We start from the raw sequence: 111,438 nt of genomic DNA on the forward strand, positions 1-111,438 counted from the left end.
GCGGAGGGCATCGATGTTCGGCCGACGGGGGAAGGGCAGTTTGGGGATGGTGAGCAATTCGTAGCCGCGTTCCGGGACGAGTCGCGCCTCGAGGCCCTCCGCCGTGCCGACGACGAGGATCGTCGCTTCAGGGTCTCTGGCGCGGAGTCCGTCGGCCACCGCCAACAGCGGGTTGACATGGCCGGCGGTGCCGCCGCCGGCGAGGAGGTAGGTGGTCATCGGGTGACTCCGGAGGATTGGGGACGTCGAGCGGGTGACCGACGGGACTGCTGGGACGCGGGACGCCCCCGCTCCCGGGCGAACGACAGGACGATCCCGATCGCGACGAGGGTGGTGAGCAGCGCCGTGCCGCCCGAGGACAGGAGCGGTAACGGCACGCCGAGCACCGGGAGGACTCCGAGGACGACGCCGATGTTCACGAGTGCCTGGCCGATGATCCAGGCCATGATGGCGCCGGTGGTGATCCTGACGAAGGAGTCGTCGCTGGTGCGGATCACCCTGATGAACATGACGGCGAGGAAGACGAACAGCCCGAGGACGAGGACGGCACCGATGAGGCCCAGCTCCTCGCCGATCGCCGCGAAGATGAAGTCGTTCGAGATCGCCGGCAGCCACCCGTACTTCGCGCGCGAGTTGCCGAGGCCGACGCCCCAGAGGCCGCCGTTCGCCAGCGCCCACGTGCCGTGGGTCGACTGCCAGTCGGCGTTCTCGTAGTCGCCCTTGCCGTCGCCGAAGAACGCCATGATGCGCTGCATGCGGTTGGCGCTCGTGACGGCCATGATGAGGAACAGCACGGCCCCTGCGACCACCGGGATCGCGATGTAGCGCAGTCGCACCCCGGCGAAGTACAGCGCCGAGAACACGATCAGGGCCATGATCACGACGGTACCGAGGTCGCCACCGAGCAGGACGAGGCCGATGGAGAGACCGGCGAAGGGGATGACCGGGATCAGGGCGTGCTTCCACTCGAGGAGACGCGGTTGCTTGATCGTCAGCACGAGCCCGAGCCACACGACCAGTGCGAGCTTGACCGCTTCCGAGGGCTGCGCGGTGAAGCCGCCGATCTCGATCCAGTTGCGGTTGCCACCGATCTCGTAGCCGAGCGGTGTGAAGACGAGCAGTTGCAGGCCCATGGCGACCAGGAGGAACACCCACGCCCACTTCTTCCAGAACCGTGCCGGGAAGCGGCTCACGATGAGCATGAGCGGAACACCGATCATCGCGAACGTCGCCTGGCGCCAGAACAGCCCGAAGTACCCGTCGCCGGCCTCGTAAGACTCGACGGAGGATGAGGACAGCACCATGACGAGCCCGAGCCCGACGAGGAACAGGGTGACACCCAGCAGGAGGAAGTAGTTCTTCGACTCCGGACGCAGCACCTTGCCCAGCGAGATCCGCGCACTCGACATGCCTCTCGGCGACGTCGGTGCGTCGGGTGTCCCACTGCCTGAGGCGACCGTCGTCATCCGGGACGACGACGACCGCACGCGGCGCGGGTCAGCGCGAGGCGGATCGATCATCCGCCTCACCTCCCAGCTCTGCTTCGACGGCGGCCTGGAACAGGCGACCACGGTGTCCGTAGTCCGTGAACTGGTCCATCGAGGCGGCTGCAGGAGCGAGGAGCACGGTGTCCCCTGCCTGCGCGACCTCGGCGGCCCGGCGAACGGCCTCCGGCATGACGTGTTCAGTCTCCGCTGCGTCGACCTCGATGACGGTCAGGGTCGGCGCGTGTCGCGCGAATGCCGCGAGGACCTCCGAGCGGTCGGCGCCGATCACGACGGCCGCGCGCAGGTGGTCGGCGTGCCGCTCCACCAGATGATCGATCGAGACGCCCTTCAACAGGCCTCCGACGATCCACACCACCGAGCGGTAGGCGGCGAGCGAGGCGTCGGCGGCGTGCGGATTGGTGGCCTTCGAGTCGTCGATCCAGTCCACCTCGAGCCGTCCGCGCGATGAGCTGGATCCGGTGCGCGTCCAGGCCGAACGACAGCAGGGTGTCGCGCACGGCCTCGACCGTGATGCCGGCGGCCCGGGCGAGTGCCGCTGCCGCCAGGATGTTGGCGACGATGTGCGGGGCGGCGAGCCCGCGCTGGGCGAGCGCTTCGACCGTCGTGATCTCGAGGGCGCTCGTCCGACGGTCGTCGAGGAACGCGCGGTCGACCAGGATGCCGTCCACGACGCCGAAGTCGCTCGGTCCGGGGACGTCGAGGCCGAACCCGACGGCGCGGGCGCCGTCGACGACCTCGGCCTCCTCGACCATCGACATCGTCGCCGCGTCAGCGCGGTTGTAGACGCACGCGATTTTCGTGTTCTCGTACACCACGGCCTTCGCCGCCCGGTACGCCGCGGCGGAGCCGTGCCAGTCGAGGTGGTCGTCGGCGAGGTTCAGGCAGACGCTGGCGAGCGGCGAGACGATGCTCCGACCGCCCTGCAGGCCGAGGGTGTGCAACTGGTAACTCGAGAGCTCGACGACGAAGAAGTCGAAGCCCTGCGGATCACGGACGGCGTCCAGGACCGGGACGCCGATGTTGCCGCAGGGCGCCGCGCGGAAGCCCGCCTCGACGAGCATCGACGCCGTCAGCTGAACGGTCGTGGTCTTGCCGTTCGTTCCGGTGACGCAGATCCACTCGGCCGGGGTGCCGACCTTGTCGCGGACCCGCCAGGCGAGCTCGATGTCGCCCCAGACGGCGACCCCGGCCGCCTGCGCCCACGTGACGACGGAGTGGTCGGGGTGGAATCCGGGTGAGACGACGACGAGCTCCGGAGCGAACTCGACGAGCTCGGACGGAACGGTCGACAGGTCCCGCTGGATGAGCCGCGCACCGATGACGCCGACGAGTTCGGCGCGTTCGTCCGCGGCCTCGCCGGCCAGGACCAGGACCTCCGAGCCGAGCTCGGTGAGGGTGTCAGCGACGGAGAACCCGGTCATCCCGAGCCCCAGGACGGCGACCCGCAGACCACGCCAGTCGGCGTGCCAGCTGCGGAGCCCGTCGAGGCGCTCAGCGCTCATCGGCTCAACCACTCGAGGTAGAAGGACCCCACGCCCGCTGCGACGAGCAGACCACCGATGATCCAGAAACGGACGACGACGGTGACCTCGGCCCAACCCTTGAGCTCGAAGTGATGGTGGATGGGGCTCATGAGGAAGATGCGCTTGCCGCGGGTCGCCTTGAAGTAGACCCGCTGGACGATCACGGAACCGGCCTCGATGACGAAGAGACCACCGACGAGCACCAGGAGGAGCTCGGTCTTGCTGAGGATGGCCAGGGCCGCGAGCGCTCCACCGAGCGCCAACGAACCGCTGTCACCCATGAAGATCTGCGCCGGCGAGGTGTTCCACCAGAGGAACCCGATGAGCGCACCCACGATCGCCGCGGCGACCACGGCGAGGTCGAGTGGATCTCTGACGTCGTAGCACTTGTAGGCCACGTCGGAGGCGAGCGAGGAGCTGAAGCACGACTGGTTGAACTGCCAGAACCCGATGATGATGTACGAGCCGATCGCGAGGATCGAGGCGCCGGTGGCGAGCCCGTCGAGCCCGTCGGTGACGTTCACGCCGTTCGACGTCGCGGCCACGATCACCGAGGTCCAGAGGATGTACAGCAGGATGCCGATCACCGGGATGCCGATCGCCATGAAGTTGATCGGGATGTCGCGGATGATCGAGATGTTCGTCGACGCCGGGGTGAACCCCTCGGTGTTCGGGAAGTTGATCGCGAGGACGGCGAAGACCGTCGCGACGATGAGCTGTCCGGCGACCTTCGCCCACCCGCCGAGGCCGAGGCTCTGCTTCTTCCGGACCTTCAGGAAGTCGTCGATGAACCCGACGATGCCGAGTCCGACCATCATCAGCAGGACGAGGAGCGCCGAGACGCCGACCTGCTCCTGGAAGATCAGATAGCTCGCGAAGAAGCCGACGAGGGTGCCGACGATGATGATGACGCCACCCATCGTCGCGGTACCGCGCTTCGTGTGGTGGCTCTGTGGTCCGTCGTCGCGGATGAACTGGCCCCAGGCCAGCTTGCGGAACGCTCTGATGAAGAGCGGTGTCAGGAAGAGGGAGAACGCCAGCGAGATCGCTCCCGCGGCCAACAGGACTCTCATGCGTACAACTCCCCCAGTCGATCGCCCAGCAACCGGAGTCCGGCCGCGTTGGACGATTTCACGAGCACGGTGTCGCCCGGGGCGATCTCCGCGCTCAAGTACGCGAACGCCTCGTCCGCGGTCGCGAAGTACACCGACTCCCCGTCCCACGACCCTTCGTTGATCGCGGTGATGTGCATGCGGCGGGCCTCGGGGCCGACCACGACGAGGCGGCCGATCCCGAGCCGGACGACCTGGAGCCCGATCCGGTCGTGCTCCTCGCCCGCCCAGTCGCCGAGTTCGCTCATGGCGCCGAGGACCGCGATGGTCCGGCCGCGTTCAGCACCGATCTGGGCGAGGGTCCGGATCGCGGCCGACATGGAGTCGGGGCTCGCGTTGTAGGCGTCGTTGATGATGGACACGTCGTCGCGTCCGCCGAGGGGCTCCATCCGCCAGCGCTCCGCCCGGCTCACGCTCGCGAGGGCGTCGACGATGAGGTCGATCTCCACACCGAGTTCGTGGGCGGCTGCGGCCGCGGCGAGGGCGTTCATGACGTGGTGCTCACCGAGCACCTTGAACCGGACGGGCGCAGAGGAACCGTCGGGCAGGTGCAGCGTGAACGCGGTTCCGGACGCCGTCGCGACGATGTCGGTCGCTCGAACGGCGGCGCGGTCGTCGAGGCCGAACCAGAGGACGCGTGCCCGGGTGGCATCGGCCATGCCCGCCACCCGTGGATCGTCGAGGTTGAGGACGGCGACGTCCTCCGGGAGCAGCTCGGACACCATCTCGGTCTTCGCCGTGACGGTCGCTTCGATCCCACCGAACTCCCCCGCGTGGGCGAGTCCGACCTTCAGGACCACGCCGATGTCGGGCTTCGCCATGCGGATGAGTCGGGCGATCTCGCCGATGCCGCTGGCACCCATCTCCGCGACGAGGAACCGCGTCTCGTTCGTCACGCGCAGCATGGTGATCGGTGCTCCGACCTCGTTGTTGAAGGAGGCCTTCGGGCTGACCGTCTCCCCGACGCGCTCGAGGACCGCGGCGAGGAGGTTCTTGGTCGTGGTCTTGCCGTTGGATCCGGTGATGCCGACGATCCGGAGTCGTCCGAGCGCGCGCACCCTCGTGATGACCTCGGTGGCGAGGGCGCCGAGCGCGGTCACGGAGTCCTCGACGACGATCTGCGGCACGGCGACGGGCAGCTCCCGTTCGACGATGAGCAGGGCGGCGCCGTTCGCGACCGCCGCATCGGCGAACAGATGTCCGTCGGTCTCCTCGCCGGGCTTCGCGACGAAGATGTCGCCGGGCGTGATGAGTCGGGAGTCGGTGTCGGCGACGCCGGACACGACGAGGCCGGGGTCCGCCGGACCGGGGATCAGTCGGCCGTCGGTCGCCGCGGCGATCTCGGTGAGGGTCAGGTCGATCATCAGAGCCACCCTGCCTCACGCAGCGCGTCGCGCGAGTCGTCGCGCGCCGAGTACGGGAGCTTCACGCCGGCCACCTCGTGGTAGTCCTCGTGCCCCGGTCCGGCGTAGAGGATGGTGTCGCCCTGCCCGGCCAGCGCGAGCGCCGTGCGGAACGCGGTCGCCGGATCGGCGACCTCGTGCAACTCGCCGTCCGGCGCTGCTTCACGGGCGGCCTCGAGGAGCACGCGCCGGATCGACGCCGGGTCCTCGCTCCGGGGATGGAAGTCGGTGACCACCACGACGTCGGCACCCCGGGCGGCGATCGCACCCATGTCGCGACGCTTCGTCGTGTCGCGGTCTCCGTCGGCGCCGAACACCATGACCACGCGGCCCGGCGTGACGGCCCGGATGGCTGCGAGGGTGTTGAGGAACGCGTCGGGGCTGTGCCCGTAGTCGATGTACACGACCGGGCCGCGGTCGCCGCTGATCCGCTCGGCACGCCCGGGGATGTAGGCGTCGATCCCACCGTCCCGCTCGAGGGCCTGGGCGATCATGTCGAACTCCACACCGGACTCGACGAGCATCACGATCGCGAGCGCGGCGTTCGCCGCCATGAACCAGCCGAGCAGCGGCACGCTCGTCACGAGCGCTTGGTCGCCGGGGCCGTCGAGGCGGAACGTCGTGGAACCGGCGGTCTCCTCGAGGATCGTCATGCGCCAGTCGGCGTCGATCTCGGGGCGGGTCGTCAGGGTCGTCACCGGGATCCGGCTCTGCTCGACGAGCCGGCCGCCCCACTCGGAATCGATCGTGACGACGCCTCGTCGGGCGCGATCGGGTTCGAACAGCTCCCGCTTGGCCGCGAAGTACTCGTCGAAGTCGCCGTAGTCGTCGAAGTGGTCGTGACTGAGGTTGGTGAAGCCGACGACGTCGAAGACGATGCCGTCGACGCGGTGCCTGGTCAGCGCCTGGGCGGAGACCTCGATGGCGACCGCGCGCACCTCGGACTCGCGCATGCGCGCGAGCAGCGCATGCAGCTCGCTGGCCTCCGGCGTGGTGAGGGAGCTCGTCACCGCGAGGTCGCCGATGCGCCGCTCCGCGGTCGAGCTCAGCCCGGAGACGATCCCGAGTTGCGCGAGCATGCCGCTCAGGAGGTAGACCACGCTCGTCTTGCCGTTGGTGCCGGTCACGCCGAACAGCGTCGGTGGCTCCTCGGCGGTGCGGTAGACCCAGGCGGCGAGGTGGCCGAGGGCTGCGCGCGGCTCCGGCACGACGATGATCGGCAGGCCGGCCGCGGCCGCCAGCTCTCGTCCGGCGTCGTCCGTCAGCACCGCGACCGCGCCGCGTTCCTTCGCCTGCTCGGCGTATGCGGCACCATGGGCGCGGACACCCGGCATGCCGATGTAGAGGTCACCGGGCTCGACGGCACCGGAGCTCAGGCTGACACCGCTGATCTCCACGCCGTCGGCCGAGCCGTGCAGGTCGAGATCGAATTCGGTCACCAGCTGCGAGAGCGCCCGCCGCTGCGGATGTTCCGGCCTGAGGCTGATCGGGCCCTGATTGTTCACGCTGAGCCCATCCTTCATGAGGTCGTTCAAAAACTGAGCGGCAGGTTCGGTGCCGGCTCCGTGGACGGCTGCACTCCCCTGCTCTTCAGCACCTGGGTGGTCACATCCCGGAAGATGGGAGCGACTGCAGCCGATGAATTCATCTTAACCGGGTCGGCCAGGTTCACCGAAACGACGAACTGCGGCGCCTCTGCAGGAGCGAAACCGGCCATCGAGACGAGGTAGCTCGAGCTGTAGCCTCCATCGCCGTCGGGCTGCTGTGCGGTGCCGGTCTTCATCGCCACCCGGTAGCCGGGGACGTCGACGTTCTTGGCCACCCAGCTCTCCTGGTCGACCATCTCGAGCATGTCGCTGACCTGCTTCGCCGCGTCCGCGGAGACGACCTGGGTTCCGGTCGCGTCGGGGACGTCGGTCATGGTGCCGTCCGCGTTCCGGCAACCCTCGACCAGCTGGACGGGCATGCGGACACCGCCGTTCGCGATCGTCTGGTACAGGCTGGCGCCCTGGATCGCGGTCGTCGAGAAGCCCTGACCGAACATGGTCGCGTAGTCCGTCTGGTTGTCCCAGTCCGCAGCGTCCGCCATGAGGCCACCGGACTCGCTCGGGAAGCCGACCTCGGTCTTCTGCAGCTGACCGAACTTCTGGAAGTACGCGTAGCGGGTGTCGGCGCTCATCTTCTCGCCGAACTGCGAGATCCCCGTGTTCGACGACTGCACCATGACGCCCGCGAGCGTGAGGTTCATGTCCTCGTGGAACTCGCTGTCGTTGATGTCCGCACCGTTCGAGGGCTTGTACCGGAACGGAGCGACCACCTGTGAGTTGGGGCTGGCGACGCCCTGGTCGATCAGTGCCGCAGCGGTGAGCGACTTGTACGTCGATCCCGGTTCGAACGGCGCGGCGAAGGCCCGTGAACCTCGGTCCTCGGACGGCGTCGCGCTGACGTTGCCGGGGTCGACGGCCGGGTACTCGGCGACGGCGAGGAGCTTGCCGGTCTTGACCTCCATCACCGTGACGACGCCCCAGCTCGCACCGACCGCTTCGGCCTGCGCGGCGAGCGACTGCTGCGAGAACCACTGGATGTCCTTGTCGAGCGTCAGCACGACGTCGCCGCCGTCCTTCGCCGGCTTCGTCACCGTGGTGCCGGGGAGCGGCAGACCGCCGCTGCCCTTCTCGTACGTCGTGCGTCCGTCCTTGCCGGCGAGGCAGGAGTTCTCCATGAGTTCGACGCCCGCCTGGGCCTCGCCCTCCTCGCCCACGAAGCCGACGATGTTGCCGGCGACGGCGCCGTTCGGGTAGACCCGGTACGGCTCCTCCTGGAAGGTCGTCCACGGGATCTCCAGCGCCTTGAGCGCTCGGAGCTGGTCGAGGGTGAGCTTCTTCGCGATGAGCGCGTAGAGCGAGTCCTTGTCCGCGGCGAGGGCGTCCGTGATGAGCGCGAGGATCTCCGGACCGGGCTTCCCGATGATCGCGCCGATCTCGTTCGTCGCCTGTTCGAGGGTGATCGTCTGCTCGGTGCCGTCGACATCACGTTCGAACGGGCCGGCGTCCTTCGGGGATGCCGCCATGCTGTAGCGCATGACCGCTTCGGCGAGCACCGAACCGTCGGAGGCGAGGATGCTGCCGCGGGTGGCGAGGATCGTGTCGCCCGTCTCGGTCTTCTCGAGCGATTCGGCGCTCAAGGCACTCGCGCGGACCACCTGGATGTCGACCAGACGGAGGACGAAGAGCGTCATCACGATGGAGACCGCGACGATGGTGAACGCGAGGCGTCGGCGCGTGGTCTTCGTGTGTCTCACCATGATGCCCGCACCGCGTCCTCTCCTGACGTCGCACCTCCGAGCAGGGCGTCGTCCTCCACCGTTATCCGTCCGGTCATCGTGTGGTCGGCGACGGCAGCCCGTCCTGCAACGGTACGGGCGGTGTGACAGCTTCCTGGCTCGACGCGCCGTCTGCGGCGGCGGCGTTCTGTCCGCCGACGAGCGGGAGCGTCGCTGCCTGTGCGTTCGGCACGAGGGCGGCGTTGAAGATCGGACTCGTGCTCGCCGACGCCGGCGTGGGCGTCCCCAGCACAGCGCCGTCGGAGAGCCGGAGGTAGGTCGGGAGCGAGTTGCCCACCATGCCGAGTGCCTGCGCGTTGACGGCGAGGTACTGCGGCGAGGCCAGGCGGTCGAGGTCCTCGGCCAGCGCGGCCGAGGTGCGGCCGAGTTCGACCTGCTTCCCCTCGAGCTGCTGGATCTGGTAGGCGCCCTGGCTCAGCCCGACGCTGAGGAGCAACTGGCCCACGACGATGGCGACGACCGCACCGACGACGATGACCGCGTACATGGGCCGTGGTCGGAGCTTCGAGCGCGCCCCGGTCGTGACCGCACGGATGTGCTGCCGTTCGGGGGCGGTCCGGGTCGGCTGCGGCCGAGCGCGTCCGAACCGTTCGGGCGCGAGATCGAGTGCTGCGGTCGCTCCGCTCATGCTGGCCTCCTCAGCCGTTCGGCCGCGCGGAGTCGCACGGGTTTCGCTCTGGGGTTCTCGTCGATCTCGGCCTCGGTGGCGAGTTCGGCGCCCTTGACGAGGAGCTTCAGCTCCGCGCTGTGCTCCGGGAGCTCGACGGGCAGCCCCGCCGGCGTGGTCGACTTCGCCCGCGCCTGGAGCTCGCGCTTGACGATCCGGTCCTCGAGTGACTGGTAGGACAGGAACACGATCCGGCCTCCGACCCGAAGCAGGTCGAGCGCGCGGGGCACGGCGGACTCGAGGACCGACAGCTCCGCGTTGACCTCGATGCGCAGCGCCTGGAAGACCCGCTTGGCCGGGTGGCCGGTGCGACGTGCGGCCGCCGGCGTGGCCCGATCGATGAGCTCGACGAGCTGACCGGAACTCGTCAGGGGTCGCTGCTGGCGTTCCTCGACGATGCGGCGCGCGTAGCGCTGCGCCAACTTCTCGTCGCCGTACTCCCAGAAGATCTTCCGAAGTGCGACCTCGTCGTAGGTGGCGAGGATCGTCTCCGCCGTCAGCTCGCTCGAGGCGTCCATCCGCATGTCGAGTGGCGCGTCCTGCGAGTACGAGAAGCCGCGTTCGGTCCGATCGAGTTGCAGTGAGGAGACACCGAGGTCGAACAGGATCCCGTCCACCTGTGGGAACCCGAGCTCCTCGGCCGCCTCGTCGATGTCGTCGTAGACGGCTTTGACGAACCGGACTCGCGACCCGAAGCGCTCGAGTCGCTCCTGAGCGATTTCCAGCGCATCGAGGTCGCGGTCGAGCCCGATGAGGGTCAACTGCGGGAACCGCTCGAGCATGGCTTCGGCGTGGCCCGCCATGCCGAGCGTGGCGTCGATGAGGACCGCGCCCTCGTGGGACACGGCTGGGGCGAGCAGCTCGATGCATCGCTCGAGGAGGACCGGGGTGTGGATGTCGTTGATGGCCATATGCGTAATCCGGACGGTCCCTGACCCCTGATCCCCATCCGTTCCGACCTGGCACCGGGGAAGTGTGTCAGGGCGGGCTCCGACCTGGCACCGGGGAAGTGTGTCAGGGCGGGACGGCTGGGAGTCAGGGGGCAGGGCGCTAGAAGAGTCCGGGGATCACCTCCTCGGCGGTCTCGGAGAAGACGCTCTCCTGTTCGGCGAGGTAGGACTCCCATGCCTCGGCGTCCCAGATCTCCGCGCGGCTGCCGGCGCCGATGACCACGAGGTCGCGGCTGAGCCCGGCGTACTGGCGGAGGTTGGACGGAATGGTCACGCGGTGCTGCTTGTCGGGGGTCTCGGCGCTCGCTCCGGAGAGGAACACGCGCAGGTAGTCGCGGGCCTGCTTGCTGGTGACCGGAGCCTGGCGGATCTTCTCGTGGAGCGCCTCGAACTCCCGCGTGCTGAAGACGTAGATGCAGTGCTCCTGGCCTCGAGTCATGACGACCCCGCCGGAGAGCTCATCGCGGAACTTCGCCGGCAGGATGATGCGGCCTTTTTCGTCGAGTTTGGGGGCGTGACTACCGAGGAACATACGCCCCCGCCCCCAATCGTTCTGGCCAACATCTTGGTTGGGCTCCACTTTACTCCACTTTGCACCACCAATGCAGCACATTCCTCCACATTGGACCATTTGCTCATGAAAAAACCCCGCAAAGTCGGGACTCTGCGGGGTGGAGGGAAATGGAGGGGTTTTGCCATACTCGGGACGATCAGGGAGGGCCCGAAACGACGAAACGGGGCCGATCCGAAGATCGGCCCCGTTTGGAGTCGTGGTGCGGCGGTGCCGCGAGGGAGGGAAGTGGAGTCAGGTGGCCGACCGAGGAGCGACCAGGAGACCGGGCCTCGCTACCGCTCGTCGCCCGACTGGCGCTTGTCCCAGCGGTCGTTGAAGCGGTCCATCAGACGCGAGGACTTCTGTCCTGCCGGCGCAGCCTGACGAGGTCGCGGCTGTTCGAGTGGAGCCCGGGTCGGCTTCGTCGCCACGAGCACGCCCGTGAGCATGATCGCGAACCCGAGCAGACCGACGATGGGCTGCTGGATCACGACTCCGAGCACGAGGCCGATCGCCCCGACCACCGCGATGAGGGAGCCGAGCGCGATTCCGCGGTAACTCGGTTTGCCCGCGCCAGCGCTGACCTTGGAGACGAAATCGGCATCGCTGCGGTAGAGGTGGCGTTCCATCTCATCGAGGAGCCGTTGCTCCTGCTCTGAAAGTGGCATCTGATTCCCCTCAAGGTCACACGACGCGACGTTGTTGATCGAGTCTAGCCACCGAAGCATGACTAGGCTAGGTGCGTGATCGAAAGCAATGAACTCGCCACCCTGGTGGGCCGCGGGCTCTCCGACTTTCTCTCCTCGCGAAGCTCCATTGTCGCGCAGATCGGCCCGGAGCTCTCCCCGTTCCTCGACTTCTCCCGGGAATTTCTCAGCGGTGGGAAGCGGTTCCGAGCACAGTTCTGCTTCCGGGGCTGGCAGGCCGTCTCGACCGGGAGGCACGCCAGCGGTCAGGGCGGCCTCGAGACCGTCATCGCGACCTGTGGAGCACTCGAGCTGTTCCACGCCGCAGCGCTCGTCCACGACGACATCATCGACAACTCCGACACGCGCCGGGGTGCACCGTCTGCTCACGTCTCCTTCGCGGAGTTGCACCGTCGCAGCCGATGGGACGGCGACCCGACGACCTTCGGCACCGGAGCCGCCACGCTCCTCGGCGACCTGCTCCTCGGCTGGAGCGACGAACTCCTCGACGACGGACTCGACCAGCTGGACGACCGCACCGCCGCTCGCGCAGCGCGGGCCGAGTTCAACCGGATGCGGACCGAGGTCACGGCCGGCCAGTACCTCGACATCCTCGAGGAGCGCGCCTGGCGCGACGCCGCCGACGACGAACAGCGTCGCCGCGCCGAGCGCGTCCTGATCTTCAAATCGGCCAAGTACAGCATCGAGTCCCCGCTCGCGCTCGGGGCGCTCCTCGGCGGCGGGAACGAGCAGCAGCTCGCGTCGCTCCGCGGGTACGGCCTCCCCCTCGGCATCGCCTTCCAGCTGCGCGACGACCTCCTCGGCGTCTACGGCGATCCCGCCGTGACCGGGAAGCCGAGTGGCGACGACCTCCGCGAGGGGAAGCGAACCATCCTCATCGCGCTCACGAGGGAGGCCCTCCAGCCGGGCGCGCGCGCCATCCTCGACGAGCTGCTCGGGGATCCCGAACTCGACGACGACCAGATCGGCCTGCTCCAGGCGACCATCCGCGACAGCGGGGCCGTCGACCAGGTGGAGAAGCTCATCCAGGACCACGTCGCACGGGCGCTCTCCGCATTGGGCGAGGCTCCGATCAACGACGACGCCCGGGCCCACCTGCGCGGCCTCGCGGTCGCGGTCGCACGCCGCGAGACCTGAGCCGTCCGGCTCGGACGGCGCGGGATCAGGCGAGCGCCTGAGCCACCCGGCGAACCTCGGATCGACGTCCCTCGCGGAGGGCTTCGATCGGCGAGGTCCCGATCGCGTCGTCGTCCTCGAGCATCCAGACCATCGCGGCCTCGTCGTCGAAGCCGTTGTCGGACAGCAGCGTGAGCGTGCCGCGCAGGTTGTGCACCGGCCCGCCGTCCGCGATGAACGACGACGGCACCTGCAGCACGCCGTCACGTCGGACGGCGAGGAGGTCGCGCTCCTCGAGGTACTGGCGGATGCGGCGGATCGGCAGCCCGAGTTCGGTCGCCAGATCGGGAAGGGTGAACCACACGAGTTCGGAATTCTGCTCAGTCACGCACAGCAGTCTGCCACGACCGCGCTCCGCTCGGCGCCGTCGGATCGCGTTCGGGTAACGATCCAGGCACCTCGCCGCCCTCCCGGGGTGTTGACAGCTCTTCGCGCTCGACGTTCCATACACTCGACTGGTGAGTAGCAACCAGCAGACCGATCCGATGATCGGCCGTCTCCTCGACGGGAGATATCAGGTGCGCTCACGCATCGCCCGTGGCGGCATGGCGACGGTCTACCTCGCCACCGACCTCCGGTTGGAACGGCGCGTCGCGATCAAGGTCATGCACGGCCACCTCTCGGACGACACGACCTTCAAGAACCGCTTCATCCAGGAGGCGCGATCCGCCGCGCGGCTCGCGAACCCGCATGTCGTCAGCGTGTTCGACCAGGGCCAGGACTCCGACATGGCGTACCTCGTCATGGAGCACCTGCCGGGGATCACCCTCCGCGACCTCATCCGCGACAACGGCACGCTGACCCCTCGGCAGGCCGCCGACATCCTCGACGCCGTGCTGTCCGGTCTCGCCGCCGCGCACCGCGCCGGCATCGTCCACCGCGACGTCAAGCCGGAGAACGTCCTCCTCGCCGACGACGGACGCATCAAGATCGGCGACTTCGGCCTCGCGAGAGCCGCGAGCGCGAACACGGCCACCGGCCAGGCACTCCTCGGCACGATCGCCTACCTCTCCCCCGAACTCGTCACCCGTGGACAGGCCGACGCGCGGAGCGACATCTACGCGCTCGGGATCATGCTCTACGAGATGCTCACCGGCGAGCAGCCCTACAAGGGCGAGCAGCCGATGCAGATCGCCTACCAGCACGCCAACGAGTCGGTCCCCGCACCGAGCGCCAAGAACCCCGCCGTCCCGAAGGAACTCGACGACCTCGTCTTCTGGGCCACCGAGCGCGAACCGGACGATCGTCCGTCGAACGCCGGCGAGATGCTCGAGCGCCTGCGGTCCATCGAGTCCAGTCTCGGGTTCACCTCGGTCGCCACCGGGGCGCAGCCCACGATCGTCATGCCAGCCTCCTACTCGAGCGAGCACGCCGACGACGTCACCCAGGTCATCGGCCGCAACACCAAACCGCAGCAGGTCCCGGTGCGCGCCGACGCGACGGACGGTCCGGGCAAGCTCGCCACGAAGGCGCGCAAGCGCAGCCGCGTGGGCGTCGCGCTGTTCACGATCGTCCTCATGCTCGCTGCGCTCGCCGGCGGGACCGGATGGTACTTCGGCCAGGGCCCCGGCTCGCTCGTCCAGGTCCCGAACGTCGCCGACGGGAGTTTCGACCAGGCGTCCGCCAAACTCGTGGAGCTGGGCTTCGTGCCCGTCGAAGGCGCGACGTTCAGCCTCACCGTCCCGGCCGGTACGGTCGCCGGCAGCGATCCGCCGTCCGGCTCGATGATCGACAAGGGCAGCTCGGTGACGGTCCTCGTCTCCCAGGGGCCGCAGCCGGTGGACATCCCGGTCCTCGCCGGGCTCGCACAGTCCGACGCCGAACAGCAGTTGGACGCGCTCGGGGTCGCCGTCGGCACCGTGAACCAACAGTTCGACCCGAGCATCGCCAAGGACATCGTGCTCGCGGCGACCGACGCGACCTCGGGCGCCGACTACAGCCAGGGTGGGCCGTCCTTCCAAGGCTCCACGGTGACGTTGCTCGTCTCGGCCGGACAGGTGCCCTCGGTCTCGGGGATGACGCCGGACCAGGCGCGCGACGCCCTCGAGTCCGTCGGGCTCGGCGTGGGCACCTCGGACGAGGCGTTCGACGACACGATCCCCGCGGGGCAGGTCATCGGCATCCAGGCCAAGACCGATGCGGACGGGAACGAGACGGCGTTCATCCCGGGCGACGACGTCACGTTGATCGTGTCGAAGGGCGTCGAGTTGGTCGCCGTCCCGGACACCACCGGCCAGACGATCAACCAGGCCATCACGACGCTGCAGGACGCGGGGTTCACCGTGGGTGACATCGCCGTAGCCGAGGCCTTCCGCGACATCTTCAAGGTGAAGAAGACCGATCCCCCGGCGGGTAAATCCGTCAAGAAGGGCTCGACCGTCAACATCACCGACTTCGGTCTGTAGCCACGGCGAAGCGCGATCCACCCACGCAGCTGCCAGACGACGAAGCGCCCATGCCGAACCCGGCATGGGCGCTTCGTCGTGTGAGACCTACTTCGCGGCGGCGAGCTCCTCCGCCACGAGGAAGGCGAGCTCGAGCGACTGCATGTGGTTGAGGCGCGGATCGCACAGCGACTCGTACCGCGTCGCCAGGGTCGCCTCGTCGATCTGCTCGGAGCCACCGAGGCACTCGGTGACGTCGTCGCCGGTGAGCTCGACGTGGATGCCGCCCGGGTGCGTCCCTGCGGCGCGGTGGGCTTCGAAGAACCCCTTGACCTCGTCCACGACGTCGTCGAAGCGGCGCGTCTTGTAGCCGGTGGGCGTCGTGAGTCCGTTGCCGTGCATCGGATCGGTGACCCACAGCGGCGTCGCGTCGGCACCCTTGATCGCCTCGAGCAGCGGAGGCAGGGCGTCCCTGATCTTGCCCGCACCCATCCGCGTGATGAACGTCAGGCGCCCGGGCTCGCGCTCGGGGTCGAGCTTGTCGATGAGACGCAGCATGTCGTCGGCCGAGGTGGTGGGGCCGAGCTTCACGCCGATCGGGTTGCGCACGCGCGACAGGAAGTCGACGTGCGCGCCGTCGAGCTCACGGGTCCGCTCACCGATCCACACGAAGTGGGCCGAGGTGTTGTACGGCGTCCCGGTCCGCGAGTCGATCCGCGTCATCGGTCGCTCGTAGTCCATGAGCAGCGCCTCGTGGCTCGAGTAGAACTCGACACCGCGCAGCTGGTCGAAGTCGGCTCCGGCCGCCTCCATGAACTTGATCGCACGATCGATGTCGCGCGCCAGTCCCTCGTACCGGTGGTTCACCGGGTTGGCGGCGAACCCCTTGTTCCAGCTGTGGACCTCGCGGAGGTCGGCGAACCCGCCCTGGGTGAACGCCCGGATGAGGTTCAGCGTCGATGCGGAGGTGTGGTAGCCCTTGACGAGCCGAGCGGGGTCGGCCGTGCGCGACTCCGGGGTGAAGTCGTAGCCGTTGACGATGTCGCCGCGGTAGGCGGGCAGGGTGACGTCGCCCCGCGTCTCGGAGTCGTTGGAGCGCGGCTTGGCGAACTGCCCGGCCATCCGGCCCATCTTGACGACCGGCATCGACGCACCGTACGTGAGCACGACGGCCATCTGCAGGACCGTCTTCACACGGTTGCGGATCTGCTCGGCCGTCGCACCGGCGAAGGTCTCCGCGCAGTCGCCGCCCTGGAGCAGGAACGCATTGCCGCTCGCCGCCCGGGCCAACCGGTCGCGCAGGATGTCGACCTCGCCGGCGAAGACCAGCGGAGGGAGGGTCGCGAGTTCGGCGGAGGCACGCGCCACCGCGGCCTGGTCCGGCCATGACGGCTGCTGCTTGATCGGCAGCTCACGCCAATAGTCCAGTCCGGCGATCACCGAGGGTTCGGCCATGACGACTGGTTCTGTAGCGTGGGACACGGATTTCCTGTTTCTCTTCGACCGGACGCGCTCCGGAGCCCGCCCGGAAGGGGGAACGGACCGCGATCGCGGCCCGGTTTTTCAGCTTAGCGTCACGCCGACGCGGCGCGCTCCTTGACGCTCGTGGCGTAGACGTCGCGATAGTCCTGGCCCGAGAGCTTGCGGAGCTCGACCATCAACTCGTCCGTGACGCTGCGGAGGATGAAGCGGTCCCCCTCCATGCCCTCGAACCGCGAGAAGTCGAGCGGCTTGCCGATGACGATCCCGATCCGACGGATCCGGGGCAGCTTCGTGCCGATGGGCATGACCTTCTCGGTGTCGATCATCGCGACGGGGACGATGGGGACCCCGGCCTCGAGCACCATCCGCGCGACCCCGGTGCGGCCTCGGTACATCGTCCCGTCGGGACTGCGCGTGCCCTCCGGATAGATCCCGAGCAGGTGACCGCCACCGAGGACCGCGAGTCCGGTGTTGAGCGAGGCTTCGGAGGCCTTGCCTCCCGACCGGTCGATCGGGAGTTGCCCCGTGCCGAGCATGAAGGTCTTCGTGGCCCAGCCGCCGAAGCCCTTGCCGCGGAAGTACTCGCTCTTGGCCAGGAAGGAGATCCGCCGATCGACGCACAGCGGGAGGATCACCGAGTCGATGAAGGACAGGTGGTTGCTGGCGATGATCGCGCCGCCGTGCTCCGGGATGTTCTCGGCGCCGATCACCCACGGCCGGAAGATCGACTTCAGGATCGGGCCGGCGACCAGGTACTTCATGAACCAGTAGAACATCGTGCTCCTCCGTCTTGCCGTCGTCGTCAGCCGAGGACGAGGGCGCTCCTGGCGAGATCGCCGGCGCCGATGACACCGGCGTCGTTCACGAGCTGCGCGATGCTGAAGGACGGCTCCGGGTGGAACCCGCGCGCCGGGAGGTGCGTCAGGAACGCCTCACGAACGGGGTCCAGGAGGAGGTCGCCGGCCTGGGCGACGCCGCCGCCGATCACGAAGATGTTGGGGTCGAGGATGGCCGACATGCTCGCGAGGGCCTGCCCCAGCAGATCGGCGAGCTCATTGAGGCACCGGAGGGCGCCGGGATCACCGGACTCGAGCAGGGCGGAGACGTGGTGTCCGTTCAGCAGCCCGCCGGCCGCGGCCCGGGCTCGGGCGAGGGCGGCACCGTCGCCACCGGCGTCCGCTGCCTCGTTCGCGAGTCGGAGCAACGCGTTCCCCGAGCAGTACTGCTCGACGCAGCCACGCGCGCCGCAGCCGCAGGGCAGACCGTCCGGGATGAGGCGCATGTGTCCCAGTTCCGCACCGCTGCCGAAGCCACCGGTGAGGAGCCGGTCGTCGAGGACGATCGCTCCGCCGACACCCGTGCCGATCGTCACCATGACCATGCTGCGTTCCTCGCGCCCCGCACCGAACCGGAACTCGGCCCAACCCGCGGCGTTCGCGTCGTTCTCGATGGTCACGACCTTGTCGGGCAACCGCGCGGCCAGCCGGGCCTGCAGGGGTTCGTTCCGCCAGGCGATGTTCGGCGAGTAGTAGACGGTCGAGCGCGTGGCGTCGAAGAACCCGGGGGCGGCGACGCCGACGCTCGAGATGCTGCCGTCGTCCAAGGATCGGACCATGGCGACGACGTCGTCGATGATGGCGTCGGGATCGGAGGCCTGCGTCGGCGTGCGCCCGGCCGCGAGGATCCGGCCGTCGTCGTCGACGACCCCGCCCGCGATCTTCGTCCCGCCGATGTCGATGCCGATCGCGTTTGCCATAACGGTGCCGTCTCCCTGTCCTGATGTCGCCGATACCGGCAGTGGCGTGCGGCCGGGGCCGTCAGTCGAGTCGGTCGCCCGCGCGCCGCAGTCGAGTCTACTGAGCGTCTGCGCGCCACAGAAACCGCGCAAACACCCGTGCTCTAGGATGGAGCCACATCTTGCCGACCTGGTACCGAAGGAGTTGCCGTGGAACAGTTCGACGTCCCTGCAGTCGTCGCAGCAGACCCATCCGCCAATGCGACCGATCTGCTCGTGAAGCGCCTGGCTGCTGCGCCCGACGCCGCACTGTTCGCCGTTCCCCGCGGGTCGGAGTGGGTGGACGTGACCACCGCCGAGTTCCACGCCCAGGTCGTCGCCCTGGCGAAGGGGCTCGTCGCCGCGGGGATCGAACCCGGCGACAAGATCGGGCTCATGTGCAAGACCCGGTACGAGTGGACCCTCATCGACTTCGCCGTGTGGTTCGCCGGAGCACTCCTCGTCCCGATCTACGAGACCAGCTCGCCGAGCCAGGTGCAGTGGATCCTCAGCGACTCGGGAGCGACGAGCGTGCTGGTCGAGACGCCCGACCAGTTCGCCCGCTTCGACGAGGTGCACGGCGACCTCCCCGATGTGGCACGGGTCTGGCAGATCGACCTCGGAGACCTCGACAAGATCGCGGCCGCCGGCGTCGACGTCCCCGACGAGGAGATCGAACGCCGCCGCAACCTCGCGGTGGGTTCCGACATGGCGACCCTCATCTACACCTCCGGCTCGACCGGCCGGCCGAAGGGCTGCGTCCTCACCCACTCGAACTTCGTCGAATTGTCGCGGAACTCGGCCGTCGCACTCAAGGACGTCGTGTCCGCTCCCGGCGCCTCCACCCTCCTCTTCATCACGACGGCGCACATCTTCGCGCGCTTCATCGCCGTGCTGTGCGTGCACTCCGGCGTGAAGACGGGCCACCAGCCGGACACGAAGCAGCTGCTCCCCTCGCTCGGCACCTTCAAGCCGACGTTCCTCCTCGCGGTCCCCCGGGTCTTCGAGAAGGTCTACAACTCCTCCGAGCAGAAGGCCGAGGCCGGCGGCAAGGGCAAGATCTTCCGTGCGGCCGCCGAGACCGGGATCGCCTACTCGAAGGCCCTCGAGAGCGGTTCCGTCCCGTTCGGCCTGAAGGTGAAGTTCCGGGTCCTCGACCGCCTCGTGCTGTCGAAGATCCGCACGGCCATGGGCGGCCGGGTGCGGTACGCGGTCTCCGGCAGCGCTCCACTCGGTCCGCGACTCGGTCACTTCTTCCACGCGCTCGGCATCGTGATCCTCGAGGGCTACGGCCTCACCGAGACCACCGCGCCTGCAACGGTCAACCTCGCCCAGAAGTCGAAGATCGGGACGGTCGGACCGGCACTCCCCGGCGTCTCGCTCCGCATCGCCGACGACGGCGAGGTCGAGGTGCGCGGGATCAACGTCTTCAAGGAGTACTGGCAGAACCCCGAGGCGACGGCGGAGGCCTTCGACGACGGCTGGTTCCGCACCGGCGACATCGGGTCCTTCGACGCCGACGGCTTCCTCACGATCACCGGGCGGAAGAAGGAGATCATCGTCACCGCCGGCGGGAAGAACGTCGCCCCGGCGGCGCTCGAGGACCCGATCCGCGCGACCCCGGTCGTCGGACAGGTCGTCGTCGTCGGCGATCAGAAGCCGTTCATCAGCGCCCTCATCACGCTCGACACCGAGATGCTGCCGTCATGGCTCGCCAACAACGGCCAGGACGCGTCGATGAGCGCCGCCGAGGCTGCTCGGAACCCCGCGGTGCTCGCCGCCGTCCAGCGCGCCATCGACGAGGCCAACACCAAGGTGTCCCGCGCGGAGTCGATCCGCAAGTTCGTCATCCTCGACGACGAGCTCACGGAGGCGAGCGGTCACCTCACGCCGAAGCTCAGCATCAAGCGGAACGTGATCCTCAAGGACTTCGCGGAGACGATCGAGGGCATGTACCTCGGAGCGGGTTCGCCCGAGACCCAGGGGATGTCCCTGAAGTAGCGCCTCGACGGGCTCGGCGGTCGGTCGACGACCGCCGGGCCCGTCGACCGGCGTCTAGAACCAGTCGCTCTCGCGGACCTGCTTCATCGCCTCGCGGCGGTGCTCCTTCGACAGCCGGTCGAGGTAGAGCATGCCGTCGAGGTGGTCGGTCTCGTGCTGCAGCGCCTGGGCGAGGAGTCCTTCACCCTCGACGACGAGCTCCTGCCCGTCGAGGTCGATGCCGACGGCACGCGCGTAGGGATGGCGCGGCGTCGGGAACCAGAGCCCGGGCACCGACAGGCAGCCCTCGCCGATCTCCTCGAGTTCACCGCGCACCTCGACGAGCTTCGGGTTGATGAGGTACCCGATGACGCCGTCGACGTTGTAGCTGAACACGCGGAGTCCGACGCCGATCTGCGTGGCGGCGACGCCGGCACGACCGGGGAGCTCCACGCTGTCCACGAGATCGCGGACGAGGCTGCGGATGTCGTCGTCGATCGTGACGACCTCGGCCGTCGGAGCCTTCAGGACCGGGTCACCGAAGTGTCTGATGGGTCGTGTCGTCACGGGTTGGATCCTTCCGGGCGGGACAGGTGTGGTGGACGCGGAGACCGGCCGCGTCGCCTCGAGGAGGGACGCGGCCGGTCTCGGGAGGGTCAGGCGCTCGGCTTCACGACGACGAGCAGGTCGCCCGCCTCGACCTGCTGGGTCGCCGGGATGGCGAGGCGCTCGACGACGCCGGCGACGGCGGTCGTGATCGCCGCCTCCATCTTCATGGCCTCGATCGAGGCGACCGGCTGGCCCGCCTCGACGCGGTCGCCGACGGCGACCTTGACGGTCACGACGCCGGAGAACGGCGCGGCCACCTGGCCGGGGACGGAGGTGTCGGCCTTCTCGGCCGCGCGGGAGTCGACCTCGATGCTGCGGTCGCGGACGAACACCGGTCGCAGCTGACCGTTGAGGGTCGCCATGACGGTGCGCATGCCCTTCTCGTCGGCCGCACCGATCGCTTCGAGCCCGACGAACAGCCGGACGCCCTTGTCGATCTCGACGACGTGCTCCATGCCCGGCTCGAGGCCGTACAGGTAGTCGGCGGTGTCGACGACGGAGAGGTCGCCGTACAGGTCGCGCTGCTGCTCGAACTGCTTGGTCGGCGCCGGGAACAACAGCCGGTTGAGGGTCGAGCGGCGCTCGGCGGACTCGCCGTCGAGCGAGGCCTGGTCCTCAGCGGAGATCGGCGTGATCCCGATGTCGACCGAACGACCGGCGAGGACCTTCGAGCGGAACGGCTCTGGCCATCCGCCCGGGAGCTCCCCGAGTTCGCCCGCCATGAACCCCACGACGGAGTCCGGGACGTCGTACTTGTCGGGGTTGGCCTCGAAGTCGGCCGGGTCCGCCTTGACGGCGGCGAGGTGGAGCGCGAGGTCGCCGACGACCTTGCTCGACGGGGTCACCTTGGGCACCCGACCGAGGATCTTGTTGGAGGCCGCGTACATGTCCTCGATGAGCTCGAAGTGGTCTGCGAGCCCCAGGGCGATCGCCTGCTGGCGGAGGTTCGACAGCTGACCGCCCGGGATCTCGTGCGTGTACACGCGACCGGTCGGGCCCGCGAGTCCTGACTCGAACGGCCGGTACATCGCGCGGACGGCCTCCCAGTAGGGCTCGAGGTCGGCGATCCCCTGCAGGGAGATGCCGGTGTCGCGCTCGGTGTGGGCCAGCGCGGCGACCAGCGAGGACGCGGACGGCTGACTCGTCGTGCCGGCCATCGGCGCGCTCGCGACGTCGACGGCGTCGGCGCCCGCGTTGCTCGCCGCGAGGAGGGTCGCCAGCTGTCCACCGGGGGTGTCGTGCGTGTGCACGTGGACCGGCAGGTCGAACCGCTCGCGGAACGCCGCGACGAGCTTGGCCGCCGCGGACGGACGGAGGAGCCCCGCCATGTCCTTGATGGCGAGCACGTGGGCACCGGACTCGACGATCTTCTCGGCGAGACGGAGGTAGTAGTCGAGGGTGTAGAGGTCCTCGGCCGGGTTCAGCAGGTCGCCGGTGTAGCAGACGGCGACCTCCGCGACGGTCGTCCCCGTCTCCAGGACCGCATCGATGGCGGGGCGCATCTGCGACACGTCGTTGAGGGCGTCGAAGATCCGGAAGATGTCGATCCCGGTGTCGGCGGCCTCCCGCACGAAGGCGTTCGTCACCTCCGTGGGATACGGCGTGTAGCCGACGGTGTTCCGGCCGCGCAGCAGCATCTGGATCGCGATGTTCGGCATCGCCTGACGCAGCGAGGCCAGTCGCTCCCACGGCTCCTCACCGAGGAAGCGGAGGGCCACGTCGTACGTCGCGCCACCCCAGGCCTCGACGGACAGCAGTTCGGGGGTGAGCCGGGAGACGAACGGTGCGACCGCCAGGAGGTCCTTCGTCCGGACGCGCGTGGCCAGGAGCGACTGGTGGGCGTCGCGGAAGGTGGTCTCGGTCACGGCGAGGGCGGTCTGAGCGCGGAGGGCGTCAGCGAAGCCCTTCGGGCCGAGCTCGAGCAGTCGCTGACGCGAGCCGGCCGGGGCGTCGGTCGTGATGTCGATCGCGGGCAGCTTGTCGACCGGGTCCGCGCCGGACGGACGCGACCCGTTGGGCTGGTTGACCGTGACGTCGGCGAGCCAGTTGACGATCTTCGTCCCGCGGTCCTTCGAGACGTGCCCGCGCAGGAGCTGCGGACGCTCGTCGATGAAGGAGGTGCTGAGGTCGCCGGCCACGAACGAGGCGTCCTCGAGGACCGCCTGCAGGAAGGGGATGTTCGTGGAGACGCCGCGGATGCGGAACTCGGCGAGGGCGCGCTTGGCTCGCGTGACGGCCGCCTCGAAGGTGCGCCCACGGCAGGTGAGCTTCGCGAGCATCGAGTCGAAGTGGGGGCTGATCTGTGCACCGGAGGCGACCGTGCCGCCGTCGAGTCGGATGCCGCCGCCGCCCGGAGAGCGGTAGGTCGTGATCTTCCCGGTGTCTGGACGGAAGCCAGCCGTGGGGTCCTCGGTGGTGATGCGGCACTGGAGCGCGAAGCCGCGGAGGTGCAGGGACTCCTGCGTGAGGCCGAGGTCGCCGAGCGACTCGCCGGCGGCGATGCGCATCTGCGACTGGACGAGGTCGACGTCGGTGACCTCCTCGGTCACGGTGTGCTCGACCTGGATGCGCGGGTTCATCTCGATGAACACGTGCTGTCCGGCCCGCTCCCCCGCGGTGTCGAGGAGGAACTCGACCGTCCCGGCGTTGACGTAGCCGATCGACTTGGCGAACGCGATGGCATCGCGGTACATGGCCTGACGGGTGTCCTCGTCGAGGTTCGGGGCCGGCGCGATCTCGACGACCTTCTGGTGCCGGCGCTGCACCGAGCAGTCGCGCTCGAAGAGGTGGATGGTCTCGCCGTCGGCGCTCGCCAGGATCTGGACCTCGATGTGCCGGGGGCGGACGACGGCCTGCTCGAGGAACATCGTCGGGTCGCCGAAGGCGCTGTCCGCCTCACGCATGGCGGCCTCGAGGGCGCCGCGGAGGTCCTCGGCGTTGTCGACGCGGCGCATGCCTCGTCCACCACCACCGGCGACCGCCTTCGCGAAGATCGGGAACCCGATGTCGGCGGCACCGGCGAGCAACTCTTCGATGTCGCGGCTGGCCGGCGTGGACTTCAGGACCGGGACCCCGGCCGCGATGGCGTGCTCCTTCGCGGTCACCTTGTTGCCGGCCATCTCCAGGACGGAGGACGGCGGACCGATGAAGGTGATGCCGGCGGCTCGAGCGGCCTCGGCCAGTTCCGGATTCTCGGAGAGGAAGCCGTACCCGGGGTAGATCGCGTCGGCGCCCGACTCCTTCGCGACGCGGATGATCTCCGAGACGTCGAGGTAGGCGCGCACCGGATGACCCTCCGTGCCGATCTGGTAAGCCTCATCGGCCTTCAGCCGATGCATCGAGTTGCGGTCCTCATAGGGGAACACCGCAACCGTCTTCGCCCCCAGCTCGTACGCGGCACGGAACGCCCGGATGGCGATCTCTCCGCGATTGGCGACAAGAATCTTCCTGAACATGGAACCCTTCCCACAACAGCCAACTCAGCAAACGTTGAGATTCCCTAGCCTAGTCACGGTAACGTTGAGCCTTGTGCATGTACTCAGCGTTAGCTCCCTGAAGGGGGGCGTCGGCAAGACCACCGTCACCCTTGGCCTGGCTTCCGCCGCGTTCTCGAAGGACATCCGCACGCTGGTCGTGGATCTCGACCCCCAATCCGACGTCTCGACCGGCATGGCCGTCGACGTCGCAGGGCACCTCACGGTGACGGATGTGCTGACCTCGCCGAAGAAGAAGATCGTCGAGCAGGCGATCGTGGCGAGCGGCTGGACGAAGATCCACCCGGGCAAGATGGACGTCATGATCGGCAGCCCGTCTGCGATCAACTTCGACGGCCCGCACCCCAGCATCCGCGACATCTGGCGCCTGGAAGAGGCACTCGCGCACGTCGAGGAGGAGTACGACCTCGTCCTCATCGACAGCGCCCCCTCGCTCAACGCGCTCACCCGCACCGCCTGGGCGGCGAGCGATCGCGTCGCCGTCGTCACGGAGCCGGGCCTGTTCTCGGTCTCCGCAGCCGACCGCGCCCTCCGCGCCGTCGAGGAGATCCGTCGTGGGCTGAGCCCCCGGCTGCAGCCGCTCGGCATCATCGTCAACCGGGTGCGTCCGCAGTCGATGGAGCACCAGTTCCGCATCAAGGAACTGCGCGACATGTTCGGTCCCCTCATCCTCAACCCGCAGCTGCTGGAGCGCACGTCACTCCAGCAGGCTCAGGGTGCCGCCAAGCCCGTCCACGTGTGGCCGGGTGACACGGCGCAGGAGATGGCGAAGAACTTCGACTCGCTCCTCGACCGCGTGCTGCGCACGGGCCGCGTCGGCGAGTACGCCGACGGCGCTCCCCCGGAGCCGGCTGCCGTCACGAGTCCCGCTGCCGTCGAGGCACCCTCCACCGACAGCTGAGGTCGCGGCGAGACCGTTCGGTCGGCTCACGGACCAGGCGCTCGCTCGGGTCGCCCTTCGACAGGCTCAGGGACCGGCAGGCGCGCTCATGGACCGGCCGGAGCTCCAGGACCGGCAGGAGCACCCAGTACCCCGGGATGCGCGCTCAGGGAACGTGTGGCGCGCGTCGGTGAGCCCTTCGACAGACTCAGGGACCGGCGCCTTCGGCTCGGGTCAGGCGCTGCGAGCGGAGCGACGTGCTGCGAGCTCGTCCATGGGGTCGGCCGACTGTGCGTCGAACTCGATGAGCGTGGACTCCACCTCGCGCAGCACCTTGCCGACGGCGATGCCGAAGACGCCCTGTCCGCGGCTGACGAGGTCGATGACCTCGTCGTTCGAGGTGCAGAGGTAGACACTGGCGCCGTCGCTCATGAGCGTGGTCTGGGCGAGGTCGACGATGCCCGCTTCGCGGAGCTGGTCGACTGCCGTGCGGATCTGCTGCAGGGAGATGCCCGTGTCGAGCAGGCGCTTGACGAGCTTGAGGACGAGGATGTCGCGGAAGCCGTAGAGACGCTGCGTTCCGGATCCGGATGCACCGCGGACGGTGGGCTCGACCAGACCCGTCCGGGCCCAGTAGTCGAGCTGGCGGTAGCTGATGCCGGCTGCACGGGCGGCGACCGCTCCGCGGTAGCCCTGGCCCTCTTCGAGTTCTGGAAGCCCGTCGGTGAACAGCAGCCCGAGGTCACCGTACCGTGACGCCCCGTCGCGACTGAGTTCACTCATGTCTGCTTCTCCTCGATGTTCGCTGCACGGTCGGTACGGTCTCGACGGGGGCGTCGAGCCGGCTTGACCACTCCCACCACGCTACCGATCCGCCCCGGTCAACGCTGCGACATCCGTTCGAAACGGACGGCGTGTCGTGACGAGTGATCGAACTGTGACCTGGCCGTGATGGATGAGGGCAGTCTACGCCCTGGGAGGTCGATCAGGAGGATTGGTGTCGCTCGAGTGCCGAGCGGACGAGGTTCGACCGCACACCCTCGAGCTGTGCGGCGATCTCCAGCGCCCGGTCGGCGGTACGTGCCCGGCCGGCGGCGTCGTTCCGCTTGGCGACGGCGCTCAACGCGCTCTCGATGAGCCCGACCTCGCGCTCGATCGAGGCGCGGAACCCGCGGAGGTGCCGTGGTTCGATGCCGGAGCGCTGCAGCTCCACGAGGATCCGCAGGAGGGACGCGACGTCCTCGCCGTAGTTCTCGGCGGGCAGGATCAGCGACGCGCTCACGGCGTCGTTGAAGAGCATCGGGGTGGCGCCGGCTTCGCGGATCAGCTCGTTCCGCGAGAATCTGCGGACCCCGGGGTGGATCGACGGCGCGCCGACGGCTTGCCCACTGCCAGGGAACAGCGGCGACCGTCCCGCGTCGACCTCGACGAGGTAGGTGCGGATGACCTTGAGGGGGAAGTAGTGATCTCGCTGCATCGACAGGATCAGCCGCAGGCGTTCGAGGTCATCGCTCGAGAACTTCCGGTACCCCGACTTCGTCCGTGCCGGGGACACCAGCCCCTGCTCCTCGAGGAACCGGAGCTTCGAATTGCTCAGCTCGGGGAACTCCGGAGTGAGGCGTGCGAGGACCTGCCCGATGCTCAGCAGCGGAGCACCGTCGCTTCGCGCGTTCGCGCTGGCTGCCGCCACTAGCTTCCCAGCTGGGAGGCGAGGTCGATCCGCGACGCGTAGAAGGTGAGGCGGAACTTGCCGATCTGCACCTCGGCGGCGTCGCGCAGGATCGCCTTGTCGATGCGGACACCGTCGAAGTACGTGCCGTTCAGGGAGTTGAGATCGCGGATCTCGAACGCGGTCCCGTGACGGTGGAACTCGGTGTGCCGACGCGACACCGTGACGTCGTCGAGGAAGATGTCGGCCTCGGGGTGACGTCCGACGGTGGTGACGTCGGCGTCGAGGAGGAACCGCGCACCGGCGTTCGGACCACGACGGACGATCAGCAGCGCTGAACCGGACGGCAGGGCCGCGATCGCCTCGTGCTCCTCAGCGGTGACGTCGGAGTCGATCGCCGCGAGGGCCGCTCCGAGGTCTTCACCGAAGGTGAGTGTCGTGTCGACTTCCCGATCGCCCGAGCCGCTCGTCGGGGCACCGTCATCGACGGCTCCCGGCGTGTACGCCCCGGTCGCGGGATACTTCTCATCGTGCTCAGCCACCGTCGACCTCCTCTCCGTCAAGCGTATCCGATGTGGCGTCACTGTCGAGCCGCCCGGTCGAGGGTGATCCGTCGGATCGGGCCCGTTCCCGCTGCTTCGAACGGGCATCCCCCGAGATGCGCACGGTCTGCAGCAGGTAGAGGATGCCGGCCCACCAGTAGAGCGTCGCTCCGGCGATCACCGACACCCAACCGAGCGGCGTCGCGATCATCGCGACGGCTGGGAACGCCTGACCGAGCATGAGGACCGGGAGCCCGATGAACAGGAGTGCCGTGCCCCACTTCCCCACGCGGATGACCGGGAGCACGCCCGTACCGGACCGGTGCAGGACGACGGCGAGCCCGACGAGCAGCAGGTCGCGGGCGAAGACGACGATGAGCAACCACCACGGGATGAGTCCGCGGGCCGCGAGACCGATCAACGCTGCGAGGATGTAGAGGCGATCGGCGGCCGGATCGAGTTGTCGACCGAGCTTCGTCATCTGGTCGAACCGTCGCGCGATCCACCCGTCGAGGAGGTCGGTGACGCCCGAGAACGCGAGCGTCGCGAGAGCCAACAGGTCCTGCCCCTGCACGAGGAGGATCAGGAAGACCGGGACGAGGAGGATCCGGAAGACGCTGAGCGCATTGGGGAGGGTGACGACGCGGTCTTCACCGGTCCGTCGAACCCCGCGCCCCGCCCCGTCAGTCACGGGTCGAGTCTACCGATGGGCTGCTCTACCATCGGAGGATGGACAGCCCGTCGAGCGTGCGCGTCGACGCATGGATCTGGGCGGTGCGGCTGACGAAGACCCGCTCGGCCGGCGCGACCGCCTGCCGAGCCGGCCACGTCCGGGTCAACGGCGAGCGGGCGAAGCCGGCACAGGCCGTCAGGATCGGCGACGAGGTCCGACTCCGCGTGGCGGGCTTCGACCGGGTCGTGGAGGTCCGACGCCTCATCGCGAAACGGGTCGGGGCGGACGTCGCGGCGGAATGTCTCATCGACCGCTCTCCCCCGCTGCCGACGCCGGCGGAACGGCAGGTCGTGGCCGTCCGAGACCGGGGCGCCGGTCGACCGACGAAGCGTGAACGACGCGACATCGAGCGGTTGCGAGGGCGCTGACGCGCTGCTGACGACCCGACCGGCCTCATCGGCGACGCATCGTCCCCGTCCAGGGAACACTCAAGCGCCGCCAAGGTGGCTCGGGCATGCTGGGCCGATGTTCCGCCGCCATCCCGTGCTCAGCACCCTCACCGTGGTGTACCTCGCGCTCGTGGCGGCCATCACCCTCGGCCCACGGCCCTTCGACGGCCGGACCGAGTCCCTCGTGTACCGACTCGTCGACCTCCTCGCCCGGTGGGAGTCGACGGCGTGGGTCACTTACGAGCGCCTCGAATTCGGAGCGAACATCGCCATGTTCGTCCCGATCGGCGTCTTCTTCCTGCTCCTGCTCGGACGGCGGCGCTGGTGGCTCGCCATCCTCGTCGCAGCCACGCTGACGGTCGGCATCGAGGCCGCGCAACTCGCGATCCCCGGACGCGTGAGCGATCCCCGCGACCTCCTCGCGAACACGTCCGGGGCCGTCGCCGGGGTCGTCCTCGGCCTGATGCTGACCGCCGGGCGCGCCCGCCGGCTCCAGGCCTCGTCACGTCGCCGCGCGGCCCTGCAGCACTGAACTGCTCGCGACGGTCCTGATTCACAGGAGGCTGAGAGGCGTTCCAAGGCCGCTTCAGTAGAGTGCGAGCGGGCCGTCGGCCCGTCGGAGACAGAGCTGGAGCGCACGCCCATGACCGGACCAACGTCGTCGGACAACCTCGAGGAGCTGAAGCGCCTCAAGGACGAGTTCACGCGGTTCATGATGCTGTACAAGTTCGGCATCGACGAGATCACCACGAAGCTCAACATCCTCAAGGAGGAGTTCACGCAGATCCACGACTACAACCCGATCGAGCACATCAGCTCGCGGTTGAAGTCGCCGGAGAGCATCATCGGCAAGATCGAACGCAAGCAGTACGGGCAGGACATCGACGACATCCGCGAACACATCACGGACATCGCGGGCATCCGCGTCACCTGCAGCTTCATCTCCGACACGTACAAGGTGTTCGAACTCCTGACGAGCCAGCAGGACATCACCGTGGTGAAGGTCAAGGACTACATCGCGAACCCGAAGCCGAACGGGTACCAGAGCCTCCACGTGATCGTCGAGGTTCCGGTGTTCATGTCCGACGGCGTCGTGCAGGTGCCCGTCGAGATCCAGTTCCGGACGATCGCCATGGACTTCTGGGCGAGCCTCGAACACAAGATCTACTACAAGTACGACAAGGCCGTGCCGGACAGCCTGCTCGCCGAGCTCAAGCACGCCGCCGAGGCTGCCTCCAGGCTCGACGCGAAGATGGAGCACCTCCACGGTGAGGTCCTCGCGCTCGACCGGGCGACGACCTCGCGGACCACCGCCGACGGGCACCCGAAGCCTCCGTCACTCGCCGACCGGGTCATGACCGAGCTGATCGACGGGCTGGACCCGCGTTAGAGCGCCTTGCGCATCTGCACGGCCATCGTCTCGTAGCCGAGCGACTCGTACAGGCCGCGCGCGATCCGGTTGAATCCGAAGACGTTCAGCCCGAGCGTCTTCGCGCCCTGCTCCTTGGCCGCCGTCTCGGCGAGCTGCATGGCCTGCCGGCCGAGCCCACGCCCGCGGAACGACTCGTCGATCTCCACGTCCCAGACCCACCACTCGTCCGGGTGGCTCGTGCTCCGCGGTCCGATCCAGAGCACGCCGACCGCGGCTTCGTCGAGGACCACCTCGAAGACGAGGTGTCCGACCTGGAGTCGGCCGGCCGGGAACGTCTCGGCGAGGGACTGTGCAGCCTTCGCCGTCGCCTCTGCCTCGGTCTCCCCCGCCTCGATGCGTTCGAGGCGGTACTGCGCGTTCGCGGCGAGCATCCACCCCCGCAGTCGATCGGCGGGCATGCGGACGAGCGTGGCGTTCATGAGGACATCCTCCCAGACCGTCGCGACCCGGTCGCTCGCCGTCCCGCGCAGGGTCGTCGCCGGGCTCGGGAATAGTTCCCGCCCGAAACGAGCTGGACTCCGAAGGACACACGATTGGGACCCGCCCGCCGTCATCCGGAGAATCGAGACATGCCGATCCACACCGCCCCGCAGCCGAACGCGATCGCCGAGCACGACGCCTGGCGCGAGGAGCGTCGAGCCGCCGTGACCGCGCCGCTCGGCAACCTCGCCCTCGTCGAGACGCGGTGGCTCGCGGAGGAGACGCCGGCCACCGTCGATGCAGCCGCAGCCGCCATCGCCGCCGAGCAGCCGAGCGGCGTCACGGTGACGACGCTCCGCCGCACCCACCTCGACACGGGCCAGGACGAGGTCGGCATCCGCCGATGGGACGCGAACGCACCCGCCATCCGCGCGTTCGACGGCATCGAGGTCTTCCCGTACGACCCCGCCTGGGTCCAGACGGCGCGGTTCACGCCCGTCGACGGCTCGCGGACCGTCCCGTTCGAGCACATCCGAGACAACGGCGGATCACGGGAGCTCGTCGTCCCCGGCGACATCGTGTTCACGCGGGACGGCGTCGAGTACACGATGAGCGCCTTCGACGACGGCGGCACGCTCCTCCTCGTGTTCGGCGACGCGACGAACGGGCGCGATGACGAGTCGGGCACCTACGGCGCCGGCCGGTTCCTGTTCGTGCAGCGGACCGACGACGGCGGCTTCGGCACGGCGGGCGAGGTCGTCCTCGACTTCAACCGCGCGTTCGTGCCGCCCTGCGGCTTCTCCGTGCAGTACAACTGTCCGATGCCGCCGCCGCAGAACCGGTTCGCCGGAGACGTCCTCGCCGGAGAACGGATCGTCCGGTTCCGCGAAGGCTTCGACCTCTACGCCGTCTGACCCCCAGCACCCCACACCTGCACCAGCACACACCCCCACACCACAGGAGTATCCGTGAAGAGAACCATCGGGCTCGTCGCCCTGTCCGTCGCCGCCGCCGTCGCCCTCGCCGGCTGCGCCGGTGGTGGTGGCAGCTCGGCGACGGGCGACGACGCGACCATCGCCGTCGGCTCGCTCTACGAGCCGCAGAACCTCAGCAACACCGGCGGCGGCGGCCAGGGCGTCACGGAGGCCTTCACCGGCAACGTGTACGAGGGCCTGTACCGCCTCACGGACGACGGCGAGGTCGAACCGGTGCTCGCCGCCGACAGCACGGTGAGCGACGACGGCCTGACGTACACCTTCACCCTCAAGGACGGCGTCACCTTCCACTCCGGCGACCCGCTCACCTCGGCGGACGTGAAGTCGAGCATCGAAGCCGTGACCGCCGAGGACTCGCAGTCGGCACGGAAGAGCAGCTTCGCGGTGATCTCCGGCATCGCGACCCCCGACGACAAGACCGTCGTCATCACCCTCTCCGAGCGCTCCATCTCCTTCATCTACAACCTGAGCTACGTCTGGATCGTCAACGACGCGGCGAAGGACCTCAAGACCACCGAGGACGGCACGGGTCCGTACACGCTCGGCGACTGGAAGCGCGGCAGCACCCTGAGCCTCGAGCGCTGGGACGACTACTGGGGTGAGCCCGCCAAGAACGCGGAGGTGGTCTTCACCTACTTCACCGACGCGACCGCGCTCAGCAATGCGCTCGTCACGAAGCAGATCGACATCATCACGAGCGTGCAGAGCCCCGACCAGCTGAGCCAGTTCACCGACAACGCGGACTACGTCGTCTCCGACGGCGACTCCACGACGAAGGAGCTGCTCGCCTTCAACGACCGGGTCGCCCCGTTCGACCAGGCGCTCGTCCGCAAGGCCGTGTACTCCGCGATCGACACCAAGAAGCTGCTCTCGTCGATCTGGGGCGACTACGGCACGCTCATCGGGTCGATGGTCCCGCCGACGGACCCCTGGTACGAGGACCTCACGCAGGTGAACCCGTACGACCCCGAGCTCGCCAAGCAGCAGCTCGCCGAAGCGGGCTTCGCCGACGGCTTCACCTTCACCCTCGACACCCCGAGCTACGACCCGCACCCGGCCGTCGCCGAGTTCCTCCAGAGTGAACTCGCGAAGGTCGGCATCACGGTCGAGATCAACACGATCAGCGCGGACGAGTGGTACTCGAAGGTGTTCAAGGAACGCGACTTCCAGGCGACCCTCCAGGAGCACGTGAACGACCGCGACGTCGTCTGGTACGGCAACCCGGACTTCTACTGGGGCTACGACAACCCCGAGGTGACCCAGTGGGTGTCGGAGGCCGAGCAGGCGACGACCACCGAGGAGCAGACGGCGAAGCTGAAGCTCGTCAACGAGCAGATCGCCGAGGACGCGGCGAGCGTGTGGCTCTACCTCTACCCGCAGATCGTCGTCGCCGCGAGCGACGTCTCGGGGTACGGCGTCAACGGCCTGAACTCGCAGTTCTTCGTGGCGGACATCGTCCGCAAGTAGTCGTCGCCCGGGCCGACCGGCACCGCCCGGTCGGCCCGGGCCTCGCTACGCTGAGGTCCACCATGCTCGCTTACCTGCTGCGCCGATCCGCGTTCCTCGTGGTGTCGTTCCTCGTCGCCATGACGGTGCTGTTCGTGCTGCTCCGGCTGCTGCCGGGCGACCCGTCGAACGCCCTGCTCTCGGTGAACGCCACGCAGGAGCAGATCGACGCGGCGCGCGAGCAGGTGGGAGCCGACCGGCCGCTCGGCGAGCAGTTCGCCGCCTGGTTCGGCGGCGTCCTCACCCTCGACCTCGGTTCCTCGTTCGTGAGCTCGCTCCCGGTCGGACCCGAGATCGCGTCGCGCCTCCAGGTCACCGTGCCGCTGACGCTCCTCGCGTTCCTCCTCGCCGTGGTGCTCGCCCTCGTGGCCGGTGTCGTGTCCGCACTCCGGGCCGACCGCTGGTACGGCATCGCGTTGTCCGGCCTCTCGCAGCTCGGGATCGCCGTGCCGGTGTTCTGGGTCGGCATCCTGCTCGTCAGCGTGTTCGCGGTGACGCTCCGACTGTTCCCGTCCGGCGGCTTCCCTCGCGACGACTGGGCAGATCCTGCCGCGGCACTCACGAGCCTCGCCCTCCCGGTCATCACCATCGCCATCGTCATGAGTGCGTCGATCACCCGATACGTCCGCTCCGCCACGCTCGACGTGGTCGGGAGCGACTATCTGCGCTCGGCACGGGCGCAGGGAGCCGGCTTCGGTGAGGCCCTGCTCCGACACGGCGCCCGGAACGCCGCGGTGCCCGTCGTGGCGATCCTCGGCATCGAGCTCGCCACCACCTTCCTCGGCGCCGTCGTGGTCGAGAGCGTCTTCAGCCTGCCCGGCCTCGGGTCGATGCTCCTGACGGCGATCCAGCAGCACGACTACCCGAACATCCAGGGCATCCTCCTCGTCTCGACCCTCGTCGTCCTCCTGACGGGTTTCGTCGCCGACATCGCGCAGCGGCTCATCGATCCGCGTCTGCGCACTTCGATCTCGGGGAACGGGCTCCGATGAGCGCCGTCGACGCCCAGACCGCGCTCGCCGACCGACGCCCGGTGCGGCGCCGCGCCCGGTCCGCGACGCTGACCGTCGGACTCGTCCTCGTCGGCGTCATCGCCGTCCTGGCGGCCGTCTCGCTCGTGTGGTTGCCCTTCGCCCCCACGGACACCTCCGGCGGTCGTCTCGAAGGCCCGACCGGCACCCACTGGCTCGGTACGGACAAGCTCGGTCGCGATTTGATGACCCAGCTCATGATCGGTGCGCGCATCGCGCTCGCGACCGGGGCGGGGGCCGTCGCGGTCGGCGCGGTCATCGGTATCGCCGTGGGACTCGCTGCGGCCTTCGCGTCGGCCTGGCTGGACGACACGATCTCCGCCGCGCTCGACGTCGTGATCGCCTTCCCGGTGCTCCTGCTCGCCATGCTCATCGTGGCAGCCCAGGGCGCGTCACTCGGCACCGCCATCATCGCGATCGGACTCGCCATGTCGGCCATCGTGGCCCGCCTGACCCGGATCCTCACGAAGCGGGTCCTCAGCGAGCAGTACGTGGTCGCGGCCAGGACTGCCGGGACGAGCTGGGCCGGTGTCATCGGCCAGCATGTGCTCCCGAACATCTGGCCCACCCTGAGCGTCAACCTCGCGCTGCAGTTCGGCATCGCCGTCCTCGCCGAAGCGAGCCTGTCGTACCTCGGCCTCGGCGCGCCACCGCCGAACGCCTCCTGGGGACGCCTGCTGCAGGAGGCCCAGGCCACCGTCACGACGGCACCGGTCGGCGCGATCGCTCCGGGTGTCGCCGTGGTGATGCTCGTGGTGGGCGTGAACTTCATCGCGGACGGCCTGCGGGACCTCGGCGATCCGACGAGGAGGCGCGGCGCATGAGCGATCTCCTCGACATCTCCGGACTGACCATCACCCGAGGCGTCCGGCGCGGTGCTCCCGACGGCGCTGACCGGCCGCTCCTCGACGGGCTGGACCTGACCATCGCCGCCGGGGGTCGCCTCGGACTCATCGGCGGTTCCGGGTCCGGGAAGTCCTTGACCTCCCTCGCGGTGATCGGGCTGCTCGGCGAACAGCTGAGCGCGAGCGGCAGCGTCGAACTGGCCGGCACCCAGGTGATCGGTGCCCCGGACCGCGCGCTGCGGCCACTCCGCGGTCGGGTTGCCGGACTCGTCTTCCAGGAGCCGCTGACCGCACTCGACCCGCTCATGCGGGTCGGCGCCCAGCTCGCCGAGCCCCTGCGTCGCCATCTGGGACTCCGGGGCGAACGGCTCAAGGAGGCCGTCGAAGCAGCCCTCGTCGAGGTGTCCCTCACCGACACTGCGCGCATCGCCGCCTCCTACCCCCACGAGCTGTCCGGCGGGCAGCGGCAGCGCATCGCGATCGCCATCGCGCTCGCCGGTCGCCCGCAGCTCCTCATCGCGGACGAGCCGACGACGGCGCTCGACGTGACCGTCCAGGCGGAGGTGCTCGCGCTCATCGACCGGCTCGTCCGGGAACGCGGCATGGCGCTCCTGTTCATCAGTCACGACCTCGCCGTCGTGTCGACCATGGTCGACGAGGTCGTCGTGCTGAGCGAGGGTCGGGCCGTGGAACGCGGCGCGGTGGCGCAGGTGCTGACGGCACCGCAGCACGAGGACACCCGTCGTCTGGTCACCAGCGCACGCGCGCTCGACGACGCGCTGGAGGACCCACGATGACCGATGCACCGATCACGACGACGCCGATCCTCGAGCTGGATGCGGTCGGTTTCCGGTACCGCGGCGGTCAGGAGGCCCTGGCCGACGTGTCGCTGGCCGTCGGCGCAGGAGAGGCCGTCGGGATCGTCGGTCAGTCCGGCGCCGGTAAGAGCACCCTCCTCCGGCTGCTGCTCGGCCTCGACCGGCCGACCACGGGCTCGGTCCGGTTCGACGGTGGCGCACTGGACCCCCGCGATCGGACACGGGTCCGTCGGTTCCGCGCATCGGTGCAGGCCGTCTTCCAGGATCCGTACTCCTCGCTCGATCCTCGGCAGCGCATCGGGCGCATCGTGGCCGAACCGCTGCGATCCCTCCGTCTGGCGACCACCGAGCAGGCGACCGTCCGCGCGACCGAGGCACTCGAGGCGGTGGGACTGCCCGCCGACGCGGCGTCGCGGTTCCCGCACGAGTTCTCGGGCGGCCAGCGGCAGCGGATCGCCATCGCCCGCGCGATCGTCCCGAACCCCCGGCTCCTCCTCGCCGACGAGCCCGTCAGTGCCCTCGACATGAGCACCCGGATCCAGATCATCGAGCTCCTCGCCGAGCTGCGGGCCTCGAACGGTCTGGCGCTCGTCATGGTCTCGCACGACCTCGGCACGGTGGCAGCGCTGTGTGAACGCACGATGGTCCTCCGACACGGGCAGGTCGTCGAGGCCGGCGCCACCGCGCAGGTCCTCCACGATCCCGCCGAGGCCTACACGAAGCAGCTCATCGCGGCGATCCCCCGCCTCCCGCGCTGAGTCGACGACGAGGCCGGACGACATCGGCCCGGCCGAGCCGGGAATACGGCGCCGGCGGACGGTGTTCGACTCCGAGTGGCCTCGGCCGCATCGACTCTCCACAGGAACAGGACCCGTGACGCAGGATTCAGCGCAGCCCGACGACCACGACGAGGACCAGCCTGGGGCCGAGCGCCCCTGGCTCAGCGACGAGGAGCGGGCGGCACTCCGCAAACCACTTCCGGAGCGGGCGGTCGTCACGAGCCTCGCGTTCACCGGTCTCGTCGCGGCGTTCATGATGACGCTCGTCACCCCACTCGTGCCGACGCTTCCCACGATCCTCGGCGTGCACGCCTCCGACAGCATGTGGGTCGTGACGGCCACGCTCCTGTCGGCCGCGGTCGCGACCCCGATCGCCGGTCGGCTCGGCGACCTCTACGGCAAACGACGGATGGTGCTCATCCTGCTCGGGATCATGATGGCCGGATCGGTGCTCGCCGCCTTCTCGTCCACGATCGTCCCGCTCATCGTCGCCCGTGCCCTCCAGGGGATGGCGATGGGCGTGATCCCGCTCGGCATCAGCATCCTGCGCGACGTGCTCCACGCGAAGCGGCTCGGCCCCGCGGTCGCGCTCGTGAGTGCCACCCTCGGCATCGGTGGTGCCGTCGGTCTCCCGATCTCCGCCGTGATCTCGCAGTACCTGGACTGGCATGTGCTGTTCTGGGTCGCGGGTGCACTCGGGCTCATCGGCTTCGTCCTCGTCGCGCGCTTCGTCCCGGTGAGCACCCTCCGGAGCGAAGGCGGTTTCGACTGGATCGGCGCGATCGGTCTCGCCGCCGGCCTCGTCCCGATCCTCCTCGCCGTCTCGAAAGGCAACGAGTGGGGTTGGACGAGCGTCGGGACCCTCAGCTGCTTGATCGGCGGCGTCGTCGTGCTCCTGCTCTGGGGGTGGTTCGAGGTACGGTCCTCCAGCCCGCTCGTCGACCTGCGCATCGCCGCCAGGCGGACGGTGCTCTTCACGAACCTCGCATCCATCACGGTCGGCTTCGCCTTCTTCGGCAGCACGGTCGTCCTCCCGGGCATCCTCGAGGCGCCGGTCGGCACCGGGGTCGGTCTCGGGCAGAACATGCTCATCGCGAGCCTCTGCCTCATGCCCAGCGGTCTCATCATGTGGGCGATGTCGCCGGTCGCCGCTCGACTGACCGCGGCCAAGGGCGCCCGGTTGAGCCTGCTGATCGGCATCGCGATCATCGCGGTCGGCTACGCGATCGCGATCGGACTCATGACCGAGGTCTGGCACACCGTGCTCACGGCCACCGCGGTCGGCTTCGGGGTGGGGTTCGCCTACGCCGCCATGCCGACGCTCATCATGGGTGCCGTCCCGCCCAGCGAGACGGCGGCGTCCAACGGACTCAACTCCGTGATGCGGACGCTCGGTTCCACGATCGCGAGTGCGGTGATCGGCGCCATCCTGGCCTCCCAGGTCGTCACCGACGGAGCTGTCACGACACCCAGTGCGGACGCCTTCCGTCTGAGCTTCGCGATCTGCGCTGCAGCAGCCGTCGTCGGACTCGTCTGCACGATCCTGCTGCCGCGGCACCTGGCCAAGGACACCCGCTCCAGCCTCCACGAGGGCTGACGGGCGATCAGCCCACGATCCCGAGCGCGAACGGGAGGACCGGGCCGGATCCGGCGCGGCGGAGCGCGCGACCGGCGACGGTGAGCGTCCACCGACTGTCGGCCCGGTCGTCGACGAGCAGGACCGGCGCGCCCTCGAGCGCTGCGAGCTGCGCCCGGAGTTCGGATCCGACGGTGAAGGCGTCCCAGACGCCCGCCAGACGGTAGGCGCTGTTGCCGCCGGGACCACCGCGCGGGCCGTCGCCGACGAGGTCGAGCTCCCCGAGGTACGGCAGTCGCCCGAGCGACGCGATGCCCCTCGCCACCGAGTCGACGAGCTGCGGACGCGACCGTGACGGCACACTGACCACGGCGGCCGGCCGTTGCGTCCACGGCCAATCCGCCAGGACGCGGACACTCGCGTCGATGACCGCGCGGGAGGCGGGAGCGTCGGGTGCACCCGCGGCGAAGAGCTCACGCAGCACACCACCCCAGCCGAGGTCGGTGAGCCGAGCGAGCGCGCGCCCGGCCTCGAGGCGGTCGTCGAGCGCGATGCGTCCCTTCACCGCTGCGCCGTCGGCGGTGACGCCGAGGCGGTCGGCTCCCGTGGGCCACTGCGCCCGCGGTTCGAGCTCCACGCCGACCCGACCGAGCGCTTCCGACGCGGAGGCGGCCGCCGCACTGTCGAGTTCGGTGGGGAACCACGGCCCGGCGCAGCGGTCGCACCGGCCACAGGGCACCGCGCTCGCGTCGTCGAGCTCACGTTGCAGCACGAGCATCCTGCACTCGTCGCCCCGCTCGTAGGCCAGCATCGCCTGTTGCTCCGCCACCCTGGCCTCGGCGATCCGCCGGTACCGCTCCCGGTCGTAGACCCACGGCTGCCCGGTCGACACCCATCCCCCGGCCACCCGCTGCACCGCGCCGTCGACGTCGAGCACCTTGAGGAGGAGTTCGAGGGGTGTGCGACGCAGGTTGACGAGCGCCTCGAGCGCGGGCGTGGACCGCGGCTGACTGTCGAGTGCGTCGAGCACCGCGGTGGCCCGCGCTTCGTCCGGCATCGACGCGGTCGCGAAGTACTGCCAGATCTCCTCGTCCTCCGCCCCGGGCAGGAGCAGGACGTCGGCATGCTCGGTGGCGCGGCCGGCGCGACCGACCTGCTGGTAGTACGCGACCGGCGAGGACGGAGCGCCGAGATGCACGACGAACCCGAGGTCCGGTTTGTCGAACCCCATGCCGAGCGCGCTCGTCGCGACCAGCGCCTTCAAGCGGTTCTCCTTGAGGAGCCGCTCCGACTCCTCGCGTTCATCGGGATCGGTCCGGCCCGTGTAGGCCCGGACCTCGTGACCGGCCTCGCGCAGCAGCCGCGCGGTGTCCTCCGCGGCGGACACCGTGAGCGTGTAGATGATGCCGGACCCGGTGAGCCCGCCGAGGTGGCTGAGCAGCCAGGTGAGGCGGTCCCGGGACTCCGGCAGCCGGAGCACGCCGAGCCGGAGGGACGCCCTCGCGAGCGAGCCGCGGATGGTGAGCACCTCGGCTCCGTGGGAGCCTGCGGCGCCGGGTGCGGTGAGCTGCTCGGCGATGTCGCGGACGACGCGTGCGTTGGCCGTCGCGGTGGTCGCCAGGACCGGGACCTCGGCCGGGAGGCGTCCGATCAGTTCGGCGAGCCGCCGGTAATCGGGTCGGAAGTCGTGTCCCCAGTCGGAGATGCAGTGCGCCTCGTCCACCACCAGCATGCCCGTGCGGGCCACGAGGGTCGGGAGCTGTTCATCGCGGAAGCGTGGATTGTTGAGCCGCTCGGGTGACACGAGCAGGACGTCGACCTCGTCGGCCTCCAGGCGCGCCCGGACGTCGTCCCATTCGTGTGCGTTCGCCGAGTTGATCGCCACCGCGCGCACGCCGGCGCGCTCGGCGGCCGCCACCTGGTCGCGCATGAGCGCGAGCAACGGCGAGACCAGCAGCGTCGGCCCGGCGCCCCGTCGGCGCAGGAGGGCGGTCGCGATGAAGTAGACGGCGGACTTGCCCCAACCGGTGCGCTGGACGACGAGCGCACGACGATGTTCGTCGACGAGCGCGAGGATCGCTTCGAGTTGACCGTCGTGGAACGTGGCCCCCGGAACGCCCGTGAGTGCGGCGAGCGCCGCCGTCGCCTCGGCGACCGATCCGGTGGGGGTCGGTTCGGGGTGGGCGGGGGTGGGCGCGCTGGGGTGGGACATGCGGCAAGTCTGTCAGGAGCTGCTGACGGTGGACTGCGTCGGCGTCTCGGAGGGGCGGTGTCCCGTCGGTTGGTCGGTTGTGGAGGAGCCGCTATCGACCGTCCGCTGCGGCGACGAGTTCGGCGATGACGAACTTGGTCTGCCCCATCATGCATTGCATGGCCCGTGCCGCGCGTTCCCGGTCGGGGTCGTTCTGCAGTTCGGCGAGGATGCCTGGCACGATCTGCCAGGACAGTCCCCAGCGGTCCTTGAGCCAGCCGCATTGGCTCGGGGCGCCGCCGTCGGCGATGAGGGCGTCCCAGAGCCGGTCGATCTCGTCCTGGGTGTCGGCTCTGACGGAGAAGGAGAACGCCTCGGTGAACGAGAAGATGGGCCCGGCGTTCATCGCGCTGACGGGGAGTCCCTCGAGCTCGAACTCGACGACCATCGCCTGGCCGGCCGGCATGGGTCCGCCCTCCGGGTAGCGGCTCACCGAGGTGATCCGGGAGTCGGGGAACAGTGACACGTAGAAGGTCGCCGCCTCCTCGGCTTGCGAGTCGTACCAGAGGAACGGGGTGACGCGGTGCTCCATCATGTCGTGCTCCCTCTCAGCCCGGGCGTCGTCGCTCAGGCGCTCTTCTTGCGTTTCGTCGCGGTCGACGGTTTCGACGCCGCGGTCTTGGCGGTAGCGGTCTTCGCGCCACTCGTCTTGGCGGTACCCGTCTTCGCGGTACCGGTCTTCGCCGAGCTGCTCGTCGCGGCGGGCTTGGCGGCGCCGGATCGCTTCGCTCCACTCGCCGTCTTCGCGCCGGTCGTGCCACGTTGCCGTTCGATGCTGCGTTGCAGCACCTCCATGAGGTCGATCGGCTCGGCGCCCGTGTCGTCGTCGGGTTCGGGCTGCTCGCCGAAGGTGGCGGCGGTGTCGAGTGCGTCGCCCTGCTCGAGTTTCGCGTCGATGAGCTTCCGGAGCTGTGCCTGGTATTCGTCGACGAACGCGTCCGGGCGGAAGCGGGACGAGAAGGACTCGACGAGCGCCTCCGACATCTCGAGTTCCTTGGCGGAGATGCGGACGCGTTCCTCGAGGGCCGGGAACCGCACCTCCCGGACCTCGTCCTCCCAGAGCAGTGTCTGCAGGAGGATGACGTCCTCGCGCACCCGGAGGGCACCGAGACGCGTCTTCTGGCGGAGGGCGAACCGCACGATGGCCGTGCGGTCGGTCTCCTCGAGCGTCCGCCGGAGGAGGACGTAGGCCTTCGACGAGGAGGAGTCCGGTTCGAGGAAGTAGCTGCGGTCGAACATGATCGGGTCGAGGTCGTCGCTCGGCACGAACTCGACGACCTCGATCTCGCGGCTGCGTTCCTCGGGGAGTGACGCCAGGTCGTCGGCGGTGAGGACCACCGTCTGCTCGCCGTCCTGGTAGGCCTTGTCGATGTGGTCGTAGCTGACGACCTTCCCGCAGACCTCGCACTTGCGCTGGTACCGGATGCGTCCGCCGTCGGCGTCGTGGACCTGGTGCAACGACAGGTCGTGGTCCTCCGTGGCGCTGTACACCTTCACCGGGACGTTCACCAGGCCGAAGGTGACCGCACCCTTCCAGATCGCGCGCATGACCGCTCCCGTCCGCGGGCGGATCCGCCCGCGCTGTCGTGGTGACCAGTAGACACCCGGAACATCGTCAAGGGCTAGCCCTTGACGCCCGTGGGCGGCAGGCTGATCGCCATGGCGAGGACGAGCGGTGGCGGCGCGCAGACGCAGTGGGTCGACGTCGACGGACGCCGGATCCAGCTCACCCATCTCGACAAGGTGCTGTACCCCGAGACCGGCACGACGAAGGCCGAGGTCCTCGCCTACTACGCCGCGGTCGCCGAACACCTGCTCCCGCACCTCGCCGATCGGCCGGTGACCCGGAAACGCTGGGTGCACGGCGTCGGGACGGCTGCGTCGCCGGAGTCGGGGTTCTTCCAGAAGGACCTGGGTGCCTCGGCTCCCGACTGGGTCCAACGGCTCCCCATCGAGCACAGCGATCACACGAACGAGTACCCGATCGTCGACGATCTCGCGACACTCACGTGGCTGGCGCAGCTGGGTGCGCTCGAGCTGCACGTGCCGCAGTGGCGGTTCGACCGGTCCGGCGAGCGCCGTCCGCCCGACCGTCTCGTCCTCGACCTCGATCCGGGTGAGGGGGTGTCCCTCGCCGAGTGCGCGGGGGTCGCGGGCCTGGCGCGGGCGGTGTTGGTGGACATGGGGTTGGATCCGGTTCCGCTCACGAGTGGGAGCAAGGGGATCCACCTGTACGCGGCGTTGGACGGTCGGCAGAGTTCCGAGGAGGTGTCGCTCGTGGCGCATGAGCTCGCGCGGGCGCTGGCCGCGGACGAGCCGGGCCTCGTGGTGAGCGAGATGTCGAAGCAGCGGCGGACGGGGAAGGTCTTCGTCGACTGGAGTCAGAACAACGGGTCGAAGACGACGATCGCGCCGTTCTCGTTGCGGGGTCGGTCGCGGCCGACGGTGGCGGCTCCCCGCCGGTGGGAGGAGCTCGACGATCCGGGGCTGGCGCAGCTGGAGTTCCCTGCGGTGCTCGAGCGGCTGGCGGACGGTGAGGACCCGTTGCGGGTGCTCGGCGACCCGCGTCCGTCGATCACGATCCGCCCGTCGGAACACGAGGACCGGCTCGTGGAGTACCGGCGGAAGCGGGACGCGGAGCGGACGCCCGAGCCCGTCCCGGACGGACCGCCGTCGCCTGCCGCTGCCGGGACACCGCCCTCGTTCGTGATCCAGCGGCACGAGGCCCGGAAACTCCACCACGACTTCCGACTCGAGCACGACGGCGTGCTGGTGTCGTGGGCCCTGCCGAAGGGGGTGCCGACGGATCCGAGCAGCAACCATCTGGCGGTGCGCACGGAGGACCACCCCATCGAGTACGGCAGTTTCGAGGGCACGATCCCCGCTGGCGAGTACGGGGCCGGTGAGGTGACCATCTGGGACGCGGGCACCTACGAGCTGGAGAAGTGGCGCGACGACGAGGTCATCGGGACCCTGCACGGCCGGGCGGGAGGTGCGCTCGGCGGGCCGATGCGGTTCGCGCTCATCCGGACCGCGGGCGGGACGGGACGGGAGGCGCCGTCGTGGCTCATCCACCGGATGCGCGCCCCGGGTGACCCGCCGGCTCCGCCGGTCGCACGGCCTCGTGGGATCCCCACCCCCATGCTCGCGAGTGTCGCGGCACCCGGCGAGCTGGTCGACGACGGATCCTGGGCGTTCGAGATGAAGTGGGACGGCATCCGTGCGATCGCGAGCGTCGACGGCTCGACGGGGCGGGTGCGGTTGTCGAGCCGGAACGGCAAGGACCTCACGGCGGCGTACCCGGAGGTGGTCGAGGAACTCGCGGCGTCGCTCGCCGGCCGTGCGGTCGTCCTCGACGGCGAGATCGTGGCGTCGGGTCCTGACGGCCGTCCCGACTTCTCGCTGCTGCAGCGTCGGATGCAGCTCACCGCGGAGCGGGACGTCGAACGGGAGCGCCGTCGGACGCCGGTCCGGCTGCTGCTGTTCGACCTGCTCGCGCTGGACGACACGGATCGGACGGAGCTGCCCTACCGGGAGCGTCGCGAACTGCTCGAGCGGACGATCGGATCCGGGACCGTCGTCCAGGTGCCACCGACGATCGACGGCTCGCTCGACGATGCGCTCGAGGTGAGTCGGGGGTTGCGGTTGGAGGGGGTGATGGCGAAGGAGCTCGACGGCCGCTACCGCCCGGGTCGGCGCAGCAGCACCTGGGTCAAGTTCAAGCACGAACGCATGGAGGAGGTCGTCGTGGCCGGCTGGCGTCCCGGTCGGGGCGGGCGCTCGGGTGGGATCGGGTCGCTCCTGCTCGGGGTGCCGGGCTCGGACGGGTTGCTGCACTACGCGGGACGGGTCGGAAGCGGCTTCAGCGATCGGGAGTTGGCGGCGACCGCGCTCCGCTTCGAACGGCTGGGCCGGGCATCGACGGCCCTCGTGGGTGTCCCGCCGGCCGACGCGGCCGACGCCAACTGGGTGGAACCGGTCCTCATCGGGGAGGTCCGCTTCAGCGAGTGGACACCGGACGGACGGTTCAGGCATCCGGTCTGGCGTGGGTGGCGCCCCGATCGGACGGTGGACGACCTCGAAGCGCCGGACCGCGGACGCTGAGCCCGCGCATCGACCGCGGACGTCCCGTCAGGACAAGCGGCCGGATTCGGCGAGGAGGGCGAGGACGGCCGAGACCCGTGGGTTGCTCGAGGTGTCGTGCTCGATCCCGAGTGCGGCGTAGATCGCCGTGAGGTGGTTCTGGACGGACTTCTCCGCGATCCCGAGCCTGGTCGCGATCCCCGTGTTCGAGCGACCGGTCGCGAGCAGCTGCAGCACGGCGTACTGCCGGTCGGTGAGCGACTCGAGACTCGACCCCGCTCTGGGCCGGGTCCGGTCGATGAGTTCGGGATCGAGCATCGTCTCGCCACGTGCGGAGACCCGGATGGCCTCGAGGAGGATCTCGCGCGTGAGCGACGAGGTCTTCGACAGGTAGCTCCACCCGTCGCGGACGTCCGCCGGCATCTCGAGCAGCATGTCCATGAGGTCGTAGGCGGACAGCAGGACGACACCGAGGCCGGGTTGCGCCCGGCGGAGGGAGACGCCGAGGCTCACCCCGTTGCCGTCGGGCAGCTCGATGTCCATGGTCAGCACGTCCACCGTTCCCGGGAGGAACAGCCTGCGGGCCTCGGCGACCGTACCGGCACGCCCGACGAACTCCACGCCTGGCGCCCCGTCGAGCAGCTCGGCGAGCATGCCGCCGAGCAGCGGCTGATCCTCGATCACGCCGACACGCAGCGGCCTGGTGGTCGCGGCGTCCGTCGTCGCGTCACCGACCGTGGACAGCGCGGCGGGCGAGGGGTCGGAGTGCGACTGGTGGTGCATGTTCCGAGTATCCCGGATCGACCGGGGAACGACCGAGGGGGAAGCTCCCGAACGACCGCACGTCGATGTCGGCGGTGGCGCGCACGGCAGGTCAGAATGGAGCCATGACCCAGGAGGCCCGGACCGCTCGCGCTGAGCGCTGGAGCGACAGCCGGGCGTTCATCACGGCCAGTGGCGCCATGGCCGCGGTCTTCGGACTCGCGGTGTCCTTCCAGAGCGTCTACATCTACACCTGGGTCGCCCCGGGCGGGACGCGTGGCATGCTCGCCGAACGGGTCACCGCCAACCTCGTCTCGTTGAGCGCGGCGATCCTCGTGCTCGCACTCCTGCTGTGGTCGAGGTGGGGGCCGTCGCTCCACGAGTGGTGGCGCCCGAAGGTGCTCGCGGGTGTCCTCCTCGTGGCGATGCTGACGGGGCTGCTGCGAAGCGGACTCCAGCTCCTGCTGGGCGTGTACCGCGACCCGAGCCTGCAGACGGTCCTCGTCGAAGCCGGGACGACGACGCTCGCCCTGGCGGTCTGCGCGACGTTCGGGTTCAGCCTCAGTGCCGCCCGGCGACGCGCCCGCGAGGAGGAGCGCGCGCACGCCGATCAGCGACACCGGGCCGACCTCGCCCTCCAGTCCCTGCAGGGTGAGGAGCTGCGGGTGAAGCGGGAGGTCGCGGAAGGCCTGCACGGCACCCTGCAGCAGCACCTCGTCCTCATCAGCGCCCAGCTCGCATCCGTCACCACGGCACTCGAGCAGGGCGGCCCGGACGTCGGGTCGGATGCGGCCAGGACCCTGCGGTCGCTCGGCGAGGAACTCCGCACCGTGCGCGAGCGCGACGTGCGCGAACTCAGCCGGCTCCTGTCACCGCCGCTGCTCGAGGTCGGGATCGCACCGAGCATCCGCGCGATCCTGCAACGGCTCCCCCCGTCGATCACCACCAGTCTCGACGTCTCGCCGGACTTCCGGCTCCTCGACGACCCGATCGACAACGTCTTCACGACCGCGGAGCGCGCGGTCGTCGTCCGCACGCTCGAGGAGGGCGTGACGAACGCGCTGACCCACGGGGCGGCCGACCGACTCGTCGTGGACCTCCGGGTCTCGTCGCCCGCCACCGAGCGGCGAGGGACGATGGCGGGCGCCGTCGAGCTGCGCGTCGTCGACAACGGCTCCGGTCTCCGCGACGACGCCGAACCGTCCGGCGGCCTGCTGCAGCTGGATCGACGGGCCGGCGCGTTCGGCGGGTCCCTCAGGGTCGGCCCGGCACCCGACGACGAGACCGGCGGCACCGTCCTGACGCTGACGATGCCCTACCGCTCGCCGGCGATCCGCTGAACCGGATCAGGCGGTCGAGGTCTCGGTCAGCAGTTCGCGGACGCGCGGGACGACCGCGGAGCCGTACAGACCGATGCTGTCCATGAGGTGCTCGTGCGACAGCGAACCGTTGCTGATCTTCAGATCCACGCGGGACAGCCCCAAGCCGTCGACCGCGGTCGCGACCTTCCGTGCGACCGTCTCGGGCGAACCGACGAACAGCGCACCCTCCGGGCCGGCCTCCTGCTCGAAGTGCCCGCGCGTCATCGGGCTCCAGCCCCGCTCGCGGCCGATCCGGTCCATCATCGCCCGGTAGTGCGGCCAGAGCTGCTCCTGCGCGAGCTCATCGGTCTCGGCGATGTGGGCGGGCGAGTGCATGCCGACGGGCTGGGTCGGCAGCTGGAACTGCGCGAGTGCGCGGTGGTAGAGGTCGACGAAGGGGGCGAACCGCAGCGGCCCACCGCCGATCACGGCCAGCATCATCGGCAGGCCGTATCGAGCGGTCCGCACGACCGACTCGGGGCTTCCGCCGACACCGACCCACGTCTTCAGCTTCCCGTGCTCCACCCGGGGGTAGACCGACTGCTCCCGGAGCGGCGCGCGCGTCTTGCCCGACCAGGTGACCGGTTCCTGCTCGAGGAGGGCGACGAACAGCTCGAGCTTCTCCTCGAAGAGCTCCTCGTACTGCGACAGCTCGTACCCGAAGAGCGGGAACGACTCGGTGAAGGATCCGCGGCCCAGGATGGCCTCGGCCCGCCCTCCGGAGATGCCGTCGAGCGTCGCGAACCGCTGGTAGACCCGCACCGGGTCGTCGGAGCTCAGCACCGTGACCGCGGATCCGAGATGGATGCGCTCGGTGCGGGCCGCGATCGCCGCCAGCACGACCTCGGGTGACGAGACCGCGAAGTCCTCGCGGTGGTGCTCCCCCACGCCGATGAAGTCGAGGCCGACCGCCTCGGCGTGGACGCCCTGCTCCACGACGTTGCGCAGGACCTGCGCCTGGGACAGTGGCGCGCCGTCGGCGTCGACCGTGACGTCACCGAAGGTGTCGATGCCGAACTCGAGGGGTGTGGTCATGGGGTTCTCCAACGTCGTGTGGCTCGCCGCGAGCTGTCACGGCGATTGTATGTGTTTGCATACATATCGGTGAACCCCGTCACTCCGACGGGTATTCCCGATCCACCCAGGGTGGCAGAACCGGACGCCGGCTGGGAGCGCCTTCTCAGCCGTCCCTGGCAAGCTGGAAGACCTGCACCCCGAGCCTTGGAGCCCCTGTGTCGCCGCGCCGCCTCTTCCGCCTGATCGCGATCGCCGAGGCGATCACCTGGACCCTGCTCATCATCGGGATGATCCTCAAGTACGTCACGAAGACGACCGACCTCGGCGTGAGCATCGGTGGCGCGCTGCACGGCTTCGTGTTCCTCGTGTACGGCGCGACGGTCCTGCTCATCGGGATCAACCAGCGCTGGCCCATCGGCACGATCCTCGTGGGCCTCGTGAGCGCCGTCGTCCCGTACGCGACCATCCCCTTCGACCTCTGGGCGGACCGCACCGGCCGACTCGACGGGGCGTGGCGCCGCGAGGCGGGCGCCGACCCGCGCGACCAGCGCGTGCTCGACCGCCTGACGCGCTGGCTCGTCCGACACCCGATCCTGCTCGTGGTCGTCGGCGGCCTCGTGGTCGTCGCCGTCTTCACGGCCCTGCTCGTCGTCGGGCCGCCGGTCCCGAAGGGCTGATCGTCAGGGTCCCTGCGGACCGCCGGGGCCAACCCCTACGCTCAGCCGAGCAGCTCGACCAGATCCCGCGTGATCTCGGAGCGGGCCTCATCGGTGGAGATCGTCGCCGTACCGTCGCCGGGCTGCACCCCGTAGTCACCGAAGCTCGCGTGGTTCGCCCCCTCGATCTCGATCATCGTCGCGTCAGCGGGCAACCGGACGCGCGCGTCGGCGACCTTCTCCGGGGTACTCAGTCCGTCGTCGCTCCCCGCGAGGCTCAGCACCTCGAGGGAGGAGCCGGAGAGGTCGTTCGCGCAGTAACTCCCGAACAGGACGAGACCCGTCACTGCGGGATCCTCCGCGAGCTGGCAGGCGCGCACCCCACCGAGTGAGTGGCCACCGACGAACCAGGTGTCGACGTCCGGGGCGGCGGCGGTGAACGTCTCCAGCGGCCGTTGGTCGAAGAACGCCAGGTTGAGCGTCGGCTTCGTGATGACCACGGTCACGCCGGCCTCCTCGACGACGCCGGACAGCTTGTACAGGTAGGCGTACGGGTCGACCTTCGCCCCGGGGATGAAGACGAGACCGGTACCGGAGGCAGGACGCTCGGCGTCCGCGGTCGGGGCGAGGACCACGGCGTCGCCGACGTCGGTGACGGAGACCGCGGGGTCCTCCCACACCGCGAGTGCGGCGGGACGGGTGCCCTGCATGACGATCTGGGTCCAGACGACGAACCCGAGGACGACGACGAGCACCGCACAGAGGATTCCGATGAGGATCGGCTTCAGCCGCCCCGCCCGCCGTGGTCGGCCAGGGTGCTCGGTCACATCGCTCATGTCGTTCCTCCACGCTCGGCGCCCCGCGAGGATCACGGCGGACCGGCTCCCTCCAGTATCCCAAACCCGGCCCGGCGCGCGTCGGTCGCGAGCCACGCTGCTGCCCGCTGGGCGCTCGAGTCCCGGTCGCGCTGTCAGGCGATCGGCCTATGCTCGACGGGTGACCACCACTCGCACGAAGCACCCCACCGGGCCGTCGATGACGATCGGCCTCATCACGCACCCGACGAAGAACATCGACGACTCCGTCCGCATCCTCCGCTCATGGCAGCTCGAACACGGCGCGCGCCTCGTCGGACTCCGCGCCGAGGCCAACCGGCTCGGCGACGACGTCGAACTGCTCGACGAGGACGCCTTCGCGTCGTCGGTCGACGTCGCCGTGGCGATGGGCGGCGACGGCACGATGCTCGGGGCGATGCGGCTGCTCGCCGGCCGGTCCGCACCGGTGCTCGGCGTCAACTACGGCAACGTCGGCTTCCTCGTGGAGGTCGAACCGGCCGCACTCGCGGAGGCGCTCCAACGGGTCAGCGACAACGAGTTCTCCCTCGAACCGCACCACGGCCTCGAGGTGACGATCACCACCGGCGAGCAGGTCGCCCATCTCCTCGCCTTCAACGACGTCTCCATCGCCCGGCGCCCGGGAACCGGCGTGGTCATGGCCGACCTCGCCGTGGACGGCACCGCCTACGGGTACTTCAAAGCCGATGCGATCGTGATCGCCACCCCGACCGGATCGACCGCCTACAACTACGCGGCCGGCGGACCGGTGCTCTCCCCCGCCGTCGCCGCCACCGTCGTGACGCCGGTCGCCCCGATGTCGGGCATCGACCGCTCCTTCATCCTCGGGCCGGCGGAGCGCCTGCAGTTCTCGATCGGGACGGCGACCAAGCAGGCCGCCGTCGAGATCGACGGCCAGGTCCTCGCCGATGTTGCAAGTGGCGCGGTCGTGACCGTCCGGCTCGTGCGCGACGCAGCCAACGTCGTCCGTCTCGACCCGAGCCGGCACTCGCGCAAGGGCCGGATGAAACTCAGCCTGCTCGACCTCCCGTTGCGGCGCGATCAGCTGCTCGACCTCGTTCCACCGGACATCCGCGCGCGCGTCGAGCGTCCGTCGCGGGTCCGCCGGACGCGGAGCAAGCCGGCCGACCCCTCGCACTGAGTCCCGCGCCCGCCCGCAGCGCGGCGCCGGGGCGGGGCGGGGCGTCACGACGTCGGCAGGACGACCCCGATCGGTTCGCGCTTCTCCGCCTGGAAGCGGTCCTCCGTGCGTCCGTAGGCCCAGTACCCGGACAGAGAGAGCTGGGAGCGGTCGAGCCCTCGTTGGGTGAGGAACACCTCGCGCAACGCCTTCATCGACTCCCGCTCGCCATGGGCGAAGACCTGCACGCGTCCGTCGGGCCACGGGTGTCCGCTGATGGCGGTCGCGAGGAGCGCGGCCGTCGATTCGTCGCGGGCCGCACGGCCGACCCAGATCAGCTGCACCCCGGCCGGGTGGTCGAGGTCGACGAGGTCGTCCCGGCCACCGATCTCGAGGAACGCGAGCCCTTTCGCGTCCGCCGGGAGCGCCTCGAGGGCGGCGGCGATCGCGGGGATCGCCGACTCGTCGCCCGCGAAGAGGTGCCAGTCGGCGGTCGGGTCGGGTCGGTAGGCACCGCCGGGTCCGGCGAGCACGACGCGGTCTCCCGGCTGCGCGGCAGCGGCCCACGGGCCGGCGATCCCCTCATCGCCGTGCACCACGAAGTCGATGTCCATGGTGCCCGCCGCCTGGTCCACGCGTCGCACCGTGTAGGTGCGGGTGACCGGGAGGTCGGCGGGTGCCAGCGTCTCGCGGAGCGCCGCGAGGTCGTACGGCGGCTCGAGGCCGAGTTCGGGCTTGGCGAAGGAGATCTTCACGTAGCTGTCGGTGGCGTCCTTGGGCTGGAAGTCGGCGAAGCCGGGACCGCCGAGGGTGAGGCGCACGAGGTGCGGTGTGACCCAGGAACTGCGGACCACCTCGAGGATGATCTGTGGACGTGGGGCTCGAGGTCGCGGTGTCGTCGTCATGATTGTCTCCATTCTGCCGCCCATCGGACGGTCTCGGCATCCCCGATCCCGCTGTCATACTTGAGGGATGGCTACGACCGCAGGCTGGTACCCGCACCCCGACGACCCGACGAAGGAACTCCACTTCGACGGCGAGACCTGGGGCGACTCGAGGGTGCTGCGGTTCCAGCGGGACAAGCCGTCGCAGGCCGAAGCCGCGGGCTGGTACCCGCACCCGACCGACGAGGAACGCCAGGTCCACTTCGACGGACGAGCGTGGACGGACACGCGGGTGTTGCAGCTCAGCGGCGGCGCTTCCGGTGACGGTGGGCAGGCGCCGGTCTACGTGTCGCCCGCCGAACTGCCGGCACCGGAACGCGAGAGCCGTGCCTGGACGATCACCAAGGCCGCCCTGTCGTTCGGGCCCATCGTCGCCATCGCGGTCGTCGGCGTGCTGGCGATCGTGAGCGGCAACACCGGGGGCTGAAGGCACCCTCCACGACGACGAAGAGCGCCCCGCCGAACCGGCGGGGCGCTCCTCGTGTACATGGGTCCTACTTGGCGGCGACGGCCTCGGGGGTCGCGATCGACGAGGCGAGCACCTCGTCGAGGCCCGCGGACGCCTCTTCGTCCGTCATCGACTGCGCGAGCGCGAGTTCGGAGACGAGCACCTGGCGCGCCTTCTGGAGCATGCGCTTCTCGCCGGCCGACACGCCGCTGTCCTGGTCGCGACGCCACAGGTCGCGGACGACCTCGCCGACGCGGTGGACGTTACCACTGGCCATCTTCTCCTGGTTGGCCTTGTACCGACGCGACCAGTTGCCGGGCTCCTCGACGAACGGCTCGCGGAGCACGCCGTAGACGGCCTGGACGCCGTCGTGGTCGATGACGTCGCGCACACCGACGAGGTCGGCGTTCGCGATCGGCAGCTTGATGGTGAGCTCGGACGTGTGCACGCGAAGCGTCATGACGTCCTGCTCGACACCCTTGATCGTCACCTTCGACAACTCGGTGATGGTGACCGCTCCGTGGTGCGGGTAGACCAGGGTCTCTCCAACGATGAACTGCATGGTTCCTCTTCTCTTCTCAGGTCGTCACCGGTACTCGCGCACCGGCGTCGTCGTGCTCCGGCGGTTCAGCGGCCGGATGGTTCGGGGGTCGGTGGTGGCGGTGACGCGCCGACGGGTCGTTCGTCGAGCAGCCAGGCGGGCAGCAGGGCGACCAGGGCTTCGACCAGTTCGTCGTCCGAGACGTCGATGCGTCCGCGGCGCCAGCCGTCGACGAGGGAGAGCGTGCCACCGGCGACATAGGCGGAGACCAGGCCCGCCGGGATGCCGACCGGGACCTCGGTGCGCTCGAGCAGCGAGCCGATGAGGTGGTCGGCGTGCTCGCCGACGAGGTCGTCGAACGCGCTGCGGGCGACGGGGAGCTCGAGCACGCTCGAGTAGAGCGGTGCGTCTTCGAGGAGCTGGGCGACGAGGCGTCGGTAGGCTTCGCGGGCGCGCTCGGCGCTGCCCAGCGACTCCCCGGCGGGACGCACCGAGACACCGGACGCGGCAAGGCCGGCGAACTGCACCCGTAGGTAGGCCGCGGTGAGGTCGTCGAGGCTGGAGAAGTGTGCGTAGAACGAGCTGCGGCTGATGCCGGCGACCCGGACGATGTCGCCGACGGACACCCGTTCCGGCCGACCGGCGAGGATGGTGGCGACGGCGTCGAAGATCGTCTGCCTGGTGCGCTCGGCACGTGGGTCGCCCGTCACTCGGAGGACGGGAGCGAAGCGCTCGACGCGCGACGGCGGAGCGGGACGTTCAGTGGTGGACTGCTCGACACCGAGGGCGGGAACTCCTGATGTGCGAGGCATTCCCACCAGTGTACCACGACTTCTCGGACAGCTGTCCGAGACAGGTGTCGGCTCGGGGACCGAAGCGGTGCGGACAGACGTTTCCCGGTCACTGAGCTTGTCGAAGTGCCCACGAGGAACCCTTCGACAGGCTCAGGGACCGAAACGTTCACGGTGAACTTCTTCCGGTCACTGAGCTTGTCGAAGTGCCCACGAGGAACCCTTCGACAGGCTCAGGGGCCGGAAACGGTCAGAACGGTGCGGGATCCGGTTCGGTCCGATACTGCTTCCCGTCGGGTGTCGTCCAGTCGAGGACCCCGCCCGGCCGATGCTCGAGGTCCCACCCGGGGAGGTGCTTCATCCGGTGGTGATGTCGACACAGGCAGGCGAGATTGCCGACATCTGTCGTCCCGCCGTCCTCCCACGCGACCGAATGATCGAGGTCGCAGGCCCGGGCTCGCCTGCCGCAGCCCGGTGCCCGACAGGTGCCGTCCCGGAGGCGGACCGCGCGTTGCAGATCGGCCGGGAACGCGGTACTGATTCCGCCCGACGGAGAGGACCGCGCCGGTTTCCGGCTGGACGAGGATCCGGGTGAAGCTGGGCGCGTTCACCGCGATACGTGCGGCGGTCTCCGGGTCGATCGGGCCGTAGCCGTCGAGGGTGGCCGGGGCGTCGCTGACACCGGCCATGCTCAGCGCCGGGACGGTGATCTGCACGGTGGGCTTGATGTGCTCCTGCACCTCGATCGGGTGCGGGAGCACCGGGCTCGACATGACGTCGTCCGGGGTCACGCCGGTGAGCGCGAGCGCCGCGAGGGCGTCGGCCTGCAGCTGCGCGCACGTGCGGGTGTCACCGGCCTTGCGCGATTCCGCGGCAGCCGCCTCGACCCGCTCGATGATGCCTTGCGCGATGGGTGCGGTGGTGAAGAGGTGCACCCAGGCCATGCCGTCGGCTGCGGGTTCGAACTCGACCCGGCGGTCAGCCTCGGAGCGGACTGCGCGGGCGGTGATGGATTCGGGGTGGAGGCGCTCGCGCAGGACGCGGGCGCGCGTGCGGAGGCCAGCGGCGGTCGTGCGCTCGGCGACTGGCAGGACCTGGTCGAGGAACACCGCCCGTCCCGCGGTCGGGACGTCACAGAGCTGGTCGGTGATCACCTGCGCATGCCGCGCCGAGATCCGGCCGGCCTCGAGCGACGCGAGCACAGCCGGTGCGTCATTCACGAGGCGTTCGGCGTCGTTCGTCGCAAGCTGGACCGTCCGCTCCGGCATCCGGGTCGCCATCGCGAGGGCCGCACACGTCGACCGGCGGGAGAGCGCCTGACGTTCAGCCGGCGGGAAGATCGCCGGGACCGTGGCGTCCGCGAACGCGTCCGCGTAGGCGGCGGAGCGGGCCAGGAGGCGCGCCTTCCGCGCGTCCAGGACGGCCTGCTGCCGGTGGATCTCCGCCCACTCGTCCGAGAACTCCGCCAGCTGCGCGGCGTACTCGTCGCCAGCGCGGATCGCGGCGGCGGGGGTGGTCTCGGTCATGGAACAAGTTCACCATGGACCACTGACATTCCAGATGCCGAGTCGACCGGTCGGGAAGTTGCTCGTGGCCCTTCGACAAGCTCAGGGACCGAAAGAGAGATACCGGCTTCGCGGGGTCTCTGGCGCGCCCTTCGACAGGCTCAGGGACCGGAGAGGGTTGCTCGGCGAACGGAGTGAATGCGAGTGCACCTCTCCCGGTCACTGAGCCTGTCGAAGTGCCTACGCGAGCCCTTCGACAAGCTCAGGGACCGGAGCGCCTTTCGGGACAGGACCGCTCCCCCTCGCCGGGCTTGTCCAGGTGGAAGTGTTCCCCGGCTACGCGGCTGCCGGGGCGGCGATGTTCACCATCCAAGCGACCCCGAAGCGGTCCTGCACCATGCCGAAGGAGTCGCCCCAGGGGGCCACGCTCAGCGGCTGCTGGACGGTGCCGCCATCCGAGAGCCGCTCGAAGTACTCGCGGAGTCGGGCCTCGTCGGTGTCCGGCCCGCTCAGCGACATCGAGAAGTTGCTGCCCTCGCGATAGTCCATGTGCTTCGGGGTGTCCGACGCCATGAAGACCACACCAGCATCACCCGTGAGCTGGGCGTGCATGACCAGATCCAGCTCGTCCGGTTCGACCTCGGCACCGAAGTCACGGAAGGTCGAGAGCAGCAGCTCGCCGCCGAAGACCCCCTGATAGAACTCCATCGCCTCGCGGGCTGTCCCGCGGAAGCCGAGGTACGGGTTGAGCGTCGTCATGATCGTCCCTTTCGCCTGGGCGGGCGCATCGTCGCGCTCGTCTCGCGATCATTCTCACGCTCCGGCGTCGGATGCGCGAGCACGTTCCGGTGTCTCCGTCACGAGGGGCCGGGACGCCCACGGCTACTAGGCTCGTCTGGTGCCCTCGCAACCCCAGCCCCTCCGCATCGCGATGATCTCGCTCCACACCAGTCCCGGTGACGAGCCGGGTTCCGGTGATGCTGGCGGGATGAACGTCGTGGTCCGTCATCAGGCCGTCGCGATGGGCGCAGCGGGCCACGAGGTCGACGTCATCACCCGGCGGTCTTCGGCCGACCAGCCGTCCGCCGCCTCCCTCGCCCCCGGCGTGACCCTGCGCTTCCTCGACGCCGGTCCCGTCGAGCCGGTCGCGAAGGGTCGGCATGAGGAATTCGTCGAGGACTTCCGCTCGGAACTCGCCCGACTGCCGCGATACGACGTCCTACACGCCCACCACTGGTTCTCCGGCATGGCCGCACTCCCCCTCGCGCGGGAGCTGGGGATCCCGCACGTGCAGAGCTTCCACAGCATCGCCGCCGAGTCCACCACGCCGCTCTCGCACGGCGAGCGCGCCGAGTCCCCCGGGCGCCTGGCCGGCGAGGCACGGCTCGCCGCGGAGTCGGACGCAGTCGTCGCGATCAGCGCGGCCGAGGCCGACACCGCGATCACCCGGCTCGGAGCCCGCCCCGATCGGGTGTCGATCGTGCCACCCGGTGTCGACGGGACGCTGTTCCACCCGCTCGACGGTCCTCGTGCAGGTCGTCCGACCGCGGTGGTCGCCGGTCGCCTGCACCCGCTGAAGGGCTTCGACCTCGCCATCGAGACCATCGCCGCGGTCGCGCCCGAGCTCCGCCCCGAACTCGTCATCGCCGGGGACGTCTCGGTCGACTACGACCGCTACGCCGAGGAACTCGCCGCCCTCGCCCGCGACCTCGGCGTCGCCGACGACGTCCGATTCGTCGGGCCGCAGTCGCGCGTCGGGCTCGCCACGCTGTTCCGCGAGAGCACGCTCGTGCTCGTCCCCTCCCATTCGGAGACGTACGGTCTCGTCGCACTGGAAGCCGCGGCGAGCGGCGTGCCCACCGTCGTGGCGGCCTCGGGCGGCTTGCGGGAGGCCGTCGTCGACGGCGAGACGGGCATCGTCATCGACTCCCGCGACCCGCAGGTCTGGGGCGCCGCGGTCTCGTCCATCCTCGGCGACCCGGAGCGGCTCGCGCAGCTCGGTTCGGCAGCGCGACGTCGGGCAGAGCGGTTCGACTGGCAGCGCTCGGGAGACGCCCTCGTCGACGTCTACCGGACCCTGCTCGACACCACTCCGGCCGCCGCCACCGCTCCGGCGACCTCCGTCTCGTGAACCGCGGACTCCTCCCGCTCGTCGACAGCGGGCGCACCGTCCTGTTCGCCCACGCGCACCCCGACGACGAGACGCTCGCCTCGGGTGCGCTCATCGCCGAGCTCGTCGACAAGGGGGCTCGCGTCGTCCTCGTGACGGCCACGCGAGGCGAGCGCGGCGAGGTCGTCGACGGCCCGCTCCGGTCCCTCGCCGGCTCCGCTGCACTCGCGTCCCACCGCGAGTCGGAGCTCGCCGCCGCCTGCCGGACGCTCGGCGTGGCCGAGCAGTTCTGGTTGGGGACGGGTCCGGCGGCCCGGCCGGGGACGTCGACGCGGTACGTGGACTCTGGCATGCGGTGGGTGCGCGAGGGACTCGCCGGCCCCGCTGACGACGTCTCCCCCGGCGCGTTCTCACTCGCTCCGCTCGACTTCGTCGCCGACGACCTCGTCGCGCTCATCGGACACGTCTCGCCGGACCTGGTCATCAGCTACGACCACGGTGGCGGGTACGGGCACCCGGACCACCTCCGCATGCACGAGGCCGCGATCGTCGCGGCGCGGAGGAGCGGGGTGCCGTTCGCGGAACTCGTGCACCACCGCACCGACCTGGAACCGTTGGGCGACGACGCCGTGTGGTTCCCGCTCGAGCACCGCCTCCCGATCGTCGCCGCGGCGCTCGCGGAACACGCCAGCCAGCTGACGGTCGACGGCGAGCAGCTCGTGCACTCCGGCGGTCAGCGCGAGGACATCACCACCTCGGTGGGCCTGCGACTCCGGTCCCGCTAGGTGGTCGCCGGCTGGTTCCGGTGCTCCCGCGGCATGCGGGCCGCGAGCACGGGGACGAGCAGCATGAGCACGACCGCGGAACCGAAGGCCGCGGGGAACGAGAAGGCGTCGAGCAGTGCGCCGGCGACCAGCGGGCCGACGATGGCGCCGAGATCGGACGTCGCCTGGAAGACCGCGACGGCCCGGCCTCCCCGACCACCCGCGGCGTCTCCGACGGCAGCCGCCGGAGCGGTCCCGAGGAAGGCCGCCGCGACGCCGTAGACGCACAGGGCGACGACAAGCAGCCAGAGCTCGCCGACGAACGGCATGGCGAGCAGCGCCCCTGCCGCGACCGGGAACGCGACGAGCATCGCGGGTCGCCGTCCGACGGTGTCGACGAAGCGGCCGGCGGGACCGAGCGCGAGCGTCTGGGCGACAGCGGCGATCGCGAACGCGATCCCGGTCCAGGCGGCCTCCTCGTGGAGCGCCTCCACGACGAGGACCGGCACGAGTGCGCCACGGACGCCCATCGACGCCCATCCGTTCGCGAAGTTCGCGAGGAGCGCCGCCTGGTACCGGCGATCGGCGAGGACGGTGCGGAACGGCTCGGCCTGCGTGGCGGTCTCGACCGGCGCGGCGATCCGACTGCCGCGCAGCATCACGAGTCCGAGGACGCCGGCGACCGCGAGGGTCCCGGCGTAGAAGAAGAAGGGTGCCGTGAGCGAGATGGTCGCGAGCAGGCCACCGACGGCCGGTCCGGCCATGCCGCCGACGAGGAACCCGCCCTGGTAGAACCCGACCGCCCGTCCACGACGGTGCGGTGGGGTGGTGCGCAGCAGCAGCGTCATCGCGGCGACGGAGAACATCGCCGACCCGATCCCTCCGACCCCGCGGAGCAGGAGTAGCTGCGGATAGTCCGCCGCGAGCCCGACGAGCGCGCTCGACACCGCGACGATCCCGATGCCGGTGGCCAGCACCACCCGCTCGCCGATCCGATCGACGAGCGCACCCACGAACGGGTTCGCGATGAGCCGCATGAGCGCGAAGACCGAAACGACCGCCCCGACCTCGAGGTAGCCGACGCCGAAACTCCGCACGTACACGGGCAGGACCGGGATCACGACACCGAACCCGAGCATCACGAAGAACGCGACACCGCCGAGGACGAGGACCTCGCGGCCGAGGGGCTCACGAGGAACGGCTCCCGCTCCGCCTGGACGACGGAACGGGAGCCGGATCATGCTCTCAGGGTATCGGTGCGATCAGCCGATCGTCGCCGTGTCGATGACGAAGCGGTAGCGGACGTCGCTGCGGACCACGCGGTCGTAGGCGCCCTCGACCTCGTCGGCACCGATGAGCTCGATCTGCGAGCCGATGCCGTGCTCGGCGCAGAAGTCGAGCATCTCCTGCGTCTCGCGGATGCCGCCGATGTTCGAGCCGGCGAGCGAGCGGCGGCCACCGACGAGCGAGAACACCCGGAACTGCTGCGTGTTCTCGGGCAGTCCGACGAAGACCATCGAGCCGTTGAGCTTGAGCGTCGACAGGTAGGCGTCGATGTCGAGGTCGGCGGAGACCGTGTTGATGATGAGGTCGAAGCGTCCGCGGAGCGACTTCAGGGTGCCCTCTTCACCGGTCGCGTAGTAGTGGTCGGCCCCGAAGCGCTTGCCGTCCTCCTCCTTCGAGGTCGTCTGGCTGAGCACGGTCACCTCTGCGCCGAGGGCGTGGGCGATCTTGACGCCCATGTGACCGAGGCCACCCATCCCGACGATGGCGACCTGCTTGCCGGGACCGGCGCCCCAGTGCTTCAACGGCGAGTAGGTGGTGATGCCGGCGCACAGCAGGGGTGCCGCGACGTCGAGCTCGATGCCCTCGGGGATGCTCAGCACATAGTTCTCGTCGGCGACGATCTGCTTGCTGTAGCCGCCGTACGTGGGCTCGCCGTCGTACTCACGGCCGTTGTAGGTGGCGACGTTGCCCTTCAGGCAGAACTGCTCCTCGCCGGCGAGGCAGTTCTCGCACTCGCGGCAGGAGTCGACGAAGCAGCCGATGCCGACGCGGTCGCCGACCTGGTGCTTGGTGACCGCGTCGCCGACCTCGGTGACGATGCCGGCGATCTCGTGGCCGGGGACCATCGGGAAGATGGCCTTGCCCCATTCCTCGCGGGCCTGGTGGATGTCGCTGTGGCAGATGCCGGCGTAGTGGACGTCGATGACGACGTCGTTGGCGCGCGGCGCACGGCGCTCGATGGTGCCGACCTCGAAAGGCGCGTCGGCGGTGGGCTTGATGATGGCGGCGACGGTGGTCATAGGACTCCTCGGGCTGGGGGTGTTGGGGGTGCCGTGGGGCGGGATGCACGCGCCGGACAGCACGTTCGACGCTAGCAGCCCACTCCACCGGACGAACCCCCAAGGGACGATCACCCGAGCTGTGCTACGAGCGGCGCGGAGGTGTGAATCCCTGCAGAGTTGCTTGGCAGTTCCCGCAGAGGATCGGCCTCAGGGTGGCATCCTGCCGCGAACCCGAGCAAGGTGGGGAACTCGTATTCGCGAACGGAACGGAGAACACACATGCTCACCCTGACCGAGAACGCCGGCCGAGTCGTCAAGACCCTCGCCGAGAACGCACCACTCACCCCGGGACTGGTCGTCCCGGACGACGCGTCGTCGCTCACGCACGGCGCCGGACTGCGCATCAGCAGCAGCTCCGACGACAACAACTTCGAAGTCACCATGACGGCGACACCGCACGAGGCCGACCAGGTCATCGAGAGCGCCGGAGCGACCGTCTTCCTCGAGGAGTCCGCAGCCGTCGCCCTGAGCGACGCGGTCCTCGACGCGCAGATCGACGAGCAGGGCGGCGTCCGCTTCGCCCTCGGCAAGGCCGAATAGCGCCCTGATTCAGCAGAACGCCCGGTGATCCACGATCACCGGGCGTTCGTGTGTCCGGGTGGGCTCAGTCCTCGGAGTGTCTGGCGCGACTCGGCTGCACCCGCGGCGGCTCGCCCGGCATCTTCGGGAAGTCGGGAGGGAACGGGAGCTCCCCCAGTCCCTGCTCGAGGTCCCGCTCCCACCACTGCAGGAGGACGTCGATGCGCCCGGCGGTGTCGTGCATGCCGGCCCACGGGTCTCCGGTCGTCCGGAGTCGCTCCGGGACGGTCCGCACGGTGAAGGCGCCCGGGTCGATCTCGGGGAGTTCGTCCCAGGTCACCGGACATGAGACGGTCGCCGAGGCCAGCGCACGGGGGCTGTAGGCGCCGGCCATCGTCCGGTCGCGGTTCGCCTGGTTGTAGTCGACGAAGATGCGTTCACCGCGCTCCTCCTTCCACCACGAGGTCGTGACGCGGTCGGGATCCCGTCGCTCCAGTTCCCGAGCCGCCGCGATCACGGCGTGCCTGACGTCGAGGAACTCGTGCTCCGGCACGATGGGCGCGAACACGTGGACACCTCGGTTGCCGGAGGTCTTCACGAACCCGGTCAGTCCGACCTCCGTCAGCAGCTCCCGCAGCGAGCCCGCAACGCGCACGGCGTCGGCGAAGTCGGTCCCCGGCTGCGGGTCGAGGTCGATCCGCAGTTCGTCGGGATGGTCGGTGTCCGATGCCCGTGACGGCCACGGATGGAACACGACCGTGTTCATCTGCGCGGCCCAGACGACCGCAGCGGCCTCGTCGAGGACGAGTTGCGGATGCCGCCGGCCACTCGGATACACGACGTCGACCGCCCGGACGTACTCGGGTGCTCCTTTCGGCGGGTTCTTCGAGAAGAACCATTCACCGTCCACACCGCCCGGGAACCGCTGGAGGGACACCGGGCGGTCGCCGTTGGCGGCGAGGAAGGCCGGCGCGACCTCGATGAGGTATTCCGCGAGCTCCCGCTTCGTGACACCGGACTCCTCCCAGAGCACGCGGTCGGGACTGGAGAGACGCACCTCGCGGTCGCCGTGCGGTCCGGGGACGGTGAGGACGATCGCGGTGCTGGCCATGTCGGACACCGTACGCGCCCCGCCCGGCGTGGTCACGAGGGTGGTGCTCGTCGCCGCAGCGGAGTAGAACGGGAGCTGTCCATCGAACCCGCCGTCACCACCCTGCCGAGGAGCCACCATGCGCGAGGTCCACGCCTCCCTCTTCCAATCCGTCGACGGCGTCGTCGAGTCGCCCGATCAGTGGCAGTTCGACCACTTCGACGCCGACATGGGCGCCATGATGACCGAGGCGATCGCGCCGATCGACGACGTCCTGCTCGGACGCGTGAGCTACGAGCAGTGGAGCGGGTTCTGGCCGACGGTCGGCGACGACGACCCGTTCGGCTCCTTCATCAACCCCGTGCGGAAGCACGTCGCATCACGCACCCTGGCGGGCCCGTTGTCCTGGGAGAACGCGACGCTCATCCCCGGCACGCTCGAGTCCTTCGTCGAGGAGCTCAAGCGGCAGGACGGCGGGCGCATCGCGGTGCAGGCGAGCATCTCCGTCGTGCGGCAGCTCCTCTTCGCCGGTCTGCTCGACCGGCTCACCCTCATGATCCACCCCGTCGTCGCCGGTGCCGGGCGTCATCTGTTCGAACCGAGCGACCCGGTGACACGCCTGGAGCTCGTCCACTCGGTGCGGACGAGCTCCGGCAACGTGCTCTCGACGTACGCTCCCCGCGCCTAGGCGGGTCGCCGCACGGCCGACTCAGCCCAGGTGGACGGCCTGCTGGTCGCCCGAGGGCAGGAGGTCCTCCTTGCGACCGCGGATGCAGACGATGGCGATGACGCTCGCGATCACGAGGCCGACCGCAGCCGCGATGAACGCCGCCGAGTAGCCCTGGGTGAACGCCACGAGCTGCGACGCCTGATCGGTGACCGTCGCCTGGTCGGTGACACTCGCGTAGACCGTGGTGAAGACCGACAGGCCGATCGACCCACCGATCTGCATGGAGGCGTTCGCCGTGGCGGAGGCCGCACCGGCGTCGTGCGGGGCGACACCCGTCAGCGCGAGGTTCTGCATCGGGACGAAGATCATCGCCATGCCGATCCCGAGCACGAGGAGCGCCGGCAGCACCTGGACGAAGTAGTCGCCGTCGGCCGTGATGCGGCTGAGGTACACGAGGGCGGCCGCCGCGATGAGCGGACCGATGATGAGCAGCGGGCGCGGGCCGATGGCCGGCAGGAGCTTCGTGGCGATCGGGGCGACGATCATGATCGCGACGGTCATCGGGAGGGTCGCGATGCCGGCCTCGAGCGGCGGGAAGCCGAGCACGATCTGCAGGTGGAACGTCAGGTAGAGCAGGGCCCCGATCATGACGCTGCCGACGATCATCTGCATGAGGAAGGCACCGCCGCGGACCCGGTCCGCCACGATGCGCAGCGGGAGCAGGGGCTGCGCGACGCGCATCTCGATGAAGACGAAGAGGGAGAGGAGTCCCGCACCGAGCGCGAGGAAGCCGATGGTGTCGGCGCTCCCCCAGCCGCCCTCGGCGAGCGTGAAGCCGTAGACGAGGGAACCGAGGCCCAGGATGACCGTGATCGCGCCGAGCCAGTCGTAGCGGTTGTCGCCCTCGGCCTTGCTCTCGGTCACGAGGATGAGGCCGGCGATGAGTCCGACGATCACGAACGGCACGTTGACGAGGAGGCACCAGCGCCAGTCGACGAACTCGGTGAGCACGCCGCCGAGGATCAGGCCGACGGCCGCTCCCGCACCGGCGACGGTGCCGAAGACGGCGAAGGCCGTGTTGCGGTCGCGTCCGTGGGAGAAGGTGACGGTGAGGAGCGCGAGTGCGGCGGGTGCCATGAGCGCTGCGAACACGCCCTGCAGACCGCGAGCGACGATGAGCTCGGTCCCGCTCTGGGCGAACCCGCCGAAGGCCGATGCGGCGCCGAAGCCGACCATGCCGACCAGGTAGGTGCGCTTCCGGCCCCAGTAGTCGGCGATGCGGCCACCGAGCAGCAGCAGGGCGCCGAACGCGAGGGCGTAGGCCGTGACGACCCACTGACGCTGCGTGTCGGACAGCTCGAGCTCCTGCTGGGCTGCCGGAAGGGCGATGTTCACGATCGTGCCGTCGAGGACGACGATGAGCTGCGTCATCGCGAGGACGACGAGGACCCACCAGCGGCGGGCCGGGGAACCGGACGGTGCTTCGGTGGGATGCGATGCGGTGGCTGCGGATGCAGACAAGGAGGACCTCCGTGCGAGGGGTGGGGGTGCTGGGGGTTTCCAGCCCCAGATCGATGCTCGGCACACGGCGCGAGTGCAGCACGGTGCGGACGATCAACCACCCCAACCACGAAGTCGGGCAGAGGACCAGGATAGCGGATGCCGACGTCGCTGCACCCGTGAGGCCACGCGGATCACTCCGAGGTGACGAGCTCCAGGACGGCCTCCGGGTGTTCCACCGCCGCGAAGTGCCCGGTCGCCGGCAGTGTGCGCAGCCGGAGGTCCGGGACGAGGGCGGTGAGGACGGCTGTGTCGTCGGGCCCGATGAAGACGTCGCGGTCGCCCATCATGCCGCGGACGGGACACCGCACGCCGCGCCAGACGTGCAGGTCGTAGGCGGCGGCCGCTCGGGCCGCCAGGAGGAACGACGCCGGCCGGACGTCGGCTGCGAGCGCGTCGACGACCGACCGGTCGAGGTCCCGGCGTCGTCCGAACAGGGGCGACATGAGCGGTGCGAGCAGGCCGATCCGGTTCAGCGCGCGGACGAGCCCCGGTCCGCGTTCGCCGAGCGCCTGCAGCACGCGCATCGCCGAGGAGCATGCCCGCGAACCACGGGAGCCGGGCGCCGCCACCGACCGGCTGGCGGATCGCCTCGACGACGCCGATCCCCGTCGGCGAGACGAGGTCGACCCGGATCGTCGCCTCGGGCTCGCGGACGGCGAGGTCGAGCGCGACGAACCCGCCGAGCGAATGCCCGACGACGCGCCAGGACCGGTAGCCGAGCGAGCGGGCGACGGTCGCGACGGCTGTGGAGAGGTCTCCGACCGTCACCGGGTCGGCGGTGGGAAGAGCCGAATCACCCCACCCCGGGAGGTCCACGGCGATGACGTCGTCGACGACCGCGCCCCGCTCGTCGTCGGCTCGGAGGAGTGGTGACCACGTGGTCCAGGAGCCGGCGGCGCCGTGCAGCAGGATCATGGCCGGTCCGCCCGCTTCGCGACCCGCCCGGACGGTGACCGGTCCGATGTCGGTGTCCACCGTGACGCGTCGCAGGCCGAGCGCGGTCGCATCGGCGGTGATCACGGAGGGGTCGTCCGGCGGGGCAGGACGCGAGGAGTTCACGGGCATGCGTGTCATTCGGAAACGAGGTACCGCTCGGATCGGTGCTCGATCGACGACGCCGGTCCCCCGGTGCGGCGCGCAACCCCCCTTCCGGTCGGGAACCCGGCCGCTACCGTGGTCTGATGCCTGAGAACGCACGCGCCGCCGCAGACCAAGCCGCTGGAACCGCACAGAACAGCACGACCCTCCGCACCCTCGCCCGCACCGGCCACGCCGTCAACGGATTGCTCCACGTCCTCATCGGCGGGATCGCGATCTCCATCGCCCTGTCCGGCGCGAGCGGTGGATCCGGCGGCGGCGGTGACGCGGACCAGTCGGGTGCGCTCAAGACCCTTGCAGGCACGCCCGGCGGGATCGTCATCATCTGGGTCGTCGCCGTCGGACTGTTCGCCCTCGGTCTCTGGACGGCGATCTCCGCCTTCCTCGTGCGCGAATCCGACACCCGCAAGCGGTGGAGCAAGCGGATCTCGACCGCCGGACGCGCGATCGCCTACCTCGCCGTCGGATCGACCGCGCTGACCTTCGCCCTCGGCGGCAGCCAGGACTCCTCGCAGTCCAGCCAGGGCCTCACGGCGACCCTCCTGTCCTCCCCCGGTGGGGTGTTCGTCGTCATCGTCGTCGGCCTCGTGGTCATCGGCATCGGCGGCTTCTTCGTCTTCAAGGGCGTCACGCGGAAGTTCCTCGAGGACGTGCACCCGCCCACCGGCACGACGAAGCGTGCCGTCGTCGTCCTCGGGGTCGTCGGATGGGTCGCGAAGGGCGTCGCGCTCGTCACGGTCGGGATCCTCTTCATCGTCGCCGCTGCGACCCAGGACCCCGAGAAGGCCTCCGGCATGGACGGCGCCATCTCGGCGTTGGCCGCGCTCCCGTTCGGCGTCGTCATCCTGCTCGTGGTCGGCGTCGGGCTCATCGCCTACGGACTCTTCTGCGGTGCCCGGGCGCGCTGGGGCAGCCTGTAGGACGGTGAGGCGGGCGCCTCTGGCGGCGACGCGGAGGGGTCGGCTCCAGACCATGTCCTGCAAACGCTTGCGTTGCGACTACCGTTAGGAGTATGACGTCTTCTGATTCCACGACGCAGCCCGAGGCGGAACCCGCCGGCGCTACGCAGACCTTCTCCGACCTCGGCCTCGACGACGCGGTGCTCAAGGTACTCAAGGACGTCGGCTACGAGACCCCGTCCGCCATCCAGGCGGCCACCATCCCGCTGCTGCTCGAGGGACGCGACGTCGTCGGCCTCGCACAGACGGGCACCGGCAAGACCGCGGCGTTCGCCCTGCCGATCCTGTCCCGCCTCGACATCACGCAGAAGACGCCGCAGGCGCTCGTCCTCGCACCGACCCGTGAGCTCGCCCTCCAGGTCTGCGAGGCGTTCGAGAAGTACGCCACCCACCTGCGCGGCGTCCACGTGCTGCCCGTCTACGGCGGCCAGGGCTACGGCGTCCAGCTGTCGGCCCTCCGTCGCGGTGTCCACATCGTCGTCGGCACGCCGGGTCGCATCATGGACCACTTGGAGAAGGGCACCCTCGACCTCACGGAGCTCAAGTACCTCGTGCTCGACGAGGCCGACGAGATGCTGAAGATGGGCTTCGCCGAGGATGTCGAGACGATCCTGGCCGACACCCCGAAGGACAAGCAGGTCGCGCTGTTCTCCGCGACGATGCCGTCGTCCATCCGTCGCATCTCCGCGAAGTACCTGAACAACCCGGAAGAGATCACGGTCAAGACGAAGACCACGACCTCGGCCAGCATCACGCAGCGCTACCTGACGGTCTCGTACCCGCAGAAGGTCGACGCCCTGACCCGCATCCTCGAGACCGAGAACTTCAGCGCGATGATCATCTTCACGCGCACGAAGAACGAGACCGAGACGCTCGCGGAGAAGCTCCGGGCGCGCGGCTACTCGGCGGCCGCCATCAACGGCGACGTCGCCCAGGTGCAGCGCGAGCGGACCGTCAACCAGCTGAAGGCCGGCAAGCTCGACATCCTCGTCGCGACCGATGTCGCCGCGCGCGGTCTCGACGTCGAGCGCATCAGCCACGTCGTCAACTACGACATCCCCGTCGACACCGAGTCCTACGTGCACCGCATCGGCCGCACGGGCCGCGCCGGACGCACTGGTGACGCGATCAGCTTCGTCACGCCGCGCGAGCGCCACCTCCTGAAGGCCATCGAGCGGGCCACCCGCCAGCCGCTCACGCAGATGCAGCTGCCGAGCGTCGACGACGTCAACGCCACGCGCCTCACCCGCTTCGACGACGCGATCACCGAGGCACTCGGCCAGACCGACCGCATCGAGCGCTTCCGCGAGATCATCGGCCACTACGTCTCCCACCACGACGTCCCGGAGGCCGACGTCGCCGCGGCCCTGGCCGTCGTCTCCCAGGGCGAGACGCCGCTGCTCCTCTCGGCCGAGGACGAGCGCCGCCGCCGCGAGGAGTTCGACAACACCAACCGTGGCAACGACCGCGCCGGTCGCGACCGTCGTGACTCCGGCGACCGCGGCTCACGCTTCGACCGCGGCGACCGCGGCGATCAGGGCGACCGTCCCGAGCGTCGCAGCCGTCCGTCCAGCGGACCGATGGCCCCGTACCGCATCGCGGTGGGTCGTCGCCAGAAGGTCGACCCGCGTCAGATCGTGGGCGCGCTCGCGAACGAGGGCGGTCTGAAACGCGAGGACTTCGGCGCGATCCAGATCAAGCCGGACTTCTCGATCGTCGAACTCCCCGCGAGCCTCGGCAACGACGTCTTCGACCGTCTCGAGAACACCCGCATCAGCGGCAAGCTCATCGAGCTCCGTCCCGACCGTGGCGGCCCCGCCCGCCGACGCGACGACGAGGGTGGCACGAGCGGCGGCTCGTACGACCGCAAGCCGCGTTCCTAGCTCGCACGCACACGACGAGGGCCGGACGGAATCCCAGGATTCCGTCCGGCCCTCGTCGTTCCGCACCCGGCGGGGTGCGTCCGTCAGTCGCGCGGGTCGAGCACGCTCGTGACCACGGCGTAGTCCGCGTCGAGCGCGACCTCGAGCTCGTCGCCGTTCTCGAGGAGGACGTCGACCTCGAACGCCTCGCCCGGGTCGTCGCTGCGGTCCACATCGGTCACGGTGCCGCCCTTCGCCTCGGCGAGCGCTGCCTTCGAGGCCGCGTCGAACTCGGTGTCGGTCAGCGGCACGTCGTCGGCGTCACGGGCGTCACGGTCATCGGTGGCAGCCGTGGTGTCACCGTCGTCGATGGCGGTGCCGCCGTCGCGGTCGGTGTTCGACGCCGCCGTGACGCGGTCGTCGTCGGTGTCTCCGAACTCGTCCACCGCGTAGGCGGCGCCGGCTCCGCCGAGGGCGAGGGCCCCGACGACGATCGCGGTGATCCACACGGGCTTCCGGCGCCAGAAGGCCGGCTTGCCGGTGGTCGCCGGGGTCGCGGGGATGGCGGTGTGGTCGGTCGCCTCGACGCGCTCGACGGGTTCGATGCGCTCGGTGGCTGCGGTGGGCTGTGTGGGATCGGTGGGCTGGGAGGCGGTGTTCTCGTTCATGTGCCCCAGACTGTCCGAGGAGCGCTGAAGCGGACCTGAAGCGAGCTGAAGCCGCGTTCAGGAAGCGGACGACGCCGGGAGCGTGACGATGAACGCCGCCCCGCCGAGCGCGCTGTCGACGAGTTCGATCGACCCACCGTGCAGCCGCACGACGTCGGCCACGATCGCCAGGCCGAGGCCCGAACCGCCGGCGTCGCGCGAACGACTCTCGTCGAGGCGGACGAACCGTTCGAACACGTGTGCGCGGGACTCGACCGGCACACCGGGGCCGTCGTCCTCCACGGAGATCCTGACGATCCGACCGTCGGTGGCGGATCCCAGTCGGACCACGGATCGTGCGTGCCGGACGGCGTTGTCGACGAGGTTCCGCGCCACGCGGGCGAGGAGCACCTCGTCGCCGTCGACCCTCGCCGCCGCGACGGCCGCGGACTCGACGCGCAGTCCACCGGCGGATCGGAGACGTGCAGCCTCCGTCAACAGGAGGTCGTCGACGTCGACCGTGCGCCGCGCGGTGCCCGTCGCCCCTTCGTCGAGCTTCGCGAGCAGCAGGAGCGACTCGACGAGCCCCTGCATCCTGGCGCCCTCCTCGAGGACCGTCGAGGACAGCTCGGCCGGGTCGACCCGGTCCGGGTGGAGCGCCGCCACCTCGGCGTACTGCCTGATCACCGCGAGCGGTGAGCGGAGCTCGTGCGAGGCGTCCGACACGAACCGCCGCTGCGCCGTCTGGGCGTCCTCGAGCCGCTCGAGCATGCCGTTCATCGTCCCGGCCAGGCGACCGATCTCGTCGCCCGTGGCGGGGACCGCGATCCGTCGATCCAGTTCGCCGGCCCCCAGTTCCGAGACCTCGCGACGGATCCGCTCCACCGGCGCCAGCGCACGCCCGACGAGCAGCCAGGTCAGGCCGCCGACGAGGGCGACGAGCACGGGGACAGCGATGAGCAGGAGCATCGACACGAGTCCGACGGCGTCGTCGGTCTCCTCGAGGGAGCGGCCCGCGAGGACGACCAGGTCACGGCCGTCGACGTCGACGTCCTCGCTGGCGAACAACACCGGCTCGTCGTCGACGACCGAGACGAACACGTCACCGTCCGGGATCGGCGTCGGGAGCTCGATCTCGTCGTCCGTCCGGTCCACGACACGGCCGTCCTCGACCAGGACCAGGAGTCGACCGTCGTCCTCGGGCAGCGTCGTCGCGTCCGCCGCGACCAGCTGCGCCGAGGCGCTCTCCGCCTCGGCCGATGCGCTCTGTTCGACGCCGGAACGGAGCGCCGCGGAGAAGAGGCCGACGAACGCCACGGAGCCGACCCCGAGGAACAGTCCGACCGCGAGCACCGATCCCAGTGCCGCGCGGGCTCGGACCGAACGCCACAGCCGCTGTCGGGGCGCGACCGTTCCGTGCGGCCCGCCGTCAGCCACGCCCGCCCGCCAACCGGTATCCGAACCCACGCACCGTCTCGATCGAAGCCCGCTCGAAGGGGCGGTCCACCTTGTTGCGGAGATGCCCGACGTAGACCTCGACGATGTTGGGATCGCCCTCGAAGTCGTCGTCCCAGACGTTCTGCAGGACCTCGCGCTTCGACACCACCTCGCCGCCGCGTCGCATGAGGAACTCGAGGACCGCGAACTCGCGCGAGGTCAGGTCGATCGGGACGTCGCCCCGGTGGACCTGCTTCGACGCCGGGTCGAGCCGCAGTTCGCCGACCTCGAGCACCGCCGGCCGCTCCCGCGATCCACGTCGGACGAGTGAGCGGATCCGCGCGACGAGCACCGCGAAGGAGAAGGGTTTGCTCAGGAAGTCGTCGGCACCGGTGTCGAGGGCTTCGACCTGGTCCCAGTCGCCGTCCTTCGCCGTGAGCATGAGGATCGGGGTCCAGTCGCCCGCGTCGCGGAGCTGCTGACAGACGCGGTAGCCGCTGAGGCCCGGCATCATGATGTCGAGGATGATCGCGTCGTAGCGGTGTTCTCCGGCCATCCAGAGTCCGTCGACGCCGTTCGCCGCGACGTCCACGGCGAAGCCCTCCGCCTCGAGTCCCCTCCGAACGCCGTCGGCGAGTCGCACCTCATCGTCCACGACGAGTATCCGCATCCGGTGCGACCTCCAGGCTCCGTGCCGGTCGACGGTCGAGCGGCGCGTCCCAGTCTGGCGCGGACAAGCTGAAGCAGCGCTGAAGCGGGACGGTCCGGCGTGGACCCCCGTACGCTGGAGCGGTGCCAGTCCCCGCCGCCGCCGACCCGTGGGAGCAGTCCCTCGACGCGACGGACACGGCACCGGCGCGTCGCAGACTCCCCCTCTACGAGGCCGGCGCGATCCCCGTGCCGTTCGTCATCCGCGGCAACACCGAGCGGATCGCGCGGGACACGCACTGGGACGAGCACTCCCACCCCACGCACGAGCTCCTGTGGAACGATCGCGGCGCATCCACCGCGACCGTCGGCGAGCGCGTCTGGACCGTGACCCCGCACCACGGTCTCTGGATCCCGGCCGGTGTCCGCCACACCGGATGGACCCCGGCCGGCACCTGGCAGCGGGCCGCGATGTTCAGCGTCGACCGCGTCCCCACGATCTCCGAGCAGCCGACCGCGGTGGAAGTGACGCCCTTGCTGCGCCTCCTGCTCGACCGGCTCGGCGACGCCGAGCTCGAGGACCGCGCGCGTGCCACCACCGAGGCGGCCATCGTGGACGTGCTGGAGCCGGCCGAGCACGAACTGCTCCTCCGACTCCCCCGGTCGGCGCTCCTGACACCCATCGCCGAGCGGATGCGCACGAACCCGTCCGACACGACCTCGCTCGCCGAATGGGCCACCCGGCTGGGCGTGAGCACGCGGACGGTGACGCGCGCCTTCGAATCCGAGACCGGGTTGGGGTTCACCCGGTGGGTCGCCGCCGCGCGAGCTCAGCACGCGATCACCCGACTGACGGCGGGTGACAGCATCGACGAGGTCTCGACCGCCGTCGGGTACCGCTCGTCGACGGCGTTCGGGACCGCGTTCCGCCGCGTCACCGGCATGAGCCCCGGGCGATTCCGGAACCGCTGAGGACGGATCGATGCACCCGCGATCGGTTGTCCGATTCGCGAAGGAACACGTCGGATCCGCTCGATTGCGTCAGGGTGGGATGCCAGCTAACTTTGGTTAGGCAATCCTTCATCATCCCCTCCTCGCGTGTGACGCCGGCCGTTCACGGCCGCCATGCCCGACCCCTCGACGACGTCCTCCGACGCCGTCGTTCGTCGTGCCCGCACGCAGGTGTCAGCCAGCAGCACCCGAAAGGACCCCATGCAGCGCGCATCACGTCTCGTCGCCCTCTCCGCGGCGGCGTTCCTCACCATCGGCCTCGCGGCCTGCTCGTCGTCATCGGCCGAAGAAGGCACCGGCAGTGGCGACGGCTTCACGCCGATCACGATCGAGCACGCCCTCGGCACCACGACGATCGACGCCAAGCCGGAGCGCGTCGCCACCGTGAACTGGGCGAACCACGAGGTTCCACTGGCCCTCGGCATCGTGCCCGTCGGGATGGCCGCTGCGAACTTCGGTGACGACGACGGCGATGGCATGCTCCCCTGGGTCGAGGAGAAACTCGAAGCGCTCGACGCCGAGACCCCGGTGCTCTTCGACGAGACCGACGGGATCGACTTCGAGGCCGTCGCCGACACGAACCCCGACGTCATCCTCGCCGCCTACTCGGGGCTCACGCAGGAGGACTACGACACCCTCACCGAGATCGCCCCCGTCGTGGCCTACCCGGAGACCGCCTGGGGCACGTCCTGGCGCGACACCATCCTCTTCAACAGCGAGGCGATGGGCATGGCCGACGAGGGCGAAGCACTCGTGACGCAGCTCGAGGACGAGATCAGCGACGCGGCGGCGGCGTACCCGCAGCTCGAGGGCAAGACCGCGATGTTCCTCACCCACGTCGACACCAGTGATCTCAGCGAGGTCAGCTACTACACGACCCACGACACCCGCACCGCGTTCTTCGAGGACCTCGGCCTCGCGTTCCCCGAGAGCGTCGCGACGGCCTCCGCCGAGACCGAGTTGTTCTCCCTGACGCAGAGCGCCGAACAGGCCGACGCGTTCAGCGATGTCGACATCATCGTGACGTACGGCGGCGACGAGCTCATCGCGGCACTCGAGGCCGACCCGCTGCTGTCGCAGATGCCCGCCGTCGCGAACGGCGCCATCGTCGCCCTCCCCGGCACCAGCCCCCTCGGAACCGCCGCCAACCCGACGCCGCTCTCGATCTCCTGGATCCTCGACGACTACCTGAAGCTGCTCGCGCAGGCGGCTGACCAGGCGGCGTGATCACCGGTACCGCCACCCCACCCGCCTCGGGTGTCGCCGTCGTGCGACGCCCGAGGCGGGTTCGTGGGCTCTGGCTCCTCGTCGCGGCCCTCGTCCTCCTCGCCGCGATGCTCCTCTCCGTCACCGTCGGATCGCGTGACGTGGAGTGGTCCGCCGTGCTCGGCGCCTTCTCGGGCGGCGTGGACGGGTTCGATCAGGCCGCGGTGGCCAAGCGCATCCCGAGGACGCTCCTCGCCGTCCTCGCCGGTGCCGCCCTCGGCGTCTCGGGAGCCGTCATGCAGGGCGTCACCCGGAACCCGTTGGCCGACCCCGGCATCCTCGGGATCAACCTCGGCGCCTCCCTCGCCGTCGTGACCGGTCTCGCATACTTCGGGCTCGCAGCGGCGAGCACCACCATCTGGGTCGCGATCATCGGCGCCGGAGCCACGGCGGTCTTCGTGTACACGGTCGGCTCGCTCGGCCGAGGTGGCGCGACACCGCTCAAGCTCGCCCTCGCGGGCGCCGCGACGTCCGCCGCGCTCGCCTCCGTCATCACTGCCGTCGTGCTGCCCCGCGGCGACATCGCGAGCAGTGTGCGGTCCTGGCAGATCGGTGGCGTCGGTGGTGCCACCGTCGTCCAACTCGAGCAGGTGCTGCCGTTCCTGGTCGTCGGGTTCCTCGTCTGCCTGCTGTCCGCACGCGGTCTCAACTCCCTCGCGCTCGGCGACGAGCTCGCCGCCGGCCTCGGTGAACGCGTCGCCATCGCACGCGGTGCGGCGGCCCTCGGTTCGGTGGTGCTCTGCGGGGCGGCGACCGCGGTCACCGGTCCCATCGGCTTCGTCGGGCTCGTCGTGCCGCATGCCTGTCGGCTCATCGTCGGCGTCGACCACCGGTGGCTCCTCCCCTTCTCAGCCGTCGTCGGGGCGATCCTCCTCACCGTCGCCGACGTCCTCGGCCGCATCGTCGCCCGCCCCGCGGAGATCGACGTGGGCATCATCACCGCGTTGATCGGCGCTCCGATCTTCATCGCGATCGTCCGTCGGCAGAAGGTGAGCGCCCTGTGACCGAGCGCCAACCCGTCGCGGCGCCCGGCCTCGGTGGACGGACGCCCTCGACCCTCGACCGCGTTGTCGGTGGACGCCGGGGGCGCCGCCGTCGCCGGGTCGCCGTCATGACCACCCTCGCCGCACTCATCGTCGCGGTCTTCCTGATCTCCCTGATGGTGGGCAACACCTTCTATCCGCCGAGCGACGTCGTGCGTGTCGTCCTCGGTCAGGACGTGCCGGGCGCCTCCTTCACCGTCGGACGGTTGCGGCTCCCCCGGGCGGTCCTCGCGGTCATCGCCGGGGCTTCGTTCGGTCTGGCCGGCGTCACCTTCCAGACGATGCTGCGGAACCCCCTCGCGAGTCCGGACATCATCGGCATCAGCGCCGGGTCGAGCGCGGCCGCCGCATTCGCGATCGTCACCCTCTCCCTCGGCGCGACCGAGGTGTCGGTCTTCGCCATCGTCGTCGGCCTCGCCGTCGCGGTCCTCGTGTACGTCCTCGCCTACCGCGGCGGCGTCGCCGGAACCCGACTCATCCTGATCGGCATCGGTGTCGCCGCCATGCTCGACAGTGTGACGACGTACATCCTGTCGCGGGCAGCCCAGTGGGACCTGCAGGAGGCGACCCGGTGGCTGACCGGCAGTCTCAACGGGACGAGCTGGTCGCAGGTCGGTCCGGTCGTCGTCGCGCTGCTCGTGCTCGGCCCCGTCCTCCTCGCCCAGTCCAGGAACCTCGCCGCGACCCGACTCGGCGACGACACCGCCGCCGCACTCGGCGTCCGCGTCGACCGGACCCGCCTGATCGTGATCGTCGCGGCAGTCGGCCTCATCGCGTTCGCGACAGCGGCGTCGGGCCCCATCGCGTTCGTCGCGTTCCTCTCCGGCCCCATCGCCTCGCGGATCGTCGGACGCGGCGGGTCGATGCTCATGCCCGCCGCGCTCGTGGGCGCCCTCCTCGTCCTCGTTGCCGATCTCACCGGGCAGTACCTCCTCGGCGCGCGCTACCCCGTCGGCGTCGTGACCGGGGTGCTCGGGGCACCGTTCCTGATCTGGCTCATCATCCGCACCAACCGCGCCGGTGGCTCGCTGTGACCGGCACGCCACCCGACCATCCCGGAGGCACCCTGTGACCACGGAACACCAGCTCCTCGTCGAGCGACTCGCACTCGGCTACGGCGACCGGACCGTCATCGACGGACTCGACCTCCTCGTTCCGCCCGGCCGGGTGACGGCGATCGTCGGCGCGAACGCCTGTGGCAAGTCGACGCTGCTGCGTTCGATGTCCCGCCTACTGACGCCTCGGAGCGGCCGCGTCGTCCTCGACGGTAAGGACGTGCACCGATTGCCGGCGAAGCAGCTGGCACGCACGCTCGGCCTGCTCCCCCAGTCGCCCATCGCACCGGAGGGGATCACGGTCGCCGACCTCGTCGGGCGAGGCAGACACCCGCACCAGGGCTTCCTCTCTCGTTGGAGCACCGAGGACGACGTCGCGGTCGCTGCGGCGCTCGACGCCACCGAGACGAGCGAGCTCGCGGACCGGCACGTCGACGAGCTGTCCGGCGGACAACGTCAGCGCGTGTGGATCGCGATGGCGCTCGCGCAGCAGACCGACCTGCTCCTCCTCGACGAACCGACCACCTTCCTCGACGTGAGCCATCAGGTGGAGGTGCTCGACCTCCTCACCGACCTCAACCGTTCCCGCGGGACGACCATCGTCATGGTGCTGCACGACCTGAACCTCGCCGCACGTTACGCCGACCACCTCGTCGCCCTTGCCGGTGGGCGCCTCCATGCGGCGGGGACACCCCACGAGGTGCTGACGGAGTCGACGGTGCGCGCGGTGTTCGGACTGCAGAACCAGGTCATCACCGACCCGACCTCGGGCAAGCCGCTCATGCTGCCGATCGGCCGTCACCACGTGACGGTCTGAACGGGGGCGTCACCGTCGACCGCGTCTAGGCTGGGCGCATGGGTGATGAGGACCGCAGGAAGCGAGCCGCCGAGCAGGAGGCCCGGGCGCTGCGGGCGCTCGAGTCCATCAGGAACGGCGGCGATCTCGGCAAGGAGACCCTCGACCTCTCGAACGAGTACTCCGACGGACTGCGCACCCGCGTCGCAGCGTGGTTCCGTGGCGCGAGGCGCCGGAAGGACTGAGCGCCGTCAGTCCGCCTGCTCCGGGTGCACCGGGTAGTGGCTCGTGATGGAGACGCGGTTGAAGGCGTTGATGACGATCGCCAGCCACCGGACCGCGGCGATCTGACCGTTCGTGAGCGTCGACAGGTCGTCGTCCGGCAGTCGCCGGCGATGCTGCACGTCCGCGATGAGGGTGACGTCCTCGGTGATCGCGAGTGCGGCCTGCTCCACCGGGCTGAAGTACTCGCTGTCGCGCCAGGCGGACAGGATGGCGAGGCGTTCCGTGGTCTCGCCGAGCGCGATCGCGTCAGCGACGTGGAGACGCAGGCAGTACGCGCAACCGTTGATCTGCGAGGCCCGGATCCGGATCAGCTCGATGAGCCGCTTGTCGATGCCGGCGTCGAGAGCCGCGCGACCCGCGGCGCGGCCGGTCTCGACGAGCGCCTGATAGACCTCGGGTGATTCCTTGTCGAGCCAGACGTCGGCGCTCATGGGGTTCCTCTCGTCACTGGGCGGGTGCGGTCCCGCAGACCACTCCTCCAACGCTAACGCGCGCGGCGGGAGGACGTCAGCGTGGACGGTCTCGGTGATGCGTCACCGCGGCGGGATGTCCTGGCGCGTGACCGGCACCGCCGGTGCGTCGCCGTGGGGTCGCAGTTCCACCCGACGACTGCCGCAGGCGGCGCACCGGAGGTAGCGCAGCGACCCCTCCGAGGTGGTGTGCGCCGACTCCGTCGCCCAGATGTGGCGGCAGGCGTCGACGGCGTTCGGCGACGGTTCGGAGGACTGCGGGGGTGCGTCGAGGAGGGTCATGACTCCACCATGATGTAATGGCGTTATGCATCTCAACCCTTACGGCTCGTACGCCGTCCTCCTGGCCGCTTCGCTGGCGAACGACTGGCCCGACGACCGGGACGCCATCGTCGCCCGCACCCGGGAGCACGGGATGACGATGCCCTTCACCGAGGTCCCCCATGACCACGCCCGCGTCCGCCGGGTCGTCGACGAGTGGCTGACCGTCGTCGACGCGGCCGACGATCAGGCCAGGGCGGCCGCCCTCAACCGCCAGATGGCCGCTGCGGCCGCGTTCCCGCGCCTGACGGACCACGACGGCGAGGGGTGGCACCTGCACTACCGCGACGAGCACCAGGCGCTCCCCGAGGTCCTCGGCGCGGTGATCAGCGTCGGGACCGCCCTCCACCTGACGACGAGGGGGATGCAGCGTCTCGGTCGGTGTGCCGCGGGGACCGAACCCGGCGACACCTGCCGGCGGGTCGTCGTCGACGTCACCCGCAACGGCCGTCAGCGCTACTGCTCGGTGCGGTGCGCCAACCGGTCGGGCGTCCGCAGGCACCGCGCACGCGCGGGCGGCTCAGGCCGCTGATCGGGCGTCGGGCAACAGGAACCAGACGCTCGCTCCCCCGAGCCCCGACTCGTCGATCTCGATCCGGCCACCGTGCGCCTCGACGATGCGTCGACAGGTCGAGAGGCCGATGCCGAGGCCGGCGACCTCGCTCCCCGCCGCGCGTTCCATGAGGTCGAAGACGCGCTCACGCTGCTCCGGAGCGACACCAGGACCGTTGTCCTCGACCGCGACCAGCACCCCGGCGGAGACCCGCTCGGCCTGCACCAGCACGTGCGGGACGACTCCGGCGGCCGCACTGAACTTCACCGCGTTCGCGATCAGGTTCTGCAGCAGCGCGCCCAGCAACGTCTCGTCGCCGTGCACCTGGAAAGGCGTGTCGACGTCGACGGTCGCGCCGGTCGAGGTGATGGTCGCATCGAGGTCCTCGACCACCGAGGACACGAGCGGCCCGAGGTCGATCGGGGCGCGTCGCGGACGGGCGCCACCGATCCGGGCGAAGTCGAGCAGGTCGGTGATCATCGCCGCCATCCGATCGGCGGCGGACTCGGCTCGCGCGAGCGCCTTCGCCGCGTGCGGCGCGTTCGCCATCTCCGGGCTGTCGGTCGCGAGCTCGAGGAACCCGGAGACCGCCATGAGCGGGTTGCGCAGGTCGTGGCTCACCTGGCCGGCGAACTGGGCGAGCTGCTCGTTGGACTGGCCGAGCTCGTAGGTGAGGCGGAGCAGCTCGAGGACGTCGACGACCTGCCTCGCGAGGAGGTCGAGCGCCTTGCCCTGTTCCGGAGTCAGCTCACGGACACGGTCGTCGAAGATGCACAGGGTGCCGATCGGGACGCCGTCGGGGGTGACGAGCGGGCTCGATGCGTAGAAGCGGACGTTGGCGAGCTCACCGGTGACGAAGGGGTTCGCCGCGAAGCGCGGGTCCTCACGAGCGTCTGAAACGATCGTCCGCACCTGCTGTTGGAACACGACCGCGCACATCGAGTCCTCGCGCGAGCAGCTCGCCGGTTCCAACCCGACTGCAGCGATCTGGTGCTGGAACCGGTCGTCGATGATGTTGATGACGGCGGTCGGCACGCCGCACATGGCCGCGGCGAGGTGGACGAGGCTCTCGAGGTCCGTCTCGGGCGGACGACCGACGACCTGGTATTCGGCGATCGCGGAGCGCCTCGTGATGTCCTCTGCGGTGATCACGCGCGCCCTTTCGTCGTCGGAATCCGGAACGTGTCCATGCTACCCATCCAGGGCACATGCGCTGCCCCGACTGTCGGATACGTCCGGGATGTCCCACTCGCCACCCGGACGGTCGACCGTCGCTCAGGCGAGCTGCAGGCGCCTCCAGGCGAGTTCGGCGAGCACCGCGGCCTGCAGGTCCAGGACGTCGTCGTCGAACACCGCGCGTTCGGAGTGCAGGGCGACGGAGCCCTCGTCCGGGGCGGCACCGACGAAGACGAGCGTGCCGGGGACCTCGTCGAGGATGTAGGCGAAGTCCTCCGACGCCATCGACGGCACCTCCTGGCGGACGACCCGGCCTGGCCCCACGAGTGCGTCGAGCGTGCTGAGGACGAACCGCGTCTCCTCCGGGTCGTTGACGGTGACGGGGTAGGACGCGATGAACGTCGACTCGAGGGTGCAGCCGTGCGCCTCGGCGATCGCGGTCAGCAGCTCAGGCAGCTGCTCACGCACCGTCTCGAGCGTCGCCTTCGACAGTGTGCGGATGTTCGCCTCCAGGCTGACGGCCGAGGCGAGCACGTTGCTGGCCTCGGAGTCGCTGCTCAGCCGGGTGATGGAGATGACGGCCTGGTCGGTGGCCGGAAGCCGACGGGCCGCGAAGGTCTGCACGGCGAGGATGAGGTGTGCGGCGACCGGCACCGGATCGACGGCGAGGTGCGGGAACGCCGCGTGACCGCCCGTCCCGCGGAGGGTGAGCTGCAACGCGTTGGCACTCGCCATCATCGCGCCCTCGCGCGTGACGAGCTGCCCGCGTGGGGTGCTGCAGTCGACGTGCAGCGCGTACGCCGCGACGGGTCGCTCTCCGGCGATGTCGAGCAGACCTTCCTCGAGCATGATCCGCGCGCCGGCCTGGCCCTCCTCCCCGGGCTGGAACATGAACACGACCGTTCCGGCGAGGTCGTCGCGACGGGCGACGAGCAGCCGGACGGCGCCGAGGAGACCCGCCATGTGGAGATCGTGGCCGCAGGCGTGCATGGCCCCGGAGGTCGACGCGAACGGCAGCCCGGTCGCCTCGGTCACCGGCAGACCGTCCATGTCGGCACGGAGCAACACGGTGGGGCCGGGGGCGCCGCCCCGGAGGACGGCGACGACCGAGGAGAGTCCGGTGCCCGTCGTGATCTCCAGGCCGAGCCCCGCGAGTTCGCGCAGGATGATCCCCTGTGTCACTGGCAGGTCGAGGCCGATCTCGACCTCCTGGTGCAGCTCACGTCGGACGGCGATCAGCTCGTCGCGCATCGCGGTCGCGTCCCCCTGGAAGCCGGTCATGAGCGGACCCCCTCGTCCTGCGGCGAGCGCCGGTACACCTGCTCGCCGCGGATCCACGTCTCGGCCACCCGGACGGTGGCGATCTCGTCGGCGGGGACGGAGAAGACGTCGCGGTCGAGGACGGCGAAGCTGCCGTCGTATCCCGTGGCGATCCGGCCGACGCTGTCGAGCGGCGAGAGCAGGCCGGCTCGTCCCGTGTACAGCAGGAGCGCCTGGGCGACGCTGATGGCTTCCTCGGGGACGAAGTCGGCGCCGTTGTAGGCCTGGCGTCGGACGGCGGCCTCGACGGAGAGCATGACGTCGTCGGCGCCGCTCCAGGCGGTGGCCGGGCGGTCGGAGGAGAGCGCGAGCGGCCCGATGGTGCGGAACAACCGGGCGATCGGGTAGGCGTCGGGGACCTGTTCGGCGCGCAGGGCGAGCTCGTAGCCGTCGTATTCGGCGAAGAAGAACACGGTGTGGGTGGCGATCCCGAACGTCATGCGCGCGGAGCGGAGCCGTTCGGCGTACTCCTCGCTGATGATGGTCGCGTGCTCGATGCGGACGGAGGGGATGCCCTCGAGCCAGGGCTCCTGGTCTTCGAAGAGGCTCGCGACGCGGTCGAGGGCGCGGTCGCCCATGGCGTGCACCGCGAGCTGGACGCCGTTGCGGCGAGCCCAGGCGCCGGCTGCGAGGACGTCGTCGTCCTCGACGAGTCGGAGTCCGTGGTCGCAGGATTCGGGATACGGTTCGGCGACCCAGGCGGTGCGGTTCGAGTAGGCCCCGTCGAGGACGACCTTCACCCCGCCGATGCGGATCCGCCCCTCGCGATCGTCCGGGGTCAGCTCGGCGAGTGGCGCGGAGGGGTCCCAGCCCGGGTAGAGGGCGACGCGGGTGCGGAGCCCCTTGGCGGCAGCGGCGCGGAAGGCGTCGAGGGGGTCGTGCAGTCGGTTGGACAGCAGGTCGCACACGGCGACGATCCCTCGCGAGGCCAGTTCCTCGCCGATCGCGACGAGCGAGGCGACCTGCTCGTCGCGTTCGGGCACCGGGATGAACCTGGCGACCGCGTCGACCGCGGCGATCTCGGTGAGGACGCCGTTCGGTTCGCCGTCCGGTCCGCGTTCGAAACGCGCACCGGACGGGTCGGGCGTGGTGGCCGTGATGCCTGCGAGGCGGAGCGCCGCGGTGTTGCAGACGGCGGAGTGGGCGTCGCAGCGCCAGACGAGGACGGGGCGTTCGGTGGACACCGCGTCGAGGTCGGCCGTGGTCGGCATCCGTCCCTCGGGGAACTTCGTGTCGTCGAACCCGCGGCCGAGCACCCAGGCGCTCGGCGCGGTCAGCGTCGCCTGGTGCTCTCGCAGCCGCTCCACGAGTCCGTCGATGGAGACCACCGACGGCGGGAAGCACTCGGCGGCAACGGCGGTGGCGGCCATGAGCGCCGGGTGGGTGTGGCTGTCGATGAGGCCGGGGAGCACGGTGCGTCCGCCGAGGTCGACCGAGGGTTCCCCCGCGACCGCGGACGCCTCCCCCACCCAGTCGAAGCGGCCGTCGACGATGCGGAACGCGGAGGCGAAGCCCGTCTCGTCGGTGCCGGTGAACACCCGGGCGTTCGTGAAGAGCTGCGAGCGGGTCGGCGTCGCGGTGGGTTGCGGTGTCACGGTGGGGGTCTCCGTCTCGGTCTCAGCTGCCATCAGATCGCGCGCCAGGTGAAGCGACCGCCGAGCAGCGTCGCGGCGACCGGCATCGACCGCAGCCGCTCGGCGTCGGCGTCGAACGGGTCGAGGTCCGTGATGACGAGGTCGGCGGGCTGCCCGACCGCGATCGACGTCCGGACGCTCGCGGCCAGGGCCACGTCCAGCGGGAGCCGTTGCTCGGGGTGCCAGGCGTCGCGGCCGTCGCGACTCCGGCTCGTCGCGGAGGCGATCGCCTGCCACGGGTCGAGTGGCGAGACCGGAGCGTCCGAGCCGAGCCGGAGGCCGACGCCTGCGCGGTGCAGGGATCCGAACGCGAACGCGCGACCCGTGCGGCCGCTCCAGTGGCGGTCGGCGACGTCGCGGTCGTCCATCGCGTGCTCGGGCTGCACGCTCGCGATGAGCCCGAGGCTCGCGAACCGGGCGAAGTCCTGCTCGCGCACGAGCTGGGCGTGCTCGATGACGCCGCGCATCCCGAGCGCTTCGAAGGTGTCGAGGACCTCGGTGTTGGCTCGGTCGCCGATCGCGTGGACGGCCGCCTCGATCCCGGCGCCCCTCGCTCGTTCCAGCAGTCGGCGGAGCTCGTCGACCGAGACGCTCTCGACCCCGCAGGCGTGCGCACTCGACGGGTCGACGCCCGGATACGGGTCCCAGCACCAGGCGGTCCTCGTGTTGAGGGAACCGTCGACGACGACCTTGAGCCGCCCCATGGTGAGGAGTCCGGCCGGGTCGATCGCGTCGCCGGTGCGGAGTCCCGCCGCGATGACGGACTCCAGACGGTCGGGCCACGCGGCGGCTTCGATCCGCAGGCTCGTCGCGCCGTCCGCGATGCGCTCGGACCATTCGCCGAGATTGTCGGTGTTCTCGAACTCGACGACCCCGACGACGCCGCGTCGGGCTGCCGCGTCGGCGGCGTCCCGGTAGGCGTGCGCGGCGAGCCCCGAGTGCTGGTCGATCCGCTGCAGCGCCTCGATCCACGGCGCTTCGGCGACGACCCCGCTCGCGTCGAGGTCCAGGCCGAGTCGTCGCGCGGCGCGCGTGTTCATCCAGGCGCAGTGGAGGTCGCCGCTGACGAGGACGACGGGTACGTCCGATTCGGTGGCCTCCAGCGCGGCGAGCGTCGCCGGCTGCGCCCACAGGCCGTCGCGGAACCCGTACCCCATGAGGAACCCGTCAGTGAGGGGTGCACCGGTGTCGACCGCGCGACGGACGGCCGCGAGGACGTCGGCCGCGCTGGCGGTCTCCGTCAGGTCGATCCGTCGCCGCTGGATCACCCACTGGGTCATGTGGACGTGCGCGTCCCAGAGCCCCGGTCCGATCGTGCGTCCGGCGACGTCCACGACCTCGCCGGACGCCGGGGCCGTCCCGGCCGGTCCGATCCCGGCGATCCGACCGTCGCGGACGAGGATGTCGACGGGCTCGCCGCCGGAGGGCCGTGCGTTCCGGAGCGTGAGGTCGGTCGCGGTCACCGTGCCGGTGTCCCGTCGTCGGTGGTCGGCGCAGCTGTCCCCGTGTCGAGCCCGTGGAGGGCCGCCATGCGGGCGGCGAGGGTCGGGTTCCGGTACGGACCCGGCTCCCCGAGCGCCGTGACGACCCGTTCGACGACCTCGGCCGGTTTGTCCTGGCTCATCTTCTCCTTGGCCTCGAACCGGGTCACGCGCAGGCGGAATCCGACCGTCCCATGGACGATGCGTGCCGCGTACTCGCTGTTCGCGATCGTCCCGTTCATCAGGTACGGCTCGGGCAGCACACGCTCGAAGTGGGCGACGAGGCGGTCGAGCACCTGCAGGTTCTCCTCGTCCGAGAGCAGTTCGGGCACCCCGTACAGGTGCGCGACCGCGAAGTTCCAGGTGGGGACGGCCGGCGACGTGTCGTACCAGCTCGGCGACACGTACCCCTGGGGGCCGTAGACGATCACCATGGCCTCGTGCTGACCGAGCTCGTGCAGTCGCTCATCGGGCCGCCCGACGTGGCTGAGGAGCACGATCCCGTCCTCGTCCTCCTCGAGCAGGACCGGATAGTGCGACGAGACGAGCCCACGACCTGGGACGTGACTGACGACCGTCGCCCAGGGGTGCTCGCGCACCAGCGCGCGGACCGCTTCGACGTCGCCCTGGACGTACTCGGTGGTGTGCCTCATCTGCCGCCTCCTGCGGTGCTCGGGGTGTCGACCGCGGACGCTGCGGCCGCCAGGGCCGTCGCCACGTTCGAGGGGGCTGCGACGCCCCGGACGCGCGCCAACCAGGCGGTCGTCGCGGCGAGGGCCCCGAGGTCGAGCCCGGTCTCGATCCCGAGCCCGTGGAGCATCCACACGAGGTCCTCGGTTGCGAGGTTACCGGTGGCGCCCTTCGCGTACGGGCAGCGACCCAGGCCACCCACGGAGGAGTCGAACTCGGCGACGCCCAGCGAGAGCGCCGCGTACACGTTGGCGAGTCCCTGCCCGTAGGTGTCGTGCAGATGCAGCGCGACCGCCTCGACCGGGATCCCGGCGGCGAGCACGTCCCGGACGACCCGGGTCGTGAGCCCGGGCGTCCCGACCCCGATCGTGTCGCTGACGGCGACCGTCGAACACCCGGCGCGGTACAGCCGCACGGCGGCCTCGACGACCGTCGCCGGATCGACCGCACCCTCCCAGGGGTCCCCGAACGCCATCGACACGTAGCCGCGCACCGGCACGCCCTCCGCGGTCGCGGCGGCGACGACCTCCTCGGCCCGTTCGACGGCACCCTCGCGCGAGGTGTTGAGATTGGCCCTGGCGAACGACTCCGACGCGCTCACGACGACGGAGACCTCCCGGACACCCGCGTCGATCGCCCGATGCAGGCCGCGCAGGTTCGGCACGAGGCCGACCGCCCGCGCACCCGTCGGCACGTCGAGGCCCGCGACGAGCCGTTCCGCATCCGCGAACTGCGGGATCCAGGTGGCCGGCACGAAACTCGTCACCTCGAGGTCCCGCGACCCCGCCTCGTACAGACGCCGACAGAGCTCCGCCTTCACCGCCGTGGGCAGGATGTCCGTCTCGGCCTGCAGCCCGTCGCGCGGTGCCACCTCGTAGACGCGCACCCGCGTCGGGAGGCCGTCCACCGGTTCCATCCGGGGCTGCGGCAGGCCGCTCATGCCGAGGTCGCCCGGAGCTCGTCGAGCACCTCGCGCGCGTACTCGACCCGGATCCGACGGTCGGCGACGATCCTCGCCGCGACCGCCCCGATCTCGTCCACGGTCGCGCCGGCGCTCGCCGCGATCGTCCGGGCGTGCAGGGTCATGTGGCCGCGCTGGATGCCTTCGGCGGCGAGCGCCCGGCACGCGGCCAGGTTCTGGGCGAGGCCCACGGAGGCGATGACGGCCGCGAGTTCCCGGGCCGTCTCGACGCCGAGGAGGGTCACGCCCGCCTGCGCCGTCGGATGTGCCTTCGTCGCTCCACCGACGAGTCCGACGGCCAGTGGGACCTCGATCGTGCCGACGAGGTTCCCGTCGGCGTCCTGCTCGAACTGCGACAGCGCCGAATAGCGACCGGACCGCGCCGCGTGGGAGTGGCAGCCGGCCTCGACCGCCCGGGTGTCGTTGCCCGTGGCGAGGACGACGGCCGTGATGCCGTTCATGATGCCCTTGTTGTGCGTGGCCGCCCGGTACGGGTCGGCCTCGGCGAACGCGCTCGCGGCGACGATGTCGGCGACGACCTGCGCACCACCGAGGAGGTCGGCGTCGAACACCGCCCTGGCACGGGTGATGCGCTGGTCGGCCTTGTTCGTGAGGATCCGCAGGAGGGTCCGCGATCCGGCGATCTCGGCGATGCGGGGCGCGATCGCCTCGGCCATCGTGTTCACGGCGTTCGCGCCCATGGCGTCGCGGACGTCGACGTGGAGGTGGACGATGACCTGTGTCCCCACGCGCGTCGGCAGGATCCGCACGTCGATGTCGCGGGCGCCACCGCCGAAGGAGACGAGGATCGGGTCGAGCTCGTTCGCGAGGGCGAGCAGTTCGTCGCGGGCCTCGAGGACGCGGAGCCGCGCGGCGTGCGGGTCGACCGCGTCGAGGATCTGGATCTGCGCGATCATGACGTCGCCCGACGACGACGTCCGGAAACCGCCGTGCACGCGCGCGATGCGGGCGGCGTTGGAGGCCGCGGCGACGACGCTCGGCTCCTCGGTCGCCATGGGGACGAGTCGGTCCTCGCCGTCGATGGTGAAGTTCGTCGCGACGCCCACCGGGACGGCGATGACGCCGACGACGTTCTCCACGAGGTGGTCCGCCTGGGCGATCGACAGGCCGGCATCGGGTCGCAGTGCGGCGAGCGCCTCCGCCGCGATCCCGGCCCCCTCGGCGACGAGGTCGAGCCGCTCGTCCGGCGTGTGGTCGCGCAGCCCCTGGATTCGGCTGTTTCTCGGCATGGGTCGCCCTTCGGTACAGGCAGACACCGGATCCTCGGTGCTGCGGTCAAGACGACCCTAGGAGCGGTGATCGTCGACGACGATGGGTGGATGACTCAGCGGATCGGCGATCGTGTGGGTGGATCCCACACCCCGCTGGACCGGCCGTCGCTTTAGACTCCTGAGGGACCAGTCAGGAGACCCGATGCGAGAGCCTGCCGACGTGCGAACGGCCACCGACCTCGTCGACGCCGAACCCGTCCACGACACCGAGCGGGAGCTGATCCGGCTGCGACGCCGCGAGCACGAGCTCTCAGCCCTGTTCTCGAGCGCCCGCGAACTGGCCGAGCTCCGCGACAGCGACGCCGTGCTCGCCAGACTCGTCCAGCGCGCCCACCAGATGATGGGCGTCGATCTGGCCTACCTGTCCGAGTTCGACCCGGTCACCCACGAGTTGCGGGTCCGCGAGACGAGTGGCTCCGTCAGTCCGTCGTTCCAGACGCTCCGCGTCCCTCCCGGGCGCGGGCTCGCGAGCGTCGTCGTCGAATCGCGCACGGCCCAGTGGGTCGCGGACTACTCCGACTACTCGACCGATCGACACGAGCGCGGCATCGACGACGCGGTCGCAGCGGAGGGGCTCGTCTCCCTGCTCGGCGTGCCGATGCTCACGAGCGATGACGTCCTCGGCGTCCTCTTCGTCGGCAACCGCGACCGGAAGGACTTCTCCCCCGACGAGGTCGCGCTCCTGGCGGCGCTCGCGGACCACGCCTCGGTGATCCTCCAGACCACGCAGACCCTCCGCGACCTGCAGGACTCCGAGGACGCCAGCCGACGGAACCTCGCGGACCTCACCGCCCACCTCGTCGAACGCGACCGGGCGAACACCGTCCACCAGGAACTCGTCCAGGCGGTCCTCGCCGGGGGCGGATTCGCACCCGTCGCGGAGACGCTCGCCACCGCACTCGGCCGTGCGGTCGCCGTGACCGACGCGCAGGACCGGGTGATCGCGGCAGCCGGTCTCCCGCTCTCCCCCGGCATGCTCGACCTCGACGACGTCACCCGCGCGGCCATCACCGACAGCCGTCGCTCGGGCCACTGCGTCCTGGTCGCGAGCGGCGGTGTCGGAGCGGTCGCCGCCCTGTCCGCCGGCAGCCGGCACTTCGGCGCCCTCATCCTCGGTGACGGCGACTTCGAGCTCGGCGCCGTGGACCTCCGCACCGTCGAACGCGCGGCGCAGGTCGCGGCGCTCCTCGAACTGCAGCAGGAGGCGGCCTCGGGCGCCGACCACCGCGTCCGCAGCGAACTCATCGCCGACCTCCTCGACGACGTGCCCGAACGCCGATCCGACGTCGAACGACGCGCCAGGCGCCTCGGCATCGACCTGCACGAACTCGACTCCCTGCTCCTCCTCGCCGTCCCGGGAGACCAGCAGACCACCGCCGCCCGAGCGCTCAGCCGCCGACTCGACGACCATGCGCTCGTCGGCGAGTACCGCGGGTACGTCGTCGCCGCACACGCCTCCGGCCGTCAGCCGCTCGACGCCGACGCCGTCCGCCGACACGTCGCCGGCAGCATCCAGCAACCCGTCGTCGCCGTCGTGCCCCGCACCGCTCCCGACGCCCTCACCTCCGCGTTCACCAGCGCGATGCGCACCGCCAGACTCATCGCCGCACTGGAACTCTCGGACCTCACCGCATCGACCGACGACTTCCTGCCCTACTCCGCGATCTTCGACACCGATGCGCGGGCGCTCGCCGACTTCCTGCGCGACACCATCGGACTCGTCCGGCGCTACGACGCCGAGCGGAACGCCGACCTGCTCGGGACGCTGCGTGCGTTCGTGCGGAACAACGCGAGCCCCACCCGCACGGCGCGCGCCCTGAACTTCCACACGAACACGATCCTCCAGCGGCTCGACCGGCTCGACCAGGTCCTCGGAGCCTCCTGGCGCGAGGACGAGCGCATGTTCCGGCTCGGCATCGCCGTCCGCCTCGACGAGCTCCGCGAGCAGTTGCAGGCCGGACGGTAGCCGGCAGCACTCGGACCGGCCCGCTCCACGCCGAGCTCCGGATCAGCTCGCGGAGGTCGGCATCGGTGAGACGCGGTCGGCGCTGCGGGCGTGGGACGGGGCGAAGCTCGCGATGTCGTCGCTCGTCTCCCCGTCGAGCGCGAGCTCCGCGAGGATGCGTCCGAACGCGGGCGTGAACTTGAAGCCGTGACCGGCGGCGAGGGCGACGATGACGTCCGGGTGCTCCTCGAGCGGGCCGAGGACGAAGTTCCGGTCCGGGGTGAGCGCGTACTGGCAGGTCACCGTGCGGAGCTCGGGGCCCGACGCCGGCACGAGGTCCGCCATGAAGTCGGCCAGCTGCCCGGTGAGCTCCGGCGACGGGACGAAGGTGCGCTCCGCCGGCGACATGCGGTTCTCCGAGACGTCGCGTGCGGCCTTCACGGTCGGTTCCCCGAAGGTCGGGAAGCCGTAGTAGCACTCCTCGTCCTCCCAGATCCACACCGGGAACCGCTCGCGATCGAGCTGCTCGGCGTCGGCCGGGCGGAAGTAGGTGACCTGCTCCTGCATGACGTCGAGCGGGATCGCCGCGCCGAGGGGTTCGAGCAGCTCGTTGGCCCAGGCATCGGCGGCCAGGACGACCTTGCCGGCACGCACCGGGCCGCTGGAGGTCTGCACCACGACGCCGGATCCATCAGGGGTCAGCGCGTCGACCCGGGTGCGGTCGCGGATGTCCGCACCGAGCGCCCGAGCACGGAGCTGCAGCGTCGCGACGGTGCGCGCCGCGTGGGCGATGCCGGTGTCGGCGGTGTAGACCGTCTCCACGTTCTCGGGGATCCGGAACTGCGGCCACCGCGCCTGCACCTCGGCCGGCGTCAGCAGCTCGTGCGGGACCCCGCACTCCTCCAGCGCCGCGGTGAAGTCGGTGGCCGAGTAGGGCCCGTCGACGGGCAGGAAGATGACCCCGCCGGTGATGGTGAGCAACCGCTCGCCCGACTCCTGCTCGAGGTCCGCCCAGTCACGGTAGGCCGACTGCGCGAGTCGCACGTACTGCGGTGCGCCGTACGACGTCCGGACGATCCGCGAGGTGTCGTGCGAGGCGCCGCGGACGTGCCCGAGTTCGAACTGCTCGAAGGCGACGACCTTCGCGCCCCGACGGGCGAGGTGGTAGGCGGCGGCACTGCCGAGAGCTCCCATGCCGACAACCGCGACGTCGAACGATTCCATCCGGTGGTGCTCCCTCGTGCTTGCCCGATCGATTCAGGCAAGTGTGCTGGAGCGCCGGAGACCGGCCTATGGACCGATGATCCAGGTTTTCGCGTCAGGAGTGTGCCGTGGCGACGACCCCTCGCCGGGGTCAGCGCCCGCGGCGCCCCGAGAAGAGTGCGTGGAGGAGTGGCACGACGGAGACCACCATGAAGACGGTGCCGAGCACCGCGTCGTCGGCCCGGAGGACGGCACCCGCGACGAGCAGCGCGGCGAACAGCACGGCCGAGACGACCCGGCCCGTCGTGCGGTCGAGCCGCGCGATCCGCTGTTCCAGTCTCGGGTTGGTGGTCGCGACCGTGCCGGCTTCGACCCGCGTGATGACCGCGTCGAGACGCTTCGGCAGGCGGACGGCGACCGTGGCGATGTCGAGTGCCTCGCGACCGAGGTCCTGGACGACGTTGCCGCGTTCGTCACGGAGCAGCTGCGCGGCGTAGGGCTCGACGGAGTCCCAGAGGTTGAACTCGGGGTCGAGGGCGCTGCAGACACCGGAGGTGAGCGAGATCGCGCGGATGATGAGCAGGAAGTTCTCGGGGAGCTGGAACGGCAGCGTGCGGATGACCTCGCTGAACTGGTTGCCGAAGTCGCGGAACTCCTTCGGGTCGACGTCGCGCAGTTCCGCGAACCCCATGCCGCCGAAGCGTCCGAACAGCGCGGTCATGGCCCGCTCGAGCTCGGTCGTGTCGGCCGAGGGCAGGAGGACGCCGAGGTCGCGGATCGCGTCGACCAGGCCCTTGCCGTCGCGCGATGCGGCGGCGATGAGCAGCTTCCGGAGGCCACGCCTCGTGGTCGGCGGGACCTCACCCATCATCCCGAAGTCGATGAAGGTCAGTTTCCAGGGCCGCTCGCCCGGGGCAGCATCGACGGGAGTCACGAAGATGTTGCCGGGGTGCGGGTCGGCGTGGAAGAACCCGTTGGTGAAGAGCTGGTCGAACATGACGGCCGCGAACACGGGTGCCACGTCGACGGGATCGATGCCTGCGGCGCGCAGGGCGTCCGCGTCGGTGATCTTGATGGCGGTGACGTCTTCGAGCGTCAGGACGCGCTGGGTCGTGCGCTCCCAGACCACCGCGGGCACGGAGACGCGGTCGTCGCCGGCGAAGTCGGCGGCGAACCGCTCGGAACTCGCGGCCTCATGGAGGTAGTCGATCTCCTCGAGGCTCGTCGCGGCGAACTCCTCGACGAGTGCGGGCATGTCGACGCGGTCGGAGACGAGCCGGACGCGGCGCAACCAGCCGCCCACCTTGCGCAGGGCGGCGAGGTCGACGGTGACGATCTCGTCGATACCCGGCCGCTGGACCTTGAGCACGACGGCGTCGAGCCCGGTGTCGGCGGCGAGCGCCGGAGCGAGCAGGGCGCGGTGCGCCTGGCCGAGCGAGGCCGCTGCGACGGGGCGTTCGTCGATGCCGGCGAAGACCTGCGAGAGCGGGACGCGGAGTTCCGACTCGGCGAGCGCGCGGATGCGAGGGAAGGCGACGGGCGGGACTTCGTCCTGCAGGCCTTCGAGCTCCTTCGTGATCTCCGGCGGGAGCACGTCGAGGCGCGACGACATGAACTGGCCGACCTTGATCATGAGGCCGCCGAGGTCCACGGCGAGCACGTGGAACCGTCGTGCGAACTTCTGCATGCGGCGCGTGCGGGTCCGCTCCGTCAGCTTGATGAGCCCGAACCGCGGCAGGACGATCTCGAACCACCAGGCGGCGGCCAGGTGCCAGCTCGCGAAGCGGAGGATGCGACGGTACCGGGCGCGCCCGTGAGCGGGCGGACCGGCTGGAACGCCGGCCCGCCCGCTCATGGGGAGCTCGCCGAAACGGGACGCCGAGTCGCTGGGCGTCCCGCCGGTCGACGACACTCGGTCAGTCCTGGGCGAGGATCGCGTAGAGGCGCTTGCGAGCGTCGTCGAGGATGGTGACGGCCTGCTGGACCTGCTCGGGCGTTCCGGTGCGGCCGACCTGGGCTGCGGCCTGGGCCAGCTCGACGCCGGCCTTCGGCAGAGCGGTGAAGCCGGGGTGCTCGGACGACTCGGCGTTCTGCCACGGAGCGGATGCGCCGGACTCGGCGACCTCGTCGCGACCGGCCTCGGTCAGTGCGTAGGTCTTGCGGCCGCCCGACTCCTCGGCCGTGATGATGCCCTCGTCGGACAGCAGCTGCAGCGTCGGGTAGACCGAGCCTGCGCTGGGCTTCCAGGAGCCGCCGCTGCGCTCCTCGATCTCGCGGATGATCTGGTAGCCGTGCATCGGCTGCTCGGCCAGGAGGGCCAGCACGGCGGAGCGGACGTCGCCGCGGCCGACGCGCGAGCCGGCGCTCTTCTCGAACTTCGAACGCAGCTGCTCCATCATCTGCCACATGCCGTCGGTACCGAAGCCGGCTCCGTTGCCGAAGCCTCCGCCGTTACCGAACCCTGCGCCACCGAATCCTGCGCCACCGCTTGGGAATCCACCCATGATTGCTCTCCTTCGTCGTACGTGAACGATGCTCAACGATATATCGGTGAAGCTGTGAACGATATGTGTAATCGGAAGATCGTGATGGCGTAACGTCGCCCTCATGAGCCCCTGGACCGCAGCAGACATCCCCGATCAGCACGGCCGCGTCGCGATCGTGACCGGCGCGAACAGCGGGATCGGCGCGGTCACGGCCCGCGAGCTCGCCGCCCACGGTGCCGCCGTGATCCTCGCCTGCCGCGACACGGACAAGGGCGCGCGGGCCGCGGCGACGATGACCGGCGACGTCGAAGTGCGGCAGCTGGATCTCGCCGACCTCGCGTCCGTCCGTCGATTCGCCGACGGCGTCGAGCGGGTCGACGTGCTGGTGAACAACGCCGGCGTCATGGCCGTTCCCGAACGACGCACGGCCGACGGCTTCGAGATGCAGATCGGCACGAACTTCCTCGGGCCCTTCGCACTCACCGGCCTCCTGATCGACCGCATCACCACGCGGGTCGTGACGCTGTCGAGTGCTGCACACCGCGCCGGCAAGATCGACCTGGCCGATCTCAATTGGCGCAACCGGACGTATCGGCGCTGGTCCGCCTATGGCCAGTCGAAGCTCGCCGACCTCATGTTCTCGGCCGAACTGCAGCGACGCCTCACGGCGGAGGGTTCCTCGGTGCTGTCCGTGGCCGCACACCCCGGCTTCGCGTCGACCGAGCTCCAGTCCCACACCGAGTCCGCGCAGGGTCCGCTCCTCGCGTGGGGAACCCGGCTCCTCGGTCAGAGCGCTGAGATGGGTGCGCTTCCGACGCTCTACGCGGCGACGTCGCCCGACGTCGAGCCCGGCGGCTACTACGGTCCGAGCGGCTTCGGCGAGATGCGCGGTGGTCCGAAGCCCGTCGACCGGACCTCGGCGGCCCGCGACGAGCACGTCGCCGCCGAACTCTGGACGACGGCCGAGGCGCTCACCGGAGTCACCTACCGGTGAGCGCGCCCGGCCGTCCCGGCGTCACGCGGGAAGGCTCTCCTCGATCGCGGCGATGACCTCGGGGGCGTCCGGCTCGGTCGTCGGACGGAAGCGGTGCACGGTGCCGTCGGGCGCGATGAGGAACTTCTCGAAGTTCCACTTGACGTTGCCGGCCTTGCCGTTGGCATCGGCGGTCTTCACGAGCTCCTGGTAGAGCGGGTGCCGGTTCCGGCCGTTGACCTTCACCTTGTCCATCATCGGGAAGGTGACGCCCCAGGTGGCCGAGCAGTACTCGGCGATCTTCTCGTTGTCGCCGAGCTCCTGCAGGAACTGGTTGCTCGGGAACCCGATCACCGTGAAGCCGCGGTCGGCGTACTCCTTCTGGAGTGCCTCGAGCTTCTCGTACTGCGGCGCGAGGCCGCAGCGGCTCGCGACGTTGACCACGAGTTTGGCCTTCCCGTCCCACTCCGCGAGGGTCGTGTCCCGGCCGTCGAGGGTGGTGACGGGGATGGTGTCCAGATCGGTCATGGTGTGATGCCTCTCATCTGTCGAACGACGTCCTGCCCGTGCACTGGTGTGCGCAAGCGGATCCACTCCGAACGCTACTCGCCCAGGACACGGCCGACGCCCTTTCGTCAGTGCGTTCTCAGCCGACAGCCGTTGACACCGCCTGCCCGCCGGTGGATCGTGAGTGCAGCAGATCGGAGCAGGACATGGGACGCATCCACATCGACCTCTTCATGACCCTCGACGGCGTCGCTCAGGCGCCCGGTGGGCCGGAGGAGGACCCCAGTGACGGGTTCGCGTTCGGTGGCTGGCAGGCGCCGCTCATCGACGAGGTCGACGGTGAGCAGATCGACGCCGGCATGGTGGGCATGGACGCCCTCCTGCTCGGGCGCCGGACCTACGACATCTTCGCCGGATACTGGCCGCACCAGGAGGGTGGCCAGGACGACGGCATCGCCAGGCTCTTCAACCGACTGCCGAAGTACGTCGCGTCACGCGAGCCGCGGGAGCTGGGGTGGGCGAACTCGACGCAACTCGGATCGGACCTCCCGGAGGCCGTTCGAGCACTGCGCGAGCGCCACTGCGCAGATCCACGTCATCGGCAGCCTCGACCTCGTGCAGACCCTGCTCGCCGACGCACTCTTCGATCAGCTGAACCTCTGGGTGTACCCGATCACGCTCGGCACCGGGAAGCGGGTCTTCGCCACCGGCACCGTGCCGTCCTCGCTGCGCCTGCTCGGCCCGGCGACCACCTCCCCCGCAGGGACCGTCCACCTCAGGTACGAACGGATCGACGGCACACCGGCCACCGGCGACATGGGCGACCCGCGATGAGCGCGTCGGACGAGGCGTCGACGCAGACGCCCGAAGCCGACACCCGCTTCGACACGGTCGTCGTCGGTGCCGGCGTCGCCGGGCTCGTCGCCGCACGACTCCTCGCGGCCGCCGGACGAACGGTGGTCGTCGTCGAGGCCCGTGACCGGGTCGGCGGGCGGGTGTCGACCGAGCGTCGCGACGGTCAGGTGACCGATCTCGGCGCATCGTGGGTGCACGGGGTGAACGACAGTGCGGTCGCCGCGGCGGCCGACGCGTTCGGGATGCGGACGGTCGAGTTCACCGTCGGCGGCTACCAGCCGGACAGCCGGCCGATCGCGTACTACGGGCCCGGCGGCGAGCGCCTGTCGGACGCCGAGGCTCGCGGCTTCGCCGAGGACGTCCACGCCCTCGACGCGACGCTCCTCGGTGTCGTCGCCGAGTCCGCGCCGGACGCGTCGTACCGTGACGTGACCGAGGCGGCGCTCGCGTTGCAGGGCTGGGACGCCGAGCGGGTGCAGCGGGTCCGCGAGTACCTGGAGCATCGTTCGGAGGAGCAGTACGGCGCGTGGATCGAGGACCTCGCGGCCCACGGGCTCGACGACGACGCGATCGACGGTGACGAGGTCGTGTTCCCCGACGGGTACGACGTGCTCCCCCGGCGACTGGCCGAGGGGCTCGACGTGCGCCTCGAGCACGTGGTGACGAACGTGCGGTGGTCCGCGGACGGCGTCGAGGTGACCGCCCAGGGACCGACGAGCGAGGTGGTGCTGCACGCGGGCTCGGTGGTGGTGACGGTGCCGGTCGGGGTACTGCAGTCGGAGGAGTTCGTGATCGATCCCCCGCTGCCGGAGCCGGTCGCCGGTGCGCTCGCCCGGTTGCGGATGAACGCGTTCGAGAAGGTGTTCCTCCGGTTCGAGCGGCGATTCTGGGACGACGACGTCTACGCCGATTCAGACAGCAAGGACCGGAGAGTCGACGCTGGCACTCCTGGTACGACCTCACGACGGCGCACGGATCGCCGACGCTGCTCACGTTCGCCGCCGGCCCGACGGCCGTGGAGATCCGGGACTGGGACGAGTCGCGCGTCGTGGAGTCGAACCTCGAGCAGCTGCGGCGCCTGTACGGCGACCGCGTCGAGGAGCCGACGGAGGTGCACGTCACGCGCTGGCAGGACGACCCGTTCTCGCGCGGGTCCTACGCCTACATGACCGTCGGCTCGACGACCGACGACCACGACGCCCTCGCGACCCCGGTCGGCGGCGTCCTGCACCTCGCGGGCGAGGCGACCTGGACCGACGACCCCGCGACGGTGACGGCGGCATTCCACTCCGGCCATCGGGCGGCGGAGCGCGTCCTCGGTCAGTCGATCCCGATCGAGACCCTCTGGCGCGACGAGAGCGCAGTACCGGTCGTCAACCCGGTCCGATAGCGACCACGAGTGCGCTCTCGAGAGCGTCGAATGAGAGGAACCGTATGCGATTCATGATGTTCGTCCTCACGGACCCGGTGCCCGACGAGCCGACCGACGACTCCGACGTCGACCACTGGGTCCAGGAGCTCGACACGACCGGGCGGCGGCTCCTCGGCGACGTGCTCGATCCGAGCGAGGCGCGCGGCGTCCGTGTCCGCGCCGGCGAGCGCCTGGTCACCAACGGCCCGATCCCGGGTGCGACCGACACCCTCTGGGGCTTCGACATCCTCGAGTGCGCCGACCTCGACGAGGCGATCGACATCGCCGCCCGCCACCCGATGGCCCGCAACGGCCGCCTGGAGCTGCGCCCGTTCCCTGCAACGAGCTGAACGGCACGCTGTCGAGACCGGGGGTCAGTACTCGCGCATCTCGTAGAACGGCAGATCGTTGCAGCCTGCCTCCAGTGCGTCCATCCGCCGCTCCATGGGTGTATCGAGTAGTCGCTCCAGCGGCGAGTTCGAAGCCCCTGCGGCGATCGCATCACACGTGGCGACGGCACGGAAGTGGGCCGGGTAGATGAAGATCGCCAAGACGATCGCAGCAAGGCTGAAGAGCAACAGCCCTGGAGCGATGCCCCGTTCCTTCCGCTTGAGTTGGAATCCGACCCCGGCGATGATCGCTGCGATCGGCGCGAAGAGGGCACCCGGCAATGACGACACCCCCGAGCAAGCCGACAAGGGCGAGCCACACCTCTGGATTCCGCATTCGAACCTCCATTGGTTCCGATGCAGCTGATGCTCCTACCGCGCCATGGCATCGACAACCCCCAAGGCGGGGGGCAGCTGGCGAGCTGAGCGGTCCTCACGCCGACCAGGGTCCTCGGCATCGGTCGAAGCATCGCCACCGACCTCGCCCGGGCTGGCGCCGCGGTCCTCCAGCCCGTGCGCTCGACCACGAGGGGCGAACACCTCGTCGAGCCGGTGGGGTGTCTCCAGCAACCTGTCCCACCCCTGCTTCTCCCCCACCAATCTGTTGGCCGCCCAACCGGGCATGGGTCGCCAGCGGGACACCGGAGCCCGTCGCGTGGTCACCCTGCTCTCACGCCTCGGCGCCGCAGGCACGGTGTCGAGTGACGCGCAGCCTGCGCTCATGGCCGCAACGGCTTCGACCGCACGAAGCGACGAGTTCTACGGCCAGGTCCGGACCATCGGTGGCCGCCCCGCGCTCCTCCCGGCCCTGTGTCCGCCGATGCGGAACCTGGATGACGCCCAGACGGCTCTGGGACGAGTCCGAGCGGCTCATCGGTGGGTGCGCCCGCGTCTGCCCCGCCGGCCAGTTGTTCGAGTGCCCCGATACGCGCCGCGCCCGCGGCGATCGCGTCGACCAGGCCACCGGTCGCCCGCGTCGAGACGATCCGCATCGTCGCGCGCTACTCGGCGACGGGCCGCTGTTCAGCACCGCCAGCGATGCGGAACATCCGCGTCGCCGTCGCGCGCACGAGTTCACGGAGATCCTCAGGCTCGTCGATGATGACCGCGTGATCTCCCAGCCCGGCGATCACCGCTGGAAGCCAGTCGAGGCGTTTGGCTCGGATCGAGACCCGATGCCAGGCAGGTGCGTCCTCGATCGACTCCACGACGGCCACGCTCTCCGGGAAGTGGGCCCGGATCTGCGGGACGCTCGCCTGGATGCGCAACCGGACGTGCCATCGGTAGTCCGCCCCCGCGAAGCGATCGACGAGTGGAGGGCGCTCCGCTCGAGCAACCGGGCCCGGGAAGACGCCGGGCAGCGTCCGCGCCGATCGGATGCGGTCGACCCGGAAGGTGCGCTCCTCCGCTCGCTCGACGTCGAACGCGTCCAGGTACCAACGACCGGCATGGACGAGCAGGTCGAACGGATGCACCGTGCGACGCGAGGGCGTGTCCTCCGCGTCGCGGTAGCGCAGCTCCAAGGGACGTCTCGCTCGGAGCGCATCCGACACGGTGAGCAGGACGCCGGCGTCGGGCACGTCGAGGCGCGACGGGCTCAGCGCTGCGGCCTGCATGACCGCCTCGAGGCGGTCCACGGATGCGGCCGGGAGGGAGCGCCGGATCTTCGCGAGGGCGATCTGCGCTGCGACGTCCGGGGAGTCCGAGGACGATTGAGCTTCACTCAAGCCGAGGAAGACGGCGACCGCTTCCTCGTCAGTGAGCATGATCGGCGACACCCGTCGGCCGACGGCGAGGCGGTACCCGCCGTAGCGACCGCGCACCGACTCGATCGGGACATCCATGTCCACGAGACGCTGCACGGAGCGGCGCACAGTCCGTTCATCCACGCCCAACCGTTCGGCGAGCTCTGGCACGCTGCGGATCTCCGCCGACTGCAGCAACTCGAGCAGCTGCAGCGCTCGAGCAGTCGGCGAGCCGGCATGTCCCATCTCATGAGAATACCGGGCGAAAACGGTCCGGTATTGGCTCTATCGTCGTCACCGCCCCGCACCTGTGGGGGAAGACCACCAGCCAAGGAGACACGCATGCACCTCGCAGCCACCCGGATCATCACCGACGACGTCGACGCCCTGGTCGCCTTCTACGAACGGGTCACCGGTGCGACCGCGGCACGATTGCACCCACTGTTCGCCGAGGTGCGCACCGACACCGGCACGCTCGCCATCGCCAGTTCAGCGACCATCCCACTGTTGGGCGAGGACGCCGCCGCACCGCGAGCCAACCGATCCGTCATCCTCGATCTGCTCGTCGATGACGTCGACGCGGTCTACACGACGCTCCAGGGCGTCGTGGAGACGTTCGTGAACGAGCCGACGACCATGCCGTGGGGTAACCGATCGCTGCTGTTCCGCGACCCCGACGGCAACCTCGTCAACGTCTTCACCCCGACCACGGCTGACGCAAGCAAGCGGGTCGCATCGTGAACCTGGACGTGCGGCCTACGCCGGGATGACGCTCGGGATGAGTCGCGGCGCTGGAGGGAGCGGTCCGTGCCGGTCTGACGCACGCAGTCCGTCGATCACGAGCGCGGCGTAGCGTCGTGCAGCTCGGACGCGCTCCGTCTCCGTCGTACGTGAGAGTCCGCGAGCCGCGAGCAGGACCACGAGGAAGTCGTCGAGGACGAAGTCCGCGCGCAGCGCGCCGGCGTCGATGGCGCGACGAGCGACGGCGGTGATCGCGCGCACGGCCTGTTCGCGCTGGGTCCGGAAGTCGACGGCATCGGGGTAGGCGGCGAGGAACGCGTCCGTGAACCCCTGGTTCCGGGCGTTGAGGACCAGGACCTCCTCGATGATGCCGCGGAATCCACGCCAGGGGTCGACGTCCGCGAGGGCGTCGACCACGATCGAGCGGCAGGCGTCGAGCTCGTTCACGAATGCGGCTCTGACGAGATCGGCTTTGGTCGGGAACCGTCGGTAGAGGGTGGCCGGCCCGACACCGGCTCGGCGGGCGATCTCTCGCATCGTCACGTGGAGGCCGTCGGTCCCGAACAGTTCGCGGGCTGCCGCGAGGACGCGGTCACGGTTCTCCTGCGCGTCGGAACGCAGGTTCTGAGGCAGTGTCGCGGACATGTGTCTCACATTACTCAAGTGGACGGGTGCGTCCGTTACGTTTCGGGAGGCGGGTCAGATCCCCCGCCGCGAAACGGAGTGCACCCATGCGCGCAGTGATCATCCGGACCTTCGGCGACCCGAGTGGGATGGAGGTGACGGACCTGCCCGTCCCCACGCCCGGGGCCGGTGAGGTCCTCGTTCGAACGGAGGCCGCAGGCGTCGGCGGGGTCGACGTCGTGATCCGCCGGGGCGGGATCGCCGAAGCCGCCCGGGACTCGGGGATGATCCCGGGGAGTGAGGCCGCCGGCGTCATCACCGCGACCGGGCCCGACGTCGACCCCGCGTGGGTCGGTCGACGGGTCTGGGCGTTCACGGGGACCTCGGGCGCGTACGCCGAGTACGTGATCGCGCGAGCCGACGAGATCGTCGAGCTGCCGTCCGACCTGACGTCCGTCCAGGCGGTGACGCTGGGCAGCGCGTTCCCGGTCGCGCACTTCGCGCTCGAACGCGCTCGCCTGACCGAGGGCGAATCCGTCCTCGTGCGCGGGGCCGCCGGGAGTATCGGCCTGGCCGGCGTCGAGCTGGCCGCTCGTGCCGGCGCCGGCGTCATCGCCGTCACCACCTCGTCCTCCGAACGCGGGGAACGTCTGCGGGCGTTCGGTGCAACCCACGTGCTCGACCGCTCCGGCGCGGGCGATGCGGACGCCCCGGCGGAGTTCGACGTCATCCTCGACATCGTCGGCGGTCCCGATCTCCCCCGGTTCATCGAGCGGCTCTCGCCGAACGGCCGCCTGATCGCCGTGGGCGTGGTGGGCGGGTTCCCGCCCGCCGACTTCGGCACGGCTCTCCTGGCCGGCTTCCGCCGATCGATCACCTTCGGAACCCTGAGCCTCGACACCGTGCCGCGCGAGGAACTCGCGCGGGTGCGAGCCGAGGTGTTCGACGACGCCGTCCGAGGCACGCTCTCACCGGTGGTCCACGACACCCTGCCGCTGAGCGACGCAGCCGAGGCGCACCGTCTCATGGACGCCGGGGACGTGTTCGGGCGCATCGTGCTCGTCCCCTGAGTCGGCTGACGAGGCAGGCACCGATCCGCCACCGCTACAGCCAGATCGTCGCCAGCCAGATCTCGACGGCGGCGAGCACCAGCAGGGCGACGTTCAGCCCGAGTACCCGGATCTCGCCGCGACGCAGGTGCAGGGTGATGCCACCGATCTGCACGAGGACCAGTCCGACCGCCGCAGCGACGCTCAACCAGGTGAGGACGCCCACGAGCGGGGGCAGGATGAGGCCGACCACGCCCAGCACCTCGAGCAGCCCGATCACTCGAACCGCCGAGAGCGGCATGCCGTCGACCCACGCCATCATCGGGCGGAGCTGCTCTGCAGAGCGGACGAGCTTCATGCCGCCCGAGTACAGGTACAGGACCGCGAGCAGTCCTGCGACGATCCAATAGGCGATGACCATGCAGCTACCTCCGAGTGCGCGTGTGCGTCGATGGTTACGATGAGTAACCAACGCAAGTGTGGACCGGATCGGACCGGCGTACAAAAGGCACACGCGTGTGACCGAGTCCGCGAGGGGTGCCGTGTTCCGCTACGCAGAGGCTGTGTTCCGTCCGAGGCGACCAGGGCAAGGCCATCCGCTCACTCCTGGACCGCATCGCCGACAAGTGGGCGCTCCTCCTCATCGCGACGCTCCATGACGGCCCGTTCCGGTTCACCGAGCTCGAGCAGCGCATCCCGGGCATCTCCCGACGCATGCTCACCCTCACCCTCAGGAACCTGGAACGCGACGGGCTCGTCACCCGCACCACCTTCGCCGAAGTGCCGCCACGGGTCGAGTACGAGCTGACGGACCTCGCGCAGTCGCTCATCCCCCACGCGGTGGCACTCGCCGAGTGGGCCGGCGAGCACGTCCCCGTGATCGAAGCGAGTCGAACGGCATACGACGAGCGGTTCTGACCACCTGCGCCGCGCTGCGGGCCAACGAAAAAGTCCCGGAAACCAGATGGTTTCCGGGACTTCATGGTCGGGCTGACAGGATTTGAACCTGCGACCCCTTGACCCCCAGTCAAGTGCGCTACCAAGCTGCGCCACAGCCCGATGCCATCTCCGCGGGCGGAGAAGACAACTCGAACAGTCTAGCGGATTCCGAGAGCGCTCCGTGACACGGCTCCGGCGACCACAGCCCGGCCCAGACAAGCCGCACTCGTCGGGTGGGAGGTCTCCCCTGCCCACCCCCGCACGGGGCACGCTACCGTGACTCGTCCGCACCCGCGCGACAGGACGAACCGACCGATCCGGTCACCCGACGAAGGACCACCATGCGCTACAGCCACTACTGGAAAGAGGTCCGCGTCGCGGCCCTCACCGCCCTGCCCGTCGCGATCGTCTCCGGCTTCGTGCAGGTCAGCCGCAACACGCCGATCGACGACGCCATCATCGGCGGCGCCATCACCTTCGTCGCGCTGTCACTGCTCATCCCCGTCGTGCGCCACTGGCTGCACCCCGAGTCCCGCGGCTGACCACCGCGGCACGACGAAGCGCCTCCAGGCACGCATCCCACGACGTGCCGAGAGGACCGGGCAGGTGCCCGGACGCAGGCGCTACTCGGCCTTGCGATCCGCGACGAGCTGGTCGCGCACCTTGCGACGCAGCACCTTGCCGATGAGCGACGTCGGCAGCTCGTCGAGCTGCACGACCCGCTTCGGCACCTTGTACGCCGTGAGGCGGGTCCGGCAGTAGTCGCGCAGCGAGCCGGCGTCGAACACCGTCCCGGCACGCATGACCACCGCGGCCGTCACGTCCTCGCCACCGGAATCGCGCGGCAGGCCGACCACAGCGGCCGACTCGACGTCCGGGTGCGACAGGAGCGTCTCCTCCACCTCGGACGGGCTCACGTTGAACCCACCGGTGATGATGAGCTCCTTCACCCGGTCGATGACCGTCACGAAGCCGTCCGCCGACACCGTCACGATGTCGCCGGTCCGCAACCAGCCGCCCTCGAGCAACGCCTCGCGCGACTCGTCCGGACGACCCCAGTACCCCTGGAAGACCTGCGGGCCACGGAGCAGCAGCTCGCCCGACTCCCCCGCCGCACGATCGACCGTCGGGTTCTCGGGATCGACGACGCGGATCTCGGTGCTCGGGAACGGCACACCCACGGTGCCCGGCCGACGCGACGGACCGATCGGGTTGCCGAGCGCCACCGGCGACGACTCCGTCATCCCGTAGCCCTCGACGAGCAGACCGCCGGTCGCCTCCTCCCACCGCGTGACCGTCGACACCGGGAGGCTCATCGCCCCGGAGATCGCGAAGCGGACACTCGTCAGGTCGACGCCCTTGCGGCTCGAAGCACGCGACAGCGCGTCGTAGATGGGCGGCACCGCCGGCAGGAACGTCGGCGGGGACTTCTTCGCCGCCGTGAGCACCAGCTCCAGGTCGAACTTCGGGAACAGCACGAGCCGCGCCCCGATGCTCATGGCGAACGTCAGGCACAGCGTCATGCCGTAGGCGTGGAACAGCGGCAGGACTCCGTAGAAGACCTCGCCACCTTCGCTCAGGCCAGGCACCCAGGCGCGTCCCTGCTCGGCGTTCGCCCGCAGGTTGCGATGCGTCAGGATGGCACCCTTCGGTGCCCCGGTCGTCCCACTCGTGTACTGCAGGAGCGCGGTGTCGTCGAGCGTCGGACGCACGACCCGCTTCGACAGCTTCCGTCCGCCGATCAGCCGTTCCCACGGGAGCACGTGCTTCGCCGACGGGGTCGCGGTCATCGCCGCACGCGACTCGCGCGCACGCTTCACCGGCAACCGGAGCGCCAGACGCTTCGACAACGGCAGAGCCTGGGTGATGTCGACGGAGACGATCCGGCCGCGCATCACGTCGGCCGGGAGGTCGGCCACGAGGTCGTAGACCTTGTCCCACACGATCGCGACGTGCGCGCCGTGGTCCTCGAACTGATGCCGCAGCTCGCGAGCCGTGTAGAGCGGGTTGTGCTCGATGACCGTCGCACCGAGCCGGAGCGCCGCGTAGAACGCGACGACGTGCTGCGGGCAGTTCGGCAGCACGAGCGCCACGCGGTCGCCCGGCTTCACGCCGAGCTTGCGGAGCCCCTCGGCCGCTCGCGCGACCTGTTCGCCGAGCTCGCTGTAGCTCGTCTCGGCACCGAAGAACTCCAGGGCGATGCGATCACCGAAGCGCTTCACCGAGGTGTCGAGCAGGTCGACGAGCGTCTCGGTGACCTCGTCGATGTCGGCGGGCACGCCACTGGCGTAGGACGACAGCCACGGCCGCTCGGCCAGACGCTGACGCTGGGCCTCGCCGGCCTCGGTCGGCTCCGACGACTGCTCGCCCTCGCGCTGCTCGGCTGTGTTTCCTCGATGGTCCACGACGATCCTCCAGATGACACCCGTGCGCACCGCACGCATGCCTCCACCCTAGGCGGGCGCGTATGCCCGACCGGGGATGCGACCGGACCGCTTGACAAGCTCCAAAGCGACACCGGTGAATCGCCCGAGGAGTCGTGGAACAACGCCAGAAGCCGGCCACCCGAAGGCGACCGGCTCCCGATGGTCCAGCGACTCAGACGGCGTCGGGTGACGCGGGCGTCTTCGGCTGACGCTTCGCGGCCGCAGCCGCGTTGTCGGACATCGCCTGCTGGAGGTTCTCCCCCAGCGCGCCACCGGCGACCCCGCCCAGGAGGGCGGACAGGTCGAGCCCGGTGATGTCCTTGACGACCTTCGGAACCTCGCTGACCACCTGGCCGACCGTCTTCGTGACGGCCGACGCGCCCTCGGTCGAGATGACCGTGAGGTTCGAGATGTTCCCGAGCGGCTCGGACACGGCACGGGTGATCTCAGGCAGACGGGCGATGATCTCGGACGCGAGCCCGGCCTCACCGTACTTCTTCAGCGCCTCCGCCTTCGCGTCGATCGCCTCGGCCTCCGCCAGACCCTCCGCGGCCACGGCCGACGCCTTCGCGTCACCCTGGGCGCGGATACCCTCGGCCAGCGCGATCTGCTTGTCGCGCTCAGCGGTACCGGCGAGACGCACGGACTCCGCAGCCGCCTGGGCGTCCTGCACCGCCGCGACCTTGTTCGCCTCGGCGATGGTCTTGCGCTTGAACGCGTCGGCTTCCGTTGCGGCATTGGCCGCATCTCGGGCCGCCTGCGCGCGCTGGACCGTCGCGTACGCGTCGGCCTCGGCCGGCTTGCGCACCTCGATGTCGAGGCGCTCCTGCTCCACCTTCGCCTTCTCGGCGAGCGCCTCACGTTCCTGCTCCGCGACCAGGCGGTCCTGCTGAGCCGTGGCGAGCTGACCCGAGGCCTCGGCCTCGGCGTTCGCGCGGTCGGTCTCCGCCTTGATGGTCGCCTGCTTGAGGCTCAGGGCCTTCTGGCGCTCCGCGACCTGCTCCGCCGCTTCGATCCGCGCGAACTCGGACGCACGAGCGGTCTCGGCCTCCTTGATCTCCGCGTTCTGCCGGGCGAGTGCGTTCTCCGCTCGACCGAGGTCGGCGAGGTAGTTGGTGCCCGGCGTCGAGATGTCGGAGATGTTCAGCAGGTCGACCTGGAGGCCTTGCTCGGCGAGATCCGTCTTGGTCGCCTCGACCACCGCTTCGGACAGGGCGTTGCGGTTGGAGATGATCTCCTTGATCGGCATGTTGCCGATGATGGACCGCAGCGACCCTTCGAGGGACTGCTGGATGATCTGCGTCAGCGACCCCTGCTGCGAGAGGAAGCGCTGCGCGGCACGGCGCACACCCTCCGGCGTGCCGGACACCTTGAAGTTCACGCTCGCCTGGATGGCGACCTTGATGAAGTTCGTGTCGACGCCCTCCACGACGATGCCGATCTGGCGCTGCTCGAGCGAGATCGGGAAGCCCTGCTGCAGGATCGGCCAGATGAACACGCGCCCACCGATGACGACGCGCTGCCCGCCATCGGGCTCACCCGTCTTGGCGCCGGCCCCCCGACCGACGATGACGAGCGCCTGGTTCGGCGGTACGCGCTTGATCCGTCCGGCGACGAACGCGACGATCGCGAGCGCCACCACGACGAGTGCGATCACGGCGATCACCGTGATGTTGGTGGTGATGAAGTCCATAGGGCAGGTGCCTTCCCCTCGAGGGCGTGCTGGTGGATGGATGGAATCAGGGCTGCGTGTCGGCAGCGGCTCCGCTCGATGCGGGTTCGACCTTGACGCGGGAGCCCTGGAGCTCGACCACGCGGATTCGACTGCCGGTCTCGATCCGGGTGTCGGAGAAGGCGAGGCGCGTCTCGATCTCGTGCGGACCGTCGAGGCTCACCTCGCCGAAGGAGGCCGAGATGGTCGACCGGGCGACGCCGTAGAGACCGAGCGGTGAACTCGGCGTGCCGTCCTCCGAGCGCTTGAAACTCCGGATCATCAGCTGGACGCCGACAAGCACGAGGACACCGATGACGGCCGAGATGACGTACGCGGACCAGACGGGCAGCCCGTTCGCGAGCACGATCGCACCGACCGCACCGAAGACGGTGAACGCGCTCCCGAGCGCGGTGGCCGAGACCGCCCCGTCCAGGAAGTCGAAGATCTCACCGAAGACCAAGGAGATGAGGACGATCACGAGACCGACGGCGCCGACGATGATGAACAGGGTCATGGCACCAACCCTACTGAACGCCCAGGCGGCGTGCGGGAAAGCGGTCTCCCGTGACGGCGCCGACGGTCTGCAGGCTCCTGTGGAGCGACTGCCGCTGCCCTCAGCTGACTTGCGTCGAGCAGCTCCGTCAGCCAGCCGGCACCGCGCGTCGTCGCGCCCAGACCCTCGACGCGTTCCCGCAGCTCACGGTCCGAGGTGACCACGACGACCGCGCCGTCGAGCCCACGGACGACGTCCACGATCGCGTCGTCGCCACTCCCCGCCGCGTCGACGACCGAGACGCCCGCCCGCAGCTCGTGCCCGGGCTCTCGCACGTCGTCATCGGTGTGGACGCCGCGGGCCTGTCCTTCGACGACGGCGACGTAGGCCGGCCACCAGCGGTTGAAGTCGAGGTCGAGCGCCTGGGCGTCGAGTCCCTCGTGCGCGAGGCGGCCGAGTCGCGCGACGAACCGCTGCGCGGCTCCGGCACGGTCCTTCCACCACCCGTCCGGTCGCGACCCGACGACGTTCGCGACGTCGACGACGACCGTGACGCGGCGCTCGAGCTGCGACCGCAGGCCCGGCCACGAATCGGCGAAGCCGGGGTGCAGGGGCAACGCCTCGACCTCGGCGAGCGGCACCCAGGCGAGGGCGATGCTCTCCGGGTCGGAGACCACGGGTTCGAACGGCTCGACCGCCTCGACGATCACCGTCGTGTACGACCAGAACCCGAGATCGAGCACGGAGTCGAACCGCAGCTCGATCGACTCGGCGGGGACACCCGCCTCCTCGTGCGACTCGCGGACCGCGCCGTCGACAGCGCTTTCGAACTGGTGACGCGCGCCTCCCGGGATGCCCCAGGTGCCGCCGAAGTGGCTCCAACCGGCCCGATGCTGCAACAGCACGCCGCGCGCTCGATCGTGCACCAGGAGTCCGGCTGCACCGAACCGCCCCCAGTACTTCCGGCCGTCTCCGGATTCGACCCAGGCATCCCCGGCGTCCCGGACGGGGCCGCCGGGAGGATGCGCATCAGTCATTGGACCAGCCTGGCACGAAACGCTGTGCGCCACCCCCTTGCCCAGGGTCATCTCCACCGCACGTGCGGAATATGTTATATATTGAACTCCAGTATTGCATCGGCCGCGCTCGCGCCCGCCGCACCGAACCCACGCGAAGGACCCTCATGGATGCACGTCAACGCCGGACGCGGGCACGGCTCGCGCGCACGATCCTGCAACTCGCCGCAGAACGCCCCACCTCCGAGATCTCCGTCTCGGAGATCGCCGCACGCGCCGGCATCAACCGATCGACCTTCTACCAGCACGCGGCGGCGCCGTGCGAGCTGCTCGAATCGGTCCTCGCCGAGGAGCTCACGGAACTGAGCATGACCCACCTGGCGACCGTCTCCGCGGACGACGCCCCGGCGGCGATCACCCGGGCCACGGTCGCCGCGCTCCGCCACATCGACGAGCGCGCCGACATCTACCGCGTCGGTCTCGGCGACGACCTCATCGGCGCGAGTCTGCAGCCCATGCTCAACCGGGTCTTCACCTCGACGGTGCTCGACATCTTCGAGCGCGGGGCGATCACCCTCCCCCACGCCGAATGCCTGAGCGAGGAGCAGCGCGAGTTGTTCATGCGATCAGCGGCGCACTTCGTCGCCGCGGGCTCCGTCGCGAGCTTCCGCGTCTGGCTCGACACCCCAGCACCACGCGACGTCGAGTCGTTCCTCGAGGTCATCGGCGAACTGCTCCCGAGCTGGTGGCCGTTCGAGACCGAACACGGGCCCGCCCTGGCGCCCGCGGACGAATCCGCCCTCGCTCGCTCCTGATCACGCCTCGACCAGGACGACGAAGGCCCGGGACCACTCCATGGAGTGGTCCCGGGCCTTCGTCGTCGCCGTCCGGCAGACGGACGCGGTGGATCAGCGCTGGCGCTTCTCGCGGACGCGCATGTTGACGTTGATCGGCGTGCCCTCGAAGCCCCAGATCTCGCGCAGGCGACGGATCACGTAGCGACGGTAACCGGGGTCGAGGAAGCCGGTCGTGAAGAGCACGAAGGTCGGCGGGCGGCTCGCGGCCTGCGTGCCGAACAGGATGCGGGGCTGCTTGCCACCACGCAGCGGGTGCGGGTGCGCCGCCGTGAGCTCGGCGAGGAAGGCGTTGAACTTGCCGGTGGGGATACGCATGTCCCACGACTCGAGTGCGACCTCGAGGGCCGGGACGAGACGCTCCAGGTGGCGGCCCGTCCGCGCGGAGATGTTGACGCGCGGCGCCCACGACACGTGCGAGAGGTCCTGCTCGATCTCGCGCTCCAGGTACTTCCGGCGTTCGTCGTCGAGCTGGTCCCACTTGTTGAAGGCGAGCACGAGGGCGCGACCGCTCTCGAGGACGAGGTCGATGATCCGCACGTCCTGCTCGCTGATCACCTCGGTGACGTCGATGAGGACGACGGCCACCTCGGCCTTCTCGAGCGCCGTGCTCGTGCGGAGCGACGCGTAGAAGTCGGCACCCTGCGACAGGTGCACGCGACGACGGATACCGGCGGTGTCGACGAAGCGCCAGATCTTGCCGCCGAGCTCGATCTGCTCGTCGACCGGGTCGCGGGTGGTCCCGGCGAGGTCGTTGACGACGACGCGCTCCTCGCCTGCGGTCTTGTTGAGCAGGCTGGACTTGCCGACGTTCGGGCGTCCGAGGATCGCGACGCGGCGGGGGCCGCCGAACTCGTCCTTCGCGACGGCCGAGACCTGCGGGAGGACCTTGAGGATCTTGTCGAGGAGGTCGGCGACACCACGGCCGTGGATCGCGGAGACCGGGTGGGGCTCGCCGAGGCCGAGGTTCCAGAGCGCCGCGGCCTCCGGCTCCTGACGGGCGTCGTCGACCTTGTTGGCGACGAGGAAGACGGGGCGTCCGGTCTTGCGGAGCAGCTTGACGACCTGCTCGTCGGTCGCCGTGGCGCCGACCATGGCGTCGACCACGAAGATCACGACGTCGGAGAGGTCGATGGCGATCTCGGCCTGGGCCGCGACGGACGCGTCGATCCCCTTGGCGTCGGGCTCCCACCCACCGGTGTCGACGACCGTGAAGCGACGGTCGTTCCACTCGGCCTTGTAGTTGACGCGGTCGCGGGTGACACCGGGGGTGTCCTCCACGACGGCCTCACGACGGCCGAGGATGCGGTTCACCAGCGCGGACTTGCCCACGTTCGGGCGACCGACGATCGCCACGACGGGCAGCGCCGGCAGGAAGCGGATCTCGTCCGGGTCCTCCGTCGCGCCGTCGAGGATGTCGAGGTCGTCGCCCTCGAGGTCGTAGTCGGCCAGGCCGGAGCGGAGGGACGCGGCCCGCTGGGTCGCGAGCTCCTCGTCCATGTCCTGGAGGCGGTCCGCGAGGTCGTCGGGGCCTCCGTCGAACTGCTCGTCATCGTGAGCCATGGGAGTTCCTTGCTGTGAGGGATTCGGTGACGCGGACGACCGCGTCGACCGTCTCGTCGAAGTCGATGTGCGTGGAGTCGACCGTGGTCACTCCGTCCGCCGCGTTCATGAAGTCGACGACCCTGGAGTCCGCCCGATCACGCCGCTGCAGTTGTTCCGCGACGTCGCCGGCAGGGTGGCTCTCGAATTCCGCTGAACGCCTGGCCATTCTAGCCGCTTCGGATGCCGTGAGCAGGATCCGAGCCTGAGCATCCGGTGCGACCACCGTGGTGATGTCGCGTCCCTCGACGACGATGCCCGGGCGGTCGACGTCGGCGATGAGCGATCGGAAGGTCTCGTTGATCCACGCACGCACCTCCGGGACACGGGCGACGGCGGACACGACGGCCGTCACGCGAGGGCCGCGGATCTCGTCGGTGACGTCGCGATCCCCGAGCGTGAACGCGGTCACGTCCGGGTCGAGGGAGACGGTGAAGGCGCCACCGAACGCGTCGAGCGAGCCGATCACCGCCGCCGAGTCCTCGGGGTCGACGTCCGCATCGAGCGTGTGGAGCGCGAGCGCGCGGTACCAGGCGCCCGTGTCGAGGTAGCGGTAGCCGAGCCGACGGGCGACGGCCTTGCTCACGCTGGACTTGCCGCTGCCGGCCGGTCCGTCGATCGCGACCACGACGGGTGCGTCCGGCGTCGTCGACGCGTCGGTGCTGGTGGGGTGCTGTTCGGTCATGTCTCTTCCTATACTTCCGCGATGCGCCAGCCGCGCGACTCGAGGTCGTCGACGGTGCGCTGCTTGACCTCGGGGAGGACCTGGACCTCCGCGAGACCGATGTTCGCGCCGGGCGAGTGCTCCAGACGCAGGTCTTCGATGTTGACGCCGATCTCGCCGAGCTCCGTGAACAGGGCGCCCAGCTGGCCGGGGCGGTCGTCGAGGAGGACGACGATGCTCGCGAACCGGCGGTTCTGGCCGTGCTTGCCGGGGAGCCGTGCGACGCCGGTGTTGCCGGCGGCGATCGTGTCCGCGATCGTGCGGCGAGCGCCCGGCACCTCCGGGTCCCGGAGTGCCGAGATGACCGACGCGAGGTCGGTGGACAGCTGCTCCAGCACCGGGAGGACCTCGGCGTGGTTGGCGCTGAGGATCTGGACCCAGAGCTCCGGTGCGCTCGAGGCGATGCGGACGGTGTCGCGCAGGCCCTGTCCGGCGAGCTGGATGGCGCCCTCCTCGGCGTCCTGCAGCTGGGCGGCCAGGAGGCTCGCGACGAGTTGCGGCGTGTGCGAGACGAGCGCGACGAAGCGGTCGTGTTCGTCCGGCGTCATCTCCATCGGGATGGTGCCGAGGTCGAGCGCGAGGCCCTCCACCTGCGACAGCGCCCAGGCGGGTGTCTCGGCGTCGCGGCAGATCACCCAGGGGCGGCCGAGGAAGAGGTCGGCTCTCGCGGAGATCGCTCCCCCGCGCTCACGGCCGGCGAGCGGGTGGGAACCGATGTACCGGGTGAGGTCGACGCCGCGCTCGAGCAGTGCCCGGTACGGTTCGAGCTTCACGCTCGCGACGTCGGTCACGACGGCGCGCGGGAACGCGGCGAGTTCGGCCTCGATGACGCGGGCGGTGACGTCCGGTGGGACGCAGATGACGACGACGGACGGGTCGTCGGTGGGTTCCGCCGCACGACCCGCGCCGTAGTCGATGGCGAGGCGCAACTGGCTGGGCGACGCGTCGTCGAGGATGATGTCGACGCCCTTGGCGCGCAGCGCGAGTCCGATGCTCGCGCCGAGGAGGCCGGCTCCGACGATGCGGACCGACCCCTGCACGCGCGCGGGCGCGGAACTCAGGTCGCTCATGCCGTCGGCTCCGACGCCTCCGCTGCCGTGCCGTCGGCCGCGCGGGCTTCAGGACCGTGAGCGCGGGCGATGGTCAGGATGGCGCCGAGTTCGTCCTTGCTCAGCTCGCGCAGCTGGCCGGATCCGAGGGTCCCGAGGTGCAGGGGGCCGAACTGACGGCGCACGAGGTCGACGACCGGGTGGCCGACGGCGTCGAGCATGCGACGGACGATGCGGTTCCGCCCGGAGTGCAGCGTGAGCTCCACGAGGCTGAACCCGTCCTCGGTGCCGAGCAGGCGGGCCTTGTCGGCGGAGATCGGTCCGTCCTCGAGTTCGATGCCCGCGGTCAGCTTCGCGAGGACCTGCGCGGTCACCTTGCCGGTGACCTTCGCGATGTACGTCTTCTGCACACCGAACGACGGGTGCGCGAGCACGTGCGCGAGGTCGCCGTCGTTGGTGAGGATGAGCAGACCGCTCGTCTCGGCGTCGAGGCGGCCCACGTTGAAGAGCCGTTCCTCGTACTGCTCGGTGAAGCGGCGCAGGTCGGGGCGACCGCGGTCGTCCTTCAGCGAGCTGTAGATGCCCACCGGCTTGTTGAGCATGAGGTAGCGCTTCGAGGCGTCGAGCTGGATGGCGCTGCCGTCGACGGACACGAGGTCGTGCTCCGGATCGATCCGCGAGCCGAGCTCGGTGACGACGACGCCGTTCACCTCCACACGGCCGTCCTCGATGAGTTGCTCAGACACGCGCCTCGAGGCGACGCCGGCGTTCGCCAGCACCTTCTGCAAGCGGATGCCCTCTGATTCAGTGCTGGTCACTGTCGAATCCTTCCCGGCCATCGTCGAGCAACGGCGAGATCCGCGGCAGCTCCTCGATGGCGTTGATACCAAGTTGGGTGAGCAGGAGATCGGTGGTGCCGTAGTTGATGGCACCCGTCTCACTGTCGGTGAACATCTCCGTGATGAGTCCGCGTCCGAGGAGGGTGCGGACGACGGAGTCGACGTTGACGGC

107 protein-coding genes, 1 tRNA gene and 3 pseudogenes (2 of these 111 only partly in view) are annotated in these 111,438 nt (G+C 70.0%); 43 read left to right on the plus strand and 68 right to left on the minus strand.

The features are described from left to right. The 11 genes and pseudogenes from AC5JOC_RS11610 to AC5JOC_RS11660 form a co-directional block, all read right to left on the minus strand. Positions 1 to 219 carry the 5' portion of a UDP-N-acetylglucosamine--N-acetylmuramyl-(pentapeptide) pyrophosphoryl-undecaprenol N-acetylglucosamine transferase gene (locus AC5JOC_RS11610; RefSeq protein WP_192004864.1) on the minus strand. The gene continues 879 nt to the left of window position 1, outside the view, so only the first 219 of its 1,098 coding nucleotides appear in the window; the start codon lies at positions 217 to 219; the stop codon falls past the left edge of the window. After that, entirely contained in the window at positions 216 to 1,409 is a 1,194-nt protein-coding gene (gene ftsW / locus AC5JOC_RS11615; protein WP_228498104.1) for a putative lipid II flippase FtsW, read from the minus strand. Before ftsW ends, AC5JOC_RS11610 begins: the two co-directional genes overlap by 4 nt. 88 nt (positions 1,410 to 1,497) lie before the next feature. Continuing rightward, positions 1,498 to 3,010 (minus strand): annotated as a pseudogene (murD, locus tag AC5JOC_RS11620) (UDP-N-acetylmuramoyl-L-alanine--D-glutamate ligase). Continuing rightward, positions 3,007 to 4,104 carry a phospho-N-acetylmuramoyl-pentapeptide-transferase gene (gene mraY / locus AC5JOC_RS11625; protein ID WP_138947134.1) on the minus strand — a complete coding sequence of 366 codons (1,098 nt, stop codon included), beginning with the start codon at positions 4,102 to 4,104 and terminating at the stop codon, positions 3,007 to 3,009. Before mraY ends, murD begins: the two are co-directional and overlap by 4 nt. Continuing rightward, the gene (locus tag AC5JOC_RS11630) at positions 4,101 to 5,507 is read right to left on the minus strand and encodes a UDP-N-acetylmuramoyl-tripeptide--D-alanyl-D-alanine ligase (protein WP_192004861.1); all 1,407 of its coding nucleotides are present in this window, start codon (positions 5,505 to 5,507) and stop codon (positions 4,101 to 4,103) included. Before AC5JOC_RS11630 ends, mraY begins: the two co-directional genes overlap by 4 nt. Beyond that, entirely contained in the window at positions 5,507 to 7,051 is a 1,545-nt protein-coding gene (locus AC5JOC_RS11635) for a Mur ligase family protein (protein WP_274499988.1), read from the minus strand. Before AC5JOC_RS11635 ends, AC5JOC_RS11630 begins: the two co-directional genes overlap by 1 nt. Before the next feature lie 26 nt (positions 7,052 to 7,077). After that, positions 7,078 to 8,850, minus strand: a complete 1,773-nt coding sequence (locus AC5JOC_RS11640) for a peptidoglycan D,D-transpeptidase FtsI family protein (RefSeq protein WP_192004859.1) — start codon at positions 8,848 to 8,850, stop codon at positions 7,078 to 7,080. A 73-nt stretch (positions 8,851 to 8,923) separates the two neighbouring features. Continuing rightward, positions 8,924 to 9,517, minus strand: a complete 594-nt coding sequence (gene ftsL / locus AC5JOC_RS11645) for a cell division protein FtsL (RefSeq protein WP_192004858.1) — start codon at positions 9,515 to 9,517, stop codon at positions 8,924 to 8,926. After that, complete coding sequence (gene rsmH / locus AC5JOC_RS11650; RefSeq protein WP_274499990.1) at positions 9,514 to 10,467, minus strand: 16S rRNA (cytosine(1402)-N(4))-methyltransferase RsmH; 954 nt, start codon at positions 10,465 to 10,467, stop codon at positions 9,514 to 9,516. Before rsmH ends, ftsL begins: the two co-directional genes overlap by 4 nt. Positions 10,468 to 10,606: 139 nt before the next feature. Continuing rightward, positions 10,607 to 11,038: a division/cell wall cluster transcriptional repressor MraZ gene (mraZ, locus tag AC5JOC_RS11655; protein ID WP_064297003.1), complete on the minus strand. Its 432-nt coding sequence runs from the start codon at positions 11,036 to 11,038 to the stop codon at positions 10,607 to 10,609. Positions 11,039 to 11,352: 314 nt separating this feature from the next. Further along, positions 11,353 to 11,727 carry an SCO2097 family morphological protein gene (locus AC5JOC_RS11660; protein WP_064297004.1) on the minus strand — a complete coding sequence of 125 codons (375 nt, stop codon included), beginning with the start codon at positions 11,725 to 11,727 and terminating at the stop codon, positions 11,353 to 11,355. A gap of 75 nt (positions 11,728 to 11,802) precedes the next feature. Between AC5JOC_RS11660 and AC5JOC_RS11665 the strand changes: the two genes are divergently transcribed. After that, the gene (locus AC5JOC_RS11665; RefSeq protein ID WP_064297005.1) at positions 11,803 to 12,903 is read left to right on the plus strand and encodes a polyprenyl synthetase family protein; all 1,101 of its coding nucleotides are present in this window, start codon (positions 11,803 to 11,805) and stop codon (positions 12,901 to 12,903) included. Positions 12,904 to 12,928: 25 nt separating this feature from the next. Here the strand turns inward: AC5JOC_RS11665 and AC5JOC_RS11670 are convergent, their stop codons facing one another. Then, positions 12,929 to 13,270, minus strand: coding sequence for an Rv2175c family DNA-binding protein (locus AC5JOC_RS11670; RefSeq protein ID WP_086473210.1), 342 nt, complete (start codon positions 13,268 to 13,270; stop codon positions 12,929 to 12,931). 130 nt (positions 13,271 to 13,400) lie between these two features. On the opposite strand from AC5JOC_RS11670, the gene pknB reads away from it, so the two are divergent. After that, on the plus strand, positions 13,401 to 15,347 hold the full coding sequence (gene pknB, locus AC5JOC_RS11675; protein ID WP_274499991.1) for a Stk1 family PASTA domain-containing Ser/Thr kinase: 1,947 nt from the start codon (positions 13,401 to 13,403) through the stop codon (positions 15,345 to 15,347). Positions 15,348 to 15,434: 87 nt separating this feature from the next. Here pknB and AC5JOC_RS11680 read toward each other — a convergent pair whose 3' ends face one another. The 3 genes from AC5JOC_RS11680 to AC5JOC_RS11690 form a co-directional block, all read right to left on the minus strand. After that, positions 15,435 to 16,781 carry a class II 3-deoxy-7-phosphoheptulonate synthase gene (locus tag AC5JOC_RS11680; protein ID WP_056005400.1) on the minus strand — a complete coding sequence of 449 codons (1,347 nt, stop codon included), beginning with the start codon at positions 16,779 to 16,781 and terminating at the stop codon, positions 15,435 to 15,437. 119 nt (positions 16,782 to 16,900) lie between these two features. Continuing rightward, positions 16,901 to 17,584: a lysophospholipid acyltransferase family protein gene (locus AC5JOC_RS11685; RefSeq protein WP_064297009.1), complete on the minus strand. Its 684-nt coding sequence runs from the start codon at positions 17,582 to 17,584 to the stop codon at positions 16,901 to 16,903. A 26-nt stretch (positions 17,585 to 17,610) separates the two neighbouring features. Beyond that, positions 17,611 to 18,564 (minus strand): ROK family glucokinase, encoded by a 954-nt coding sequence (locus tag AC5JOC_RS11690; RefSeq protein ID WP_064297010.1) that lies wholly within the window; start codon positions 18,562 to 18,564, stop codon positions 17,611 to 17,613. A gap of 189 nt (positions 18,565 to 18,753) precedes the next feature. Between AC5JOC_RS11690 and AC5JOC_RS11695 the strand changes: the two genes are divergently transcribed. Continuing rightward, positions 18,754 to 20,583: an AMP-dependent synthetase/ligase gene (locus tag AC5JOC_RS11695; protein WP_071260288.1), complete on the plus strand. Its 1,830-nt coding sequence runs from the start codon at positions 18,754 to 18,756 to the stop codon at positions 20,581 to 20,583. Positions 20,584 to 20,637: 54 nt separating this feature from the next. Here AC5JOC_RS11695 and AC5JOC_RS11700 read toward each other — a convergent pair whose 3' ends face one another. Both AC5JOC_RS11700 and AC5JOC_RS11705 read right to left on the minus strand, forming a co-directional pair. Further along, a complete protein-coding gene (locus AC5JOC_RS11700) occupies positions 20,638 to 21,129 on the minus strand; it encodes a peptide deformylase (protein WP_064297012.1) in 492 nt (163 codons plus the stop codon). A gap of 89 nt (positions 21,130 to 21,218) precedes the next feature. After that, positions 21,219 to 24,626 carry a pyruvate carboxylase gene (locus AC5JOC_RS11705; protein WP_137241610.1) on the minus strand — a complete coding sequence of 1,136 codons (3,408 nt, stop codon included), beginning with the start codon at positions 24,624 to 24,626 and terminating at the stop codon, positions 21,219 to 21,221. A 73-nt stretch (positions 24,627 to 24,699) separates the two neighbouring features. Between AC5JOC_RS11705 and AC5JOC_RS11710 the strand changes: the two genes are divergently transcribed. Then, entirely contained in the window at positions 24,700 to 25,566 is an 867-nt protein-coding gene (locus tag AC5JOC_RS11710) for a ParA family protein (RefSeq protein ID WP_079002579.1), read from the plus strand. Between the two features lie 213 nt (positions 25,567 to 25,779). On the opposite strand, the gene AC5JOC_RS11715 is transcribed toward AC5JOC_RS11710, so the two are convergent. The 4 genes from AC5JOC_RS11715 to AC5JOC_RS11730 form a co-directional block, all read right to left on the minus strand. After that, positions 25,780 to 26,328 (minus strand): MerR family transcriptional regulator, encoded by a 549-nt coding sequence (locus AC5JOC_RS11715; protein ID WP_064297014.1) that lies wholly within the window; start codon positions 26,326 to 26,328, stop codon positions 25,780 to 25,782. Positions 26,329 to 26,530: 202 nt separating this feature from the next. Next, entirely contained in the window at positions 26,531 to 27,235 is a 705-nt protein-coding gene (ftsR, locus tag AC5JOC_RS11720; RefSeq protein WP_079706024.1) for a transcriptional regulator FtsR, read from the minus strand. Next, positions 27,235 to 27,756 carry an FHA domain-containing protein gene (locus tag AC5JOC_RS11725; protein WP_086473205.1) on the minus strand — a complete coding sequence of 174 codons (522 nt, stop codon included), beginning with the start codon at positions 27,754 to 27,756 and terminating at the stop codon, positions 27,235 to 27,237. The genes ftsR and AC5JOC_RS11725 overlap by 1 nt, the downstream gene beginning before the upstream one ends. Continuing rightward, positions 27,749 to 28,447 carry a CDP-alcohol phosphatidyltransferase family protein gene (locus AC5JOC_RS11730; protein ID WP_079706026.1) on the minus strand — a complete coding sequence of 233 codons (699 nt, stop codon included), beginning with the start codon at positions 28,445 to 28,447 and terminating at the stop codon, positions 27,749 to 27,751. The genes AC5JOC_RS11725 and AC5JOC_RS11730 overlap by 8 nt, the downstream gene beginning before the upstream one ends. A 38-nt stretch (positions 28,448 to 28,485) precedes the next feature. Between AC5JOC_RS11730 and AC5JOC_RS11735 the strand changes: the two genes are divergently transcribed. The 3 genes from AC5JOC_RS11735 (at position 28,486) to AC5JOC_RS11745 (ending at position 30,268) form a co-directional block, all read left to right on the plus strand. Beyond that, on the plus strand, positions 28,486 to 28,857 hold the full coding sequence (locus AC5JOC_RS11735) for an RNA-binding S4 domain-containing protein (protein WP_079706027.1): 372 nt from the start codon (positions 28,486 to 28,488) through the stop codon (positions 28,855 to 28,857). Between the two features lie 97 nt (positions 28,858 to 28,954). After that, positions 28,955 to 29,410, plus strand: a complete 456-nt coding sequence (locus AC5JOC_RS11740) for a VanZ family protein (protein WP_124769411.1) — start codon at positions 28,955 to 28,957, stop codon at positions 29,408 to 29,410. Positions 29,411 to 29,521: 111 nt separating this feature from the next. Continuing rightward, positions 29,522 to 30,268 (plus strand): GTP pyrophosphokinase, encoded by a 747-nt coding sequence (locus AC5JOC_RS11745; RefSeq protein ID WP_082916274.1) that lies wholly within the window; start codon positions 29,522 to 29,524, stop codon positions 30,266 to 30,268. Here the strand turns inward: AC5JOC_RS11745 and AC5JOC_RS11750 are convergent. Further along, complete coding sequence (locus AC5JOC_RS11750) at positions 30,265 to 30,729, minus strand: GNAT family N-acetyltransferase (protein WP_086473201.1); 465 nt, start codon at positions 30,727 to 30,729, stop codon at positions 30,265 to 30,267. The two genes, AC5JOC_RS11745 and AC5JOC_RS11750, sit on opposite strands and share 4 nt — an antisense overlap. A 150-nt stretch (positions 30,730 to 30,879) precedes the next feature. On the opposite strand from AC5JOC_RS11750, the gene AC5JOC_RS11755 reads away from it, so the two are divergent. From AC5JOC_RS11755 to AC5JOC_RS11785, 7 genes are all read left to right on the plus strand, one after another. After that, positions 30,880 to 31,644, plus strand: a complete 765-nt coding sequence (locus AC5JOC_RS11755; protein WP_079706031.1) for a DUF1684 domain-containing protein — start codon at positions 30,880 to 30,882, stop codon at positions 31,642 to 31,644. A 54-nt stretch (positions 31,645 to 31,698) separates the two neighbouring features. Next, entirely contained in the window at positions 31,699 to 33,192 is a 1,494-nt protein-coding gene (locus AC5JOC_RS11760) for an ABC transporter substrate-binding protein (protein ID WP_191941141.1), read from the plus strand. A 62-nt stretch (positions 33,193 to 33,254) separates the two neighbouring features. Further along, on the plus strand, positions 33,255 to 34,223 hold the full coding sequence (locus AC5JOC_RS11765; RefSeq protein ID WP_079706032.1) for an ABC transporter permease: 969 nt from the start codon (positions 33,255 to 33,257) through the stop codon (positions 34,221 to 34,223). After that, a complete protein-coding gene (locus AC5JOC_RS11770; RefSeq protein WP_159878884.1) occupies positions 34,220 to 35,086 on the plus strand; it encodes an ABC transporter permease in 867 nt (288 codons plus the stop codon). The genes AC5JOC_RS11765 and AC5JOC_RS11770 overlap by 4 nt, the downstream gene beginning before the upstream one ends. Further along, positions 35,083 to 35,904 (plus strand): ATP-binding cassette domain-containing protein, encoded by an 822-nt coding sequence (locus tag AC5JOC_RS11775; protein WP_124769415.1) that lies wholly within the window; start codon positions 35,083 to 35,085, stop codon positions 35,902 to 35,904. Before AC5JOC_RS11770 ends, AC5JOC_RS11775 begins: the two co-directional genes overlap by 4 nt. Beyond that, positions 35,901 to 36,683: an ABC transporter ATP-binding protein gene (locus AC5JOC_RS11780; RefSeq protein WP_079706035.1), complete on the plus strand. Its 783-nt coding sequence runs from the start codon at positions 35,901 to 35,903 to the stop codon at positions 36,681 to 36,683. Before AC5JOC_RS11775 ends, AC5JOC_RS11780 begins: the two co-directional genes overlap by 4 nt. 115 nt (positions 36,684 to 36,798) lie before the next feature. After that, entirely contained in the window at positions 36,799 to 38,301 is a 1,503-nt protein-coding gene (locus tag AC5JOC_RS11785) for an MFS transporter (protein ID WP_229938935.1), read from the plus strand. Between the two features lie 7 nt (positions 38,302 to 38,308). Here AC5JOC_RS11785 and AC5JOC_RS11790 read toward each other — a convergent pair whose 3' ends face one another. The 3 genes from AC5JOC_RS11790 to ku form a co-directional block, all read right to left on the minus strand. Next, entirely contained in the window at positions 38,309 to 40,492 is a 2,184-nt protein-coding gene (locus tag AC5JOC_RS11790; protein ID WP_191941145.1) for a RecQ family ATP-dependent DNA helicase, read from the minus strand. A gap of 91 nt (positions 40,493 to 40,583) precedes the next feature. After that, entirely contained in the window at positions 40,584 to 41,066 is a 483-nt protein-coding gene (locus tag AC5JOC_RS11795; protein WP_371416572.1) for a VOC family protein, read from the minus strand. A gap of 32 nt (positions 41,067 to 41,098) precedes the next feature. Further along, entirely contained in the window at positions 41,099 to 42,079 is a 981-nt protein-coding gene (gene ku, locus AC5JOC_RS11800; protein WP_079706039.1) for a non-homologous end joining protein Ku, read from the minus strand. 111 nt (positions 42,080 to 42,190) lie between these two features. On the opposite strand from ku, the gene AC5JOC_RS11805 reads away from it, so the two are divergent. Next, complete coding sequence (locus AC5JOC_RS11805; RefSeq protein ID WP_494246459.1) at positions 42,191 to 44,635, plus strand: ATP-dependent DNA ligase; 2,445 nt, start codon at positions 42,191 to 42,193, stop codon at positions 44,633 to 44,635. A gap of 27 nt (positions 44,636 to 44,662) precedes the next feature. Here the strand turns inward: AC5JOC_RS11805 and AC5JOC_RS11810 are convergent, their stop codons facing one another. Continuing rightward, complete coding sequence (locus tag AC5JOC_RS11810) at positions 44,663 to 45,397, minus strand: response regulator transcription factor (RefSeq protein WP_079706041.1); 735 nt, start codon at positions 45,395 to 45,397, stop codon at positions 44,663 to 44,665. A gap of 104 nt (positions 45,398 to 45,501) precedes the next feature. Here AC5JOC_RS11810 and AC5JOC_RS11815 point away from each other — a divergent pair, with 104 nt between their 5' ends. Continuing rightward, positions 45,502 to 46,716 (plus strand): sensor histidine kinase, encoded by a 1,215-nt coding sequence (locus tag AC5JOC_RS11815; RefSeq protein WP_494246460.1) that lies wholly within the window; start codon positions 45,502 to 45,504, stop codon positions 46,714 to 46,716. A gap of 6 nt (positions 46,717 to 46,722) precedes the next feature. On the opposite strand, the gene AC5JOC_RS11820 is transcribed toward AC5JOC_RS11815, so the two are convergent. After that, a complete protein-coding gene (locus AC5JOC_RS11820) occupies positions 46,723 to 47,772 on the minus strand; it encodes an LLM class flavin-dependent oxidoreductase (protein ID WP_194600463.1) in 1,050 nt (349 codons plus the stop codon). Between the two features lie 197 nt (positions 47,773 to 47,969). On the opposite strand from AC5JOC_RS11820, the gene AC5JOC_RS11825 reads away from it, so the two are divergent. Then, a complete protein-coding gene (locus AC5JOC_RS11825; protein WP_079706044.1) occupies positions 47,970 to 48,431 on the plus strand; it encodes a DUF3817 domain-containing protein in 462 nt (153 codons plus the stop codon). A 41-nt stretch (positions 48,432 to 48,472) separates the two neighbouring features. Here the strand turns inward: AC5JOC_RS11825 and AC5JOC_RS11830 are convergent, their stop codons facing one another. Beyond that, positions 48,473 to 49,246 carry an alpha/beta hydrolase gene (locus tag AC5JOC_RS11830; protein WP_079706045.1) on the minus strand — a complete coding sequence of 258 codons (774 nt, stop codon included), beginning with the start codon at positions 49,244 to 49,246 and terminating at the stop codon, positions 48,473 to 48,475. Positions 49,247 to 49,406: 160 nt separating this feature from the next. On the opposite strand from AC5JOC_RS11830, the gene AC5JOC_RS11835 reads away from it, so the two are divergent. Next, positions 49,407 to 50,405, plus strand: a complete 999-nt coding sequence (locus AC5JOC_RS11835) for an NAD(+)/NADH kinase (protein ID WP_236555474.1) — start codon at positions 49,407 to 49,409, stop codon at positions 50,403 to 50,405. A 44-nt stretch (positions 50,406 to 50,449) separates the two neighbouring features. On the opposite strand, the gene AC5JOC_RS11840 is transcribed toward AC5JOC_RS11835, so the two are convergent. After that, positions 50,450 to 51,289 (minus strand): siderophore-interacting protein, encoded by an 840-nt coding sequence (locus AC5JOC_RS11840; RefSeq protein WP_124769423.1) that lies wholly within the window; start codon positions 51,287 to 51,289, stop codon positions 50,450 to 50,452. A 67-nt stretch (positions 51,290 to 51,356) separates the two neighbouring features. On the opposite strand from AC5JOC_RS11840, the gene AC5JOC_RS11845 reads away from it, so the two are divergent. Continuing rightward, a complete protein-coding gene (locus tag AC5JOC_RS11845; RefSeq protein ID WP_274500006.1) occupies positions 51,357 to 51,755 on the plus strand; it encodes a hypothetical protein in 399 nt (132 codons plus the stop codon). A 67-nt stretch (positions 51,756 to 51,822) separates the two neighbouring features. On the opposite strand, the gene AC5JOC_RS11850 is transcribed toward AC5JOC_RS11845, so the two are convergent. From AC5JOC_RS11850 to AC5JOC_RS11865, 4 genes are all read right to left on the minus strand, one after another. After that, entirely contained in the window at positions 51,823 to 52,338 is a 516-nt protein-coding gene (locus AC5JOC_RS11850; protein ID WP_064296128.1) for a CarD family transcriptional regulator, read from the minus strand. A gap of 65 nt (positions 52,339 to 52,403) precedes the next feature. Then, a complete protein-coding gene (locus tag AC5JOC_RS11855; RefSeq protein WP_124769425.1) occupies positions 52,404 to 53,129 on the minus strand; it encodes a TetR/AcrR family transcriptional regulator in 726 nt (241 codons plus the stop codon). A gap of 212 nt (positions 53,130 to 53,341) precedes the next feature. Beyond that, entirely contained in the window at positions 53,342 to 54,634 is a 1,293-nt protein-coding gene (locus tag AC5JOC_RS11860) for a DUF222 domain-containing protein (RefSeq protein WP_494246461.1), read from the minus strand. Positions 54,635 to 54,949: 315 nt separating this feature from the next. Beyond that, entirely contained in the window at positions 54,950 to 55,372 is a 423-nt protein-coding gene (locus AC5JOC_RS11865) for a VOC family protein (RefSeq protein ID WP_194718772.1), read from the minus strand. A gap of 139 nt (positions 55,373 to 55,511) precedes the next feature. Between AC5JOC_RS11865 and AC5JOC_RS11870 the strand changes: the two genes are divergently transcribed. Then, positions 55,512 to 56,744: a glycosyltransferase gene (locus AC5JOC_RS11870; protein ID WP_191941154.1), complete on the plus strand. Its 1,233-nt coding sequence runs from the start codon at positions 55,512 to 55,514 to the stop codon at positions 56,742 to 56,744. Next, a complete protein-coding gene (locus AC5JOC_RS11875; protein ID WP_494246462.1) occupies positions 56,741 to 57,508 on the plus strand; it encodes a PIG-L family deacetylase in 768 nt (255 codons plus the stop codon). Before AC5JOC_RS11870 ends, AC5JOC_RS11875 begins: the two co-directional genes overlap by 4 nt. Here the strand turns inward: AC5JOC_RS11875 and AC5JOC_RS11880 are convergent. Both AC5JOC_RS11880 and AC5JOC_RS11885 read right to left on the minus strand, forming a co-directional pair. Beyond that, positions 57,505 to 58,728 (minus strand): MFS transporter, encoded by a 1,224-nt coding sequence (locus AC5JOC_RS11880; RefSeq protein WP_079706054.1) that lies wholly within the window; start codon positions 58,726 to 58,728, stop codon positions 57,505 to 57,507. The two genes, AC5JOC_RS11875 and AC5JOC_RS11880, sit on opposite strands and share 4 nt — an antisense overlap. Positions 58,729 to 58,749: 21 nt before the next feature. Continuing rightward, positions 58,750 to 59,793: an NAD(P)-dependent alcohol dehydrogenase gene (locus AC5JOC_RS11885; RefSeq protein WP_064296121.1), complete on the minus strand. Its 1,044-nt coding sequence runs from the start codon at positions 59,791 to 59,793 to the stop codon at positions 58,750 to 58,752. A gap of 261 nt (positions 59,794 to 60,054) precedes the next feature. On the opposite strand from AC5JOC_RS11885, the gene AC5JOC_RS11890 reads away from it, so the two are divergent. Next, the gene (locus tag AC5JOC_RS11890; protein ID WP_064295440.1) at positions 60,055 to 60,375 is read left to right on the plus strand and encodes a hypothetical protein; all 321 of its coding nucleotides are present in this window, start codon (positions 60,055 to 60,057) and stop codon (positions 60,373 to 60,375) included. Between the two features lie 64 nt (positions 60,376 to 60,439). Here the strand turns inward: AC5JOC_RS11890 and ligD are convergent, their stop codons facing one another. Then, the gene (gene ligD, locus AC5JOC_RS11895; RefSeq protein ID WP_124769431.1) at positions 60,440 to 61,465 is read right to left on the minus strand and encodes a non-homologous end-joining DNA ligase; all 1,026 of its coding nucleotides are present in this window, start codon (positions 61,463 to 61,465) and stop codon (positions 60,440 to 60,442) included. Between the two features lie 118 nt (positions 61,466 to 61,583). Between ligD and AC5JOC_RS11900 the strand changes: the two genes are divergently transcribed. Next, the gene (locus tag AC5JOC_RS11900) at positions 61,584 to 62,132 is read left to right on the plus strand and encodes a dihydrofolate reductase family protein (RefSeq protein WP_159878910.1); all 549 of its coding nucleotides are present in this window, start codon (positions 61,584 to 61,586) and stop codon (positions 62,130 to 62,132) included. 21 nt (positions 62,133 to 62,153) lie between these two features. Here the strand turns inward: AC5JOC_RS11900 and AC5JOC_RS11905 are convergent, their stop codons facing one another. Then, positions 62,154 to 63,635, minus strand: coding sequence for an MFS transporter (locus AC5JOC_RS11905; RefSeq protein WP_236555475.1), 1,482 nt, complete (start codon positions 63,633 to 63,635; stop codon positions 62,154 to 62,156). Positions 63,636 to 63,728: 93 nt separating this feature from the next. Then, positions 63,729 to 64,751: an alpha/beta fold hydrolase gene (locus tag AC5JOC_RS11910; RefSeq protein ID WP_494246463.1), complete on the minus strand. Its 1,023-nt coding sequence runs from the start codon at positions 64,749 to 64,751 to the stop codon at positions 63,729 to 63,731. Positions 64,752 to 64,858: 107 nt separating this feature from the next. Here AC5JOC_RS11910 and AC5JOC_RS11915 point away from each other — a divergent pair, with 107 nt between their 5' ends. Both AC5JOC_RS11915 and AC5JOC_RS11920 read left to right on the plus strand, forming a co-directional pair. Then, on the plus strand, positions 64,859 to 65,695 hold the full coding sequence (locus AC5JOC_RS11915; RefSeq protein ID WP_192004832.1) for a DUF1206 domain-containing protein: 837 nt from the start codon (positions 64,859 to 64,861) through the stop codon (positions 65,693 to 65,695). Positions 65,696 to 65,787: 92 nt separating this feature from the next. Next, a complete protein-coding gene (locus tag AC5JOC_RS11920; protein ID WP_159878916.1) occupies positions 65,788 to 67,617 on the plus strand; it encodes a DEAD/DEAH box helicase in 1,830 nt (609 codons plus the stop codon). Between the two features lie 83 nt (positions 67,618 to 67,700). On the opposite strand, the gene AC5JOC_RS11925 is transcribed toward AC5JOC_RS11920, so the two are convergent. Genes AC5JOC_RS11925 through AC5JOC_RS11935 form a run of 3 tightly spaced genes read right to left on the minus strand, consistent with a single transcriptional unit; the run spans position 67,701 to position 70,350 of the window. After that, positions 67,701 to 68,264, minus strand: a complete 564-nt coding sequence (locus AC5JOC_RS11925; RefSeq protein WP_494246464.1) for a hypothetical protein — start codon at positions 68,262 to 68,264, stop codon at positions 67,701 to 67,703. A 57-nt stretch (positions 68,265 to 68,321) separates the two neighbouring features. Beyond that, positions 68,322 to 69,680: a sensor histidine kinase gene (locus AC5JOC_RS11930; RefSeq protein ID WP_494246465.1), complete on the minus strand. Its 1,359-nt coding sequence runs from the start codon at positions 69,678 to 69,680 to the stop codon at positions 68,322 to 68,324. Then, positions 69,673 to 70,350, minus strand: a complete 678-nt coding sequence (locus AC5JOC_RS11935; RefSeq protein ID WP_079706060.1) for a response regulator transcription factor — start codon at positions 70,348 to 70,350, stop codon at positions 69,673 to 69,675. The genes AC5JOC_RS11930 and AC5JOC_RS11935 overlap by 8 nt, the downstream gene beginning before the upstream one ends. Positions 70,351 to 70,472: 122 nt before the next feature. Here AC5JOC_RS11935 and AC5JOC_RS11940 point away from each other — a divergent pair, with 122 nt between their 5' ends. The 6 genes from AC5JOC_RS11940 (at position 70,473) to AC5JOC_RS11965 (ending at position 75,744) form a co-directional block, all read left to right on the plus strand. Beyond that, a complete protein-coding gene (locus AC5JOC_RS11940; RefSeq protein WP_079706061.1) occupies positions 70,473 to 71,300 on the plus strand; it encodes a helix-turn-helix domain-containing protein in 828 nt (275 codons plus the stop codon). A gap of 240 nt (positions 71,301 to 71,540) precedes the next feature. Further along, the gene (locus tag AC5JOC_RS11945) at positions 71,541 to 72,566 is read left to right on the plus strand and encodes an iron-siderophore ABC transporter substrate-binding protein (RefSeq protein ID WP_079706331.1); all 1,026 of its coding nucleotides are present in this window, start codon (positions 71,541 to 71,543) and stop codon (positions 72,564 to 72,566) included. Then, positions 72,566 to 73,609 carry a FecCD family ABC transporter permease gene (locus AC5JOC_RS11950; RefSeq protein WP_236555586.1) on the plus strand — a complete coding sequence of 348 codons (1,044 nt, stop codon included), beginning with the start codon at positions 72,566 to 72,568 and terminating at the stop codon, positions 73,607 to 73,609. Before AC5JOC_RS11945 ends, AC5JOC_RS11950 begins: the two co-directional genes overlap by 1 nt. Next, entirely contained in the window at positions 73,606 to 74,682 is a 1,077-nt protein-coding gene (locus AC5JOC_RS11955; RefSeq protein WP_236555478.1) for a FecCD family ABC transporter permease, read from the plus strand. Before AC5JOC_RS11950 ends, AC5JOC_RS11955 begins: the two co-directional genes overlap by 4 nt. Before the next feature lie 34 nt (positions 74,683 to 74,716). Then, entirely contained in the window at positions 74,717 to 75,520 is an 804-nt protein-coding gene (locus AC5JOC_RS11960; protein ID WP_124769441.1) for an ABC transporter ATP-binding protein, read from the plus strand. Between the two features lie 38 nt (positions 75,521 to 75,558). Further along, positions 75,559 to 75,744, plus strand: coding sequence for a hypothetical protein (locus AC5JOC_RS11965; RefSeq protein ID WP_085514378.1), 186 nt, complete (start codon positions 75,559 to 75,561; stop codon positions 75,742 to 75,744). Between the two features lie 6 nt (positions 75,745 to 75,750). Here the strand turns inward: AC5JOC_RS11965 and AC5JOC_RS11970 are convergent, their stop codons facing one another. Continuing rightward, positions 75,751 to 76,215: a carboxymuconolactone decarboxylase family protein gene (locus AC5JOC_RS11970; protein ID WP_079706065.1), complete on the minus strand. Its 465-nt coding sequence runs from the start codon at positions 76,213 to 76,215 to the stop codon at positions 75,751 to 75,753. A 102-nt stretch (positions 76,216 to 76,317) separates the two neighbouring features. Then, entirely contained in the window at positions 76,318 to 76,536 is a 219-nt protein-coding gene (locus tag AC5JOC_RS11975) for a hypothetical protein (RefSeq protein WP_494246466.1), read from the minus strand. Positions 76,537 to 76,561: 25 nt separating this feature from the next. Between AC5JOC_RS11975 and AC5JOC_RS11980 the strand changes: the two genes are divergently transcribed. Next, positions 76,562 to 77,107 carry a CGNR zinc finger domain-containing protein gene (locus AC5JOC_RS11980; RefSeq protein WP_124769443.1) on the plus strand — a complete coding sequence of 182 codons (546 nt, stop codon included), beginning with the start codon at positions 76,562 to 76,564 and terminating at the stop codon, positions 77,105 to 77,107. Here the strand turns inward: AC5JOC_RS11980 and AC5JOC_RS11985 are convergent. The 7 genes from AC5JOC_RS11985 to AC5JOC_RS12015 form a co-directional block, all read right to left on the minus strand. Next, positions 77,096 to 78,280, minus strand: a complete 1,185-nt coding sequence (locus AC5JOC_RS11985; RefSeq protein ID WP_124769444.1) for a sensor histidine kinase — start codon at positions 78,278 to 78,280, stop codon at positions 77,096 to 77,098. The genes AC5JOC_RS11980 and AC5JOC_RS11985 overlap by 12 nt on opposite strands. A gap of 123 nt (positions 78,281 to 78,403) precedes the next feature. Beyond that, positions 78,404 to 79,585, minus strand: coding sequence for a M20 metallopeptidase family protein (locus AC5JOC_RS11990; RefSeq protein ID WP_274500017.1), 1,182 nt, complete (start codon positions 79,583 to 79,585; stop codon positions 78,404 to 78,406). Continuing rightward, a complete protein-coding gene (locus AC5JOC_RS11995) occupies positions 79,582 to 81,252 on the minus strand; it encodes an amidohydrolase (RefSeq protein ID WP_494246467.1) in 1,671 nt (556 codons plus the stop codon). Before AC5JOC_RS11995 ends, AC5JOC_RS11990 begins: the two co-directional genes overlap by 4 nt. Next, a complete protein-coding gene (locus AC5JOC_RS12000) occupies positions 81,252 to 82,721 on the minus strand; it encodes an amidohydrolase (RefSeq protein WP_494246468.1) in 1,470 nt (489 codons plus the stop codon). The genes AC5JOC_RS11995 and AC5JOC_RS12000 overlap by 1 nt, the downstream gene beginning before the upstream one ends. Further along, entirely contained in the window at positions 82,718 to 83,392 is a 675-nt protein-coding gene (locus tag AC5JOC_RS12005) for an FMN-binding negative transcriptional regulator (protein ID WP_494246469.1), read from the minus strand. Before AC5JOC_RS12005 ends, AC5JOC_RS12000 begins: the two co-directional genes overlap by 4 nt. Further along, positions 83,389 to 84,369, minus strand: a complete 981-nt coding sequence (locus AC5JOC_RS12010) for a hydroxymethylglutaryl-CoA lyase (protein ID WP_494246470.1) — start codon at positions 84,367 to 84,369, stop codon at positions 83,389 to 83,391. Before AC5JOC_RS12010 ends, AC5JOC_RS12005 begins: the two co-directional genes overlap by 4 nt. Next, on the minus strand, positions 84,366 to 85,640 hold the full coding sequence (locus AC5JOC_RS12015; RefSeq protein ID WP_085514388.1) for a hydroxymethylglutaryl-CoA reductase, degradative: 1,275 nt from the start codon (positions 85,638 to 85,640) through the stop codon (positions 84,366 to 84,368). Before AC5JOC_RS12015 ends, AC5JOC_RS12010 begins: the two co-directional genes overlap by 4 nt. Positions 85,641 to 85,842: 202 nt before the next feature. On the opposite strand from AC5JOC_RS12015, the gene AC5JOC_RS12020 reads away from it, so the two are divergent. Continuing rightward, a complete protein-coding gene (locus tag AC5JOC_RS12020) occupies positions 85,843 to 87,648 on the plus strand; it encodes a GAF domain-containing protein (protein ID WP_494246471.1) in 1,806 nt (601 codons plus the stop codon). Between the two features lie 42 nt (positions 87,649 to 87,690). Here the strand turns inward: AC5JOC_RS12020 and solA are convergent, their stop codons facing one another. From solA to AC5JOC_RS12035, 3 genes are all read right to left on the minus strand, one after another. Next, entirely contained in the window at positions 87,691 to 88,851 is a 1,161-nt protein-coding gene (gene solA, locus AC5JOC_RS12025) for an N-methyl-L-tryptophan oxidase (RefSeq protein WP_494246472.1), read from the minus strand. A 130-nt stretch (positions 88,852 to 88,981) separates the two neighbouring features. Beyond that, positions 88,982 to 90,685 carry an ABC1 kinase family protein gene (locus tag AC5JOC_RS12030; RefSeq protein ID WP_494246473.1) on the minus strand — a complete coding sequence of 568 codons (1,704 nt, stop codon included), beginning with the start codon at positions 90,683 to 90,685 and terminating at the stop codon, positions 88,982 to 88,984. 61 nt (positions 90,686 to 90,746) lie between these two features. Further along, positions 90,747 to 91,238, minus strand: a complete 492-nt coding sequence (locus AC5JOC_RS12035) for a PadR family transcriptional regulator (protein ID WP_085514431.1) — start codon at positions 91,236 to 91,238, stop codon at positions 90,747 to 90,749. Between the two features lie 199 nt (positions 91,239 to 91,437). On the opposite strand from AC5JOC_RS12035, the gene AC5JOC_RS12040 reads away from it, so the two are divergent. After that, entirely contained in the window at positions 91,438 to 92,310 is an 873-nt protein-coding gene (locus tag AC5JOC_RS12040; protein ID WP_079706078.1) for an oxidoreductase, read from the plus strand. Between the two features lie 21 nt (positions 92,311 to 92,331). Here AC5JOC_RS12040 and AC5JOC_RS12045 read toward each other — a convergent pair whose 3' ends face one another. Further along, on the minus strand, positions 92,332 to 92,817 hold the full coding sequence (locus AC5JOC_RS12045; RefSeq protein WP_056005205.1) for a glutathione peroxidase: 486 nt from the start codon (positions 92,815 to 92,817) through the stop codon (positions 92,332 to 92,334). Positions 92,818 to 93,002: 185 nt separating this feature from the next. Here AC5JOC_RS12045 and AC5JOC_RS12050 point away from each other — a divergent pair. From AC5JOC_RS12050 to AC5JOC_RS12065, 4 genes and pseudogenes are all read left to right on the plus strand, one after another. Next, positions 93,003 to 93,630: pseudogene (locus tag AC5JOC_RS12050) on the plus strand (dihydrofolate reductase family protein). Next, positions 93,627 to 94,517 (plus strand): annotated as a pseudogene (locus tag AC5JOC_RS12055) (flavin monoamine oxidase family protein); the annotation flags it as partial. The pseudogenes AC5JOC_RS12050 and AC5JOC_RS12055, both read left to right, overlap by 4 nt. 119 nt (positions 94,518 to 94,636) lie before the next feature. Next, positions 94,637 to 95,041 (plus strand): flavin monoamine oxidase family protein, encoded by a 405-nt coding sequence (locus AC5JOC_RS12060; protein ID WP_494246489.1) that lies wholly within the window; start codon positions 94,637 to 94,639, stop codon positions 95,039 to 95,041. Between the two features lie 44 nt (positions 95,042 to 95,085). After that, positions 95,086 to 95,412, plus strand: coding sequence for a YciI family protein (locus AC5JOC_RS12065; protein ID WP_494246474.1), 327 nt, complete (start codon positions 95,086 to 95,088; stop codon positions 95,410 to 95,412). A 24-nt stretch (positions 95,413 to 95,436) separates the two neighbouring features. On the opposite strand, the gene AC5JOC_RS12070 is transcribed toward AC5JOC_RS12065, so the two are convergent. Further along, on the minus strand, positions 95,437 to 95,742 hold the full coding sequence (locus AC5JOC_RS12070) for a hypothetical protein (protein ID WP_494246475.1): 306 nt from the start codon (positions 95,740 to 95,742) through the stop codon (positions 95,437 to 95,439). A 710-nt stretch (positions 95,743 to 96,452) separates the two neighbouring features. Further along, a complete protein-coding gene (locus AC5JOC_RS12075) occupies positions 96,453 to 97,442 on the minus strand; it encodes a helix-turn-helix transcriptional regulator (RefSeq protein ID WP_494246476.1) in 990 nt (329 codons plus the stop codon). Between the two features lie 96 nt (positions 97,443 to 97,538). Between AC5JOC_RS12075 and AC5JOC_RS12080 the strand changes: the two genes are divergently transcribed. Next, entirely contained in the window at positions 97,539 to 97,937 is a 399-nt protein-coding gene (locus tag AC5JOC_RS12080; RefSeq protein WP_494246477.1) for a VOC family protein, read from the plus strand. A 15-nt stretch (positions 97,938 to 97,952) separates the two neighbouring features. On the opposite strand, the gene AC5JOC_RS12085 is transcribed toward AC5JOC_RS12080, so the two are convergent. Then, entirely contained in the window at positions 97,953 to 98,582 is a 630-nt protein-coding gene (locus tag AC5JOC_RS12085) for a TetR/AcrR family transcriptional regulator (RefSeq protein WP_494246478.1), read from the minus strand. An 86-nt stretch (positions 98,583 to 98,668) separates the two neighbouring features. On the opposite strand from AC5JOC_RS12085, the gene AC5JOC_RS12090 reads away from it, so the two are divergent. Continuing rightward, a complete protein-coding gene (locus AC5JOC_RS12090) occupies positions 98,669 to 99,631 on the plus strand; it encodes a zinc-dependent alcohol dehydrogenase family protein (RefSeq protein ID WP_494246479.1) in 963 nt (320 codons plus the stop codon). 34 nt (positions 99,632 to 99,665) lie between these two features. On the opposite strand, the gene AC5JOC_RS12095 is transcribed toward AC5JOC_RS12090, so the two are convergent. Beyond that, on the minus strand, positions 99,666 to 100,031 hold the full coding sequence (locus AC5JOC_RS12095) for a DoxX family protein (protein WP_494246480.1): 366 nt from the start codon (positions 100,029 to 100,031) through the stop codon (positions 99,666 to 99,668). Between the two features lie 116 nt (positions 100,032 to 100,147). Between AC5JOC_RS12095 and AC5JOC_RS12100 the strand changes: the two genes are divergently transcribed. After that, entirely contained in the window at positions 100,148 to 100,528 is a 381-nt protein-coding gene (locus AC5JOC_RS12100; RefSeq protein ID WP_494246481.1) for a winged helix-turn-helix transcriptional regulator, read from the plus strand. Positions 100,529 to 100,592: 64 nt separating this feature from the next. On the opposite strand, the gene AC5JOC_RS12105 is transcribed toward AC5JOC_RS12100, so the two are convergent. Further along, positions 100,593 to 100,669, minus strand: a tRNA-Pro gene (locus AC5JOC_RS12105). 221 nt (positions 100,670 to 100,890) lie between these two features. Here AC5JOC_RS12105 and AC5JOC_RS12110 point away from each other — a divergent pair. Beyond that, complete coding sequence (locus AC5JOC_RS12110; RefSeq protein ID WP_159878993.1) at positions 100,891 to 101,091, plus strand: hypothetical protein; 201 nt, start codon at positions 100,891 to 100,893, stop codon at positions 101,089 to 101,091. Between the two features lie 81 nt (positions 101,092 to 101,172). Here AC5JOC_RS12110 and AC5JOC_RS12115 read toward each other — a convergent pair whose 3' ends face one another. The 4 genes from AC5JOC_RS12115 to AC5JOC_RS12130 form a co-directional block, all read right to left on the minus strand. Beyond that, complete coding sequence (locus AC5JOC_RS12115) at positions 101,173 to 102,993, minus strand: long-chain-fatty-acid--CoA ligase (RefSeq protein ID WP_124769471.1); 1,821 nt, start codon at positions 102,991 to 102,993, stop codon at positions 101,173 to 101,175. A 154-nt stretch (positions 102,994 to 103,147) separates the two neighbouring features. Continuing rightward, positions 103,148 to 104,668 (minus strand): flotillin family protein, encoded by a 1,521-nt coding sequence (locus tag AC5JOC_RS12120; RefSeq protein ID WP_064295482.1) that lies wholly within the window; start codon positions 104,666 to 104,668, stop codon positions 103,148 to 103,150. Positions 104,669 to 104,714: 46 nt separating this feature from the next. Further along, positions 104,715 to 105,203 carry an NfeD family protein gene (locus AC5JOC_RS12125; RefSeq protein WP_064295483.1) on the minus strand — a complete coding sequence of 163 codons (489 nt, stop codon included), beginning with the start codon at positions 105,201 to 105,203 and terminating at the stop codon, positions 104,715 to 104,717. Further along, positions 105,200 to 106,219 carry an NUDIX domain-containing protein gene (locus AC5JOC_RS12130; RefSeq protein ID WP_494246482.1) on the minus strand — a complete coding sequence of 340 codons (1,020 nt, stop codon included), beginning with the start codon at positions 106,217 to 106,219 and terminating at the stop codon, positions 105,200 to 105,202. The genes AC5JOC_RS12125 and AC5JOC_RS12130 overlap by 4 nt, the downstream gene beginning before the upstream one ends. A gap of 146 nt (positions 106,220 to 106,365) precedes the next feature. Between AC5JOC_RS12130 and AC5JOC_RS12135 the strand changes: the two genes are divergently transcribed. Next, positions 106,366 to 107,013 (plus strand): TetR/AcrR family transcriptional regulator, encoded by a 648-nt coding sequence (locus tag AC5JOC_RS12135; protein ID WP_194644719.1) that lies wholly within the window; start codon positions 106,366 to 106,368, stop codon positions 107,011 to 107,013. A gap of 93 nt (positions 107,014 to 107,106) precedes the next feature. On the opposite strand, the gene der is transcribed toward AC5JOC_RS12135, so the two are convergent. The 5 genes in view from der to scpB are tightly spaced (at most 8 nt apart) and all read right to left on the minus strand, a layout consistent with a single transcriptional unit that may run on beyond the window. Further along, complete coding sequence (der, locus tag AC5JOC_RS12140) at positions 107,107 to 108,615, minus strand: ribosome biogenesis GTPase Der (protein ID WP_085514417.1); 1,509 nt, start codon at positions 108,613 to 108,615, stop codon at positions 107,107 to 107,109. Next, positions 108,602 to 109,339, minus strand: a complete 738-nt coding sequence (gene cmk, locus AC5JOC_RS12145; RefSeq protein ID WP_064295487.1) for a (d)CMP kinase — start codon at positions 109,337 to 109,339, stop codon at positions 108,602 to 108,604. The genes der and cmk overlap by 14 nt, the downstream gene beginning before the upstream one ends. Positions 109,340 to 109,347: 8 nt before the next feature. After that, positions 109,348 to 110,448 (minus strand): prephenate dehydrogenase, encoded by a 1,101-nt coding sequence (locus tag AC5JOC_RS12150; RefSeq protein WP_159879004.1) that lies wholly within the window; start codon positions 110,446 to 110,448, stop codon positions 109,348 to 109,350. Then, positions 110,445 to 111,266, minus strand: coding sequence for a pseudouridine synthase (locus AC5JOC_RS12155; RefSeq protein ID WP_086475416.1), 822 nt, complete (start codon positions 111,264 to 111,266; stop codon positions 110,445 to 110,447). The genes AC5JOC_RS12150 and AC5JOC_RS12155 overlap by 4 nt, the downstream gene beginning before the upstream one ends. Further along, positions 111,232 to 111,438 carry the end of an SMC-Scp complex subunit ScpB gene (gene scpB / locus AC5JOC_RS12160; RefSeq protein WP_137241546.1) on the minus strand. 429 nt of this gene lie beyond the right edge of the window, so 207 of the gene's 636 nt are visible here — the last part of the coding sequence; the start codon falls outside the window, past its right edge; its stop codon occupies positions 111,232 to 111,234. The genes AC5JOC_RS12155 and scpB overlap by 35 nt, the downstream gene beginning before the upstream one ends.

The organism is Plantibacter sp., from assembly GCF_059073635.1.

What these genes read in the sequence shown, in the direction of transcription:
- ftsW (WP_228498104.1), bottom strand. Translation starts at nt 1,409, where the DNA reads ATGTCGAGTGCGCGGATCTCGCTGGGCAAGGTGCTGCGTCCGGAGTCG.
- mraY (WP_138947134.1), bottom strand. Translation starts at nt 4,104, where the DNA reads ATGAGAGTCCTGTTGGCCGCGGGAGCGATCTCGCTGGCGTTCTCCCTC.
- AC5JOC_RS11630 (WP_192004861.1), bottom strand. Translation starts at nt 5,507, where the DNA reads ATGATCGACCTGACCCTCACCGAGATCGCCGCGGCGACCGACGGCCGA.
- AC5JOC_RS11640 (WP_192004859.1), bottom strand. Translation starts at nt 8,850, where the DNA reads ATGGTGAGACACACGAAGACCACGCGCCGACGCCTCGCGTTCACCATC.
- ftsL (WP_192004858.1), bottom strand. Translation starts at nt 9,517, where the DNA reads ATGAGCGGAGCGACCGCAGCACTCGATCTCGCGCCCGAACGGTTCGGA.
- rsmH (WP_274499990.1), bottom strand. Translation starts at nt 10,467, where the DNA reads ATGGCCATCAACGACATCCACACCCCGGTCCTCCTCGAGCGATGCATC.
- mraZ (WP_064297003.1), bottom strand. Translation starts at nt 11,038, where the DNA reads ATGTTCCTCGGTAGTCACGCCCCCAAACTCGACGAAAAAGGCCGCATC.
- AC5JOC_RS11660 (WP_064297004.1), bottom strand. Translation starts at nt 11,727, where the DNA reads ATGCCACTTTCAGAGCAGGAGCAACGGCTCCTCGATGAGATGGAACGC.
- AC5JOC_RS11680 (WP_056005400.1), bottom strand. Translation starts at nt 16,781, where the DNA reads ATGGCCGAACCCTCGGTGATCGCCGGACTGGACTATTGGCGTGAGCTG.
- AC5JOC_RS11685 (WP_064297009.1), bottom strand. Translation starts at nt 17,584, where the DNA reads ATGTTCTACTGGTTCATGAAGTACCTGGTCGCCGGCCCGATCCTGAAG.
- AC5JOC_RS11690 (WP_064297010.1), bottom strand. Translation starts at nt 18,564, where the DNA reads ATGGCAAACGCGATCGGCATCGACATCGGCGGGACGAAGATCGCGGGC.
- AC5JOC_RS11705 (WP_137241610.1), bottom strand. Translation starts at nt 24,626, where the DNA reads ATGTTCAGGAAGATTCTTGTCGCCAATCGCGGAGAGATCGCCATCCGG.
- AC5JOC_RS11715 (WP_064297014.1), bottom strand. Translation starts at nt 26,328, where the DNA reads ATGAGTGAACTCAGTCGCGACGGGGCGTCACGGTACGGTGACCTCGGG.
- AC5JOC_RS11735 (WP_079706027.1), top strand. Translation starts at nt 28,486, where the DNA reads ATGGACAGCCCGTCGAGCGTGCGCGTCGACGCATGGATCTGGGCGGTG.
- AC5JOC_RS11740 (WP_124769411.1), top strand. Translation starts at nt 28,955, where the DNA reads ATGTTCCGCCGCCATCCCGTGCTCAGCACCCTCACCGTGGTGTACCTC.
- AC5JOC_RS11745 (WP_082916274.1), top strand. Translation starts at nt 29,522, where the DNA reads ATGACCGGACCAACGTCGTCGGACAACCTCGAGGAGCTGAAGCGCCTC.
- AC5JOC_RS11750 (WP_086473201.1), bottom strand. Translation starts at nt 30,729, where the DNA reads ATGAACGCCACGCTCGTCCGCATGCCCGCCGATCGACTGCGGGGGTGG.
- AC5JOC_RS11755 (WP_079706031.1), top strand. Translation starts at nt 30,880, where the DNA reads ATGCCGATCCACACCGCCCCGCAGCCGAACGCGATCGCCGAGCACGAC.
- AC5JOC_RS11765 (WP_079706032.1), top strand. Translation starts at nt 33,255, where the DNA reads ATGCTCGCTTACCTGCTGCGCCGATCCGCGTTCCTCGTGGTGTCGTTC.
- AC5JOC_RS11770 (WP_159878884.1), top strand. Translation starts at nt 34,220, where the DNA reads ATGAGCGCCGTCGACGCCCAGACCGCGCTCGCCGACCGACGCCCGGTG.
- AC5JOC_RS11775 (WP_124769415.1), top strand. Translation starts at nt 35,083, where the DNA reads ATGAGCGATCTCCTCGACATCTCCGGACTGACCATCACCCGAGGCGTC.
- AC5JOC_RS11780 (WP_079706035.1), top strand. Translation starts at nt 35,901, where the DNA reads ATGACCGATGCACCGATCACGACGACGCCGATCCTCGAGCTGGATGCG.
- AC5JOC_RS11790 (WP_191941145.1), bottom strand. Translation starts at nt 40,492, where the DNA reads ATGTCCCACCCCAGCGCGCCCACCCCCGCCCACCCCGAACCGACCCCC.
- AC5JOC_RS11795 (WP_371416572.1), bottom strand. Translation starts at nt 41,066, where the DNA reads ATGATGGAGCACCGCGTCACCCCGTTCCTCTGGTACGACTCGCAAGCC.
- ku (WP_079706039.1), bottom strand. Translation starts at nt 42,079, where the DNA reads ATGCGCGCGATCTGGAAGGGTGCGGTCACCTTCGGCCTGGTGAACGTC.
- AC5JOC_RS11805 (WP_494246459.1), top strand. Translation starts at nt 42,191, where the DNA reads ATGGCGAGGACGAGCGGTGGCGGCGCGCAGACGCAGTGGGTCGACGTC.
- AC5JOC_RS11810 (WP_079706041.1), bottom strand. Translation starts at nt 45,397, where the DNA reads ATGCACCACCAGTCGCACTCCGACCCCTCGCCCGCCGCGCTGTCCACG.
- AC5JOC_RS11815 (WP_494246460.1), top strand. Translation starts at nt 45,502, where the DNA reads ATGACCCAGGAGGCCCGGACCGCTCGCGCTGAGCGCTGGAGCGACAGC.
- AC5JOC_RS11820 (WP_194600463.1), bottom strand. Translation starts at nt 47,772, where the DNA reads ATGACCACACCCCTCGAGTTCGGCATCGACACCTTCGGTGACGTCACG.
- AC5JOC_RS11830 (WP_079706045.1), bottom strand. Translation starts at nt 49,246, where the DNA reads ATGAGCGATGTGACCGAGCACCCTGGCCGACCACGGCGGGCGGGGCGG.
- AC5JOC_RS11840 (WP_124769423.1), bottom strand. Translation starts at nt 51,289, where the DNA reads ATGACGACGACACCGCGACCTCGAGCCCCACGTCCACAGATCATCCTC.
- AC5JOC_RS11845 (WP_274500006.1), top strand. Translation starts at nt 51,357, where the DNA reads ATGGCTACGACCGCAGGCTGGTACCCGCACCCCGACGACCCGACGAAG.
- AC5JOC_RS11850 (WP_064296128.1), bottom strand. Translation starts at nt 52,338, where the DNA reads ATGCAGTTCATCGTTGGAGAGACCCTGGTCTACCCGCACCACGGAGCG.
- AC5JOC_RS11855 (WP_124769425.1), bottom strand. Translation starts at nt 53,129, where the DNA reads ATGCCTCGCACATCAGGAGTTCCCGCCCTCGGTGTCGAGCAGTCCACC.
- AC5JOC_RS11860 (WP_494246461.1), bottom strand. Translation starts at nt 54,634, where the DNA reads ATGACCGAGACCACCCCCGCCGCCGCGATCCGCGCTGGCGACGAGTAC.
- AC5JOC_RS11865 (WP_194718772.1), bottom strand. Translation starts at nt 55,372, where the DNA reads ATGACGACGCTCAACCCGTACCTCGGCTTCCGCGGGACAGCCCGCGAG.
- AC5JOC_RS11880 (WP_079706054.1), bottom strand. Translation starts at nt 58,728, where the DNA reads ATGATCCGGCTCCCGTTCCGTCGTCCAGGCGGAGCGGGAGCCGTTCCT.
- AC5JOC_RS11885 (WP_064296121.1), bottom strand. Translation starts at nt 59,793, where the DNA reads ATGACCACCGTCGCCGCCATCATCAAGCCCACCGCCGACGCGCCTTTC.
- AC5JOC_RS11890 (WP_064295440.1), top strand. Translation starts at nt 60,055, where the DNA reads ATGCTCACCCTGACCGAGAACGCCGGCCGAGTCGTCAAGACCCTCGCC.
- ligD (WP_124769431.1), bottom strand. Translation starts at nt 61,465, where the DNA reads ATGGCCAGCACCGCGATCGTCCTCACCGTCCCCGGACCGCACGGCGAC.
- AC5JOC_RS11900 (WP_159878910.1), top strand. Translation starts at nt 61,584, where the DNA reads ATGCGCGAGGTCCACGCCTCCCTCTTCCAATCCGTCGACGGCGTCGTC.
- AC5JOC_RS11910 (WP_494246463.1), bottom strand. Translation starts at nt 64,751, where the DNA reads ATGACACGCATGCCCGTGAACTCCTCGCGTCCTGCCCCGCCGGACGAC.
- AC5JOC_RS11915 (WP_192004832.1), top strand. Translation starts at nt 64,859, where the DNA reads ATGCCTGAGAACGCACGCGCCGCCGCAGACCAAGCCGCTGGAACCGCA.
- AC5JOC_RS11920 (WP_159878916.1), top strand. Translation starts at nt 65,788, where the DNA reads ATGACGTCTTCTGATTCCACGACGCAGCCCGAGGCGGAACCCGCCGGC.
- AC5JOC_RS11925 (WP_494246464.1), bottom strand. Translation starts at nt 68,264, where the DNA reads ATGAACGAGAACACCGCCTCCCAGCCCACCGATCCCACACAGCCCACC.
- AC5JOC_RS11935 (WP_079706060.1), bottom strand. Translation starts at nt 70,350, where the DNA reads ATGCGGATACTCGTCGTGGACGATGAGGTGCGACTCGCCGACGGCGTT.
- AC5JOC_RS11945 (WP_079706331.1), top strand. Translation starts at nt 71,541, where the DNA reads ATGCAGCGCGCATCACGTCTCGTCGCCCTCTCCGCGGCGGCGTTCCTC.
- AC5JOC_RS11965 (WP_085514378.1), top strand. Translation starts at nt 75,559, where the DNA reads ATGGGTGATGAGGACCGCAGGAAGCGAGCCGCCGAGCAGGAGGCCCGG.
- AC5JOC_RS11970 (WP_079706065.1), bottom strand. Translation starts at nt 76,215, where the DNA reads ATGAGCGCCGACGTCTGGCTCGACAAGGAATCACCCGAGGTCTATCAG.
- AC5JOC_RS11975 (WP_494246466.1), bottom strand. Translation starts at nt 76,536, where the DNA reads ATGACCCTCCTCGACGCACCCCCGCAGTCCTCCGAACCGTCGCCGAAC.
- AC5JOC_RS11980 (WP_124769443.1), top strand. Translation starts at nt 76,562, where the DNA reads ATGCATCTCAACCCTTACGGCTCGTACGCCGTCCTCCTGGCCGCTTCG.
- AC5JOC_RS11990 (WP_274500017.1), bottom strand. Translation starts at nt 79,585, where the DNA reads ATGACCGGCTTCCAGGGGGACGCGACCGCGATGCGCGACGAGCTGATC.
- AC5JOC_RS11995 (WP_494246467.1), bottom strand. Translation starts at nt 81,252, where the DNA reads ATGGCAGCTGAGACCGAGACGGAGACCCCCACCGTGACACCGCAACCC.
- AC5JOC_RS12005 (WP_494246469.1), bottom strand. Translation starts at nt 83,392, where the DNA reads ATGAGGCACACCACCGAGTACGTCCAGGGCGACGTCGAAGCGGTCCGC.
- AC5JOC_RS12010 (WP_494246470.1), bottom strand. Translation starts at nt 84,369, where the DNA reads ATGAGCGGCCTGCCGCAGCCCCGGATGGAACCGGTGGACGGCCTCCCG.
- AC5JOC_RS12015 (WP_085514388.1), bottom strand. Translation starts at nt 85,640, where the DNA reads ATGCCGAGAAACAGCCGAATCCAGGGGCTGCGCGACCACACGCCGGAC.
- solA (WP_494246472.1), bottom strand. Translation starts at nt 88,851, where the DNA reads ATGGAATCGTTCGACGTCGCGGTTGTCGGCATGGGAGCTCTCGGCAGT.
- AC5JOC_RS12030 (WP_494246473.1), bottom strand. Translation starts at nt 90,685, where the DNA reads ATGAGCGGGCGGGCCGGCGTTCCAGCCGGTCCGCCCGCTCACGGGCGC.
- AC5JOC_RS12035 (WP_085514431.1), bottom strand. Translation starts at nt 91,238, where the DNA reads ATGTGGCAGATGATGGAGCAGCTGCGTTCGAAGTTCGAGAAGAGCGCC.
- AC5JOC_RS12040 (WP_079706078.1), top strand. Translation starts at nt 91,438, where the DNA reads ATGAGCCCCTGGACCGCAGCAGACATCCCCGATCAGCACGGCCGCGTC.
- AC5JOC_RS12045 (WP_056005205.1), bottom strand. Translation starts at nt 92,817, where the DNA reads ATGACCGATCTGGACACCATCCCCGTCACCACCCTCGACGGCCGGGAC.
- AC5JOC_RS12065 (WP_494246474.1), top strand. Translation starts at nt 95,086, where the DNA reads ATGCGATTCATGATGTTCGTCCTCACGGACCCGGTGCCCGACGAGCCG.
- AC5JOC_RS12075 (WP_494246476.1), bottom strand. Translation starts at nt 97,442, where the DNA reads ATGGGACATGCCGGCTCGCCGACTGCTCGAGCGCTGCAGCTGCTCGAG.
- AC5JOC_RS12080 (WP_494246477.1), top strand. Translation starts at nt 97,539, where the DNA reads ATGCACCTCGCAGCCACCCGGATCATCACCGACGACGTCGACGCCCTG.
- AC5JOC_RS12085 (WP_494246478.1), bottom strand. Translation starts at nt 98,582, where the DNA reads ATGTCCGCGACACTGCCTCAGAACCTGCGTTCCGACGCGCAGGAGAAC.
- AC5JOC_RS12090 (WP_494246479.1), top strand. Translation starts at nt 98,669, where the DNA reads ATGCGCGCAGTGATCATCCGGACCTTCGGCGACCCGAGTGGGATGGAG.
- AC5JOC_RS12095 (WP_494246480.1), bottom strand. Translation starts at nt 100,031, where the DNA reads ATGGTCATCGCCTATTGGATCGTCGCAGGACTGCTCGCGGTCCTGTAC.
- AC5JOC_RS12110 (WP_159878993.1), top strand. Translation starts at nt 100,891, where the DNA reads ATGCGCTACAGCCACTACTGGAAAGAGGTCCGCGTCGCGGCCCTCACC.
- AC5JOC_RS12115 (WP_124769471.1), bottom strand. Translation starts at nt 102,993, where the DNA reads ATGCGTGCGGTGCGCACGGGTGTCATCTGGAGGATCGTCGTGGACCAT.
- AC5JOC_RS12120 (WP_064295482.1), bottom strand. Translation starts at nt 104,668, where the DNA reads ATGGACTTCATCACCACCAACATCACGGTGATCGCCGTGATCGCACTC.
- AC5JOC_RS12125 (WP_064295483.1), bottom strand. Translation starts at nt 105,203, where the DNA reads ATGACCCTGTTCATCATCGTCGGCGCCGTCGGTCTCGTGATCGTCCTC.
- AC5JOC_RS12130 (WP_494246482.1), bottom strand. Translation starts at nt 106,219, where the DNA reads ATGACTGATGCGCATCCTCCCGGCGGCCCCGTCCGGGACGCCGGGGAT.
- AC5JOC_RS12135 (WP_194644719.1), top strand. Translation starts at nt 106,366, where the DNA reads ATGGATGCACGTCAACGCCGGACGCGGGCACGGCTCGCGCGCACGATC.
- der (WP_085514417.1), bottom strand. Translation starts at nt 108,615, where the DNA reads ATGGCTCACGATGACGAGCAGTTCGACGGAGGCCCCGACGACCTCGCG.
- cmk (WP_064295487.1), bottom strand. Translation starts at nt 109,339, where the DNA reads ATGACCGAACAGCACCCCACCAGCACCGACGCGTCGACGACGCCGGAC.
- AC5JOC_RS12150 (WP_159879004.1), bottom strand. Translation starts at nt 110,448, where the DNA reads ATGAGCGACCTGAGTTCCGCGCCCGCGCGCGTGCAGGGGTCGGTCCGC.
- AC5JOC_RS12155 (WP_086475416.1), bottom strand. Translation starts at nt 111,266, where the DNA reads ATGGCCGGGAAGGATTCGACAGTGACCAGCACTGAATCAGAGGGCATC.